This is a genomic window from Pseudomonas sp. BLCC-B112 (assembly GCF_028550695.1).
Taxonomy (GTDB): Bacteria; Pseudomonadota; Gammaproteobacteria; order Pseudomonadales; family Pseudomonadaceae; genus Aquipseudomonas; species Aquipseudomonas danubii.
On the sequence record NZ_JAQQGK010000001.1, the window covers coordinates 225,307 to 337,701 of the forward strand.

Below are 112,395 nucleotides of genomic sequence, written 5' to 3' on the forward strand. Positions count from 1 at the left end.
CGTGAACCGGGCAGTAGCGCAGCTGCTGTTTGGGTCCATCGAGCCTGACCAACAATCCCGACCAGCTAAGGGGACAAGGTGGTTAGTTTCCAACCAAAGTAAAAACTCAGTCTTTCTTTCTATGGGATTGACTACGAACACCACCCTCTAAGCCTTCCTTACTTGTTGGTCGTCCTCGTTGGGCAGCCGACAGCAGCTTCGCTACTGCCGTCTACCACGGCCGCCCTTGTGTAGAAACTTCCACAGCCGGTCTAGCAGCATCAAGCATCCCCCTCCAGTAACACCCTGCTGATACCTCTCCGGTGTTCGGCACCATGCCCCCAGCACCTCGCTTACGCCCATCGATGCAATGTCAGGGCGTCATAGCCGCGTGCGCGCTGGATTCTCCCAACGGCCATTCGGCCACCGCACAACACACAAACCAATGACCTCTATCGCAACCCGTTTCAACATCAAAACCGACACCGCCGTCAGTGGCTCACTCGTCTTCGACGGAACCGAAGCCTCCACCGAGTTCGTCTATCAGGGCGCACATGCCCGCACCTTACCGAACTTCCCCGGCTACGCCCTCACCATTGACGGCAGATGCATCAGCTTCAGGCGCAAGAAGACCAGGGAACTCAAGCCTGGGTCTTCCGCCAGCGGCTGTTACTGCTACGTCAATATCGGTAGACCACCACTAAAGCCGTCGCAACTACTGCATATCCTAGTGGCCCGTGCCTTCGTTCCTAACCCGGAAGGAAAGCCCCAGGTAAACCACAAAGACGGCAACCCCCGTAACAATGCAGCCAGTAACCTGGAGTGGGTCACTCCATCGGAGAACGTCCGACACGCCAACAAGCTGCGTAAGGAGCAGGGGCGAAGCATCTTCAAGACCACAGCGGAGCAACGAGCGCAAGTCGTTGAGCTGTGCAATGAACAGGTGTCAATTTTTGAAGCCTCCATACAACTGCGCCTGCCATATGAGGTGGCGCGCAACGCATTCAACTCCGCCAAGCGGCGCTCCCCCAAAGCCTAAGCGCAATAGCAACCGACCCTCCAAGCCTCACAGCAGAGCGATTCCCTGCGGGGCTGGAGGTCTATGGCAGCAGTCGTAAGCAGCTTACCTATCAAGCCTCTTACGACTGCTCCCGGACGGTCATCCGGTTGTAGTTGTGCGGTTTTATGAAGACCCCGCTTCAAGTCTCGACGAAGGCTTGCTAGCGGGCACCCTTCTGCGCTTGCGCGGTCACTCGTCTGCTCCCCCCTGACTTTTTCACACGTTGAACACGTCAGCGACGTCATGAAGCTGGGCGAGCAGCTGTTCGTCAGGATCGACGTGAACATGCAGCACGTAAACGGAGCCTCCGCATGAAAGCCTTCAACAACATCCTGAAGGGCTTCCAGAAGGTGGTCCAGCAGCTGGAAGACCTGGCCAAGCGCAACCACGACCAGGCCGACCTGAAGGTGGAACAGGCTGAAGCCCTGGACGACCAGGCGAACGCCCTTCGTGACGAAGCCAAAGCCGCCGAGAAGGCCGCAACCAACATTCGCGGGCTCCTGGAGGGCAAGGTATGAATACCAATCCTGACCATCCGTACATCGTCAGCATGCGCAAGTGCATGTTGGAACAACGCGACGAGTTGAACGACCACGAAAGCATCCTGGTCCACCTGTTCGAACTCGCCGTGCCTGACCGGGCGGTGAACGACCCGAAGCTGTACTGGGAGCAGTACATCGCCTGGTACAAGGCCCGCCTGGACGCCTCCGAGAAGTACTGGGACTACCCCGCCCAGGCCACCTCCGAGAAGTACAAAGGCCCTTCGGTGGAGGCCCGGGTATGAAGCGTCGCATGGATCAAATCCTGGAGCTGTTCCAGGAGCTGCTGGAAGCCGATGGCCACGACGCTGACAACATCGAGCTGGCTGTAGAGACCGCCCGCCCCTTCTTCGGTGACGACGTCCACTACCTACCGCAGAACCTGGGCCGCGTCATGGAAGCCCTGGGCGATATCGAGGCGGTGTCCCAATGAACCAGGTGCAAAACTTTGCCTTCGGCCTGATGAACATCCGCGTCATCGAGCAGGAAGGCCAGCCCTGGTTTGTAGGGGCTGATGCCCTCAAGGCCGTCTATGGCCGTACCACGGGCATGGGCAACATCTACGCCCGCCTGGGGGCCGATGAAGTAACCAAAGTGAAGCGGTTTAACTTAGAGGGCATGTACGGGAAAGACATGGTCCTGGTCAGCGAGGCCGGCCTCTACAAGCTGGTCATGCGCAGCGACAAGCCCGAAGCCAAAGCCTTCCAGGATTGGGTCACGCGGGTAGTCCTCCCAGCCATCCGCAAGGACGGCGCCTATGTCATGGGCGAGGAGAAGGTAGCGACCGGCGAGCTGTCCGAAGACGAGCTGGTCATGCGGGCTATGACCATCATGACCCGCAAGGTCGACCGTCTGACCCAGGAGCGCGACCAGCTGGCCCGGGACAAGCTGTGGAGCTGTACCGACCAAGTCAGGTGACGGCGACAAGGGCGGGCAGTAGGCCGGCTTCGCGGGCAATGCTCGGGAACTTCTTCAGTTCCTCTGCCATTCTCGATAAAGGATTGTTCCCATACTTGTCGCCTTCATCGCCCGAAGCATGTCCAGTTATCCAGTCGCTGACTTCCTTCGGGATACCGACCTCTCGGCCTATAGTCTTGAACGTATGCCTGAAGCCATGAAGCGGACTACGTCCCTCGCGATACACTCCCCACCGCTGCGTCATAGGGCGCCACATCTTGGAGATAATCCCGGCAAACCCATCTGACACCTTGAGTAACTGAGGGAATACCCGGGTATTTGCGTCCTTATCGCGTACTAACTCCAAAATGCCCAATGCAATCAGATCATCATGCAAAGGGACGTCGCGTCGGCTGCTATTGGTCTTGACCGACTTGTCTGGACGGTCGTCGATTATTCTTATAAACCAACGTCCCTCCGAAGTTTGGCGCACGTCATTCACATAGAGCTGCGCAACTTCCTCACGTCTAGCTCCTGTGTAGGCTGCTATCAGAGGCAACCAGAACAAAGCGTTGCCGGGACGGCCTTCAGAATGTCGAAGACAGGCGAAGTCTGGTTGGCTGAACATCTTCACTAGTTCTGCCCGACTGTAACTCCTGTTGTCATCAAAACTGCGTGGTGGTTTTGCTGCCCCAAGGCGCTTATTAATTCTGGATGTGCTGACGGGGTTGGTCTGAATAATTCCTGCATCTACTGCGAAGGAAAGCACGGAGGATAAGCGGGCCACTGCCAGGCGGACTGTCGAAGTAGCCATAGGTCTCCCTTTACCTTGTGCTGACTCTTTCGATAGACCCGTAGCGAAGGCCTGTATTTCAGAGGCTCCAATGTTGCCCACCATCATGTCTCCCATGGCTTTGGTGAAGCGTTCGACCGCTCTTCCATAATCGACCACATGACGACGGTGAACGTATTCAGAGCGCCCTGACAGTGTTAGCGACTCGGCGTAGCGCTGGAAGACCTGCGACAAACGTACTCCGGGCTCTATGCCTGCAACCTGCTGGGTTTGGGGCTCTGGTGAGATTGTTGGGGCATGTACGGGAGGTGCAACAGGGCGTAGCTGGCTGATTTCTGCCTGCCTTCCGTTGCCACGTGCTTGTTGAAAAAGATGCTCCGATTCTGCGTAAGCAGACGCGAACGCCACTTTGGCTAAGCGATGGTCGCGTGTCCGGAGTGAACGTCGTATTTCAGTTTTCCCCAGGATGGGGCGCAGTGACTCAGGGACTACTCGTCTTAGGTAGTAAATCCCAGAGTCTGGATGTCTGAAGGGTTGAGCAATAAGCGCCATGTTCTGTACCTGCGTTCTGTATCAGTTAGCAGGAAAGGGGGACGCTTACGGCTTCAGCTTTCGGCTTCGTCAGCGTGTTATGACACGCCAGCCTTATTTGGCCGGCAGGTTCTCCATCCCGCGCTCACGCACCCAGAACAGCGTCGCCCCGGCCACGGCGGCTGGCATCATCAGGATGTTGACGAAGGGGATCATCAGCGCCAGGTAGACGATGCCGCCAAAACCCAGGCTCTGCCAGCGCTTCTGCCGCAGCCAGACGATCATCTCCTGCCAGCTCATCTTGTTGTTATCCGCCGGGTAGTCGATGTACTGGATGGCCATCATCCAGACGCCGAACAGCAGCCACAGCGGCGCGGCAATCAGGTTGACCACCGGGATCAGCGACAGGATGAACAGGCCGATGGCCCGGGGCAGGAAGTAGCCGAGCTTGCGCATTTCCCGGGATAGGGTGCGGGGGATCATGGCGATCAGTTCGCCCCAGCTGAAGGGCGGGAAATCGTCGGTGCCACGGACCACGATTTCGACTTTTTCCGATAGAAAGCCGTTGAAGGGGGCGGCAATGATATTGGCCAGCATGGTGAAGGTGAAAAACACCATCAACACCACCAGCACCATGAACAGCGGCCAGAGGATGTAGCTCAGAAAGCTCAGCCATTGCGGCAGGGTCGGCATCAGGGTGTCGATCCACAGGCTGAACTGGTGGCCGGCGAAATAGATCAATCCGACGAACAACACCAGGTTGATCACCAGGGGCAGTAGCACGAACAGGCGCAGGCCGGGACTGAGGACCAGCTTCAGGCCTTCACGCAGGTATTGCGGGCCGGACAGTACGGGGGCGGGCATAGAACGCTCCGAGCAGATGGAAAACGCGCCGACCTTACCGGCTTTGCCCGGGGGGCGAAAGCACCGTGAACAGGTCGACATCAACGGTAACAAAGACCCTTTCAAATGGGCCTGCTGAGGATAGAGACCGCCTATGAGCTGGATTGTTAAACCGTATTTCCTTAATCTTCGCCCCCTCTATACGCTTCACCCATTATTTTTTGGACGGTCGAGTTCAAGCCTTCCCCAAGGTTTCGCCGTCCTTTTTTATTCCAGCCGGCAATCCGGCGTTCCGCGCCAGGGCACCCGGGCCGGTCGATAGGAGTGAGTCATGTCTGAAGTACGCCATTCGCGTGTGATTATTCTCGGTTCCGGCCCTGCCGGTTACAGCGCCGCCGTCTATGCCGCCCGTGCCAACCTGAAGCCGCTGCTGATCACCGGCATGCAGGCCGGTGGCCAACTGACCACCACCACTGAAGTCGACAACTGGCCTGGCGACGTGCACGGCCTGACCGGCCCGGCGCTGATGGAGCGGATGCGCGAGCATGCCGAGCGTTTCGAAACCGAAATCGTCTTCGACCATATCAATGCCGTGGACTTCGCTGCCAAGCCTTACACCCTGACCGGCGACAGCGCGACCTACACTTGCGACGCCCTGATCATCGCCACCGGCGCCAGCGCCCGTTACCTGGGCCTGCCTTCGGAAGAAGCGTTCATGGGCAAGGGTGTATCGGCCTGCGCTACCTGTGACGGTTTCTTCTATCGCAACAAACCGGTGGCGGTGGTCGGTGGTGGCAACACCGCTGTCGAAGAAGCCCTGTACCTGGCCAACATCGCCAGCACCGTGACCTTGATCCATCGTCGCGAAACCTTCCGCGCCGAGAAGATCCTGATCGACAAGCTCAACGCCCGCGTGGCCGAAGGCAAGATCATCCTCAAGCTCAATGCCAACCTGGACGAAGTCCTGGGCGACAACATGGGCGTGACCGGTGCGCGCCTGAAGAACAACGACGGCAGCTTCGACGAGCTGAAAGTCGACGGCGTGTTCATCGCCATCGGCCACACCCCGAACACCTCGCTGTTCGAAGGCCAGTTGACCCTCAAGGACGGTTACCTGGTGGTGCAGGGCGGTCGTGACGGCAATGCCACGGCCACCAGCGTCGAGGGCATCTTTGCCGCTGGCGACGTGGCTGACCACGTTTACCGTCAGGCCATCACCTCGGCCGGCGCCGGCTGCATGGCGGCACTGGACACCGAGCGTTACCTGGACGGTCTGCAGAACGCAGCACACTGATTTCCAGGCGATAAAAAAACCGGCGCAAGCCGGTTTTTTTTATGGGTATTGCACGGTAGGAGCCTGCTTGCCGGCGAAGAGGCCTTCGGGCCTTGCGCCGCCTGTGCTGACGCCTTCGCTGGCGAGCCCGCTCCTACAGAGTACGGTTCAGCGGCGAGTCAGCGGCTGGGCGGCGAACTTGACCCCGGCCAGGCCGTGGGCGATTAGGGCGCGGATATTGCCGTGGTCAGTGCCTTCGGGGGTGGCCAGTACCGAGCGGTAGTGCTCGCCGAAGGCCAGCAGGGCTTCTGTGTCGCTCAGGCCTTCCAACAGGGCCAGGCCCAGGGTCTTGCACGAGCCTTCGTTCTGCCCGGCGGCGTTTTCCACGCCACCGTTGTTGAAGGCCTGAGGCTGGTAGTCGTAACCGGTGGCGACAAAGGCCAGGGTGTCGGCAAAAGCGTGTTCACCGCTGTTCAGGCTGGCGCGCAGGGTGTTCAGATCAATCATGGGACTTTCCTTTGGCGAACGCCGCTTGCTGCTCGGCGCTGGCTTCTTTCTGGTAGAGATTTTTCCATTCGGCGTAGGGCATGCCGTACACCACTTCACGGGCGTCATCGAGGCTGACCTCAATCTGGCGTTCGTCGGCCTCGGCCTTGTACCACTTGGACAGGCAGTTGCGGCAGAACCCGGCCAGGTTCATCAGGTCGATGTTCTGCACGTCCTTGCGGTTGTCCAGGTGGGCCACCAGGCGGCGAAAGGCCGCGGCTTCCAGCTCCAGGCGTTGTTGTTCGGTCATGTGACTCTCCAATGCAGCGGCAAGCGCCAAGACAGGCGCTTGCCGCTATGGCTGTTCTCTATGCGCCAGCGCGGCTGGCCGCGAGGGTGATCGATACCGATTCGGCAAAGCGCAGGGCGTGGGGTTTGTCGACTTCGACTTCGGCGTACTGCACCGAGAGGTTGCCCATCACCAGGTCCAGCAGTTCCTGGGTCAGGCGCTCCAGCAAGGCGAAGCGATTGCCTTCGACGTGGGCAATGATTGCCTTGGTGATGGTGCGGTAGTTCAGCGCGTGATCGATGTCGTTATCGCGCACCGCATCCTGGGCGGGGTACAGGATGGTCAGGTTGATCAGCACATCCTGCTTGTTGCGAATCTCTTCCTCGTTGATTCCGATATAGGTCCGCAGGAGCAGGTCCTTGACTCGGATACGAGCCATTCCTGGCTGAAGTTGTGGCATTGCTACTTGCTCCGTCCAATCAATTGCAGGAATTCCTGGCGAGTGTTGCTCGAGTCGCGAAAGGCGCCGAGCATCACCGAGGTGTGCATGGTGGAATTCTGTTTCTCGACGCCGCGCATCATCATGCACATGTGCTTGGCTTCGATCACCACCGCGACGCCCGCGGCCTGGGTCACGCTTTGCACCGCGTCGGCGATTTCCCGGGTGAGATTTTCCTGGATCTGCAGGCGTCTGGCGAACATATCGACGATCCGGGCGATCTTCGACAGCCCCAGCACCTTGCCGGTAGGAATATAAGCCACATGGGCCTTGCCGATGAAGGGCAGCAGGTGATGTTCGCACAGGGAGTACAGCTCGATGTCGGCGACTATCACCATTTCGTCGCTGTCGGAGGCGAACAGTGCGCCATTGACGATCTCGTCCACCGACTGGCTGTAGCCATGACACAGGTACTGCATGGCCTTGGCCGCGCGCTTGGGGGTGTCGAGCAAACCTTCGCGCTCGGGGTCTTCACCGAGGCCCTTGAGGATCTCGCGGTAGTGTTGGGGCAGGGAAAGGCTCATGCAAGGTCCTCGTGGGGGCCGGCTTATTTGACGTGCCGCCCGCCGTTGACGGTCAAGGTGGTGCCGGTGACATAGGGGTTGTCCAGCAGGTAGCGCAGGCTCTGGTAGATCACTTCGCTGCCGGGTTCGATGCCCAGGGCGGATTTGGCCAGGGTCTTGGCGCGGTACGCTGCGTCGTCGTCGGGGTTGAACAATAGCAGGGCCGGAGCGATGCCGTTGACCTTGATTGTCGGGGCGTATTTTGCCGCGAAGGACAGGGTCAGGCTGTCCAGCCCGGCTTTGCTGGCGCAGTAGGCGATGTGCTTGCTGCTGCCCTTGCGGGTCACGTCGTCGCTGATGTGGATGATGTCCGCCGGGCTCGAACGCTGCAGCAACTCTGCGCAGTGCAGGTTGATCAGGTAGGGCGCGAGCATGTGCACGCTGAACATCCGGGTAAAGGCCGCGCTTTCCTCGCCTGGGCTTTCTTCCAGCCACTCTGAGGCGTTGTGGACGATGGCCCGCAAGCGGTCGGTGTGGTGTTTCACCTCGCTGATCAGGGCCAGGATTCCGGCTTCGCTGGAGAAGTCGGCATGCAGCAGGATCGCGCCCTTTTCCCGCAAGGTCTGCAGGCCTGGGCGGTCGCTGCGGTAAGTGACGATCACCGGCTGCCCGTCTTCCAGCAGGCGCAGGGCGCAATGCAGGCCGACACGCTGGCTGGCACCAGTGATCAGGATCGGAGCGGAGGAGGTGTTCATGAAGGGCTCGCGTCGCGGGTAGGGGAAAACTATACCAGCGGCGGGATGGGTTGTGCCTGTTGCTCGGGGGCTGCGCTGGCAAGCCAGCTCCTACAGGGCGATGTAGGAGCCGGCTTGCCGGCGAATCACGGATTCTGCGTCGAGGCGCTGGTCGGCAGCGGGCGCGCAGGTGTGCTGTTGAGCCAGTTAGCCAGCAGGCGGGTGGACATCGGAATGAAGAGGTAGACCATCAACGGGGTCAACGCCAGGGTGCTGACAAACACTCGGGGCAGCAGGCTCAGGTCAGTGAGCAGGGGACCTAAGACGAAGTTGAACAACAGCGACACCGGGAAGAACGCCAGCCAGATGGCCACGGCCTGTTTCCAGCGCGGTGGTCGTTGTCCGGCTGCGCCGAACCAGCCATCGATACCGCTGACGCGATGTTCCGATGGGTGGGCAAACAAGTCGCTGCCCCGGGCCAGCCAGGCGGTGCGCGAGGCGGAGTGTTCCCAGGTGTGCAGGGTCTGTTCGTCGGCGAAGCGGAAGATGATCTGGAATTCGTCGTCGTCAGGTGGTGGGGCCAGAACGCCGGAACCCAGGTAGCCGGGAAAGTCGGTGGCCAGTTGTTCGCCTTCGCGCAGCCAGGCGATCAGGTCCTGGTAACGGCCGTCGGCAACGCGCCGGGCAACCATCAGGGTGACGGGTGAGGTAGACATTATGTATCTCCGTAAACCAATGCGCGGCCTGGGTAAGGCAGTCGCTGACGTGGCACCGGGGTAGTGGGCCGCGCCTGAATCAAGCAAGGATTATTCCTGATTGGTGCGAGGCTACCAATGACACCGGTCGGTTTTTCTCGCGCTTGAAGCATTTGCACCTGGGGAGAGTAGAATGGTCGCCACTTTGTTTACTGGTGTTTTCTCCCCAGATGCCCGTCATGACTGAACCTGTCCCTGTTGCTCCGGCTCCTGACCCTGCCCGTCAGGATGAGCTGTTTCCGATCCGTGAAGTGGCGCGCTTGACCGGAATCAACCCGGTGACCCTGCGGGCCTGGGAACGACGCTACGGTCTGATTCAGCCGACGCGCACCGAAAGCGGGCATCGCCTGTATTCCATGCACGATGTTGAGGCGGTGCGGGAGATTCTGGGTTGGATCGAGCGCGGTGTGGCGGTAAGCAAGGTCGGCAAGATTCTGGCCAAGAGCCGGGCAGACCAGGCTCAGGCCAAGGTGGCGGTGGACGACGGCCTGCAAGGTGAATATGGCCAGTGGCGCGATCAGTTGAAGCTGGCGGTGAGCGCTTTCGATGAAGAGCAACTGGAGCGTCTCTACGGCCAGGTCTTCTCCAGCTACGCCTTGCCGGTGGTATTCCAGGACATTTTCCTGCCGTTCTGGAAGCAACTGCTGCAGGACCGGGAGACTTTCGGTCAGACCAGCGAGTGGTTGTTTCTGGATGGTTTTTTGCGGGCGCGGATCACGCAAAGGCTGTTGTTGCAGCGTGCCACTCAGAACCGGCAACTGCTGCTGACGACGCTCAGCCCGCAGTGTCGCGAACTGGAGCTGCTGGTGGCGGCACTGATGCTCGGGCATGACCAGGTCGGTGTCCGCCTGCTGGGGCCTGGAGCACCGCTGGATGAACTGACCCTGGTCTGCGAAAAACTCAAGCCTGTGGCTCTGGTGGTGTTCTCCAATCACGCGCCGACGGCGGAGTTGCCCAAGCGCCTCAAGCGTCTGGCGCTGACTCTGGACTGTCCATTGATGCTTGCCGGAGATGCGGCGGACCTGGCTCAGGAAAGCTTCAGCGGTTCGCCGGTGGCGTGCCTGGGAAATGAGGGGCGCCTGATGCAGAAGCGCCTGCGGCAGTTCCTCAGCGGTCGCCTGGATACCTGAAACGGCTCTCGGTCAGCTTCAGGCGTGCAGGGCCGGATGGGTATGGCGGTGCTGCTGGAGGATGAACTGGCGCAGGCGTTCGGTTTCTTCCGCGTCACTCTGATCCAGGCGATAGGCATAGAAACCGGCTTCGGTCTGGCGCTCGAAGCGCCCGTGCAGGGCAATCCGTTCATATCCCGAAGGGCTGAACCACTGGGCGAACTGCTTGGGGGGCCGGGTCCGGTTGCGGATCTCCAGCAATACGCCCTTGAACGACACCTCCCGCACCCACAGGCGTCCAGGCTGGCCCCTGGAGTTTTCCAGGGCCACCGGCTCTTCCAGCGTCAGGCGCCAGGGCCGGATCATGGGGCCGTCCTCGAAGATGCTCGGCACCCCCAGGCGTAGATGCAGGGCATGGAATTCGTCTTCCACCAGATGCAGGGGGAAGGTCATCTGCTGGTTGTCGAAATGGGCCTGGATGGTGACCTTTTCATTGGCAGCCAGACGGGTCAGCAGGTCACGGATCTGCGAGCCGCCATTGACCAGCAGGCTCGATGTGGCATCGCGCACATTGAGCTGCGGGTTGTGCTGCATGGTTTGGATGAAGTCCAGTTCATCCTGGGTGAGGAGAGCGTCACGCTGCATGATGTTGCTCGAAGGGTGAAGGACAAATCGGTGGGGAATATCCCTACAGACCACTAAATCTGCGACTTATTAGAGCCGTCGGTCGCCTTGAGGGCGGCGAGCTCGGCTTGCACTGCGGCCAGTTGCTGCTCCAGCTGGAGCAAGCGTTGCTGCGCCTTGATCTGCACACTGACGTCTTTCTGCACGCCAATGAAATAGGTCAGTTGATCGCTGTCGTTGAATACCGGGGTGATCGACAGTTCGTTCCAGAAGTGGCTGCCGTCCTTGCGATAGTTGCGCAGCACCTCGCGGCATGGCTGCCCCTGGCTCAGGGCCTGGCGAATCCGTTCCAGCCCCGGCTGGTCACGGTCTCCGGACTGCAGGAAACGACAATCCTGATACAGCACTTCGTCGGCGCTGTAGCCGGTCAGTCGCTCGAAAGCCGGGTTCACGTAAATCACGATGTTGTCTTCGCCTTCCTGTTCCGCGACCACAATCCCGTCGTTGGAGGCGTTGATCATCTTTTGCAGCAGATGAGCGTTGATCATCCCGAAGTTCCGCTATCAATCAGCAAGTGTTGAATTGAATTCTAAGTCACGCTGGCACGCTGTCCACAGGCGCTTTTGAGCGGTGCGGGCAGCAGAAGCGGGATTTTACTCCGTAGCTGGTAATATCCCAGTCTTTTAGTCAGTTTCAGGAACAGATTGATGAAAGTCGCCATCCTTTCCGGCTCGGTGTACGGCACGGCTGAAGAAGTCGCCCGGCACGCCGCCAAGCTCCTCAACGCCGCAGGTTTCGAGGCCTGGCACAACTCGCGGGCCACTTTGACCGAGCTTCAGGCCTTCGCACCGCAGGCGTTGCTGGCCGTGACCTCGACCACCGGCATGGGCGAACTGCCAGACAACCTGCTGCCGCTGTATTCGAGCATTCGCGATCAGTTGCCCGCCGCCTGGCGTGGGCTGCCCGGAGCGGTGATCGGCCTGGGGGATTCCAGCTACGGCGATACCTTCTGTGGCGGTGGCGAGCAGATGCGTGAGCTGTTTGCCGAGCTGGGAGTAGAAGAAGTGCTGCCGATGCTGCGCCTGGACGCCAGCGAGAGCGTGACCCCGGAAACCGATGCCGAGCCCTGGCTGGCCGAGTTGATCAGCGCCCTGCGGGGTTGACCGGCTGTTCCCTTAGCAGCGCCAGCCAGGCTTGCGCTGCCTTGGACAGATACGCGTCCTGGCGCCAGATGAAGGCAATGTCCCAGCGCAGATAGTCCGGGGCCTTCAGCGTCAGGCGCACCACCCCCGGCCGCACCAGGCCGCGGGCCACCACACTGGGCAGCAACACCACACCTTGACCGGCGGCCACCAGCGCCGCAAGAAAGTCTGCCTGGCCGCTACGTCCCCCCTCCTTCGGTGTGAAGCCCACCTGCTGGCAGGCCTGGAGCAGCCGGTCGTTGAGCACAAAGCTGCGCTGATAGAGGAGGAAGGGCGTATCGGCCAGTTCTTCCAGGCGCACCTGCGCGTTCAGCGCCAGGGGATGATCGGCGGGCAACAAGGCATCCAGGGGTTCATCGCAGAAGGGTTGATAGGCAAACGCCGGGTCCTTGGGGGTCAGGCTGCCTCCCAGTTCCAGCTCGCCACTGCGCACGGCCTGCTCGACATTCAGGCTGCCGCCTTCGAGCAGTTGCACCTGGATATTCGGGTAGCGCCGGCGGTATTCGGCGAAACGGCTGGCGAACAGTGCATCGCTGCCCAGCAGCGGCAGACCCAGGCGCAGTTCACCCCGTGCCAGTTGGCTCAGGTCATCCAGTTCGCTGAGCAGTTCATGGCGCAGGCGCAGCATGTCCTCGGCCCGCTGCAGCACCACGCCGCCGGCGGCGGTGAGATGAATGTGCGAGCCCTGGCGCTCCAGCAGGGGCGTGCCCAGGCTTTGCTCCAGCTGCGCGATCTGCTTGCTGACCGCCGACTGGCTGATGTGCAGGGTCCTGGCCGCCTGGGTGAAACCGCCCTGGCGGATGACTTCGACAAAACTGCGCAGTTGTTTGAAATCCATGGTGGTAATTCCAGATTGGAATGGTTTCAAGTCTAACAATTCGCTTCGGTGATGCAGGGGCTTTTCATAAAATGGGCCCCTGAGAGGACTCAACCACCATGAACATTTCCACCTTTAAACGCCTGGGCCGCCTGATTGGCGAACTGGCAGTGCTGCTGGCCATCTATTTTCTCGGTTGCCAACTGGCTACCTGGCTGCCCTGGCCGATTCCCGGTGGGGTCATTGGCCTTGCGCTGTTGCTGCTGGCCTTCGCCCTGGGCTGGGTCAAGCCGGCGGCCTTGCAACTGGGGGCCGGCCTGCTGATGGCGGAGATGCTGCTGTTCTTCATTCCGGCGCTGATGAGCTTGTTGGACTACGGCAGCCTGCTGCGTCAGGACGGCTGGCGGATTCTGCTGGTGATCGGTATCAGCACCCTGCTGGTGATGCTGGTGACCGCACTCACGGTGGAGATGGTCTGTCGCTGGAGGATGCGCCATGAAGCTTGAACTGATGCCGATGTTCTGGCTTGCCCTGACCCTGGGGGCGTATCTGTTCAGCCGCTGGATCTACCGGCGCACCGGGCGCTACCTGCTGTCGCCGTTGATCCTGGTGCCGGCCCTGCTGCTGGCGATTGCGGTGCCGCTGCACACCGCCTATGCCGAATACGCCGCCAACACCCACTGGCTGATGCTGGTGCTGGGGCCGGTGACGGTGGCCTTTGCGATTCCCATCTGGCAGCAGCGCCAGTTGCTGATGCGCCACTGGTCGGCCCTGTTGCTGGGCATGCTGGCGGGCAGCGCCGCGTCCATCGGCAGTTCCTTCGGCTTGGCGAAGCTGCTGGCCCTGGACAGCTCGGTGACCCTGTCCCTGGTGCCACGTTCCATTACCACGCCGTTCGCCATGCCCCTGGCCCATGACCTGGGCGGCGTGCCTGAGTTGACGGCGGTGTTCGTGATGTTCACCGGGGTGTTCGGTGCCATGCTCGGCGGTGTGCTGCTGCGTTGGCTGCCCTTGCGCAGTGCCCTGGCCCGGGGCGCGCTGTTTGGTGTCGGTGCCCACGGAGCCGGAGTCAGCCGGGCCCATGAAGTCGGGGGTGAAGAGGGCTCGGTGGCCGGTCTGGTGATGGTGTTGACCGGGTTGCTGAACCTCTTCGCGGCCCCTTTGCTGGCGTCTGTGCTTTGACGCAAAGCCGCGGATCAGAGCCTTCTCTCCGGCTGACCCGCTCGGTCATCAAGCTGGCTGTCAATGCAACTCCGCAGTCGATGCAAGCTGTCTAGACTCTGAGGGTTCCCTCATCCAATAAGAACCATCACCGAGGTCCTTGCCGTGAGCCTAGCCCCCGTTCAATCGACACCGAGTGTAAAAAAACAAGTCAGCGCCGTTGAGTGGCAAACCCGTCTGGACCTCGCCGCCTGCTACCGTCTGGTGGCCATGCACGGCTGGGACGACCTGATCTTCACCCATATCTCCGCCAAGGTGCCGGGCACCGAAGACTTCCTGATCAACCCCTTCGGCATGATGTTCCACGAGATCACCGCCTCTAGCCTGGTGAAGGTCGACCAGGCTGGTAACAAGCTGATGGACAGCCCCTACGAGATCAACCCGGCGGGCTACACCATTCACAGTGCCGTGCACGCGGTGCGCCACGATGTGCTCTGTGTGCTGCATACCCACACGGCCGCCGGGGTCGCAGTGTCGGCGCAGAAGCAGGGCGTGCTGCCCATCAGCCAGCAGTCGCTGTTCGTGCTGTCGAGCCTGGGCCGTCACCCTTATGAGGGCGTAGCCCTGAACCCCGAGGAGAAAGAGCGGCTGCAGGCCGACCTGGGGGACAACAACTTTCTGCTGCTGCACAACCATGGCTTGCTGACCTGCGGCGCCAGCATCGCCGATACCTTTCTGATGATGTTCACCTTCCAGCGCGCCTGCGAGATCCAGGTGCTGGCGCAGAATGGCGGCGCTGAGCTGATCACCATTCCTGCATCGATCCTGGCGGGGGCCAAGGCGATGATCGCCGGCGTCACCCGCAGTGCCCAGGGGATGGGGGGCGCACTGGCCTGGCCGGCCCTGTTGCGCAAACTCGATCAACTCGACCCGGGTTATAAAGTCTGATGCCTATCGCCGAAATTCCTCTGTGTGTCTGGCGCAAGCGCGGCAAGGACTTTGTGTTTCGCGGCCAGCGCATTCGTTACTGGGTGGCGGGGCAAGGAGAGCCGCTGCTGTTGATCCATGGGTTTCCCACTGCCAGCTGGGACTGGCATTACCTGTGGCAACCCCTGGCGCGGCGCTATCAGGTGATCGCCTGCGACATGCTCGGCTTCGGCGACTCGGACAAGCCGCTGGACCATGAGTACAGCCTGCTGGAGCAGGCAGACTTGCAGCAGGCGTTGCTGGTCCATTTGGAGATCCAAGAGCCGCTGCACCTGCTGGCCCATGACTACGGCGACAGCGTCGCCCAGGAACTGCTGGCCCGGCATTATGAAGCGCGGATCGAGATCGCCAGCTGCGTGTTCCTCAATGGCGGTCTGTTTCCGGAAACCCATCGCCCGGTGCTGACCCAGAAGCTGTTGCTCAGCCCCGTGGGCTGGATGCTCGGGCGGGTGTTCAGTCGCCAGGGGCTGGCGAACAGCTTCCGGCAGATCTTCGGCCCCCAGACCGGTCCCAGCGAGTCGGTCCTGGATGACTTCTGGAGCCTGGTGCACAGCAACAACGGGCCGCGCATCCTGCACAAGTTGATCGCTTATATCCCCGAGCGACGGGCCCAGCGCGAGCGTTGGGTCGGCGCCATGCAACGCGGCGAGGTGCCGCTGCGGGTGATCGATGGCGCCCAGGACCCGATTTCCGGGGCGCACATGGTGGAGCGCTATCGCCAGTTGATCGCCGAGCCGGACACGGTGCTGCTACCGGGTATCGGCCATTACCCACAGATCGAGGCGCCGTTGCCGGTGCTCAAGCATTACCTGGGGTTTCGCGACACATTGCTCGCGCCGCCACGCCAGGCAATGGGGTCCTGAGCGCCTTGGGTCACTGTGTGGCCCAAGGCAGGGGCGCGCTCTGGTGCGGGCGGGGCGATTATCCCGCTGTCTTATTGGGCACCATTCAGGCCTGGACGTTTTTATTGTGACCGCCGGCCGGCTGTCCGACACTCGAAGAATTGTCCATTGGCCCTGCTGGAGTTCGGTATGAGTGAATCTGTGCGCTTGCAAGACAAAGTAGTGATCATCACCGGAGCCGGCGGCGGCCTGGGCCGGGCCCATGCCTTGCTGTTCGCCAGGCACGGGGCCAAGGTGCTGGTCAACGACCTGGGGGGCTCGGCCCAGGGCGAGGGCGCCAGTGCCTCGGCGGCGGATCGGGTGGTGGCGCAGATCCGCGAGGCTGGGGGCATCGCCGAGGCCAACCACGACTCGGTCACCGATGGCGAAAAGATCGTGCAGAACGCCCTGGATGTGTTTGGTCGGGTCGATGTGGTGGTCAACAACGCTGGCATCCTGCGGGACAAGACCTTCCACAAGATGGACGACGCCGATTGGGACCTGGTGTACCGGGTGCATGTCGAAGGTGCCTACAAAGTCACTCGCGCCGCCTGGCCGCATCTGCGGGACCAGGCGTACGGACGGGTGATCTTCACCGCGTCCACATCAGGCATCTACGGCAACTTCGGCCAGTCCAACTACGGCATGGCCAAGCTCGGCCTGTACGGCCTGACCCGGACCCTGGCCATCGAAGGGCGCAAGAACAACATCCTGGTCAACGCCATTGCCCCGACCGGTGGCACGCGGATGACCGAGGGCCTGATCCCGCCACAGGTGTTCGAGCAGCTCAAGCCGGAACTGGTGAGCCCGCTGGTGGTGTACCTGGGCAGCGAGCAGTGCGAGGAAACCTCCGGCCTGTTCGAAGTGGGCGGCGGCTGGATCGGCAAGGTGCGCTGGGAGCGTAGCCTGGGCGCCGGTTTTGATCCGCGCCAGGGCTTTTCGCCCGACGATGTGGCCGCGCACTGGCAGCAGATCTGCGATTTCGAGGGGGCGGCGCATCCCAAGGACAACATCGAGGCGCTCAAGGAGATGATGCAGAATCTGCAAAAGTACGCCCTCTGACGCTGCGTGGGTCAGCCTTGTCCGGCGCTGATCGGCGGGCGCTTTTTCCAGGCTTGAAAGCCGCCAGGCAATGACCCGCCGGAGCCTGGGCTCCGGCGGTTTTACTCCTGTGGCGTTCGTCTCTATGCTCGACGGCTGGCGAACGCACAAGGAGCGCTTGAGATGTATGAGTCAAAGGATCAGCCGGTACTGTCGCGACTGCTGTTTATCCGGCGTCTATGTGTTCACGGCCTGGTGGTTCTGGCCCTGATCGGCTTTTCGGTATTGCTGGGTATCAGCGGTCTGCTGTACTTCGAGCAGGACATTTCCTTTCACGACGCCTTGTATGACGCAGCCATGATCCTCGGCGGCATCGGGCCCATCAACATGCCGCAAACCCCTGGCGGCAAACTGTTTTTTGCCACCTACGGGCTCTACACCAACCTGGTGTTCGCCGCCACTCTGGGCTTGATCCTGTCACCGGTGGCGCATCGTCTGTTGCACAAGTTTCATTACGACGATGGTGATGACGACACCTTGTAAGGCCAACTTGGCCGTTGTCTTGCGCGCATAAAAAAGGCCGCTGCAAGAGCAGCGGCCAAGGTAAGACGTTAGATCAAGGAGCTACAAAATCAACGTCGGTGAACCTGGGGTAGTGGCCTGGACTGAATCTTTTCAAGCCAACTGGAAGTCTGTTTCGGGCAACGGGCGGCGGGCTCTTTGCGCGGCAGTGGCGTGGCGTTGTTTGCCGTGACTGCGAGGTAAGAATAAGCCCTGGCATGACCTGGAAAAATAGCCATTCAGGACAAGGACTGTTACAGCTTGAGCAACAGTCCAGAGGGCACAGCACCTGTATCGATGCACTTGATGGTCGCGTATCCAGCCCGTGGATACATCTCTGAACGGTCCCGGTGGCAAGGGCGCTAATCCTTTCGGGCGACAACTCGAATACCTCCTTGGTGCGCTTATCGGCCGTGGTACCCCGGCAGTAGGGTGAGGCCTCCTGTCACTCACCGGGGAAGACGCATGACAAGAACAACAATGCGCGCCATCTTCAAACCGCAGGCGCTGGCTGTCGCGGTAGCGCTGGGCTGCAGCGCTCAGGCGCAGGCGGTTTCGTTCAATATTGGGGAAATTGAAGGGCAGTTCGACTCGTCCTTGTCCGTTGGCGCCAGTTGGGGCATGCGCAATGCCGACCCTGCGTTTGTCGGCACCATCAACGGCGGCACCGCGCAGTCTTCCACCGGTGACGATGGCCGCTTGAACTTCAAGAAGGGCGAGACTTTCTCGAAGATCTTCAAGGGCCTGCACGACCTTGAACTCAAGTACGGCGACACCGGCGTCTTCGTGCGCGGCAAGTACTGGTACGACTTCGAACTCAAGGACGAGGATCGCCAGTTCAAACCCATCAGCGACCACAACCGCAAGGAAGGCGCCAAGTCCTCTGGCGCACAGATTCTCGACGCCTTCGTCTACCACAACTACTCGATTGCCAACCTGCCGGGTACCGTGCGCGCCGGCAAGCAGGTGGTCAGCTGGGGCGAGAGCACCTTCATCGGCAACTCCATCAACAGCATCAACCCGGTGGACGTCTCGGCCTTTCGCCGCCCCGGGGCCGAGATCAAGGAAGGCCTGGTGCCGGTGAACATGCTGTTCGTCTCCCAGGGCTTGACCAACCAGTTGACCGTGGAAGGCTTCTATCAGCTGGAGTGGGACCAGACCGTGGTGGACAACTGCGGCACCTTCTTCGGCAACGATGTGGTGGCCGATGGCTGCACCACCGGCTACACCGTCGGCAACCCGGCGATCGCACCGTTACAACCGGTGGCAGCGGCCTTCGGCCAGGGCTTTCAGGTGGCCCGCGAGGGGGTGATCCTGCCCCGCGGTGGTGACCGCGACGCCCGGGACTCCGGGCAGTGGGGCGCCGCTCTGCGCTGGCTCGGCGATGACACCGAGTACGGCCTGTATTTCATGAACTACCACGCCCGCAGCCCCGTGGTCAGCACCACCACCGCCAATGTCAGCCCGGCGACCCTGGGCGCGATTGCCGGCGCCGCCAACGGCATCGTTCCCGGTTCCGGCAGCGGCCTGGTGCAAAGCGTGATGCTCGGCCGTGGCCAGTACTACCTCGAATACCCGGAGGACATCCGCCTGTATGGCGCCAGCTTCTCCACCACGCTGCCCACCGGCACCGCCTGGACCGGCGAGATCAGCTACCGGCCCAATGCCCCGGTGCAGGTCAACACCAACGACCTGACCCTGGCCCTGCTCAACCCCATTGCCGGGGGTGCGGCTTCACCGATCAAGACCGCCATGGGCGCCGACAACACCGGCTACCGGCGCAAGGAAATCACCCAGATCCAGAGCAGCATGACCCAGTTCTTCGATCAGGTGCTGGGGGCCGATCGCCTGACCCTGGTGGGCGAGGCGGCGATCGTCCGGGTCGGTGGCCTGGAGGACAAAAGCAAGCTGCGCTACGGCCGCGACTCGGTCTACGGCCAGTACGGCTATGGCGGCGACACCGATGGGTTCGTCACCGCCACCTCCTGGGGTTATCGGGCCCGGGCCATCCTCGACTACAGCAACGTGATCGGCGGGATCAACTTCAAGCCCAACCTGTCCTGGTCCCATGACGTCAACGGCTACGGCCCCAACGGCTTGTTCAACCAGGGCGCCAAGGCCCTCAGCGTTGGTGTCGATGCCGACTACCGCAACACCTACACCGCCAGCCTCAGCTACACCGACTTTTTTGGCGGGCGCTACAACACCCTCACCGACCGGGACTTCCTCGCGTTGAGCTTTGGCGTGAACTTCTGAACCGGCACAAGAAGGAGCACTTGAATGCGCAAGATGATTCTGCAATGCAGCGCCCTGGCACTGGGCCTGTGGGCGGCCAACCTGATGGCTGCAGTGAGTCCGGAAGAAGCCGCCAAGCTGGGCACCAACCTGACTCCCGTGGGGGCGGAGAAGGCCGGCAACGCCGATGGCTCGATTCCGGCCTGGACCGGCGGCATCCCGAAGAACGCCGGGGCGGTGGACAGCAAGGGCTTTCTCGCCGATCCCTTCGCCAATGAGAAACCGTTGTTCATCATCACCGCGGCCACGGCCGACAAGTACAAGGACAAGCTGTCCGCAGGGCAACTGGCGATGTTCAAGCGCTACCCGGACAGCTACCGGATTCCGGTCTACCCGACCCATCGCAGCGTCGGCCTGCCACCGGAAATCTACGAGTCGGCCAAGCGCAGCGCGCTGAACGTGACCACCACCAACGACGGCAACGGACTGGCCAACTTCACGGGCAACCGCTACTACGCCTTCCCGATTCCGAAGAGCGGCATCGAGGTGCTGTGGAACCACCTGACCCGCTATCACGGTGGTAATCAGAAACGCATCATCACCCAGGCCACCCCGCAGACCAACGGCAGCTACACCTCGATCCGTTTTGAAGAGGAAGTGGCGGCGCCGCAACTGATCCCCGACCTGGACCCGGCCAAGGGTGCCAACGTGCAGAACTTCTTCAAGCAGTCGGTGACCGCCCCGGCGCGGCTGGCGGGCAACGTGCTGCTGGTCCATGAAACCCTGGATCAGGTCAAGGAGCCCCGTTCGGCCTGGATCTACAACGCCGGGCAGCGACGTGTACGCCGCGCCCCGCAGGTGGCCTACGACGGTCCGGGCACCGCCGCCGACGGCCTGCGCACCTCGGACAACTTCGACATGTTTTCCGGCGCGCCCGACCGTTACGACTGGAAACTGGTGGGCAAGAAGGAGATGTACATCCCCTACAACAGCTACAAGCTGGACTCGCCGAGCCTCAAGTACGACGACATCATCAAGGCCGGGCACATCAACCAGGACCTGACCCGCTACGAACTGCACCGGGTCTGGGAAGTGGTGGGCACGGTCAAGCCCAACCAGCGGCATATCTATGCCACCCGCCACATGTACATCGACGAGGACAGCTGGCAGGTGGCGCTGGTGGATCACTACGACGGTCGTGGCCAGCTGTGGCGAGTGGCCGAGGGACACGCGCAGTACTACTACGACCATCAGGTCCCGGCCTACACCCTGGAAGCGCTGTATGACCTCAACGCCGGTCGCTACCTGGCCCTGGGCATGAAGAACGAGGAAAAGCACAGCCTGGAATTCGGCTTTGCCGCCAAGGCGGCCGACTACACCCCGGCCGCCTTGCGCGCCAGCGGGGTGCGCTAGGCAGCAGTGACGCACGAGGTGCAAAGGCGACCGCCCGGTCGCCTTTTTTATGGCAGAGGATCAGCCCGCTGAATACTTCTTCAACAGGTCGGGAGGTCGAGGCTAGGGTGGGGGCACGCTGGCTAAAACTATAAAAAGGCTCGCCGCAATGACTGCCATGACTCGTTGTCCAGAGCGTCCCGGGTTCATGCCCCGTTTGTCTTCCCATCATTCCCCACGCGACCACCTGAGTACGCCGTTGCTGGCCTCCAGTGCGCGGGTCAAGTTGTTGTGTGCCCCCGCCGGCAGTGGCAAGACCGCCCTGCTCAGCGAATGCCTGCAGCAGGCCCCCGCTTCGTGCCGGGTCATCTGGTTGCCCCTGGGCGGTGCGTGCCAGAGTCCTGAAGACTTGTGTCGTGTCCTGGCCGACGCCTTGGACCAGGCCGATGCCGATCCCGCCGCGCTGCTGTTACACCTGGCTCATCTGCCCAGTCCGGCCTGGCTGTGCATTGATGACTATTGCCGTTTGCCGGCTCCTGAGCTGGACGGGCTGCTGGACCGCTTGCTGAGCATCGACAACCCCTTGCTCACTTGGTGGATCGGCAGTCGCCGCCGCCCCCAATGCAACTGGCCACGCCTGTTGCTGGACGACCAGCTCTACGAACTGGACGGCAGCGCCCTGGCCTTCAGTCAGCGTGATATCGAGCAACTGTTGCAACGTTTGCCGCAACCTTTGTGTGCCCAGACCGCCAGCAGCATCCTGCAGCGCAGTGGCGGCTGGTGTGCCGGGGTGCGCATCGCCTTGCTCGATGGCAGCGAGCGGGTGACCCAACCCTGCAAGCCAGGGCGCCCCAATACCTTGCTCGAATACCTGGAGCATGAGCTGTTCAGCGTGTTACCGGCGGAACTGGCGGAAGTCTGGCAAGTGCTGGCCCAGATGCCGCGGTTCAATGCCGAGTTGTGCGAGCACCTGTTTGGCGCCGGAGAAGGGGCCCAGTACCTGCGTACCCTGCAGGACCTGGGCTGCTTTATCGAACCCTGGGAAGGCGGTGCCGACTGGCTGCAGGTGTTTGCACCCCTGGCCCGGCTGATGCGGCATGAGGCCTGGCCCGCCGGGCGCTCCTGGCATCGGCGGGCGTGCCAGTGGTTTACCGCTCAGGAGGATTGGCAGTCGGCCTTTGAGCAGGCGCTATTGGCCCAGGAGTATGAAGTCGCGGTCAGCCTGCTGGAGCATTTCAATATTGAGTTCCTGTTCCAGCAGCACAATGGCTTGTTGCTGTTGCAACTGCATGAGCGCCAGGGCGCCGAGTTGTTGCTGGGCAGTCCGCAGTTACTGGGGTTGCTGGTGGCGGCCATGCTGTTTGCCGGACGCTTCGAACAGGCCGGGCAATGCATGGCCCAGATGGCACGGTTTGCACCGCAACCTTCGGCGGTTGAACAACGTCAGCTGCTGGCTCGCTGGCAGGCGCAGCAAGGGTGGCTGTTGCACCTGGGCGGGCGGATGGAGGCCGCGCGGCAGCACTTTCGCGAAGCCTTGAACGAGTTGGAGGACGGCGCCTGGACCATCCGTTTGCTGTGCCTGTCCGGCCTGACCCAGCAAGCGTTGCTGTGCGGCGAGCTGGAGGTGGCCCAGTCCCTCAATCGTGAGGCGTTGTGTCTGGCCCGGGCCCAGGATGCGTTGTTGTTCGAAGGCTTGCTGGAGCTCGATCATGCCCAATTGCTTGAACAACGCGGCGCGCCCCATCGGGCGCAAAGTTTGCTGGAGCAGGTGATCGAGCGTCTGTCCGGGCAAGCGCTGCGCGCCACGCCCTTGCTCGGGCGCCTGGCCTTGCGCCTCGGCCGGCTGGCGTTGCGCCAGGGACACGATGGGCAAGCAGCCGAGTATTTTCGCCGAGGGCTTGAGGATTGCCTGGTCAGTCATGACAAGCGCGCCTTGTATGGCTTTCTCGGTGAGGCCCAGTTGGCGGCCAACCAGGGCGACTACGCCCAGGCGTTCGTGCGCCTGCGGGACGCCGAGCGGCTGATGCAGCAACGGCAGATCCCGGACACGGTCTACCGTGGCGTGCTGTTGCAGGTCAGCAGCCAGCTCTGGCTGCAGCAGGGCCGAGCGGAACTGGCTCACGAAGCCTTGAGCCGGGTGCTCCGGCACTTTCGTGGGCCCCAGGCCCTGCAGGCGCCGCCGGCCTCCCTGGAATTGATCCCGAGCATTGAGTACCTGCTGGTGCTGGCCGAGGTCCATCTGGGGCGGGCCCAGGCACCGGTGGCCACGTTGCAGGGGCTGCTGGCACGGGCCCAGCGCCACGGCATGCTGGGGCTGGAGGCACAGGTGCAATTGGCCCTGGCCGAGGTGGCTTTCATCCTCGGCGATCAAGCCTTGGCGGCGCAGGCGTTGCAGGCCGGGCAGGAGCGGGTGGCGCGCTGCAATCTGCCTCAGGCCCTGCACGAGTTGCGCCTGCGACAACCAGCGTTGTTGCAAGCACTGGACAGCCCGCCAACCACGCTCGCGGCGGCGCCGCAGGAGGATCACGACAGCCTGCTCAGCCTGCGGGAGTTGCAAGTGCTGCAATTGATTGCCCAGGGCTGCTCGAACCAGCAGATTGCCGAGCAGTTGTTCATCTCCCTGCACACGGTGAAGACCCACGGCCGCAGGATTCACAGCAAGCTGGGGGTCGAGCGGCGCACCCAGGCGGTGGCCAAGGCCCAGGCCCTGGGGCTGATGAGTTGAGGCGCGCCGGTTACTCGGGCTGCGGTTGATAACCCATGCGCCAGCTCACCGCAGAGCTGGCCGCCAGCAGGCGTTGGGCCGCGGGTCCATGTTCATCGGCGTGGAATAGCGACGTCGGCCCTACCACGGTCAGCACGGCGGCGATCTTGCCAGTGGCATCGAATACCGGCGCCGACAGGGCATCGACCCCAGGCATCAGTAAACCGTGGACATGGTGCAAGCCGCGCTGGCGGATTTGCTCGGCCAGTGCGTCGTGGACCTGCGGGTCGGCCAAGGCATGGGGGGCACCTGTGGACAGTTCCTGCTGGCGCAGATCGAGGGTTTCCCGTTGTGGCAGGTAGGCGTTGAACACCAGCCCGGTGGATGAGCTGAGCAGGGGCAGCACCGAGCCCAATTGAGTGACCACGGTCACCGCTCGCACCGCCGGCTCGATGTGCACCACGGTCGCGCCCTGATTGCCCCACACCGCGAGGAAGCAGGTTTCGTTCAATTCGTCCCGCAGTTCCGCCAGGGGCAGGGCGCCCACTTTCAATACATCCATGCTGCCCAGGGCCGCCAGCCCCACCCGCAAGGCTTCACGGCCCAGGCCGTAGTGATTGGTGGCGGTGTTCTGCTCGGCAAAACCGCTGGCGATCAACGCCTGCAGGTAACGGTGCACCTTGCTCGCCGGCATTTGCACATGTTCGGCCAGACGCGAAAGAGAAGTGGCCGGTGACAGTTCGGCCAGGGCCTTGAGGATGTCGGTGCCGACTTCGGCCGAGCGGACTTTCTGTTTACCGGTGCTGTCGCTGGTGTTGCGCGGCTTTTCCATGGAGGTGTCGGGGTCCCGTGACAAGTGGCGGTCTTTATAGCTTGACGCTCATAGGCAATCAAATTACGTTATGCGTAATTGGATTACGATAAAAATAACCCAGGCGTGCCGATAACTCTTGTGAAGGAGTGGTGGGCCCCTGCCTATTCCAACTTCCAGGAGGCTCCATGAACCTCGATTCTTCGGCGTCGGCCCTCAGCTACCAATCGGGCTTTGGCAATGAATTCGCCAGCGAAGCCCTGCCGGGCGCACTGCCCGTCGGCCAGAACTCCCCGCAAAAAGCCCCTTACGGCCTGTACGCCGAATTGTTTTCCGGCACCGCCTTCACCATGACCCGCAGCGAAGCCCGGCGCACCTGGATGTACCGCATCCAGCCCTCGGCCAATCACCCGGCGTTCGCCAAGCTCGAGCGCCAGTTGGCGGGCGGCTCCTTGGGAGAGGTGACCCCCAACCGCCTGCGTTGGAACCCGTTGCCGATTCCTGCCGAACCCACCGATTTCATTGATGGCCTGGTGGCCATGGTGGCCAACTCTGCAGCGCAGAGTCCTTCCGGCATCAGCGTCTATCACTACCGCGCCAACCGCTCCATGGAGCGGGTGTTCTTCAACGCCGACGGGGAAATGCTCCTGGTGCCGGAACTGGGCCGCCTGCGCATTGCCACCGAGCTGGGCGTGCTGGAGCTGGAACCCCTGGAAATCGCCGTGCTGCCTCGCGGCCTGAAATTCCGCGTCGAATTGCTGGACCCGCAAGCCCGTGGCTACATTGCCGAGAACCATGGTGCGCCGCTGCGCCTGCCTGACCTGGGCCCCATTGGCAGCAACGGCCTGGCCAATCCCCGGGACTTCCTGAGCCCGGTGGCCCACTACGAAGACCTCCAGCAGCCCACCACCCTGGTGCAGAAGTTCCTCGGCGAACTCTGGGGCTGCGAACTCGACCATTCGCCGCTCAACGTGGTGGCCTGGCACGGCAACAACGTGCCCTACAAATATGACCTGCGCCGTTTCAACACCATCGGTACTGTCAGCTTCGATCACCCGGACCCGTCGATCTTCACCGTGTTGACCTCACCCACCAGCGTGCCGGGTCTGGCCAACCTCGACTTCGTGATCTTCCCGCCGCGTTGGATGGTGGCTGAGAACACCTTCCGTCCACCGTGGTTCCACCGCAACCTGATGAACGAATTCATGGGCCTGATCCAGGGCGCCTACGATGCCAAGGCCGAAGGCTTCCTGCCCGGCGGCGCGTCCCTGCACAGCTGCATGAGCGCCCACGGTCCGGACGGCGAGACCTGCACCAAGGCGATCAACGTCGAGCTGCAACCTTCGAAGATCGACAACACCATGGCCTTCATGTTCGAGACCAGCCAGGTGCTGCGTCCCAGCCAGTTCGCCCTGGAATGCCCGCAACTGCAGAACGACTACGATGCTTGCTGGGCCTCGCTGCCCGCCACCTTCAACCCGAATCGGAGATAACCCATGACCTCAACCATCACCCGTAGCTGGGTCGAGTCCGCCAACGGTCACCCCGACTTCCCGTTGCAGAACCTGCCCCTGGGGGTCTTCAGCACCCAGGGTTCGGCGCCCCGCAGTGGCGTTGCCATTGGCGAACAGATTTTCGACCTGGAAGCGGCGCTGGACGCCGGCCTGTTCGAAGGCCAGGCCAAGGCCGCGGTGCAAGCCGCCCGTGGTGGTCAGTTGAACGCTTTCTTCCAGCTTGGCCGTCCAGCCCGTGTCGCCCTGCGTGAGCGCCTGCTGGAACTGCTGGGCGAGGGCAGCAGCCTGCGCGACAAGATCCAAGCCCTGGGCGCGAAGCTGCTGCCCCTGGCGGCGGACTGCCAGATGCACCTGCCGGCCAAGATCAATGACTACACCGACTTCTATGTCGGCATCGAGCACGCGCAGAACGTCGGCAAGCTGTTCCGTCCCGACAACCCCCTGTTGCCCAACTACAAGTACGTGCCCATCGGCTACCACGGTCGCGCCTCGACCATCCGCGTCTCCGGTGCCGATGTGCGCCGGCCCAAGGGCCAGACCCTGCCGGCCGGGCAGAGCGAACCGACCTTCGGCCCCTGCGCACGCCTGGACTATGAACTGGAACTGGGCATCTGGATTGGCCAGGGTAACGAGATGGGCGAGCCCATCGCGATTGGCGACGCCGCTGAGCACATTGCCGGTTTCTGCCTGCTCAACGACTGGTCGGCGCGGGATATCCAGGCTTGGGAATACCAGCCGCTGGGGCCATTCCTGTCGAAGAGCTTCATCACCAGCATCTCGCCCTGGGTGGTGACCGCCGAAGCCCTGGAGCCGTTCCGCCAGGCCCAGCCCCAGCGTCCTGAAGGCGACCCGCAACCCTTGCCTTATCTGCTGGACAAGCGCGATCAGGCCGCTGGCGGCTTCGACATCGAGCTGGAAGTGCTGCTGATCACCCAGGCCATGCGTGAGCAGGGCTTGCCGGCCCACCGCCTGACCCTGAGCAACACCCAGTACATGTACTGGACCGTGGCGCAGATGGTGGCGCACCACAGCGTCAACGGCTGCCAGTTGCAGGCCGGTGACCTGTTTGGTTCGGGCACCTTGTCCGGTCCGCAGAGCGGTCAGTTCGGCAGCCTGCTGGAGATCACCGAAGGCGGCAAGAAGCCCATCGAGCTGGCTTCCGGTGAGGTGCGCAAGTTCCTCGAAGACGGCGATGAAATCATTCTGCGCGGGCGTTGCCGCCGCGAAGGTTTCGCCTCCATCGGCTTCGGCGAATGCCGGGGCACTGTCCAGCCGGCCCGCTAAGGGGAGCGCCCCATGCAGCTCTATACCTACTACCGTTCCACCGCCTCCTATCGGGTGCGCATCGCCCTGGCCCTCAAGGGCCTGGAATTCCAGGCCATCCCGGTCAATCTGCTGGTGCCCAAGGGCGGCGCCAACCGCCAGCCGGAGTACCTGGAGATCAACCCCCAGGGCCGGGTGCCGGCCCTGCGCACCGACGACGGCGATCTGCTGATCCAGTCGCTGGCGATCATCGAGTACCTGGAGGAGCGTTATCCACAGGTGCCGCTGCTGTCCAAGGATCTGGTCAGCCGCGCCCGGGAGCGTGCGGTGGCCGCCATCATCGGCTGCGACATCCACCCGCTGCACAACTCCAGCACCCAGAACCTGCTGCGGGAATGGGGGCATGAAGAAGAGCAGTTGCTGGTGTGGATCGACCATTGGATCAGCCAGGGCCTGGCGGCCCTGGAACAACTGATCGGTGACCACGGCTTCTGTTTCGGCGATGAGCCGGGGCTGGCCGATGTGTTCCTGATTCCCCAGCTGTACGCCGCCGAGCGCTTCAAGGTGTCTCTGGATGAGTATCCACGGATTCTCCGAGTCGCAGCCCTGGCTGCGGCGCACCCGGCGTTCCAGGCTGCGCACCCGGCCAACCAGCCGGATACCCCGGCCTGAGCCTGCACGCTGCCCCGGTGTACGGGGCAGCGTGGCATCCGTATCACCCGGGCCCCGCAACGGGGCTTGAGCGGTCACCGCCTGTGACCTGCGCAACACTGCTGCTCATAACCATAAAAAACGAACAGGTACCTTGCGATGCAAAATCAAATTGCCAGCTTTCGTGCTGCGCTCGACGCCCGCCCGGTGTCCCGCTATCAGTGGTTGCTCCTGTTGCTTCTCGCCTTGCTGCTGGTCACTGACGGTTACGATGCCCAGGTCCTGGGTTATGTGGTGCCGGCCCTGGCCCAGGACTGGGGCCTGGAAAAGTCCGCCTTCGGCCCGGTGTTCAGCGCCAACTTGCTGGGCTTGACTCTCGGCTCTCTGGCAGTGACACCTCTGGCAGACCGGTTCGGGGTGCGACGGATTCTGCTCGGTTGCGTGCTGATCTACGCCTGCCTGACGGTGCTGATGGTGTTCGCCAATTCCCTCGACAGCCTGATGGCCGCGCGCTTTATCTGCGGGATTGGCATGGGCGGCGCCATGCCCAGCGCCATGGCCCTGATGTCCGAGTATTCGCCGCCACGCTTGCGCACCTTGATGGTGACCTTGGCCGCCTGCGGTTTCTCGTTCGGTGGCGCTGCCGGTGGTTTTGTCGCTGCCGGTTTCATCGACCGCTTCGGTTGGGAGGCGGTGTTCCTGGCCGGTGGGATCACGCCGTTGTTGCTGTTTCCGTTCCTGGTCTGGCGCCTGCCCGAATCCCTGCCGCGCTTGCTGCGGGATGCGCCACCTTATGCGCGCTTGCGCAAGGTCACTGCGCAGATGCTCCCGGACTGGCAGCCACCGCCGGTTGTCAGCGACGCCAGTGAAGCACCGGCAGGCAGCAAGCTCACGGTGCTGGAGCTGTTTCGCCAGGGCTATGCGCGACCAACGCTGCTGATCTGGTCGACGTTTTTTGTCAGCCTGATCCTCCTGTACTTCATGATCAGTTGGTTGCCGACCTTGCTGCTGGAAAGTGGCCTGGCCCTGAAACAGGCCAATCTGGTGACCTCGATGTTCCTCTTCGCCGGCACTTTGGGGGCGATCTGCATGGCCTGGTTCGCCGACCGCCTCAAGCGCAAGGTGCGCTTGCTGGCGGCCGTGCTCGGCGCCGCGGCCCTGTGCACGGTGTTGCTCGGCCTGAATCACGACAATCCGCGTTACCTGGTGGTGTTCGTGTTCGCCGCCGGTTTTTGCATCATCGGTGGCCAGCTGACCCTCAACGCCTTCGCCAGCAATTTCTATCCGGCTCAGGTGCGCGCCACCGGCACTGGCTGGGCGCTGGGGGTGGGGCGCTTCGGTTCGATCCTCGGGCCCTTGTTCGGCAGCCTGCTGTTGGCGATGCATATCCCGGTGCAGCAGATTTTCTTCTTCTGCGCGATTCCGGCGGTACTGGCGGCCTTGCTGATCATCCAGGTGCGCTCGCCGTCCGAGGCTCCCGCAGGTGGTGCGGGAGTGGCCCCCGAGCTGCAGGAAGCGCTCAAGTCCTGATGTGCTGTCGGTTCAGCGTGCCAGGTGCTTGATCATCGGCACGCAGGCCAGAGTCAGGCCCCGGGGCGACTGGTACTGGGCGATCCGCTCGCCGACGAAACCGCACTGACGATAGAAGTGGGCGGCGTTCAAGGTCGAGTCCAGGATCAGGTGCGGCAGCCCGGCTTGCAGGGCCCGTTCCTCAAGGTAGGCCATCATCTGCCGGCCAATCCCCTGGCCCATGTAGGCCGGGTCGACGAACACCGCGTCGACCTGTCCGGTCTCCAGTTCGAGCAGGCCGCTGGCGGTTACCTGGTTGTCGATGACGGCCACGTAGCCGGTGTTTTCCACCACTTCGATGAAGTAGTCCGCCAGGCTGCCGGCGGTCCATACCTGCAAGTCGGCGTCGGGGTAGTGGCCGCGGCACTGGTGGTTGATGGCTTGGTTACGAATGTCGAAGACCCGTTGCGCGTCGCCGCTATGTGCTTTTCTGATCAGCATGCTGTGCCCGTTCCGTGGAGTGAGCCGAGCATCCTGCCAGAGCCCGGTCCGGGATGCGATCAGTGGACCACGGTGTTGGGCGGCAGGTGCCCCAGGCGCTCGGTCAGGCGCAGGCGCTGGATCGGGTCGTCGCTGAGCAGCAAGGCGTGCTCCAGGTCGAAGCGCTCGGCATTCGGGCACTCCAGGCGTTGATAGAGGCTGGCCCGGGCCAGGTAGTCGGCGGCGCTGCCGTTGCCCAGTTCCAGCACGCGCTCGGCATTGATCAGGGCCGCCAGGTTGTCGTCGTAGGACAGGTGCAACTGGCGCAGATTGCGCGACAGGCGCTGGAACATCTGCAGCGGCTCGGCACTGGCCAGGTGTTCGGCACTGAGCTTGATATGGGCGCCGTACTGGCGTTGCAGCAGTTCCCGGCAGTCGGCGGGGTACAGTCGGCGTCCGCCGCAGGGATCGAGCAGATGGTCGGCGCCGGGCACCCGCAGCAGGAAGTGCCCGGGGAAGTTCACCCCCACCATGGGAATCTGCAGCCGTTGTGCCAGCTCCAGGGCAATCAGCGCCAGGGCCAGGGGTTGCCCGCGGCGCGATTCCAGGACCTTGTCCATCAGCGCCGCCTGGGGGCGCAGGGGCAGGTGCTCGTCCTGCTGGAAGCCCAGGTCGTTCATGCGCCGCAACAGTGGCTGGCCCAGTTCGTTCGGCGGTAGATGAGGCAGGCTGCTGCCGATCTGCAGCTGGATCTCCTTGAAGGCTTCCAAGTGACGCTCGGGCACAAGTTTTGGTGCATGCTCGGCGGCAATCCACAGGGCCGCTTCCAGCAGGGCTGGTGGCGAGCGGTGCAGGCAGGCGAAAAAGGCTTGGCGCGGGTTCATCTCAACCTCCGACGGATGCCTCGTTTTAGCCTCGTGGCGCAGGTTCGTCCAGTGCTGACACAGGTGGTAGCAGGTTATTTCCCAAAGCCTGTAAAAGCCCGCGGCTTATTCCAGCCTGGCGCAGCAAATTCCAGGCGCAAGCCTATACTGGCGACTACAAGAAGTGATTCGGGAGCCCGTCGATGTTCGCTCTCATGCACAGCACTCGCCTTGAATCGCTGCACCTCAGCGTCGACCCCAGCACCGGGTTGAAGGCAGTGATCGCCATCCACAACAACCGCCTGGGGCCCGCCCTGGGCGGTTGCCGTTATCTGGCCTATCCCGACACCACCAGTGCCGTGGAAGACGCTGCGCGACTGGCCCAGGGCATGAGCTACAAGGCGGCCCTGGCAGGCTTGCCTCAAGGCGGCGGTACCGCGGTGATCATCCGTCCCGCCCATGTGGAAAACCGCGCGGCGCTGTTCGAGGCCTTTGGCCGTTGCATCGAGCAACTGGACGGGCGCTACATCACCGCCATCGACAGCGGCACCTCGGTGGCCGACATGGACTGCATCGCTCAGCAGACCCGCTACGTCACCAGCACCAGCGCCGCCGGAGACCCGTCGCCCCACACCGCCATGGGCGTATTCGCCGGGATTCGCAGCACCGCCATGGCCCGCCTGGGCAGCGACAATCTGGAAGGCCTGCGGGTGGCAATCCAGGGCCTGGGCAACGTCGGCTTTGCCCTGGCCGAGCAACTGCACGCCGCCGGTGCCGAGCTGCTGGTCAGCGACATTGATGCCGGCAAGGTGCAGTTGGCCATGGAGCAACTCGGGGCGCATCCCGTCGCCAACGATTCGTTGCTCAGCACCCCTTGCGACATTCTCGCCCCTTGTGGCCTGGGCGCCGTGCTCAACAGCCTCAGCGTGGCCCAGTTGCGCTGCGCGGCGGTGGCCGGATCGGCCAACAATCAACTGACCAACCTGCAAGTGGCCGATCAACTGGAGCGGCGCGGGATTCTCTATGCGCCGGACTACGTGATCAATTCGGGTGGCCTGATCTATGTGTCCCTCAAGCATCGCAATGAGGAACTCCCGGTGATCACCGCGCACCTGTCGAAGATCAGCCTGCGGTTGACGGAGATATTCGCCCACGCCCAGGCGGAAAAACGCTCTCCGGCGCGGGTCGCGGACGAACTGGCGGAGCGGGTGCTGTACCGCTAGGTATCTGTGTCTTATCCCTTTGGCTCGCCCTCTGTAGTATCAGGGCCCGGGAAAGGTTGCCGCGCTGAGCCCGATCCCTCAAAGGCCAACGACAAGGAATGAATTCGACGATGCCTCAAGTGCTGGATAGTGGCCTGGATGAGCAGTTGGCTTCGCTGTTGCGCAAAGGTGCGGATATTCAATCGATACGCCAGCTTCTTGAGCGGTACCGGGATCGGGGCTTTGGCGCGCAGGCGGTGTACAACTATCTGGCGTTGCTCAGGCATGACGCATCTGAAGAACTTGAAGACAGAATCCTGGAAGCCATGGATATAGCGTCCGGATACTGCTCGCCAGGCTGCAGGGTGTGGGAGGTTGTGCCATGACCGAGGCCCATACCGACAAACCATTGATCGGGTGTTCTGTCAGGGACCTGCAGTTGTACGCTGCGGCGTGCCTGGAGGCTTACTGCCTGAGCAAAGGTATTGCCCATCCTGCTGTTGATGACTTGCTAAAGCACCTTGAGAACTATCCGGAAAAAGATCGTTTACTGGCCTGGGACAGGGCCGGAGCGCAACTGGCATTGAATGGTCGAGGAGATGATTTGCCACAAAGCCTTGTTGCTTTGATAGCGCCTGAAGATATCGAGGCGTTCTCCAGTATCGTCGACAGCGCGGTTGAGGTTGGAATGGTCGATCTGTATGGAGGCGCGACCGATTTGCCCGTGATTTTCATGGGCAAGATCACTGCGATATTGCGTCGCAACCTGATCGATTTGCCCGAGCCGAGAGGCGCGGCAGTCGTTTGACCGGCGGCTGCATCACGGGCACTCCTTGATCGGCAAACATGAAAAAAGCCCTGTGCCATGGACACAGAGCTTATTCAATTCGCGTAAAGCCTATTTCGCTGCCTTGGCCGCTTTCGCCGGTTTTGTCGGCGCCTCGACTTCAGCAGGTTGCTGCGCTTCAACCACCTCCAGCGCGGGAGCGGGGGCGCTGAGCAATTCGGACAACGCATCCGGCTGGCTCTTGAAGGCCCTGGCGAATACATCGCGGTTCTTCGCCATGTAGATCCCGGCTTCTTCCACCTGTTGCTCGCTCAGCGACGGCACGGCTTTTTGCAACACTTGCGCCAGCACTTCAGCCAGTTCGAGCATTTTGTCATGACGGTCAGCTTCGGCTTTATCCATGAACAAGCGCTCCAGATCTCGGCTGCTGCGGTATACCACTTCGACGGCCATTCACCACCTCACATGCCTTCACGATAATGGGTCTGTATAAGCACTGTATCTATATACAGGTCGAGAGAATAGGCGAATCCTTTTCCCTTGGATAGTGGCTTTTTAATGTAGACGGAATTTTTTTCCCGGGTCGATTGTGATGGGGCCGTGCCTCGTTGCGGGCGGCCACCATCTCATTGACGGCTCCTGGCCTTTTTTCTGCATGCAGAACAACCGTCACGTCCAATCCGCATCATCCGGTCGAACCGACCTAAGGAAGAACCATCGTGAAAATCAATTGGGCCGAGAACCTACGGCAGAACGTCCATCAACTGGCCGAGTCCCTGGGCAACCTGTTTGTCGAGTCGTTCCATTACCTGGCGCTGTTCGCCATTGGCGCGGTGACTGCCTGGGCGGCGGTGATGGAATTCCTGCAGATGCTTGAGGCAGGCCACATCAAGATCGATGACATCCTGCTGCTGTTCATCTACCTGGAATTGGGGGCGATGGTCGGTATCTACTTCAAGACCAACCATATGCCAGTGCGTTTCCTGATCTACGTGGCGATCACCGCGCTGACCCGGCTACTGATTTCCAACGTCTCGCACCACAGCCCGCCAGACCTGGGGATCATCTACCTGTGTGGCGGCATCCTGCTGCTGGCCTTCGCCATTCTGGTGGTGCGCTACGCCTCGTCGCAGTTTCCCTCGGTGAAGATCGAACATCCGCAACGCAAGATCGGCGCGGGCTCCGGCGAGCACCCGGAAGTGGAGAAGGGCGAGCTCTAGAAACGCAAGGCCTGGGGCGCGGGCTTATGGCCAGCGGACGGCAGCAGTGCGAGGCTGTCGCCGTTGGTCATGGCTTCGAGGATGGCTACGGCGCTGTGGCCTTGCTCGATGGCGATGCCGAATTGAATGCTTTGCACCAGGCGCTTGATGCGCTGCGGGTCATTGCGCTGGGCTGCGCTGATCATGCGCTTGGCCACCACCCGGCCGGCCTGGGACAAGGTCAGCATGATGCTGCCGTCCAGGCCCTGGATGCTCAGGTTGACCTGATAATCCGGGGTGAAGGTGTCGGTAATCAGTTGAAAGGGGTTGTCCATGATGCGTCACCGCCTGATTGGATCGTGCAGTCATTGACTGGCAGGGCGCGGAATTAGTTCGCGATTCCAGACCGCTGGCCGGTCGTTTGCCGAGGTTTGCCTACGTCCGTGTTGCTCAAGGATGAACAAAGCAAGGGGCATGCCGGGAACCTCGCCGGGCAATGATTGCGGGGACAAAAAAGCGGACCACAAGGTCCGCTTTTTTTATTCCTGCCCGTTTCAGGGCACGACCGAGTAAATGATCGCAGACAGTGCGATCAGGCCGATCAGCACCACGAACAGGTTCGACAGCTGGCCCGAATACTGGCGCAGCGAAGGCACCCGCTGGATCGCGTACATCGGCATCAGGAACAGCAGGCAGGCGATCACCGGTCCGCCCATGGTCTCGATAATGTGCAGGATGCTCGGGTTGAAGGTGGCCACGGCCCAGCAAGTGAGGATCATGAACAGCGCGGTGATCTTTTCCAGGCGGGTGGACGACAGCGAGCGCCCCCGCAGGTTTTTTACGATCAGCCCCTGGAAGCCTTCGCTGGCGCCGATGTAGTGGCCCAGGAACGACTTGGTAATGGCCACCAGGGCGATCAGCGGTGCGGCGTAGGCGATGACCGGGGTCTGGAAGTGGTTGGCCAGGTACGACAGGATCGAGATGTTCTGTTCCTTGGCCGCCACCAGGTCCGCCGGCGACAGGGCCAGCACGCAGCTGAAGCAGAAGAACATCACCGTCAGCACCATCATGGCGTGGGCCGTGGCCAGGATGCCGCTGCTCTTGCGTTCGGCCTGGGCGCCGTAATGGCGTTTCTGATCCAGGGCGAAGGCCGAGATGATCGGCGAATGGTTGAAGGAGAACACCATCACCGGAATCGCCAGCCACAAGGTCTTGAAGAACAGCGGCAGGGGCATGCCCTCGCCGGCCGAAGCGAAGAACGCGCCGTTCCAGTTGGGAATCAGGCTCAGGGCCAGTAGCAGCAAGGCGGCGACGAACGGATAGACCAGCAGGCTCATGGCCCGCACGATCACGTCCTGGCCGCAACGCACGATGGCCATCAGGCCGAGGATCAGCAGCAGCGACAGCAGCGCCCGAGGCGGCGGGGTCATGTGCAGCTGGTGCTCCATGAAGTTGCCCAGGGTGTTGGTCAGGGCCACGCTGTACACCAGCAGGATCGGGAAGATGGCGAAGAAGTAGAGCAGGGTGATCAGCTTGCCGGCACCGACCCCGAAGTGTTCTTCCACCACCTCGGTGATGTCCCCGGAGCGCCCGGAGAGGACGAAACGGGTCAGGCCGCGGTGAGCGAAGAAGGTCATGGGGAAGGCCAGCAGCGCCAGCACGATCAATGGCCAGAAGCCACCGACCCCGGCGTTGATCGGCAGGAACAGGGTGCCGGCGCCGATGGCGGTGCCATACAGGCCGAGCATCCAGGTGGTGTCGTGCTTGCTCCAGCCTTGCCGGGCTGTTGCGGTGTCGCGGGGTGTGGCTACTGTGGGGTTTTCGGCAGCAGGTGTGGGTACATCGGTCATCGGTATCGCCTCGTTATTATTTTTGCTCGGGCTCACGTGTTACGGACGGTCAGGGAAGGCTCCTCAGCATTCCACCCAGCTCACTGCCAGGCCGCCCCGTGAAGTTTCTTTGTATTTGTCATGCATGTCGGCGCCGGTATCGCGCATGGTGCGGATCACCCGGTCCAGGGAAATGAAGTGTTTGCCGTCGCCGCGCAGGGCCATCTGGGTGGCGTTGATCGCTTTCACCGCGGCAATCGCGTTGCGCTCGATGCAGGGCACCTGCACCAGCCCGCCCACCGGGTCGCAGGTCAGGCCGAGGTTGTGTTCCAGGCCGATCTCGGCGGCGTTTTCCAGTTGCTCGGGGGTGGCGCCGAGGACTTCCGCCAAACCCGCGGCGGCCATGGCGCAGGCCGAGCCCACTTCGCCCTGGCAGCCGACTTCGGCGCCGGAAATAGAGGCGTTCTTCTTGCACAGGATGCCCACTGCCGCGGCACCGAGGAAAAAGTTCACGACGTCGTCGTCAGAGGCCTGGGGATTGAACTTCATGTAGTAGTGCAGCACCGCCGGGATGATCCCCGCTGCACCGTTGGTAGGAGCGGTGACCATGCGCCCGCCGGCGGCGTTTTCCTCGTTTACCGCCAGGGCGTAGAGGTTGACCCACTCCATGGCCGAGAGGGTCGAGGTGATGACATTCGGCTTGCCGATTTCCAGCAGGCTGCGGTGCAGCTTGGCGGCGCGCCGCGGGACATCGAGGCCGCCAGGCAGGATGCCTTCGTGGCGCAGGCCCTGTTCGACGCATTCGCGCATCACCGACCAGATATGCAGCAGGCCGCTACGGATTTCGGCGTCGCTGCGCCAAGCCCTTTCGTTGGCCAGCATCAGCTCGCCGACCCGCAGCTTGTGGGTCTTGCACAGCGCCAGCAGTTCAGCAGCGCTGTTGAAGTCGTAAGGCAATTCGACGCTGGCGCCGGCTTCAGTTCCGGCCTCGACCTGGGCGGCCTCGATGATGAAACCACCACCTACCGAGTAGTAGGTCTGTTCCAGCAGCGTGCCTTGCTCGCCTGAGGCGGTCAGGGACATGGCGTTGGGGTGGTAGGGCAGGCTTTGGTCCAGCAGGAGCAGGTCCTGTTGCCAGTCGAAGGCGATGTTCGTGCGCCCCCCCAGCAGCAATTGGCCGCTGTCGCGCAGTTGCTGGATGCGTGGGCCGATGCTGCCCGGGTCTATGCTGTCGGGCCATTCGCCCATCAGTCCCATGACGCTGGCGCGGTCGGTGGCATGGCCGACACCGGTGGCGGAGAGGGAGCCGTAAAGGCGGATCTGCACCCGCTGTACCTGATCCTCCAGGCCCAGGTCGAACAGCGCCTGGGCGAAGGTGGCGGCGGCGCGCATCGGGCCCACGGTGTGGGAACTGGAGGGACCGATACCGACTTTGAAAAGATCGAAAACACTGATAGCCATGCTAAAGCCTTACAAGCAATGGAAGGTGGATCGCTGCCATTTTTTGTAGGCCAAGCGCAATGTCGGCGATACTGCCCGGGTCGGTCGGAACTGACCAACGAAACTTCCTAAGAGATCCTTTAGCAGGACTAAACGATGAGCCGTCAGTTTCATGCCCAGACCTATGTCTGGCTGCATGTGTTTTCCTGTGCCGCGCGGCACCTGTCCTTTACCCGTTGTGCTGAAGAACTGCACATCACGCCCGGCGCGGTCAGCCAGCAGATCCGTCAGTTGGAAGAGCGCCTGGGTCTGCGCCTGTTTCACCGTCGGCCCCGGGGTGTGGAACTGAGTGCCGAAGGCCAGCGCCTGGCGCTGACGGTGAGCGAGGCCTACGGCAGCATCGATGCGGAGCTGCGGCGCCTGGACGCGGGAATGATCAGTGGCACCCTGCGTCTGCGTTCGATCCCCTCGTTTCTCGGCAAGTGGCTGACCCCGCGCCTGCCGCGGCTGCAACAGCGTTATCCGGAGATCCAGCTGCGGCTGGTGGCCGAAGACAGCAGCGTGGCCTTGCACGAAGGCGACTTCGACCTGGCCATCGACCTGAACGACGGCAGCTACCCCGGCTTGCAGTCCACCGCGTTGCTGGACGAGCAGATCTTCCCGGTCTGCGCGCCGAGTCTGCTGCGGGGCCGTCCGCCGCTGCACGGGCCGGCGGACCTGGCGCATTTCCCCTTGCTGCACGACATCACCGCCTGGCGCGGCAGCTTTGAATACGCCGAATGGGAGTTCTACCTGAATGCCATCGGTTTCGAGGGCGCGGATGTGCGTCGTGGCCACACCTTCAACCGCAACCACCTGACCATCGAGGCGGCGATCGCCGGCATGGGCGTGGCGATTGCCCGGCGCACCCTGCTCAATGACGAACTGGAGCGCGGCACCCTGATCGTGCCTTTCGGTCTGGCGGTGCCCAATCACAAGCGTTATGTGCTGCTCTATGCACCGGGCGCCCTGAGCCATCCGGGTGTGCGTGCGGTGCATGACTGGCTGGTGGAAGAAGCGGAGATCTTTCGCGGTCTGCACCCCCTGGGAGAGGGGCAATTGTGAGGGTTTGAGCGAGGGGGCCGAATCGAGCTAACTCCCGACCTTAACAGCGCCTTTGCAGTTTGTCCGGCTTTATTTGCGTATGAATATTTATCTTTTTTAAGGGGTTGAAATGTTCGCCGCCGTGCCTAATTGTGTAATCAAGAGGTCACGAAATGCAGGTCCAAACGTCCTGCCTTGACCCTCTTACGAGCAAGCTGAAATAAGGGAAGAACTATGCAAATCCAAGTCCATAGCGATAACCATATTCAAAGCAGCCTTCGGTTGGAGGAGTGGGTGCGCAGCACCGTTGAAAGCACGCTCGAACGCTACGAAGAAGACCTGACCCGGGTCGTGGTCCACCTGCGGGACGAGAACGGTGGCAAGTCAGGTCCGGACGATATGCGCTGCCAGCTGGAAGCCCGTCCGAAAGGTCACCAGCCGATTTCCGTGACCCATAAGGCCGACACCCTGGAACAGGCCATTGATGGTGCGACCATCAAGCTGGAAAGTGCCCTGGAGCACATGTTCGGTAAATTGCGCGGCAAACGTGCGGCGGCCGTGCCCAGCAGTGACGGCACCGAGGCGGATGCCCTGCTCGAAGAAGAATTCCTGGAAAACCAACAGGCCGCGCTCAATAGCTGACGGCTGAGTTTCTCCCCCAACCCACGGGCCTGCATTGCAGGCCCGTTTTGTTTTGTGGCGAGAAAAGTCAGAACGCCACTGACGTTTGTACATAGAGCGTGCGTGGCTCACCCACGTACTTGCCCTTGTTGTTGTCGTCGAAGGAGCGGGTGAAGTACTGGTGGTTGAAGATGTTCTTCACGCCCACCGCGACATTCAGGTCAGACAGCTGCGGGCCGAAGTCGTAGCCGGCGCGGGTGCTGAACAGCATGTAGCCGGGGATGCGGCCGTTGCTGCCGTCGGCACTTTCACGCGAGGTGTTGGCGTTGTCGGCGAACTGGCTGCTCTGGTAGCTGCTGTCGAGGTTGAGCTTCCACGGACCTTCGGTGTAGCTCACCCCCAGGGTGCCCTTGTGCTTGGAGGAGAAGGGCACGCGGTTGCCCTTGTTCGGACCGTCCTCACGAATCGTGGCATCGACGTAGGCATAGGTGGCATAGACATTGAAACCGGCCAGCGCCGGATCGAGGCCGTCCAGGGCGTAGTTGATGCTGCTCTCGATGCCCTGGTGGCGGGTTTCGCCCCGGGCGATCACCGTGTCGTTGGTCTGGTTGCTGTCGTACTGGTTGTCGAAGTTGATCAGGAAGGCGCCGATCTCCGCCCGCAGGTTGCCATCGTCATAGCGGGTGCCCAGTTCCCAGGTGCGGGCTTTTTCCGGTTTGACCTCGCCGCTGGCCACCCGGTTGGGCATCTGGCTGTATTGCACGCTGCCGAAGGAGCCTTCGGTATTGGCGTAGAGGTTCCAGCTCTCGTTGAGGTGATACAGCACATTCAGCGCCGGCAGCGCGGTGTTGTAGTCGCCCTGGTATTTGACGTGGGTGAGGTTGTTGCTCTGCTGGGACTCGATCATCTCGTAGCGGATGCCCGGGGTCAGGGTCCACTTGCCGATATCGATCCGGTCGTCGACGAAAAATGCGTGGGCCTCGGTGCCGCCACGGGTATCCCGGTCGTTGCGACTGTTGGTGGTGGGCAGTTGCTGGTTGGCGGTCAACGGCGTGCGATAGCGCAGTTCATGCCCGGCTTCGTTGATGTAGCGGTAACCGACGCCCACTTCATGGCTGCTGTCCCCCAAGTCGAAGCCCTGGGCGAAGCGGGTTTCCAGGCCACGGACCCAGTACTCGCGGGGTGACAGGGAGAGGAAGCTGCCCTGGTCCAGATAGCCGCTGCGCAGGGTCTTGGTGAAGAAACTGTTGACGGTGAACTCCCGGCGATCTTCCTGATAGCGATAACCGACATTGAACATCGTGCGCCGGCCCCAGAATTTGTCATAGGGACGGGTGGACTGATACGGATCGGCCTTGTAGTCCGCCACGTTCAGGCCGCCGGGCATGTCCGCTTCACCCTCGTAGTACTGGGCCATGGCATTGAAGCTGTTGGCCTCGTCGAGCTGGTACTTGCCTTTGAGAATCAGGTCGTCGATCTGCGTGTCGCTGTGTTCGCGCCAGTCGCCGCCGCGGGTGCCGGAGTACAGCAGGGCGCCACCCAGGCCATTGTCGGCCGTGCCGCCGGCCAGCAGGTTGGCGCTGGTCTTGAAACCGTCATGGCTGGAGGAGGGGCTGGTCTCGGTCTGAAAACCGCCCTTGACCGTTGGCGCATCGGGAATCGCCCGGGTCACGAAGTTGACGATGCCGCCGACGTTCTGCGGGCCGTAGCGCACGGCGCCGCCGCCACGCACCACGTCCACGGCATCCATGTTGCCCATGCTGATGGGGGCAAACGACAGTTGCGGCTGACCGTAGGGGGCGAACGGTACCGGTATGCCGTCCATCAGCACCGTGGAGCGCGAGGCCAGACGCGGATTGAGGCCGCGAATGCCGAAGTTCAGGGCCATGTCGTGGCTGCCGGTGCCGTTGTTGTCCGGTGCATTGACCCCGGGAATCCGATTGAGCACATCCCGGGCCTGGGTCGCGCCCTGACGCTCGAACTCTTCCCGCCGAATCACGTCCCGGGCGCCGGGGTGCTCGAAGACATCGCTCTGCTGGGCATCGCCGAGCCAGTCACCGACCACGCTGGAGGTCTCCAGTTGCACCGACGCCGGGGCTGCCTCGGGGTTGGCCGGTTGCAGGCTGAAGGCATTCTGGCCCTCGGCCCGGGCTTGCAGGCCGGTGCCTTGCAGCAGGGCTTTGAGGCCCTGTTCCGGGCTGTAGTTACCTTCCAGGCCACGACTTTGCACGCCACGGGTGACCTCTGAGCCGAAGGAGATCAGCACCCCGGCTTCACGACCGAACTGGTTCAGCGCGCTTTCCAGGCTGGTCGGGGCAATGTGGTAAGGCTTGGTCTCGGTGGTGGCGGCCAGGACCTGGGGCAGGCTGGCAAGACTCAGGCTGGCGCCCAGCAACAGGTGACGCAGGGTACGGGCCAGGGGCGTGAGGCGGATGGGTTGCTCGGTCATGAACGGCGATCCTGAGAAGGGGGAATCAAGGTGGCTTTCCCTCTCTGTCACCCGAGCCGGGCAAAACGGCTCAACGGCCATGAAAAAATCTTCCTGAGCGAAAGAACCAGCGACGGATGGTGGTTCCCGACAATCAGGCCCGGGCCTCGACCGTGACCCAATAGCGGGTAAAGCGCCGCACCCTGACCGGCAGGCTAATGGCCAGCAGGTCGAGAATCCGCTCGCTGTCATCCAGGGGATAACTGCCTGAGATCAGCAGGTCCGCCACCTGGGCATCGCAGTTCAACTGGCCACGACGGTAGCGCCCCAACTCGTCGAGGAAATCCGCCAGGCGCATATGGGCCGCCACCAGCATGCCTTCGTTCCAGGCACCGCTGCCGGCATCCAGGGCCCGGGGCGGCTGCCAGTTGCTGTGGGTGAAGTTCAGTTGTTGTCCGGCCGCTACCTGAGGCGGCATTGCGCTGTAGTGCGCCGGCGTCACGCTGACCGTTCCGGAAAACACCGCCAACTGGCTGTGCTCCTTGAACTGGCGCAGGTTGATTCGTGCGGCAGCGGGGCGGACCTGCCCCTGGGCGGTCTGTACCACCAGCGGCCGGGCGTCCTGGCCGGCGCTGAGCATGATCTCGCCCTCCAGCAGGCGGATCAGTCGTTGCTGTCCATCGAAACGCACATCCACCGCGCTGCTGGTGTTGAGTTGCAACTGGCTGCCATCGCTCAGTTGCAAGGTGCGCCGCTGGCCCAGGGAGCTGCGGTAGTCCGCCAACAGCGGCGGCAGCGGGTTGTGTTCCCGCAGGCCCCAGGCGGCGGCCGAGCCGGCACCGAGAATCAGCAACAGCTTCAGGGCCTGGCGCCGGCTGGCGGATTTCGGTGCATTCAAGGCCGCGTGGGCCAGGGGCGAGGACAAGCCGCGCAAGCGCTGATTGACCCGTTGGATATGCGCCCAGGCTCGCTGGTGTTCGCTATGGGCGTCGTGCCATTGCTGCCAGGCCGCTTGCTGGCGTGGGCTCAAGGGGCCGCCTTGCATTTCGATCAGCCAGTGCACGGCCTGTTCGGCCACGGCGTTGCTGAAGTCGGGCTGGCCATTGAGGTGTGGATTCATCGAGGGGCTCACAGGGCGAAATAACAACGCATGGCGGCTTTGTTCAGATGACGTTTGACTGTGGCGATGGAGATGTTCAATTGCTCGGCAATCTGGCCGTAGGTCAGGCCATCGAGCTGACACAGCAGAAAGGCCCGCTTGACCGGGCGTGGCAGGCTGTCGAGCAAGGCGTCCAGCTCCATCAGGGTCTGCAGGATGATGGCCCGTTCCTCCTCGGAGGGGGCCACCTGTTCCGGCATCTGCGCCAGGGTTTCCTGATAGGCCCGCTCCAGGTCCTGGCGTCGGTAGTGGTTGAACAGCACCCGTTTGGCGATGGTGGTGAGAAACGCCCGGGGCTCGATCAGGGGCGGTGTTTCCCGGGCGCTGAGCACGCGAATAAAGGTGTCCTGGGCCAGGTCGGCGGCACTGTGGGGGCAGCCGAGCCGGCGCCGCAACCAAGTGTTCAGCCAGCTGTGATGGGCTTGGTAGAGGCCTTCGACGGTAGCGCAATGGGACAAGTCGGACGCTCCTGCACCCACAAGGCGCATAAGAGAACAAGAATTGTTCGCATTGTAGTGTTGAGACAGGGCATTCGGCAATCAGCCCGTACCGACAGAAATGGGCCGCGTTGTCGGTGTTTTTTTGCACATGAGAATATTTATCATTAGTATTGTGCGCCTGTTTCTCCCCGACGGCCTGCGCAGTGCCCCGGGCATCCCCTCGCTGCAAGGTTCAAACATGAAAAGCAAGGCCGGCGGAGTTCCCGCTTCCTATCGTCTGGCAGTGGTCTCGCGGGTCTGTGCCGCGGTCCTGGGTGGTTACCTGCTGGCGGCGCTGTCCAGCGTCTGCCTGACCCTGCTGCTGCCCATTCCCCGGGCCGACGCCGTGCTCAGCGGGATGATGGCCTCCTTTGTGTTCTATCTCTTGGCGGTGCTCTGGTGCTTCGCCTGTCGCACTGCCTGGCAGGCCTGGTTCGGCCTGTTGCTGCCAAGCCTGGTGCTGGCGCTGGTCGCCGGCAGCGCCTATTGGGTGGCCTTGCCATGAAGGAAGGTTTGCGTCAGTCCATGGCCTGGCTGCACACCTGGGCGGGGCTGGTGTTCGGCTGGTTGCTGTTCGCGATTTTCTTCACCGGAACCCTGTCCTACTTCAAGGAGGAAATTACCCACTGGATGCAGCCGGAGGCCCCGGTTCGGGCCGTGCATGCCGATATCAGCCTGGATCTGGCCCAGCGTTACCTGGAACAGCACGGCCAGGGCGCGCAGCGCTGGTTCATTACCCTGCCCGATGCGCGCCAGCCGCTGCTATCGGTGGCCTGGCAGGCGCCGAGCGCCCCGGGCGAGCGCGGCGAGTTCACGGAAAAACTCCTGGACCCCAGCACCGGCAGCGAACTGCAGGTGCGCGATACCCGTGGCGGCGAGTTCTTCTACCGCTTCCACTTCCAGTTGCAAATGCCTTATCCCTGGGGCCGCTGGTTGTCGACCCTGGCCGCCATGGTGATGTTCGTGGCCCTGATCAGCGGCATCATCATCCACAAGAAAATCTTCAAGGACTTCTTCACCTTCCGGCCCCGCAAGGGCCAGCGCACCTGGCTCGACGGGCACAACGCGGTGGGTGTGCTGGTGCTGCCATTCCACTTGATGATCACCTACAGCAGCCTGGTGATCTTCATGTCCATGGTCATGCCGGCGAGCATCCTGGTGGCCTACAAGGGTGACAGCAATGCGTTCTTCAAGGACTTGCGGCCGGCCAGCAACAGCATCCCGGCGGCTGGGCAGCCGGCAGCGCTGACGGCCCTGGACCCGCTGCTCAAGCAAGCCTTGGCACAGTGGCCGGGGGGCCATGCGCAGCGCCTGGTGGTCAACCACCCGGGGGATGTGAATGCGTCGGTGCACGTCATGCGCCACAGCGCCGACCGGGTGGCCCGGGATCTTGGCAGCAGCGTGTCGTTCAACGGGGTCACTGGCCAGCCGTTGGACGCCAGCCCCGAACAGTCCCTGCCCATGGCCATCGGCGGCAGTTTCTATGGCTTGCACATGGGCCTGTTCGCCGGTCCGGTGTTGCGCTGGCTGTACTTTATCTGCGGCCTGGCGAGCACCGCGATGATCGGCACCGGGCTGGTGATCTGGCTGGGCAAGCGCCAGCTCAAGCACGCCAAGAGCGGGGTCATGCCCTTCGAGCTGCGCCTGGTGGAAGTGCTGAACATTGCCAGCATGTCCGGGCTGGTGCTGGCGGTGGCCGGCTTCTTCTGGGCCAACCGGCTGTTGCCGGCAGCCTTCGCCGAGCGCGCCGAGTGGGAGGTCAACAGCTTCTTCATCCTGTGGGGCCTGAGCCTGGTGCATGCCGTGGTCCGGCCCGGGCGGCGTGCCTGGGTCGAGCAATTGAGCCTCGCCGCCTTGCTGTTCTCCAGCATCCCCTTGCTGGACGCTGTGACCAGCCCGAGCCTGATGGACGGCTTCATGGTGCGTGGCGACTGGATGCTGGCGGGCTTCGACCTGGCCTGCCTGAGCAGTGGCCTGTTCCTGGCCTGGGCTGCGCGCAAGCTGCATCGCGGCCAGCAAACACCGGCCCGGCAGCGGCCTCTGCCCCCTGACACCGAGGTGAACTGATGTTGCTGGCGCTGCTGTTGTGTTTTAGCGGATTCACCGGCCTGTGCCTGTCCCTGGACCGGCATCACGGTGAACTCCTGGGGCACAAGCCCACGACTCGGCGCCAACAGGGCCTGCGCCTGGGAGGCTGGTTGTTGCTGGGCCTGTCGCTGGCGGCGGCAGTGCAGGGCACCGGCTGGAGCCTGGGGCTGGTGCAGTGGTGCGCCGTGCTGATGTGCAGTGCCTTGCTGCTGGTGTTGCTGCTGCCCTATCGCCCGCGTCTGGTGCTGTCGATGGCGGGGGCCAGTCTGTTGGCCTGCCCCCTCGCGGCCCTGGCCCGGTTCTGAGGGAGCGGCCCGTGATGAGCGCCCTGCCACCGGAACCCAGCGACCTGGATCACCCCGATCTGCGGGGCAGTCGTGCGCATTTTCTGCAGGTGTTCCTGTCCCAGCGTTCGCAGATGGAAGCCTTGGTCAGCCGCCGGGTCGGCTGCCGGGCCACCGCCGCGGACCTGGTGCAGGACCTGTTCCTGCGCTTCTGGCGCCGGCCCCTGGTGCAGGTCGAAGAGCTCAGCACCTACCTGCTGCGCTGCGCCGGCAACATTGCCATCGATCACTTGCGCAGCGAAGGCGCGCGGGTGCGGGTCAGTGAAGGCTGGCTACCGGAACAGCAGGACAACCAGGGCAGCGAGCCCCAGGCCGCCCTGGAAGCCGGCAATGACTTGCGACACGTGGAGGCCGCCCTGCGCAGCCTGCCGCAGCGAACCCGGCAGATCTTCCTGCTCAACCGTATCCACGGGCGCAAGTACGCCGAGATCGCCAAGGTCATGGGCCTGTCCCAAAGCGCCGTGGAAAAACACATGATGCGCGCCCTCGAAGCCTGCAAGGCCAGCCTGCGGGAACCTGCGCCCCCGCGCACGCCAAGGAATGCACCGTGAATCAGCGCTCCCGTGTCATCCCGACGCCGGCCCAGGAACAGGCCGCCCTGGCCTGGCTGAGCCTGCTCCACGATCAGCCCAGCAGTGGCGACCAGGCCACCTTCAGCCAATGGCTGCAGGCCGATCCGGCCCACGTCGAAGCCTATGCCCAGGCCCAGGTGCTGTGGGAGTTGAGTGAACAGCCGGCGCGGACCCTGGCGGATGAAGACGCCTTGGCCCTGCAGGGCCTGCTGCGTGCCATGGACGGAGCCCGTGCTCGGGCCCGACGGCGCTGGTCGGCAGGGTTGGCCATGGCCGCCAGTGTGCTGCTGGTGATCGCCCTGGGCGCCGGCTGGCAACCGGGCCGTTGGCTCGATGACCTGGGCGCCGATTACGTTTCCGCGCCGGGTCAGGTACGCACGGTGATTCTTGCCGACCAGAGTCAGGTCACCCTGGACGCCGACAGCGCCATTGCCGTGGACTTCCGCCACGGCGAACGGCATGTGCAGTTGCGTCGTGGCGCTGGTTTCTTCAGCGTCAGCCACACGGGCGCGCCCTTTGTGGTGGCGGCCGGGGAGGGCGAAGCGCGGGTCCTGGGCACCCAGTTCGAAGTGCGTCTGCAAGCCGACGGTGCCCAGGTCACGGTGCTGTCCGGGCGTGTCGCGGTCACCGCCGCCAAAGGCGCGGCGCAGCAGGTGCTCGGTGCCGGCCAGCAGGTGGCGTACGGTCATGGCCAGGCGACCCCGTTGCAGGGTGTCGACAGCGAAGCGCAACTGGCCTGGCGCCAGGGTTGGCTGAACTACTACCACGCGCCCCTGGCCGAGGTGGTGCAGGACCTGCGGCGCTATTTCCCCGGACGCATCCTGCTGCTCAATGACCAACTGGCAGCGCGCCGGGTCAGTGGCAGTTTCTCCAGCAAGGACCCTCAGGCGGTCCTCGATTCCCTGCAGGCGGCCTTAGGGTTCGAACAGCACCAAGTCCTCGGCAGGTTCATAGTCCTGCGCTGAAAGGCCCGTCCCAGAGCTCCCGAACATTCATCGATATCACACCTTTCTGTCACCAAACCGTTATATCAGGCGCGGATGATCTGCGGATTCCTGAGCACATGGTCAGGATCGGCGAGGGTTGTGATTCAGCTCTCACAAGGGAGGGAAGGCTGAAGCGGGAGCAAGACGATGCGCAGCTGGGATGTCGCAAAAAAGAAGAAGGCCCACATCGAAATCATTCCGATGATCGATGTGATGATGTTTCTCCTGGTGTTCTTCGTACTGATCAGTCTCAACGTGATTCCCGCCGTGGGAATCAAGACGCAGTTGCCGGTGGCCAGTACCGCGCAACAATTGAAGCCGCAAAACAAGGCGGTGATTACCCTGGGGCTGCAAGAACGCCTGCAACTCGACGGCCAGGACCTGGATGAAGGGGCGCTGTTGGCACAACTTAAAGTGCTGAACAACGGCAGCGAAAAGTTGGTGATCATTATCAACAGCGATCAGGGCGTGGAAGTTAAACGCCTGGTTTCGGTGATGGACTTGCTCAAGGGCAATGGCTTCTCTTCCGTCTCCATCGCTACGCGCAAGTCCTGACGCCATGTTCGGTTTATATAGAACTCGCAAGTGGCTGGCGTGCCTGCTGCCGGCCGGCCTGTTGTTGCTGGTGATCTATGCCAGTCAGTTGCAACAGTTGCAGATCAAGCCGGTGTACGACGAAAGCACGGTGGAAATTGCCCTGGTGGATGCGGCGGAACTGGTGGCCGCGGCAGAGCCACCACCGCCTGAGCCCGAGCCGCTGCCGATCGAGCCCGAGCCACCGCTGGTGGTGCCCGAGGAAGAGCCGCTGGTGATCGAGCCGCCCAAGCCCAAGCCGGTGGTCAAGCCCAAGCCCCCAGCGCCCAAGCCGTTGCTGGCCAAGCCGCAACCACCCAAGCCGGCTCCGGCTCAGGTGGCCAGGAGTGCCCCCGCGCCGCAGCCGGCGGTGGTTGCAGCACCGCAACCGGTGGTGGCGCCAGCGGCTCCCGCACCGGCTCCGGCCCCCGCACCTGCGGCGCCCGCCAGTGCAATCAAGGAAAGCCTGTACACCGCCGCTTTGCGCAAGGAACTGGAAAAGCACAAGCAATACCCCAGCGGCCGCGAGGCCTCGCTGCAACGTCCCCAGGGCGATGTGGTGATCTGGCTGGAAGTCGATCGGGCCGGCAACGTGCTCGACAGTGGCATCGAAAACAAGGCGCCGAACATGTTGCTCAATCGCGCGGCGCAAACCAGTTTGCGCCGCGTGGAGAAAGTTTCACCGTTTCCCTCGGACGCGTTCTCCGGCAAGAACAAGCAACGTTTTACCGCGACCTTTAGTTACAACGTGGAATAAACCCATCACCTATTAACGAAAGTTGTAAGCAAGGGATTGACCCGTGAAGATCAATAAACTTTATGCCCTGCTTCTGGCATCGGGCCTGGGCAGTTTTGCGCCATTGGTTTTGGCCGACGATACAGTTGACGTCGGTTCGGTGAACGTTGCCGGTAAACAGACCCTGGGCAACGGCCACATGATCAAGGAAGAAAGCGCCAAGGGACGTTCCACCGTGACCAAGGAGGCCATGGACCAGATGGCCCCCACTGCCAACGCCGTGGACAAGCTCAAGTACACCCCGGGGATCAACGTTTCCAGCACCGACGCCACCGGCCTGAGCGGCACCAACTTCACCATGCGCGGGATGAACTCCGACCAGGTCGGGCTGTCCGCCGATGGTTTCCCGATCAACGATTCGGGGGACTACAGCATCTACCCGAACCTGATGGGCGACCCAGAGAACTTCAGCGAAGTCTTCGTCACCCAGGGCTCGTCCGAAGCCGACGGCCCGCACATCGGCTCCAGCGGCGGCAACATCGGCCTGGTGACCGTGCGCCCGACCAAGGACTTCGGCGTGTTCGCCAAGCAGTCCATCGGCTCGAACAACGTGCGCAAGAGCTTCGCCCGTCTCAATACCGGTGACCTGGGTGGCTTCAAGACCTGGGTCTCGGCGTCCCACACCGAGGGCGACAAGTGGCGCGGCAAGGGCACCCTGCGGGCTGACAAGGTCGAGTGGAACACCCTGTTCGAAGACGGCAACGGCAACTCCACCAACGCCATCGTCAAGTACAACCAGCAGGAAAACTACAACTACAACAGCCTGAGCAAGGCCCAGTTCCAGAACCAGGGCCGGCGCCTGGACTACTCGGAAAGCACCGTGTTCAAGAACGGCAGCGTGTCCCAGTCCTACAAGCTCAACCGCAACCCTTTTGAAAGCCTGACCGCCTCGGTGACCCAGCGCTTCCAGCTGCGCGACGACCTGAGCCTGACCTTGAACCCCTACTACGTGTGGTCCAACGGCGGCAGCTTTAGCGGCCAGACCGCCACCAGCTTGTCCGCCAGCTCGAACAAGGCCGGCAACTACGACCTGAGCGGCTTGCCTGCCGGCACCTACTACCGGCCGTCGTGGACTGAAACCTGGCGCCCCGGGATGACCACCAAGCTCAAGTGGGATCTCAACGAAGAGCACAGCCTGGACGTCGGCTACTGGTACGAGCGCGCCCGCCAGCGCCAGACCCAGCCCTTCATCGGGATCAAGGGCAATGGCGCTCCGGAAAATGTCTGGGGCGACTACAACGGTTCCGACCAACTGGTGGACCGCAACGGCGCCACGGTCCAGGGCCGTCACCAATACACCGTGACCCCGGCGCAGAAACTCTGGGTGCAGGACACCTGGCAGGCGACCCCGGACCTGACCCTCACCGGAGCCCTGGCCTACCAGTACGTGGAACGTGACGGCAACAACCTCGGCAGCCTCACCGACAAGCCGGAAAAACGCGACGCCAGGTACCACGAGTTCCTGCCCAGCTTCAACGCCAAGTACCAGATCGACCCGAACAACCAGGCCTTCTACAACGTCACCCGCAACATGCGCACGCCGCCCAACTACGTGCTCTACAACAAGGGCGATTCCATCAGCCTGAAACCCGAGCTGAGCTGGAACCAGGAACTGGGCTGGCGCTACAGCGAAGACAACATGGCCCTGAGCGCGACCCTGTTCTACATCAGCTTCAAGGACCGGCAGATCTCCACCACCGACGTCAACGGCGACTATGTGGTGGCCAACGTTGGCGAAGTGAAGAACCGCGGCCTGGAACTGGAGTGGAGCGGCAAGTTGCCCCACGACTTCAACTACTACGCCTCGTACACCTACACCCAGTCCGAGCAGATGGACGACCTGAGCAACAAGAACGTGCTGCTGCCCACCTCCGGCAAGCAACTGGCCAACGTGCCGGAAAACATGTTCAACCTGAGCCTGGGCTACGACGACTCGCGCTACTACGGCAACGTCGTCGGCAAGTACGTCGGCGCCTTCTACGGCGACCTGACCAACGACGAGAAGATCGCCGGCCGCACCGTGGTGGATCTCAATGCCGGTATCCACTTGCCGGTGGACAAGAAAGTGCTGAAGTCCGCGACCCTGCGCTTCTCCATGCTCAACGTGTTCGACAAGGAATACCTGGCCTCGACCCGCACCGTGTCGTTCAACACCCAGCGCACCAATGGCCTGGCACCGAGCACGGCCTATTACAACGTCGGTGAGGAACGCACCGCGATGGTCTCCCTGGAAGCCGGGTTCTGATGGCCTTCGGGCCCAAGAGGAAATGACGATGGACATGAATCTGCTGCACGACATCACCTTCTACACCATGTACGGCGCCGCCGCGATTGCCGCCTTTATCGCCGTGGAACGCGGCATCTACTTCAGCTTCAGCCTGCGCCAGGCGAAGAAACTGGAGGCCGTGCTCAACCCGAAAATGCACAGCGTCGACGACCTGCCCGCCGAGCTGCGCCAGCGCAACAGCCTGCCCCTGGAGATGGTCGCCGAGCTGTTCGCCCACAAGCAGGGGTTGGCCAGCCACAAGGACCTGGAAGACCTCAGCGAGTCGATCTACATCGCCACCCGCAGCAAGCTGATGCATGGCTTGTGGCTGCTGGAAACCGTGGTCACCGCCGCGCCCTTGCTGGGCCTCTTGGGCACCATCCTGGGGATCATCGACACCTTCAAGGCCCTGGCCGAGACCGGCGTCAGCGACCCCGGTGAAGTGTCCAAGGGCATCGGCACCGCGCTCTACGCCACGGCCCTGGGTATCGCCATCGCCCTGGGCAGCATGATTTTCCACAACCACTTCCAGGACCGGGTCGAGCGCATCACCGACCACCTGAAGATCCTGTTGCTGCGCGCCGGCATGGGCACCGCCCTGAAGGCCCCCGTACCCACGGTCCAGGGCAATCTGCAACCGGCCTGATGACCTGACGTGACCTGTAGCCGCTGCCGTAGGCACGGGCCGCGTTCGGACGATCGACGGCGAGCGCTGTTCCCCAGCGCTCGTCTCTGTCCGATCCAGGCCTGTGTCAGCGGCCTTTTTTTTGCTGATCTGCCAAGGATTTCTTTCATGTCCCGTCTTCGTCCCATGCCCCGGGTGCTGGGTGCACTGACCCTGGCCCTGGTTACTCTGGCCGGTTGCAGCTCGCTGCCGCGCGAGCCGCAACCGGTGGCGGTGAACATCGTCGCCATCAACGACTTGCACGGCTATTTGCAGGCCAACCCCTTCAGCTACAAGGACCCCCAGGCCCCCGGCGGGGTGCGCAAGCTTGCGGCCGGCGGTATCGCCACCCTGGGCGGCATGCTCACCCAGCTGCGCCAGCAGGACCCGCAACTGCTGTTCATCGGCGCCGGCGATCTGGTGGGCGGCAGCCCGCCGCTGTCGGCCATGTGGGCCGACGAGCCGACCCTGGAAGCCCTGCGCCACATGGACATGAAACTCAGCGCCATCGGCAACCACGAACTGGACAACGGCAAGGCCGAGTTCCTGCGCCAGCTCAATGGCGGCTGCCAGTCATCGCGGCCGGACAAGGCCTGCCAGTTCCGCCCGAATTACCCCGGCAGCGGTTTCCCCTACCTGGCGGCCAACCTGCTGGACAGCGACACCGGCCAGCCGCTGTTGCCGGCCTACCGCATCGAAGAGGTGCGCGGGGTCAAGGTGGCCTTCGTCGGCGCAGTGCTGCGGGACGTGGCTTCGGTGGTCAGCGCCAAGGGCATGCGCGGTTTGCAGGTGGCCGATGAAGCCCAATCCATTAACCAGTTGATTCCCGAACTCAACGCCAAGGGGGTCAACGCCATCGTCGCCGTGGTGCACCAGGGTGGCGCGACCCCGGAACCTTTCGATAAGCAGGACTGCTCGCAGTTGAGTGGCGATATCGTCGACGTGGCCAAGCGCCTGGACCCGGCGGTGGACGTGTTGGTCAGCGCTCACTCGCACCAGGGCTACCTGTGCAAGGTCGGGCCATTGCTGGTGACCCAGGGCAATGCCTACGGCCATCTGTTGACCCACCTGACCCTGCAAGTGACCCCGGGCCAGCACCGGGTGACGAGCATCCAGGCCCTTAACCTGCTGGCCGATCCGGCCCGTTATCCGCAGGACCAGGGCTTGGCGAAGCTGCAACAGGAGGTCGAGGCCCGCAGCAATCAGGTGCTGCTCCAGCCGGTAGGGGCGATTGCCGCCTCGCCGATTGCCCGGCGAGCTGACAATGCCGGGGAAATGCCCATCGGCGACCTGATCGCCGATGCCCATCTGGCGGGTGGTCGGGCCAACGGTGCGCAAATCGCCTTCATGAACACCGGCGGCATTCGCAGCGATCTGGCCCTGGAGCCGGGGCAGACCCAGGTGAACTACGGGCAACTGGCGACCTTGCAGCCGTTCAACAACAACCTGATCGCCTTCGACCTCACGGGGCGGCAGATCGAACAGGTGCTCAACCAGCAATGGAAGGGCGCGGACGATGCCAACATCCTGCAAGTGTCCCAGGGCTTCAGTTATCGCTGGGACGCCCAGCGCCCGCTGGACAGCCGCGTAGTGCCCGGCAGCCTGCGCCTCAACGGCAAGCCGCTGCAGGCCGATGGCAACTACCGACTGGTGATGAATGGCTTCCTGGCCGATGGCGGCGACCGCTTCAGCCTGTTCAAGAGCGGCCGCAACCGCAGCGACCTCGGGCTCAGCGATCTGGACGCGATGCTGCAGTACCTCAAGGCCATGGACCAGCAGGGCCAGCCGGTGGGTTCCAGCACCAGCGCCGGGCGCATCCAGCGCCTCAACTGACACCAGAATCGCCCCGATCCTTGTAGCCGCTGCCGAGCCTGCGAGGCTGCGAAAAGGTCCGCAGGACCTTGCTTGGCGATCTCCCGCCAAGCCAGCAGCGGCCTCAAGACCGCCGCGACCACTTTGTCGGAGTGCCGCCCAGCTCGTTCGCAGCCTGCGCCAGCGGCTACAAGGAATGCATCGGGCGGGGGGGCGTTTTCGCCATCGTGAAAATATTTTCAAAAAACAGGTGAGGTCTTTGCGTTCGAGCCACGTGTAGTGCTTGAAAGTGCGACTAATTCGCATTCATGGCTTTTTTACACGCGAGTCTCAAGCATGAAGTCCAGGGCACATTCGGCGGCAAACGCTTCGGTCAAACGGTGGTTCGGCGCTTCGGCGCTGGTGGTGTCGGGGTTGGCGTGGCTGCCCCTGAGCGTGGCGCAGGCGGCCGAGGCCGGCAGTGCGCAACACGGTGCGCTGTTCAACTTTGCCATCGTGGCCAAGCCGCTGCCCCAGGCCCTGAGCGATTTCACCCGGGTCACCGGGATCAGCGTGGTCTACACCGACGAAGCGCCTTATGCGTTCAAGGCACCGGCTCTGAGCGGCCCGTTCAGCGCCGAACAGGCCCTGCAGCGTCTGCTGGGCGGTTCCGGCTTCACCTACCGGCGCAGCGACGCGCACACCCTGGTCCTGGAACCCTTGCCCAGTAGTGGCGCACTGAACCTGGGGGCCACCAGCATCACCACCCCGGGCCTCGACGACAGCACCAGCTACCAGCCGCCGGCCACCACTTCGGTGGCCCGTTCCCAGGCGCTGAACCAGGAAATCCCGCAGATCATCAACGTAGTGCCGGCCCAGGTGCTGCGGGACCAGACCCCGCGCAATCTGGACGATGCCCTGAAGAACGTCAGCGGCATCACCCAGACCAACACCCTGGGCGGCACCCAGGATGCGGTGCTGTTGCGCGGCTTCGGTGACAACCGCAACGGTTCGATCATGCGCGACAGCATGCCAGTGGTGCAGGGCCGGGCGCTGAATGCCACGGCGGACCGGGTGGAAGTGCTCAAGGGCCCGTCGTCTCTGCTGTACGGCATCCAGGACCCGGGTGGGGTCATCAACATTGTCAGCAAGAAGCCTGAATTGCAGCAGTCCACGGCCCTGACCGTGCGTGGCTCGACCTACGGCTCGGGCAAGAACGGCAGCGGCGGCAGCCTGGACACCACCGGCCCGCTGGGTGATTTCGGGCTGGCCTACCGCTTGATCGTCGACCATGAAGACGAAGACTACTGGCGCAACTTCGGCACCCATCGCGAATCCCTGGTGGCGCCGTCCCTGGCCTGGTACGGCGAGCGCACCAAGGTGTTGCTGGCCTATGAGCACCGCGAGTTCCTGACCCCCTTCGACCGTGGCACCGCCATCGATCCCAAGACCAATCACCCGCTGGACATCCCGGCCACCCGACGCCTGGACGAGCCGTTCAACAACATGGAAGGGCGCTCGGACCTGTATCGCTTTGAAGTCGACCACGAGCTCAGCGACGACTGGAAGGCCCACTTCGGCTACAGCTGGAACCGCGAGACCTACGACGCCAGCCAGGTGCGCCTGACCGCGGTAAATGCCAACGGCACCCTGACCCGGGCCATGGACGGCACCCAGGACGCCCTGACCACCGACCGCTACGCCACCGTCAGCCTGGAGGGCCAGGTGCAACTGGGCGGCATGCGCCACGATCTGGTGTTCGGCCTGGATGATGAGTACCGCAAGATCTACCGCGCCGACCTGATCCGGCAGAAAAGCCGGACCACCTTCAACTACCTGAACCCGGTCTACGGCCGGGAGGTGGCCGGAACCACAGTCAGCGCCAACGATAGTGCGCAGACCGACCTGTTGCGCAGCGACTCGCTGTTTTTCCAGGACGCCATCCACCTTACCGACCAGTGGATTCTGGTGGGCGGCGGACGTTTCCAGGAATACGACCAGTACGCCGGCAAGGGCCGGCCGTTCCGGGTCAACACCAACAGCAACGGGCAGAAATTCGTGCCGCGGGCCGGGCTGGTGTATCGCTACACCGACCAGTTGTCGCTCTACGGCAGCTACACCGAGTCGTTCAAGCCGAACTCCAGCATCGCCGATCTGGCCGGTGGCAGCGCGGTGCTCGACGGCTCCATCGCCCCGGAAGAAGCCAAGTCCTGGGAGCTGGGGGCCAAGCTCGACATCCCCGGGCGCATCACCGCCAGCGCGGCGCTGTTCGATATCACCAAGCGCAATGTGCTGGTGACCACCGCCACCGCTACCGAGACGGTCACCAGCGTCGCCGGTGAGGTGCACTCCCAGGGCCTGGAACTGGACCTGACCGGGCAGCTCACCGATCAGTGGAGCCTGATCGGCAGCTACGCCTACACCGACACCGAAGTGACCAAGGACACCCAGTACAAGGGCAAGCAACTGCAGAACGTGGCCAAGAACACCGGCTCGCTGTCGGCGGTCTACGACTTCGGCAGCCTGATCGGTGGCGACCGCCTGCGCGTCGGCGCCGGGGCCCGTTATGTCGGCGAGCGCGCCGGGGATGCGCCCAACAGTTTCGACCTGCCGGGCTACACCGTGGCCGATGCCTTTGCCACCTACGACACCCGGGTCGAAGGGCAGAAGGTCAAGTTCCAGCTCAACGTGAAGAACCTGTTCGACAAGACCTACTACACCTCGTCGGCCAGCAAGTTCTTCGTGTCCATGGGGGATGCCCGCCAGGTGTCGCTGTCCAGCACCCTGGAGTTCTGATGAGCACCCTGGTCCTGGGCGTGGCCGTGGCGCCTTAGTCGGCGCCCAGCGCCAGGGCTTGCGCTTGCGCCGCACAGTCGCCGCTGGCGGTCAGGCCCTTGGCGCGAACGGCCAGCAGCTCTTGCCGGGCGACGGCGAAGTCGGCCTGGAAGGTCGGATCGGTGTGCAAGCGTGCCACGGTGGTCGCGCCAATCTCGCGGCCTTCACGGACGTCGCTGTACCAGTGCACGTTGCACACCATGCGGCTTTCCGAATAGGCCCGGCCACGGGCCCAGAGCGCGTTGCCGTGCTCGGGGGCCAGTTCGCTCAACAGCAGCGCCCAGGCCCAGCCGATGGCGCTGTGGCCCGATGGGTAGGAACCATCCGCGGCCAGCTTGGCTTCATCTTCCGGGGTGCAACTGGGCTGCTGGTTGTAGACGAAGGGCCGGGGGCGCTGGTAGCGCTTCTTTGCGCGATAGGTGGCCAGCCCGGCATCGGTCAGGGTCCGGCGCAAGACTCTGTACAGCGCAGGTGTTTGCTGTTCGCTGATTGGCGCATCCAGCGCACAGGAAAACGTCTCTGCGGCGGCGGGGAATTTCAGGTTGGCATCGCTGATGGCCAACGCCCAGCGTTTGCTGCCACGCAAGGCCTGGCTTTTTTCAGCCATGCTCTGGTCCAGCGCGAAGGCTGGCGTGCCCACCGCAGGAGGTGGTGGTAACAGCGACAGACTATTGGGCAGATCCTGCTGTTTCAGATAACCGATCAAGTAACCCGGTCGGAACTCCGGGACGTTTTCTGCTTGGCTGGTTTGTTTGGCCACGGCGGAGTGGATCAGACTTGAAAACAATAGACCGGCCAAACAGTTCGATAGTAGGCGTTGCATGTGGATATCACCTCTAGGAGTTTGATTCGCTACATGGGTTCTGCTTGTTGGGTTACTTGATGTTCCAGGCGTAATTGAACATCAGCCGTGTATCATCGGTGTCGCGAATGAAGTTCTTGGCATAGTTGGAGCGATAGTGTGCGGTGCGCAGGCGCACACTCAAGTTTTTCAGTGGGCCTTGTTGCACGACATAACGCAGTTCGTTATCCAACTCCCATGACTTGCCAATGGTTCGGGTGCCGGTGATTTCGGCATGGCTGCCGGATATATAGCGGCTGTTGATACTCAGTCCCGGCAAACCCAGGTTGGCGAAGTCATAGCCATAACGAAGTGCCCAGGAACGTTCCTTGGCATTGGCGAAGTCACCCAGTACCGATAAGTTGATCAAGTTGGCATCGGCGCCCAGGATGTTGGCATAACCGGTGTCTCCCAACATTCGCTGATAAGCCAGGCCAAGGCTGTGGCCTTTATAGGCATAGCCGAGCAGCCCCTGCAGAGCGCGGTTGTCGATCTTGCCGCCTTTGGCATTGCCATAGTCGTTCATCAGGCTCAAGCGCAGATCGCTGTTGAACGTCCCTGCGCCCCAGGGGCTCTTGTTGACCAGGGTGAAGACCTGCTGGCGGTAGATGTCCTCCAGTTGGGCGACATGCACCCGCGCCAGCCATTGCTTGTGGAACCGATAGTCGACGCCCGCCATGTCGAAGTGTTCTGCCGTTGCCCCCTGACCCTGGAAGCGCCGGTTCAAGGGGCTCAAGGTCAGCGGCGTGTACTGCGTGGCGTTGCGCTGCATGACCCGGCTCAGGCGCCCGGCGGTCAACTCCAGGTCATCGATTTCATTCGAGGTCAGCAGCCCGCCTTCGAAAATCTGCGGAAACAGGCGGCCGTCGTTGGGTTTCAAGGTGGGCAGTACCGGTGGCACCAGCGCGCCGAACTTGAACAGGGTCTTGCTGGCCTTGAGCTTCCCGGTCAGGGCCAGTTTCCAATAGTCATCCTCTGCCCGGCCATCGCGCCCCACCTTCAGCAGCCCGGTGCCGGTTCGGCCAGGCGCGGAGTCCAGCTTGATGCCGAGCATGCCGATGGCGTCGGCACCCACACCCAGGCGGCCCTCGGTAAACCCCGAGTCCAGGCGCAAGAGCAAACCTTGTGCCCATTCTTCACGGCTGGGCGCGGTGCCTTCGCGATAGTCCCGATTGAAGTAATAGTTGCGCAGTTCCAGGCGCGCGCTGCTGTCTTCAAGCAGTTCGGCTTTTACCGGGATGGCCAGCAGCCCGGCGCAAAGTAGGGTAGAGCGGTTGAGCCATTGTCGTGGCCAGTGTCTTGAAGGCATTTCATCGTCCTCTGTTTTTGTTGTTTTAGGAGAAAGGCGATTGGGGGCTGATGTGTTGAGTCTTTGCAGCTTTGTTTAAATGTGATGAGTGGTGGGTGAAGTTGTGGGTGTGGCTTTTTTGGGGTTGAAGTTAATGGGGGTGAAGGCGTGTGGCTGTTTGTTGAATCTTTGCGTAATGCCGGGGATTCAAGGCCTAAAGACTAAGTTGGGGCTGGGGTTAAACAAGAATCATCAGTTCTGTGAATGGGGTGATAACTGAAGTTTTAAAATAATTACCTGTTTATGTTTTTGTTTGTCATATCGGTACTTGTTGGAAGTGCTCTTTTATAGAGGGCGGCGTAGGAGTTTATTGATTGTTTGGTAAGAGTTGTCCTGTTTAGGTAAAGAATTTGAGTAATTTACTTATTCAGCCGTGCCGATGCGGACTTTGGCATAAGAAGGGGCCTACAGAGGCGGGTCAGGATTAAGCCGAACCTCAGCGCAGGAATGCCAGGCGGTAGTCCCCCGGTGTTCCACCCAGGGCCTGGCGGAAGCGATTGTTGAAGTGGCTGGCACTGGCAAAACCACAGGCCAGGGCAATCTCCCCCAGGGGCTGGGCAGTGCTGCGTAGCAGGTGCCGGGCCCGGCTCAGGCGCCGGGCCAGCACATATTGATGGGGCGGCAGGCCGAAGCTTGCGCGGAACATGCGGGCGAAGTGGTACTCCGACAGCGCACACAACCCCGCCAGTTGGCCCAGGCTCAGGGGCGCGTCCAGCTGGCTGTCGATGTAGTCCACCAGCAGGCGGCGCTGGTGCGCGGCCAAGCCGCCCTTGAGCCGGGCACCCTGGCGCAGGCCCACTTGATTGAGCAGGGCATGGCAGAGCATCTCGTGGGCCAGGCTGCTGGTGAGCAGGCGCTCGCCGGGCTCGTCCCAGTTCAGGCGGACCAGTTGCGCAAAGCGCCGGGTCTGCTCGGGGTCGTCGACAAAGGTGCTTTCGCGCAGTTGCATTGCCCGGGGTTCGCGGTCCAGCAGGGTGACGCAACCCAGGGCGAATTGCTCGGGGCTGAAATACACGTGGGCCAGGCGGATATCGCCGTTGATCACCCAGGCCGATTGGTGCTCGGCAGGCAGGATGCACAGCTTGCCCGGGCCGCCTTTGCTGCCCGGCTGATCGCGGCGAAAGGTGCCGGTGCCGCCGGCCAGGTAGCAGGACAGGGTGTGGTGGCCGGGCGCCTCATATTCCTGGGCGTCGTGATGGTTGCTCCACAAGGCTGCGGACAAGCCGTCTCCGAGCTCGGCGCTGTGCTCCAGGCGAGCATGGGGCGAGCGGTTCAAGGCTTGGAAGACTTGCAGGGTATCCAGTGCGGGCATGCTGTTCGAGTCGGCAAGGGGTCCGGTTTCCGGTGGTTTGCATGCTACTCCCTCGCCGGTTCGCCGCCAGCCCCGGGCCGATAAAAAGCGCAAGTTTATGCAAGCGCCCAAGGTCGGTCGGGCGGGACACTGCACTCCTGATAAAGGAGTCGCGCCATGAACCTATCGCTGTACCTGTTGACCGTGCTGATCTGGGGCACCACCTGGATCGCCCTGAAACTGCAACTGGGGGTGGTGGCGATTCCGGTGTCCATCGTCTATCGCTTCGCCCTGGCGGCCCTGGTGCTGTTCGTCTTGCTGCTGCTCAGCCGCAAGCTGCAGCCGATGAACCGCCGTGGCCACCTGATCTGCCTGGCCCAGGGCCTGTGCCTGTTCTGCATCAATTTCATGTGCTTTCTGCACGCCAGCCAGTGGATTCCCAGCGGCCTGGTGGCGGTGGTGTTTTCTACCGCGACCTTGTGGAATGCCCTGAATGCGCGGGTGTTCTTTGGCCAGAAGATTGCCCGCAACGTGCTGCTGGGCGGCGGTCTGGGCCTGCTGGGGCTGGGGTTGCTGTTCTGGCCGGAACTGGCAGGCCACAGCGCCAGTCCGCAAACCCTGCTGGGCCTGGGCCTGGCCCTGCTGGGCACCTTGTGCTTCTCGGCGGGCAACATGCTCTCCAGCCTGCAGCAGAAAGCCGGACTCAAGCCCATGACCACCAATGCCTGGGGCATGGCCTACGGCGCGACAATGCTGGCGGTGTATTGCCTGTTCCAGGGCATTGCCTTCGACCTGGAGTGGACCACCCGCTACATCGGCTCGCTGCTGTACCTGGTGATACCGGGTTCGGTGATCGGCTTTACCGCCTACCTGACCCTGGTCGGGCGCATGGGCCCGGAGCGGGCGGCCTATTGCACGGTGCTGTTCCCGGTGGTGGCGCTGAACGTCTCGGCCTTTGCCGAAGGCTACCAATGGACCGCCCCGGCATTGGCTGGACTGGTGCTGGTGATGCTGGGCAACGTGCTGGTGTTCCGTAAACCCAAGGCTGCGCCAGCCTCTGTAGCCGCTGCCGAGCTCGCGAGGCTGCGAACGGCGGCGCAGCCGTCGCAAAACCAGGCGACCTGATTCTGCCGGGCTATCGCTGAAGGTCCTGCGGACCTTGTCGCAGCCTCGCAGGCTCGGCAGCGGCTACAGGGGGGGATAGGCAGTGGCTGGTCAGCCCTTCCACACTTGCGGGTTGACCAGATCCTGCGGGCGTTCGCCCAGCAGGGCGCTGCGCAGGTTGGCCATGGCGCGGTTGGCCATGGCGTCACGGGTTTCATGGGTGGCCGAGCCAATGTGCGGCAGGGTCAGCGCATTTTTCAGTTGGAACAGCGGCGATTCTGCCAGCGGCTCTTTCTCGTACACATCCAGGCCGGCGCCGCGGATCTGGCCCTTCTGCAAGGCTTCGATCAACGCCGGTTCATCCACCACCGGCCCCCGGGAAATGTTCACCAGGATCGCGCTGGGTTTCATCAGCGCCAGTTCGCGGTGGCTGATCAGGTGTCGGGTCTTGTCGCTCAGCGGCACCACCAGGCAGACGAAATCCGCCTCGGCCAAGAGTTGCTCCAGGCTCCGGAACTGCGCCCCCAGTTCCTGTTCCAGGGCAGTCTTGCGGCTGTTGCCGCTGTAGAGAATCGGCATGCCGAAGCCCAAACGCCCACGCCGGGCGATGGCCGCGCCAATGTTGCCCATGCCGACGATGCCCAGGGTCTTGCCGTGCACATCGCCGCCGAACAGCGCCGGGCCGACGCTGGCCTGCCATTGCCCGGCCTTGGTCCAGGCGTCCAGCTCGGCCACCCGGCGGGCGCTGCCCATGAGCAGGGCAAAGGCCAGGTCGGCGGTGCTTTCGGTGAGCACGTCGGGAGTGTTGGTGAGCATCAGCCCGCGTTCGTTGAAGTAGTCCAGGTCGTAGTTGTCGTAGCCCACCGAGATGCTCGACACCACTTCCAGTCGTGCGGCGTTTTCCAGCTGTGCGCGTCCCAGTTTGCGGCCGACGCCGATCAGGCCGTGGGCCTGGGGCAGGGCTTCATTGAACTGCGCGGCGATGTCCCCGAGCTTGGGGTTGGGGACGATGACCTCGAAGTCCTGTTGCAGGCGTTCGGTCATCTCGGGGGTGATGCGGCTGAAGGCAAGTACCGTCTTTTTCATTGCGGGGAGACTCATCAGGCGGGAGAGAATGCCAAGCAAGCTAACATTCCCCACCGGCTTTTTGTAGCCGCTGCCGCAGGCTGCGATGGCTTGCACAGGGGCGGCCTGGTGGCCGCTCTGGAGGGTTCGGCGAGAGTTGCTCAGGCTGAGCCCGCGCAGCCTCGCCTTGGCTCGACAGCGGCTACAGGCCCCCGGTTCAAGGGGGCGGGCTCAAGTGCTCAGGCGTGCGCCGCTCAGGCTGCCGCTCAGTTCATAGGCCGCCAGTTCCGCCTGGTGCGCGGCGAGGATCTCCGGCAGGGAGCCGCGCAGGTATTCGACCCAGGTCTTGATCTTGGCGTCCAGGTACTGGCGCGACGGGTAGATGGCGTACAGGTTCAACTCCTGGGAGCGGTACTTGGGCATGACCCGTACCAGGGTGCCGTTGCGCAGGCCTTCGATGGCGGCGTACACCGGCAGCACACCAACGCCCATGCCGCTGATGATCGCGGTCTTCATGGCGTCGGCGGAGTTCACCAGGAATGGCGAGCTGTTGATGGTCACCATCTCCTGGCCTTCCGGGCCGTCGAAAGCCCACTTCTCAAGCGGTATCACCGGGCTCACCAGGCGCAGGCAGGCATGGTTGAGCAGGTCGCTGGGTTTGTGCGGGCAGCCGTTGGCTTTCACGTAGGCCGGGGAGGCGCAGACGATGCTGTAGGTGATCCCCAGGCGCTGGGAGACGAACCCCGAGTCCGGCAGCTCGCTGGCCAGGACGATGGACACGTCGTAGCCCTCGTCCAGAAGGTCCGGCACGCGGTTGGCCATGGTCAGGTCGAAGGTCACGTCCGGGTGCGACTTGCGATAGCGGGCGATGGCGTCGATCACGAAGTGCTGGCCGATGCCGGTCATGGTGTGCACTTTCAATTGCCCGGCGGGGCGGGCGTGGGCGTCGCTGGCCTCGGCCTCGGCTTCTTCGACGTAGGCCAGGATCTGCTCGCAGCGCAGCAGGTAGCGCTTGCCGGCTTCGGTCAGGGCGATACGGCGGGTGGTGCGGTTGAGCAGGCGGGTTTGCAGGTGAGCCTCAAGATTGGAGACTGCGCGCGAGACGTTGGCCGTGGTGGTGTCCAGTTGCACTGCCGCGGCGGTGAAACTACCGGCTTCGGCGACGCAACTGAAGGCGCGCATGTTTTGCAAAGTGTCCATGGGGTGCTCTCTGGGGAGATGGCAAATTGTGACACGAAGTTACGGGGGCTTGGATAGGCGACCAAGGGATTATCGCGTTTACGGTAACAAAGATTCACAGGAATCCCACCTTATCGCCGCCCCGGCCGCCCCCTAGAATTGCGCCGATCCGTAGGAGCCGGTTTGCCGGCGATCCGCGCAACGCGGTTTAGCAGGCGTATCGCTGCGCCGGCCAGCCGATGCCTACGAGAGAAATACTCCCCCCCCGATCTTCAGGAATTCGCAGCAGTGCCGCGTCGCATCAGCAGAGGGTTCAAGACCCTCAGTGTTTGGGCTTTATCGTTAGCAATCAGCGGCTGCATCGGAACCGGAGGCATTGCCCCACAAGGCAAGACACTTCCCGCTAATACACTGGCCACCGACGAGGCGATCAAGAGCGCCGCGCAAGAGGCCCACTGGCCCAGTGCCCAGTGGTGGCAGGCCTACGGCGACCCGCAGTTGAACCGCTGGATCAGCCTTGCCGTGCAAGGCAGCCCGAGCCTGGCCATGGCCGCCGCCCGGGTGCGCCAGGCCAAGGCCCTGGCCGGCATTGCCGAGTCGGCCGAGTCGTTGCAGATCAAGGGCGACGCCACCCTCAAGCGCCACAACTGGCCCACCGATCAGTTCTACGGCCCCGGCGCCCTGGCCAACACCACCACCTGGGACAACAACGCCGCCCTGGGCTTGAGTTATGCCCTGGACCTCTGGGGCCGGGAAAGCAACAGCACCGAGCGCGCCGTCGACCTGGCCCACATGAGCGTGGCCGAAGCCCGCCAGGCCCAGCTGGAACTGGTGAACAACGTGGTGCGCAGCTATATCCAGCTGTCCCTGCACTTCGCCCAGCGCGATATCGTGGCCGCCACCCTGAAGCAGCAGCAACAGATTCTCGAACTGGCGCAACGACGCCTGGACGGCGGCCTCGGCACCCATTTCGAAGTCAGCCAGGCCGAGGCGCCGCTGCCGGAAACCCATCGCCAGCTGGACGCCCTGGACGAAGCAATCGCCCTGACCCGCAATCAACTGGCGGCCCTGGCCGGCAAGGGTCCGGGGGAGGGCGCGCAACTGCAGCGACCGAGCCTGTCCCTGGGCGCGGCGCTGAAACTGCCCTCGGCCCTGCCCGCCGAACTGCTGGGCCAGCGCCCGGACGTGGTCGCCAGCCGCTGGCAAGTGGCGGCCCAGGCCCGTGGCATCGATGTGGCTCACGCCGGCTTCTACCCCAACGTCGACCTGGTGGGCAGCCTCGGCTTCATGGCCACCGGCGGCGGGGCCCTGGAGTTCCTCACCGGCAAGAAACTCAACTACAACGTCGGCCCGGCCATCAGCCTGCCGATCTTCGACGGCGGGCGGCTGCGCTCGGAACTGGGTGAAGCCGCAGCCGGCTACGACCTGGCCGTGGCCAGGTACAACCAGACCCTGGTGGACGCGCTGAAAAGCATCTCCGACCAGTTGATCCGCCGCGAGTCCATGGACAAGCAGCAAGCCTTCGCCGCCGAGTCGGTGGCCGCAGCGCAGAAGACCTACGACATCGCCACCGTGGCCTTCCAGCGCGGCCTGACCGACTACCTGAACGTGCTCAACGCCCAGAGCCTGCTGTTCCACCAGCAGCAGATCCAGCAACAGGTGCAGGCCGCGCGCCTGACCGTCCAGGCGGATCTGGTGACGGCCCTGGGCGGCGGGCTTGAAGCCGGCCGTGACGTCCCCGCGGAAAATCGCACCCAGGCACCCAAGACCCCCGCGGCCCTGGCCGTGTTCGACCACTGAAGCAGGCCCTCATGACTTCCTTGCCCGCCCCTTTGCGCTGGCTGTACTCCCTGGAATGGCGCCGGGGTTTCTTCGACTGGGTGCGCAGCGACGGCGTGACCTGGGTTTACATCTTCAAGGTCCTGGCCGCCGCGTTCCTCACCCTGTGGCTGGCCATGCGCCTGGAGTTGCCGCAACCGCGCACGGCGATGATCACCGTGTTCATCGTCATGCAGCCGCAGAGCGGCCAGGTGTTCGCCAAGAGCTTCTACCGCTTTCTCGGCACCCTGACCGGCTCGGCGGTGATGGTGGCACTGATTGCCCTGTTTGCCCAGAACACCGAGCTGTTCCTCGGCTCCCTGGCGATTTGGGTCGGCATCTGCTCGGCCGGTGCCGCGCGTTATCGCAACTTTCGCGCCTACGGTTTCGTGCTGGCCGGTTACACCGCGGCCATGGTCGGCTTGCCGGCCCTGGCCCACCCGGAAGGCGCCTTCATGGCGGCGGTGTGGCGGGTGCTGGAGATCTCCCTGGGGATTCTCTGCTCGACCCTGGTCAGCGCCGCGATCCTGCCGCAGACCGCCAGCGCCGCCATGCGCAACGCCCTGTACCAACGCTTCGGGGTGTTCGCCCTGTTCGTCACCGACGGCCTGCGCGGGCGCAGCCAGCGCGACAGTTTTGAAAGCAGCAACGTGCGCTTCATCGCCGAGGCCGTGGGCCTGGAAGGGCTGCGCAGCGTCACCGTGTTCGAAGACCCGCACATGCGCCGGCGCAATGGCCGCCTGAGCCGCTTGAACAGCGAATTCATGGGCATCACCACGCGCTTCAACGCCCTGCACCAGTTGCTCGAGCGGCTGCGCAGCAGCGGCGCCGACCATGTGGTGGCGGCGATCAAGCCGGGCCTGCAGGACCTGGCGGAACTGCTGGACGGTTTCTCCGGCCGGGCCCTGACCAGCCCCGATGCGGCGCGCCTGGCCACGGCCCTGGCGGCCTACAAGGCCGAACTGCCAGCACGGGTGCGCAGCCTGCGGGCGGCCTTCCAGGAGAGCGGTCCGAGCGACGCCGAGCAGCTGGATTTTCACACCGCCTACGAGCTGCTCTACCGCTTCGTCGACGAGATGCACAGCTACGCCCAGACCCACGCGTCCCTGGCCGACCACAGTCACGAACGCGAGCGCTGGGACGAGCCCTACACGCCGCAGACCAACTGGCTGGCCTGCGCCGCTTCGGGCATCCGCGCGGCCTTTGTGCTGGTGGTGCTGGGCAGCTACTGGGTGGCCACCGCCTGGCCCAGCGGCGCCACCATGACCCTGATCGCCGCCGCCACCATCGGCCTCTCGGCCGCGACGCCGAACCCCAAGCGCATGGCCTTCCAGATGGCCTGCGGGACCTTGATCGGTGCCCTGGTGGGCTTCGTCGAAATGTTCTTCGTGTTCCCCTGGATCGACGGCTTCCCGCTGCTGTGCCTGATGCTGGCGCCGGTGATCGTGCTCGGTTCATTCCTCGCCTCGCGGCCCAAGTACGCCGGGGTCGGCCTGGGGCTGCTGATCTTCTTCAGTACCGGTTCGGTGCCGGACAACCTGACCGTCTACAACCCCTACACCTTCATCAACGACTACATCGCCATGGTCATGGGCATGCTGGTTTGCGCCGCGGCCGGGGCGATCATCCTGCCGCCCAACAGCCGCTGGCTGTGGCGGCGCCTGGAGCAGGACCTGCGCGGCCAGGTGGTGTACGCCATCAGCGGCAAGCTCAAGGGCCTGGCCTCCAGTTTCGAAAGCCGCACCCGTGACCTGCTGCACCAGGCCTACGGCCTGGCGGTGGGCCAGCCCAAGGTGCAGAGCGAGCTGCTGCGCTGGATGTTCGTGGTGCTGGAAGTCGGCCACGCCATCATCGAGTTGCGCAAGGAACAGGCGATCCTCCCGGTGCACCCGGCCTATGCCGAATCCCAGCCCTGGCGCCAGGCGATCCGGGTCATGGGCCGCTCCCTGGTGCGGCTGTTCCTGCAGCCCAGCCAGAGCAACCTGGAGCGCGGCCTGATCGCCGTGGACCACGCCATCAGCCGGGTCCAGGCCACCGACGAGCCCTTTGCCCCGCACTTCGACACTTCGGCCCTGCGCCGGGTCAAGAGCTACCTGCACTTCATCCGCACTTCACTGCTCGACCCGCAGTCGCCGCTGGCGGCCTATGCCGTGGCCAAGCCAACGGCGCCTGCACCCCAAGGACTTGACCATGCCTCGTGAAATCGCCTTCCACGGCGTTTACATGCCCACCATGACCCTGATGTTCTTCATCGCCGCGGCCCTGGCCTGGGCCCTGGACCGGTTCATTTCCGGCTATGACCTGTATCGCTTCTTCTGGCACCCGGCGCTGCTGCGCCTGAGCCTGTTCTGCTGTCTGTTCGGCGCCATGGCGCTCACTGTCTACCGTTGAGACCCCCGCAATGAAAAAGTTTTTCAGCCTGCTCGCCACCCTGCTCGTGCTGGCCCTGGCCCTGTGGATCGGCCGTACCCTGTGGGAGCACTACATGTACACCCCCTGGACCCGTGACGGCCGGGTGCGCGCGGACATCATCAACGTCGCCGCCGACGTCACCGGCGAAGTGGTGGACGTGCCGGTCAAGGACAACCAGCTGGTGCGCAAGGGCGATCTGCTGATGCAGATCGACCCCGAGCACTACCAGATCGCGGTCAAGCAGGCGCAAGCGCTGGTGGCCTCGAAGAAGGCCACCTGGGAGATGCGCAAGGTCAACGCCCGGCGCCGCGCCGACATGGACAACCTGGTGATCTCCAAGGAAAACCGCGACGACGCCGGCAACATCGCCGACTCGGCCCTGGCCGATTACCAGCACGCCCAGGCGCAGCTGGAAGCGGCGGAGCTCAACCTCAAACGCACCCAGGTACGGGCGGCGGTGGACGGCTACGTCACCAACCTCAACGTGCACCGCGGCGACTACGCACGCATCGGCGAGGCGAAGATGGCGGTGGTCGACATGAACTCGTTCTGGGTCTACGGCTTCTTCGAAGAAACCAAGCTGCCCCACGTGCGCGTGGGGGATAAGGCCGACATGCAACTGATGAGCGGTGAAGTGCTCAAGGGGCATGTGGAAAGCATTTCCCGCGGCATCTACGACCGCGACAACCCGGAAAGCCGCGAACTGATCGCCGACGTCAACCCGACCTTCAACTGGGTGCGCCTGGCCCAGCGCGTGCCGGTGCGCATCCACATTGATGAAGTGCCGGAAGGCGTGCTGCTGGCGGCGGGCATCACCTGCACCGTCATCGTCAACCCCGAACCCCTGTAGGAGCTGGCTTGCCAGCGAAAGCGCCGGCAGGGGCGATGCAAGGCTCGCGGGCCTCTTCGCCGGCAAGCCGGCTCCTACGTCGGTGGGGGGGCGGTTATTTGTAGCTTTTCTGCATGATCGCCAGGGACTTCTTCGCCGTGGCTTCCAGGCCGTCGTTGACGTGGTTGATCGCGGCCACCAGCTTCGGGTTCTGCAGCACGTCGACACCGGGGTAACGCTGTTGGGCCAGGCGCGAGACGATAATGTACTGGGTCAGCGCGTAATGCAGATCGAACTTGCCGCTGTCCCGGGCCTTGGCGATGGCCGCTTTGACAAAGGCCTGGCGCTGGGCCGTGGTCATGCCCTGGAACAGGTCGGGGAGATCGAAATGGATCTCGGCCGAGAAAATCGCCACCTCCTCATCCCGCGCCTCGTCGTACATCACCTGCTTGCTGGTTACGCGCTTCTTGAGGTCGGCAAAGCGCTGTTCGCCTTCGGCCAGTTGCTCAGGACTCATCTTGCCTTTCAGGGCATCCAGCTGGCTGGTGTCTTCGGTGTTGTCGATAACCTTCAACCAGGCGTAGGCCTTCACCAGATCGCCGGACTCTTCGGCGGCGTCGGCCAGGCTCTGCTGCGGTTCCGGGTTGCCGTGCAGCGCCGAGCGTTCCAGCCAGCGCAGGGCCAGGTCCCGGTCTTTGGGGATGTCCTTGTCGCCGAACCAGTAGGTGGCGTACATGCCGTACTCGGCGCACCAATCGTTCTGCGACGCCGAGTAGGCGATGTAGTTGAACGACTCGCGGTCGCGCTCGGCCTTGGGCTTGTCCGTTTCCTGGTCGGTGGTGGTGGACAGGTAGCAGAAGGCCCGGGTGTAGTGCGGCGCGGCCATGGCGAAGCAGCCCTTGGCGTTCTTGTAGTCCTCGATCTCGTTCAGCTTGTAACCGATGCCGTACAGCAGATCGGCCTCCATGGCCGGGTTGCAGTATTCGTTGGTGCTGACCTTGGGCAAGACACTTTCCAGCGTCAGCTTGGGCAGGGTGTCATTCAGTTCGGGGATTTTCGGTGCGGTGTTTTCCGGCGTCGTGGAGGCGCAAGCCGCCAGCAAGACAGCCAAGGCCAGTGGCAGCACGTTGAACAATTTCAATGGATATTTCCTGATCGGCGAATGAAAAAAGACGCGCATGAAATCAGGCAGAGACGGGAGAGGGTGGAGCGTTAGCCATTCCGTGCTTGGGTGTCGACACCAGCGATTCCATGCTGCATGGGCCCAAGGGCTCAAGGTTGCGCATTCTACGGGGTTTGAGAGGGCGTACAACCCAAACCGCAGCGCCTGTTTGGCTGCGGCAAAGGGCCCTTGGGCCTTGCGCGCGACACCTCGGCGGCGGCTGCAAAAGGCGTAGCGCCAGCCGCTGCTATGGCTTGCGCTTGGCCAGGAGGATTTTGGCCTTGGCCACGCTGTCTTCCACGCTCAGGTCATCGTCCTCCAGCACGGCCTGCAGCGCCGGGTCTTGCCACAGGTCCACGGCCGGCCCGGTGCTTTGCACCAGGCGGGAAATCAAGGCGTAGGCCACCAGTTGGCCGCGGGTGTGGAACTTCGGGTAGCGGTCCTGCATGTCCACCAACTGGGCGACGAAAGCATGCTGTTGCTCAGGCGACATGCCCGCGAACACCTCCGGGTAGTCGTAGTAGATATCCCCTGTGCCCAGGAGGATGACGTTCTGGCGCAGCGCCTGCTCCAGATCCTTTTTGGAGGGGAGCTGGCTGAGTAGCCGGGTGTAGTGCTGTTCGCCTTCAGCTGTTTGCTGAGGGCTCATCTTGCGTTTCAGCGCTTCGAGCCTTTGGGCGTCATCGAGGGTTCGGGCCCAGGCGTAGGCCAGTGGCAAATTGTCCTGTTCGCTGCTGCGCAGCATCTCTTGTTGCGAGTCCTCGTCGCCATGCCGAGCGGCGCGTTCCAGCCAGGCCATGGCCAATGCCTTGTTCGCGGGCTGGTCCAACTTGCCAAGGTTGTAGATGTCGTACAGGCCCGCTTCCGCGCAGGATTCATTGTGCTGGGCGGCGTAAGCGATGTAGTTGAAGGCTTCGCTTTTGTCATAGTCCTTCTGCCTGGAGCCGACAATCCCGCCCAGGATGCACAGGCTCATGGTGTCGCGGGGGGCGGCCATGAGCAGGGGCGGGGTGCAGCCGTTCCGTGCTTGAAATGCCGCTTCCCTGCGATTTGAGTGCGCCCATTCTACGGGCATCGGCGCGGCATACAACGGTGTCATGCAGGTGATCGGCGACGTTGAATGCTCAGCGCTTGGCGCTCAATCCGAACCGCTTCATCAGCCTTTTCTCCTCGATCAGCGAGTGTCCTGGCCAATGACGGGGGCCCTGACAGGTCTGCGGATACGGGTTTCAAAAGTAGTAGCGGATGCCACTGATGACTGAAGAGCGAGACAGTTGTGCAAACTCGGACTGCCCATTGCCGGTATTCCACTGGGCAAAGGTGAACAGTTCGCTGTGATCGTTCATTTTGTAGTTCAGCGACAGCGCCAGATTGCCGCCCCGTGGCGAGTCGAAGGCCTGGGTGTAGCGCAGTGCCAGGTCCCAGGTGTTGAACCAGTCGTTGCGGTCGATCTGGTACATGGCGTAGCGCTGCCCCAGCAGACCTTGCCGGGCAGTGAGCAGGGCTTGCCCCAGCACTTGGGCCGCATTGTCATCACCCAGCATCAGCGCGGCGTTGCTCTGGCCAATCACCCGCTGATAGTCCTCGCGCTCGGACGGGCTATAGCCGTCACCGTTGTAGAGCGCTTCCAGGGTGTGGGTCCAGCCGGACTCCAAGGTGTAACCGCTGCCTAGCAGCAGGCTTTTGCGCAGCCTGCGGTCGGCCATCGGCTGGTGTTCGAAGTGCCAGGCCCTGGTTTGCGCCGTGGGAGCCACAGGCAAGGGAATGTCGCGGCCTTGCCCCAGCGAACCATCCAGGTAGAGCAGCCACGCATCGGAGACGGTGAGGGTGCCATAGGCCCCCAGTCGCCTGACGCCGTTGTCGCGTTTGGAGGCCAGCAGGCTGGCCGTCGCGGCCTCTGCGGTCCAGTTGAGCTTCACCGCGCTGATGGGGGAAAAGTGCTGCGCGCTCATGTCTCGCGAGTTGCTACTGACGCTGCGCATGCCCTCGATTTGCCAGTGCTCGGCAAGCGCCAGGGTGGCCCGTGCAAAGTCTTTGCCGAAGACCTCGTTGACCGGATCAGTCTTGCCGGTCTCGGGGAAAAAGGGATTGCTGGGCGAGAGCAGGACTGCGTTGCCCCACAGCAAGGTGCCGCGTCCCAACTCCAGGTTGAGCGCATTGGGCAGCGAGCAGGACAGGCGTGCTTCGTTCACATAGGCATCACCGGAGGTGTGTTGGTCGCCCGTAGCAAAACTCTCTCCCCGGGCACTGAGGAACGCCCGTGGCTTGAACTGAAAAAAACATGACGAGGTCGTGAGGCTGAAATCCGGGCGTGGCGCCAGCTCCATCTGGCGTCGTGGCAGTTGAGCGATCAGATTGTCCGGGTTGGCCAATGCGTCCTGGTTCAGCCGGTTCCAGGTGGCATAGCTGAGGACGGTCAGGTCGCTGTGCAGTGTCAGGCTGTCCTGGGCGCTGGCGGACGGCGCGGCACTGCAGCAGAGCACCAGCAGCCAGAGCCGCGGTTGTAGCGGGCCGGCTCGCCATCGAGCCGCCTGCGGGTACCCCATCCTTGGGCGTGGCATGCGTTGTTTCATCCTGATTCAGGGGCGATTGAGCGAGTCGATGCTGAAGGTGTCGGCGGCGAAGGTTTGCAACTTCACATCCTGATAGTCGAGGACCGAGTAGCTGGACGGCTCGATGGCATCCCGGATGGTCATGTGCTTGATGAACAGCTGGTGCTGGCCATTGTCCAGTTCCAGGTTGCTGTAGGCGTCGAAGCTGGCGGTTTTGAACAACTTGCCCGAGACCGTGTAGAACTCGGCCTTCAGCGGTACCAGGCGGGTGCTTGAGACGTAATAGATGATGCGGTCGTAGGTGACGAAGCGATTCTTGGCCAGCAGCTCCAGTACATGGCTGTCTTCGCCGTTGACCGGTTCGCTGCGCAGCACTGAGGCGTTGTAGTCATTGGCGTAATTGGTCGAGGCAATATCGCCATTGGAGGCCATGCCGATCATCTTCTGGCGTGCCGAAATCGACACCGGCTTGCTCAGGCTGGGCTTGCCAAACCACATGTTGCGTTCCAGCTGCAGCAGCCGAGCCCCTCGGTTACGGGGCGGATAGATGGTTTGCGCCAGGCTGTTGTTGCCGCTGGCCTTGACCAGGTAGCTGTGCTTGCCCAGGGGGCCCTTGCTGTCCTCACCGGTGATGTCGATTTTCCATTCGATACCGCTCAGACCGCCCCCTCGGGCACGGTCGCTGGCAGCGACGATCTGCTGTGGGGTAAGGGGGGACGAGTCTGCGTATGACATCGAACTCTGAGCGCCGCTCAAGCCCATGAGCAGGGCCAGGATGTATTTGAGCATGACGAAGCCTTTTTCTTGAGTGAGTGACCTGTGGCCTGGTGGCCGACTAAACGAACGTGAGTGCGTCGACAATTTCATGGCGCGTGGCCTTGTACGCCGGATAGGCGGCGCACAGTACGGCGAACACAGTGACCACCAGCGCGGTCGAGACGATGCGCAGCCAGTCCAGATCGACCTGCAGCGGTACTTCTGTGGACAGGTTCGGGGGGATGTAGCCGATCTGGGCGAGATTGATCCCCAGGGCCACCACCAGGGTCAGGACCAGTCCCAGCAGGCAACCGAAGGCGGCGATCCAGAAACCTTCCAGGGCAAACAGCCGGATCACCCCATTCTGCGAAAGCCCGAGGGCCCGCAGCGTGCCGATTTCGCGGGTGCGCTCCACCACCGCCATCGACATGGTGTTGGCGACGCTCATGGCCGAGATCACCAGAACGATCGAGGCGATAAAGGAGAAGATCACGTCGAACAGGCTTTTGACCTGGGTATAGAAGTTCGACAGTTGCTTCCAGGTTCTGAACTCGACGTCGATGCCTGCGGCCCGCAGCTTGTCCTGCAATTGCTCGCCCATGGTCTCGGTCATCCCGGCATCATCGAGTACCACGACAAAGCGTTCGATGGCGTCGGTGTTGAGCAGCGCCTGGGCCAGCTTGAGGGGCAGCAGGATGAACTTGTCGTTGGTACTGGCGGTGCCGGTGTTGAACACGTCGGTGACCATGGCGTCCACGGCATTGGCCTGTCCGTCGAAGGTGCTCGACAGCAGGCTGAACACCGTGTCCTGTTGCAGGTTCAACAGCTTGGCGAGGTCCGAGGACACCGCGACCCCCATTTCATTCCGGGCATCGAGTTGACCGTTGGAGTAGCCCAGAGCCGAGCCGCCCAGGGCCTGGTCGTCCTCTGGCGCGATACTTTCGCTGATGAAGATGGTCGATGCGCGGCCATTGGAGGCCAGTCCGTTCAGGCTCAGCCTGGGCGAGACATGTTTGATGTGCGGCGCAGCGCGCAGCACGTTCTCGATGCGCTGCGCCTCTTCGGGAACGATCAGGTACGGCGTCGGATCGAGTTTGCCTTCGAGCCAGAAGCCACGTTTGGTCAGGGTCAGGTGGCCAAGGCGCTCGCCCATCACCGCCAGATCCTCCAGCCCTTTGTAGACATTGGCGACATAGCCGCTGAACAGGTTGATTGCCGCCAGGCCAAAGGCGATGGCCAGCAGCGTGACCAGGGTTCGTCGTCCGTTGCGGAAGGCGTTTTTCAGCGCGAGTATCAATGAGTGCATGACTGAACCTGCTTGATGATTCGCCCGTCGCACAAGCTCAGGCATCGGTCCATGTAGCCCAATGCCCGCTCATCGTGGGTCGAGAAAACGAAGGTCACGCCATGACCGCGATTGAGCCGTTGGAACAACTGCATCGCGGCATGGGCGTTTTCACTGTCCAGGCTGGCCGTCGGTTCATCGGCGATCACCAGGCGTGGTTGGGCGATCAAGGCTCGGGCAATGGCGACCCGTTGCCGCTGGCCGCCGCTCATTTTGTCCGGGCGCTGGTGCAGATGCCCGGCCAGGCCGACCTCTTGCAGCAAGTGGCAGGCGCGCTGGCGCTGCTGCGCGCTGATACGGCCGGCGATCCGCAAGGGCAGCAGCACATTGTCCAGGGCGTCGAGCACCGGGATCAGGTTGAAGCTCTGGAAAACGAAACCGATGGTGCGCAGGCGTTGCTGTGCATAGTGCACCGAGGTGCTTTGGGTCACGCTGTGGCCCTGCAGCTCGATTTGCCCGGATGAGGGTTTGTCCAGAAGCCCGATCAGGTTCAGCAGCGTGGTTTTGCCGCTGCCCGAGGGCCCGACGATGGCGAGCATTTCTCCGCTGGGGATGTCCAGGTTGATGTCATGCAACGCAATGACGTCGCCATAGCGCTTGCCCAGGTTGCGCAGTCGCACGAGCGGCACCTGATCCACGGAGGGCGGATTGGCGTGCGGAGCATGCCGTTGGCTGACTTCATCCATGATCCTGGTGACCTCCACTGCAAAGGTGCTGAACCGGCCCGTTGGGCAGCAGGTAGACGCGACCCCTGCGTCCCGGGGTTTCGAAGTGCCGCAGTGCCACGGTGATTTCGTCCAGCGTGTAGGTCGCTGCCACCTGCGCTTGCAGGACCTTCTTGGCCAGCAAATCGGTGGCTTCGCTCATCAGTCCATCCCGATGTTGATGGGACACCTGGGCCAGATGGCGGGCCAGCCAGAAGCCCTTGAGGTTGATGTCGCGGAAAATCACATCCTCGCAGGCCAGTTGGGTCGGTTGTCCTGAAAGCATGCCGTACTGGATGATGGTGCCCCCCGGCTCCAGCAGTTCTCCCAGGGGCGCAACACCTTCACCACCCACGGCATCCAGCACCAGCCCCCCCAGGGCATAGCCCATGGTGGCCTTGGCTTCTTGCACCAATCGGTCACCGGCCAGGATTGCGGCATCGCCGCCGGCCGCGAGCACTTCGCTCACCGCTTCGGGGCGACGGACGACATTCAGCGTGCGCAGGCCGTCATGCCGGGCGACTTGCATCACCGCCCGCCCGACGCTCGACAGGGGCGCGTTCTGGATGACCCAGGCCCCCGGCTCCAATTGGCTCTGCCGGCGCAGCAGTTCGATGGCGGTGCAGGCGCTGACCTTGAGCGAGGCGGCCTGCAGCGGGTCCAGTTCCGGGGGTAACTTGTGCACCAGCGAGGCGGCAATGCGGCGCTGCTGGCACCAGTTTTCGTTGCCGAGCAGAATCACCCGGTCCCCCTCGCACAGCTGGTCGACCGAGGCGCCACAGGCCATCACCCGGCCAATGGCCTCAAGACCAAGGGTCGCGGGCAACTGGGGCAATTCACCGTAGCGGCCCGACAGGCGTGCGAGATCGGCAGGGTTGAGCGCGCAGACTTCCACCTCGACCAGCACCTCCCAGGGCGAAGGTGGCCCCGGGTACTCAACCTCGATGCAATAGGCCACGCGGGAAGGCAGACCGAATCGATCAAAACGTATCTGTTTCAAAATAACCCCTTGCTCGCGGGAGCGTTCTTGCGCAGATCGACCAGCAGCTCGACGGTACGGTCGATGTGCTCCCGGGTATGGGCGGCGCTGATAAAGAAACGCAGGCGTTCGGTGTTGCGCGGGACCACCGGAAAGATCATCGGGAAGGTGCAGATGTTCTGTTCGAACAGCTGGGCCGTGGTCCATACCGCTGTCTCGCCGTCGGGCATCATGATCGGCACGATCGCCGAATCATGACTCAAGCCCGTATCCAAACCGGCTGCCCGGGCCTGGGTCCGGAAGTAGCCGGCATTGCTGACCGCCCGCCGTGCCCGTTCCGGCTCGGCGTGCATGATGCGCAACGCTTGCAGGCCGGCGGCGGCACTGGCCGGCGTGGGCGCGGCGGTGTACAGCAACAGGCCCGGCGCGTAGTGCTTGAGGATCGCGATCAGCTCCTTGCGCCCGGCGATGTAGCCTCCCACCGTGGCGAATGCCTTGCTCATGGACGAGAAGTGGATGTCGATGTCCGCACCGTCGAGGCCGAAGTAGTCGACCACGCCGAGCCCGCGGGGGCCGATCACTCCCATCGAGTGGGCTTCATCCACCATCAGCAGGGCGTGATGGCGGCGCTTGATGTCGATCATGCGCGGGATATCCGGAATATCCCCGTCCATGCTGTAGACGCCCTCGGTCAGGATCAGCACCCGTTCGTAGTGCTGGCGGTGCTCCACCAGCAGTTGCTCCAAGGCGTCATAGTCGTTGTGGGGAAAGGTCAGGCGCCGGGCTCCGCTGAGCTTGGCCCCCATGAGCATGCTGTTGTGGATCAGCTCGTCATAGATCACCAGATCCTGGCGGCGGGCCAGATAACCCAGGGTCGCGACGTTGGCGCCATAGCCATTGACCGCCATTACCGCATCCTCGACCCCCAGTGTCTGGCTGATCAGTTGCTCGAACTCGGTGAAGATCGGGATCTCGCCCATGTTGATCCTTCCCGAGCCCGCCGAAGTGCCGAACGCGTCCACGGCCTGTTTGGCGGCGTCTTGCATCCGCGGATCGCCCAGCAAGTCCAGGTAGTTGTAGGAGGCGTAGTTGATCAGTTGCCGCCCATCCATCTCCACCACGGCGCTGGATGCCCCCAGGTGCTGGCGGAACATGTTCCATTCATAGCCCTGGGTGTTGTAGTACCACTGGGTGTTGCTGAACTCGCGCAGCTCCGGGAAGTAGGCAAAGTCGTAGTGTTCGGGGCCGACTTTGACCTTGGCCGGGGTAGCTCGTGGGCCCTGCTCCGGGCCGGTCGCGGCACCGACGCTGGCGGTTCCCTGTTTACCCAACAACTGGGCACGCAGCCGCTCGATATGCAGGTGAGTAGTCATGCTTGTCGCTCCTGTGCCTGAACCGTTGTCGAGGGCTGAGCATCGAGATCGTCGCTCAGTCCCATGTTGGCCAGGGCATCGTTGGCCATGCCGCGAATCGTCAGGTTGTTGAGGATCTCGATCACCGAGACGCTGATCCCCAGGTTGTTTTTCAGCACCACCTGAATCTCCGCCGCCATCAGTGAGTCGATACCAAACTCGAGAATCGGTCTGTCGATCGAAACCGTGTCGGCACTGGTTTCCAGTTCATCGGCGATCAACGACACGATCAGGCCTGACAGCACCGCGAAGCGTTCCGTCTCCGGCAGCGCAACGATTTCCTCCCGCAGGCGTTCACTGGCGTCGTTGCTGGCCTCGGCATCGGAGGCGATCAGCTCGATGAAACGTGGCGATTGCTGGCTGAGGGTTTCGTACCGCGCCCAATCAGCCCAACTGCTGACCAGGGAAATGCCCAGTTGGGTGATATCCCGCCGCATTGCGCGTTCCAGCCACTGCAGTGCTTCGCGAGTCTCCATGCCGCGCAGTCCCATGTAGCGCATGAACTGTTCGAGCTTTTCATCGCGGGCAATGATGCCGGTATCGGAAATCGCGCCCCAGTTGATGCTCAGTGCCGGCAAACCCAGCGCCCGGCGATGCCAGGTCAGGCCGTCAAGGAAGCTGTTGGCGCTGACATAGGCGGCTTGCTTGCTGTTGCCGATCAACCCGGCGAAGGACGAGAACAGCACGAAATGGTCGAGCTCGATTTCCTGCGTCGCCTGGTGCAGCCATAGCGCGCTCTGCGCCTTGCTCTGCATGACCTGGAGGAAATGCGCAGGATCGAGTTCGAGGATCGCCTCATCGATGATCACCGTGGCCAGGTGGAACACACCCCGCAGGGGCGCAGCGCTGTCGGCGATGGTGCCCATCAGGTCGCGCACGGCACTGGCATCGGCCAGATCGCAGGCCAGGGCCAGCACGTTCGCGCCTTGCTGGCGCAGCTCTTCGACAAAGGCCTGGCGCTCGGGAGTATCGGCGCCGCTGCGCCCGGCGAGCACGATATGTCGTGCGCCGTGATCCACCAGCCAGCGGCTGGTTTTCTGACCAAAGCCACCGAAACCGCCCGTGACCAGGTAGGAGGCATCCGGTCTGAAGGACACCGTCTCCATGACTTGGACCTTGAGGGGGCTCTCCACCTCATCAAAATCGATGAGGATCGGAACATCCACGTTGTCGAGCATTGACAGCTTTCTCGTGGCCAGGTCGGCCAGGGAAATCGTCAGGCTGGGGATGACCGGGACCTGAGCATGGCGGGTGCGCTCCACGGCCGTGCGCAGGGAGGTTGCGAACAGCTGCGCCCGTTGGCTGATCAATGTCAGGTCGGCGCGCACCAGGGAGGCTGCATTGCCGGGCAGGGCAAAGGCGCGTGCAGTTTTTTCGGTGTCAATCAGCACTCCGCCCCGGGCCAGCGCTTCCCAGCCGTACAGCCGATCCCAACGCGGCATCGAACCGATGATGGCGTCAAAACCCTGGCCGGCCGTGTGTTCGCATACGGCGGCGTCCAGCGCACTGCCAGTGGCGGTGATGACCGTGCTGGCGACTGCGGCATTGCTGTCGGGCACGTTGATCAGCACGGTACGCACGCCGCGGCGCTGGAGTTCGGCATCGATGGCCAGGCCCAGTGGATCTGCCTCGATCAGCGCACACAGGCCGGCCTCAAGACCGGCCTGGTCAATGAGGTGCTGGGCGATGGCGTCACGCACGGCTACCAGCAGCAATCGGTCGCTGCATTGCTCGTCGCTCAGCGAGGTCAGGTGGAAGGCTGATCGCGGACCGCGCAGGTGGCTGCTGAACGTGAAGGGGGCAAGACCGCAGACCCGTTGGCCAGGATGCAGGTCGGTGACCTCGGCTCCGGTGCGGGTAACGGTGGCGAGCAGCTCGATATAGTGCTGGCCGGAGGGTGGATGGCCTGCTGCCTGCAGGTCGTGTTTGGATACCACCACGCGTTGGACCTTGAGCTCGATGTCATCTGCGCCCAGGGGTTCGCGCGGGGTTTCGATGAGCTTCACGCTGCCTAGGCTAGTGTCGTCTTCATCGGGACGGACCAGGACCGCCCTATCCGTGCCCGCCAGAGCAACTTCCTCCACCAGGGCGTCGGCCAACCACGGCTGGACTTCAAGCCGGCTGCTGAAGCGACGACCCTGGCGAATGGCGACTTCATCCTGTGGCGCGTCGCACATCAACTCACGAAGGCAGGCGTTGATGTCCACGGCGGACGGCGTAGCCGGCAGGTCGACGCTGCTGAAGTGCACGCCTTCGATTTCGTTGAAGGCGACCCGGGCAAATCCGGCCAACGCTGTTTGCGCCGGTTGCACCGGTGCGTCGTTGTCCATGATCTTGAAGGCGTTGTGGGTGATCACATAGGCCCTGGGCCGCTGTTCGAGCTCAAGCCTGGCCAGGCAGCGGCTGACCTCGATCATCAACAGCAGTGCCTGGGCGCCGGTTGGGTCCTGGCTGTCCAGGCGGGCCTGGGCGCCGTGGACGAAGACCACGCCGGCCAATGGGCCCATGCGCCCCAGCGCTCGCTCGATGGCGGCGGATTCGAGGGGCACGCTGATCTCCAGGCCATCGGCCCGCTCCTGGGGGCCGGTACGCAGTCGGGCGCTGACCGAGACACTGGCGTTGTGGAAGTCCTCGACGATACGGTCGGCCAGATCGCGGGAAGCACCGTCCTCGACGACCAGCCAGTTACCCAGTCGCTTGGGTTCGGGTGGGGTCCCGGCATCCGCCCATTCATAGCGGGCCATTTGCAGTTTGACCGGGTCACCGAACTTGTCGGTGCGCCCGGGCGCGTTGGGCACAGCTGTGACGCGCATCCCCCTGATCTGGGCAACGACCACGCCATGTTCATCGGTGATGGTCAGGTCGGACTCAACGTAGGCAGCCGTCGCACTTGTCCTTACCGCCTGGCACCAGCAACGTGTGGGCAACGCGGGGGCGAGCAGGCGCAGCTCGCGAAAACCGGTGGGTAGATAGGTGGTGTCGCTGTCTTCCAGCAGGCCGACCAATGACTGGAAACAGGCATCCAGAACGGTTGGATGAGCATGGTAGCCCTGGTTCGAGAGTTCGCTTGAACACTCGATGAAGGTCAGGGCCCGACCGGTCTTGGCGTCGGCGCGGATCGAGCGGATGGTCTGGAACATCGGTCCGTACTGGAGGCCGATGCGCGACAGCTCGCGATAGAACACCTTGGGCTCCCATTCGCCGCCGAACGAGGCTTGGAGCCCGGCAATGTCAAGCGATTGAGGCTCGCTTGTGGCCAGTGCGTCGACCCGCCCGACGGCGTGGACCTGACCGGCGCCAATGCTGCCGCTCTCGATACTGTGGAGGGTTACCCGACCGCTGTCGCGGGAGTAGGTGGACACGTAGTCCAGAGGATTGTTGTTGGCAATCACCAGCGGCGCGCGGATCTCCAGGTCTGAGAGGCGCAGCCCCGGGCTGTCCGGGTACAGCGCGGCCGCGGCCTCCAACAGGGTTTCGACATAGCCTGCCGCCGGCATGATCGAGACGCCCGAGACCACGTGCTCCTTCAGGTAGGCCAGGGCCTGGTGATCCAGGTCGTTGAGCCAGGTGTCGTTGGCCGGATAGTGCCGGTAGCCGAGCATGGGCACTTGGGTCGAGGCGATGCGCAGGTAATTGGAGCGCTCACTCTCAAGCCAAAGGTGTTCGCGTTGCCATGGGTAGTTAGGCAGGTCGGTGAAGCGGCCGCGGCCGTTCAGTGGTTGCCAGTCGATGTCGCAGCCACTGGCGAACACCTGGGCGACCACACGCTGCATGCGCTGTTGTTCCGGTTCTTCGCGACGCAGGGTTTCGACCAGGCGGATCTCCTTGGCCTGGACCTTGGCGCAATCGCGCAAGGCGCCTGCCAGGACCGGGTGCGGGCCGATCTCGACGAAGGTGACGTAGTCATCGTCGAGCAAGGTCTGGATCGCGTGGTAGAAATGCACCGGTTGCCGCACGTTGTGCTGCCAGTAGTCGGTGCCGTACTGGCCCTGGCTGGCATAGCGCCCGGTCACGGTCGAGACCAGCGGGATGGAGGGTTGGCAGGCACTGATGGTGCTCAGGGCGGCGGTCAGCTCATCCAGGATCGGCGCCATCAGGTAGCTGTGATAAGGCACTTCGACTGTCAGCAGGCGGTTGAAGATTTCCTGGGTTTCCAGTGTCTGGGCCAGGGCTTCAATGGCCGCGGTTTCCCCCGACAGGGTCAGCATGTTTGGCCCGTTGACCGCCGCGACTTCGATGCGCCCCTCGTAATCAGCCAGCAATGCCTGCGCCTCTTTCTGGCCGATGCCTACCGCCAGCATGCTGCCGGTGCCTGCGGTGGTCGCTTGCAACCGGCTGCGCTCATGGATGACGCGCACCGCATCGTCCAGGGATAACGCGCCACTCACGCAGGCTGCGGTGACCTCGCCAACGCTGTGGCCGACGATGGCCCCGGGCTTGACCCCGGCGGCAGACAACATCGCCGCCAGACCCCACTGAAGCATGAAGTTCGCCGGTTGCGCGAAGGCCGTCTGTGTAATGCGTGACTCGCCCTTGCTCTTGAGCATTTGGGCAACGATCGAGAACCCGGAGACGTTCTGGAACAGTCGGTCGGCGGTATCCACCGCGTCGCGATAGACCGGCTCGCTGCGATACAGCTCCTGGCCCATTCCCCACCACTGTGGCCCCATCCCGGTGAAGACCCAGACCGGCAGGGGCTGGCCCAGGGCCGTGCGGCGACTGGTGATGACCTGATCACAATGCCCGTGCTGCCAATACTCGCTGAGCGCTTGATGCAACTGCTGCCGATCCCGGCCGATGGCCACGGCCCGATGATTGAGGGGCGCACGGTGGAATGCGGCGGAGTGCAGGATGTCGTCCAGCTCGACGTTGCTCGCCTGCAGACGCTCGCTGTAGCGGTGGGACAGCTCCTTGAGCGCACCGGGGCTGCGTGCGGAGAAGGGCAGGTACAGCGGCGCGTCTTGGCTGCGGGCCGCGGCGGTCAGCGGGGCAGGCTCAGGGTCCGGCGCGGAACGCAGCACCACGTGGGCATTGGTGCCGCCGAAACCGAACGAGTTGATGCCCACCAGAAAGGCTTCGCCCGGTTTGGCCAGTTGAATGGGCCCGGCGGCCAGTCGAATTCCCCATTCTTCGAAGGGAATGTCGGGGTTGGGCGTTTCCAGGTTGCCCAGCTCGAAGGCTTCGCGATGTTGCAGGGTCAGTACTGCCTTGATCAGACTGGCGATGCCGGCACCGGCCTCAAGGTGGCCGATGTTGCTTTTGATCGAGCCCAGGACCACCCGGTCGTCGCCGCTGCGGCCCTTGCCATAGACCGACCCGATGGAGCGTGCCTCGATCGGGTCGCCTGCCGCGGTTCCCGTCCCATGGCATTCGACGTAACGCACCTGAGCCGGATCAATGTCGAAACGCGTGCAAACGTCCTGGATCAAGGCGCCCTGGGCTTCAGCGCTGGGCAGCGAGATGCCCGGGGTACGCCCGTCGGAGTTGACGCCGGCGCCCTCCACCGTGGCCAGGATCGTGTCGCCATCGAGCAACGCTTGCTCCAGGGCCTTGATGATCACCACGCCACCGCCTTCGCCGCGGCCGTAACCGTCGCCACGGGCATCGAATGACTTGCATTGTCCATCGCGAGAGAGGAAGTGCCCCTTGCACATGCCGATGGGGTACTCGGGACGCGTCATGATGTTGGCACCGCCTACCACCGCCATGTCGCACTCGCCGGACCAGATATCGTTGCAGGCGTAGCTGAAGGCGACGAGCGACGAGGAGCAGGCGGTGTCGATCGACAGGCTAGGGCCACGCAGGTTGAATGCGTGGGACAGCCGGTTGGCCAACATCGTCATCATCATCCCGCTGGGGGTATTGGCGTTCTGTCGGGTGCGGTTGGCGAAGTGGGTCATGGTGACCATTTGGTCCAGCATGAAACCGCCGACATAGACCCCGACTTTACGACCTGAATGTGCCGGCAAGTTCAGGCCGGCATTCTCGAAAGCTTCCCAGGTTAGTTCAAGCAATAAACGTTGCTGTGGATCAATGTTCTCCGCGACACTTGCTGGTAAGTCAAAGAACTCGGCATCCATTGAACGAATATCGTGTTTTAGGAAGTTTCCTTTTTCTACGTAGGCCTTACCCTTTGAGGTCTCATCGCTAGAGTAGTAGCGCGCCATGTCCCAACGGTCTTTAGGGACTGTGTCGGCGGTAACTCGGCGTTCTCTAAGTGCGCTTAGTAATTTTCTTAAGTCATTGATATCTCCGGGTAAATTGCAAGACATCCCTACGATTGCGATCTTTCTCATGATCCTAGTTGTCCTTAACTATTTGTTTGATTTCAATATTGAAGTGGTTGGTTTTTTTGCGGTTTTTAGTAATGTTTAACTCGCCTGTCCGTAAACCTAGCACAGGATTTTTTTTGTAATTTCTGGATTGATGATTTGAGAAATATCTTAGTTATATGTAAGAAATGTACTTGCTGTTTTGAAATGGTGAACTTGCAAGAAATAAACAGAGTCGAGTGTTCTATAGGATTGAGTTGTATCGATTTTTTAAGGGGCGCAGGTGCATTGGCGCGCCTGCGGTCGAGCAGGGGGCCGGAGGCGCTGAAGTGGCCAGGACGGGGGAGGGGGCATCAGCCCTCTTGCCCGTGAACGGGCGCAGGCGGTATGGCGCTACAGATTTATCAGCATGACAGCGGGGGGCGGGCACGCTCAGCTTTCCCTGAGCGTGGTGGTTACTGTTTTTTAGAGGTTGCGAGTCAGGCCAAACCGCTTCATCAGTCCCTTCTCCAGCAAACCCTTGGGCAGCAGGTTGGCCAGCAGCGGCAGGGCGCGGCTGCCATTGCCCAGGCGCAGCAGGCGTGGCGGTTTGTCCTGTTGCACGGCCTTGAGCAAGCCGGCGGCAAACTCGCTGGCGGGGGTCGGCTTGTCCTGGGAGGCCTTGGCCCGGGAGCGGATGCCCTCGCGCAGTGGCCACCAGGGCGATTGTTCGTTGAGCAGCTGTTCGGCTTCATGCCCGGCGTTCCTGGCAAAACTTGAAGCAATGGCCCCGGGCTGCACTTCCATGACCCGGATGCCGAACGGCGAGAGTTCCATGCGCAGGGCATCGCTCAAGGCATGCACCGCGGCTTTCGAGGCGCAGTAGGCGCCGGCAAACGGCGTCACCAGCACCCCGGAGACACTGCCGATATTCACCACCAGGCCGCGGCTGCGACGCAGCACCGGGAACATCGCCCGGGTCACCCCGACCACCGAGAACACGTTGGTTTCGAACTGGCGCTGCATGGCTTGCACGCCGCCATCCAGCAGCGGGCCCATGGCGCCGTAGCCGGCGTTGTTGATCAGCACATCGAGGCCGCCGTACTGCTGGTTGATCTCCTCGCTCAAGGCGCCCAGGGCAGCGCCGTCATTCACGTCCAGTTGCACGGCCTTGAAACCGGCGGCTTGCAGGGCAGTGACGTCCTCGGCCTTGCGGGCGCTGGCGAGCACGGTAAAACCGGCGCCCTTGAAGGCATCTGCCAGGGCGCGGCCGATGCCGCTGGAACAACCGGTGATCAACGCTACGGGCATGGCGCGGTCCTTGTGCTGTGAGGGGGAAGAGGAAATCAGTCGGAGAAGCTACCTTGCAAACGCTCGGCACGAAACTCCAGGGTTTGCGGACGATAGCCCGAGCGCAGCGGTGGCAGCGGCAGGCAGTCTTCCCAGCTGGCGCCGGCCTGCAACTCGCCGGGGCCGCGGTAGCGCGGGGCGCTGTACTGGTTGTCGGCGAGGTTGACCGTGTCCCCCGGCGCGTAGGCGGCGACCCGCCAGCGCAGTTCGATCAGGGGCACCTTGTTACCGTTGTTCAGCTTGACCTGCAGCGGGCGGTCGGCAGGGCAGTGTTCGGGGGCGTAGCTCAGGCGCAGATCCAGGCGCGCCAGTTGCTGGGCTTCGCGGTTGTCCAGCCAGACCACCCAGCAGGCCACCAGGGCCAGGCCGAACGCAGCGGCCAGGGACACGGGAAGGGCTTTGGCGGGGTAGCGCAGAAGCAGGATCAGCCAGGTGATGACCAGCAGAACGCCGATGAACATGAGGTGAGCCTCGGGGAAAAGGAGGGGACATCCTACCTAAGCGTAGGTGGGGTTGGCGATGGAGGATGGCTGTTGTGACGTTATCCACAGGCCAGGTTTTGATGGGGCGTTAGGGACAACAGAAGGTCTGTTAAAGCGGATTTATGCCGATAGTGGACATCATGTGGTCCACTCTGGTGCCCGCCCGAGCAGGTGGCTGGCATGCTCCGGGGTCATCTATCCATTTCTGGAACACCTTTACCGGGACTGGAAAATGCTCAGGTTCTCAGGGCTGCAAACATCGAACGAGGCGAATGCTAGCTGAAGGGGTGGGCTCCGCTTTCGACTGTGAAGAGTGCTGGTGCCAAGGACGAGACATGCCCGTGGTGGCGATCTATGAGGTGTATAATCTCCGGGCTTTGGCATCAATCATGGGGCGATGATGGACGTATCACTGCAGCAGATTTTGCAAACTGCACAGATCAGCGATCTGAAGAAGCTGGGGACGTTTCTTGAGGTCAAACGCTTTGTCGAAACTCAGCTTCATTTGAAGTTAGGGGCAAATGGCTGGAGCTCTTTATCTTTGAAATTAAAGCGCCTGAGTGCCCTCGCAGAAGAGGGGCGAGAGTGCGAACGCGTGCTTATTGATGCGTTGCCCTATCCGGCCGTGCGCAATGAAGTTTCAAAAAGAATCGGCTTCAGGATGTGCGCCAGGAATGTTGCAGAACTTAGAGGCGCTTTGTCCCTGTTGTCGAAATGCGCTGCTCGTCCTGCGTTTGATCCTTATGAGCGTTTCGAAAAGAACAAGCTTAAAAACTTTGTCAGCAGTTCAAGACTGGAAGGCATAGACATACCGGTCTTCGACGAAAAAGCCTCGTTGGAAAAAATCCTGGCCAAGCATGGAAGACCGTTGAATGGATAAATACGACGCTTCTCATGATCATTACTGCTACCCCGCCTCCTCAGTGCTTAAAAACAAGCTGAATATCCAGGAAATGGCCGCTCTTGAGGCGGCGGAGAGGGACATCACCGCGTTGACCGTCAGATGAGCGTCGCTGCCCGTTCAGCGACCGGGGTTGATAACCCGTTCTAATTTCTAATACAGACGCAACAGCGACCCTTGACGATTGCAGGCGCTTTTTTGCGCCCGTATTTCCGTGCAATAGCTACTGCCTGGAAGGGCTTCGGCCCTGCTGTACTACGTCAAGAAACTCGCTCTGGATGCGGCCATAGAAGACCAGGGCGAGCGCTACGCCTGGGCCGCGCATTTCCTGGCGGAGATGGGCAAGGCGCTGATCGATGACGTGGGATTGGGGATGAAGGAAGAGCTGTTGTAAAGCGCTGAGAACTATACGAGCCCAATCGCCCATAAATTGAAGGGGCTACGCGATCTATGTCAATTCTGACAGTCCCGCAGGTATTCCCCTGTGACTTTTCAGATACCTCTTACAGAACAAATCCGGATCGACGCAACAATTAGTGCCAACTAATTAAAACGCCGAGGGATCGTATGCGTTTAATAAAAAGCTCTGATCCAGGAGCACACAATGCTGAGCCGTCACATTCTGCTGAGGCCACAGTCCGTAAAGCGTTGGAGAGTAATCGATCCAGTCTTGAAGGCCTGGATGAGTTGTTACGCGACCACTACACCATCAACAGCAATCGGGACATTCTCGATGCCGTCAGGAATGGTGACTGGGTGTTGGTCGAAAACAGCTCCAATGCAGGAGGGGGCGGCGGCTTTGCCCGCTCCACCTTTGAACCGGAGCCGGTCTACATTCAGGAAGACCCGTGGCCTGACCCCAAGCCCCGTACTGACCTGATTTTTGCCAAGTCCATCAGCTCTGCACCCTGGGGCACCACCAAGGCGGGCACCGACAGCGAACCTGCGACGAACTTCGGTAAAACCATGGTCATGGCCTCCTCCACGGCAGAGGCCGGGCTGGGCAAAATCGCCGGAGACCTCATCCTCAGAAGTTTCGTGTGGTCACTGGAAGCCACCGGTACGCTGCTAAAAAATGCTGCAGGTCCCGTAGGGCGTGTCGTGATCTTGGCGATGACCCCGACCATGCTTGGCGACGGTTCGTTCTACAGCGAGAAACAGTTGCAGGACATGCGCGCTGCTACCACGCGGGTTCGCTTCCAGTTCCGCCGCGACAGCCAGGGCGCTCTTCAGATCTACGGCATCCACACCAGCGCCCAGTCAGGACAGGACGCCGTTCCGGTGATCAAAGCCAAGTGGAACGCAGACAAAAGCGCCATGGAGGCCCACCTTGGCACCATCACTATTATCTGGACGCCCAATCACGGGCCGTTGGTAACGACTCCCAGCGCTTATCCAGGGGGGACCGATGAACTGGCCAACATCATGGTCCACCCCATCAGCGAAGCAGGTGACAGCAAGCTCGAAGGGGCGCCCATCGATGAGTTCAAAGTCGAGGACTGCATCATCACCTTCCCGGCTGACTCCGGGATCAGGTCGCTGTATTTGGTGTTTGCCAAGCCGATGGTCAATCCGCTGGAGGTGGGGCCTGCCAATGATCTTTCCAGTAGAAGTGCGAAGGATGGGTTGGATATTGATCACATGCCTTCGCAAGGTGCGCTGAGAGAGTACTTGGTTACACTCAACACCAACATACTCTCGAAAGATCTAAGGAAAATTCTGCTGAATGCGCCGAGCATTGCAATTCCAAATGAAGTACATCAAAAGTACAGCGAGACGTATGGGGGCAGAAACACCAAGGCCCAGCAGATGAAGGACGCCGCCGACCTGCGTGCAGCCGTGGATAATAATCTTGAGGCCATCAAACCCTTTCTCATAGAGCAGGGCTTTACTGAAGAACAGATTGAAACTGCTCGCACCAATCTACACAACCTCCATCAGGAACAAGGCTGGTATTGATATGAACGCGGCAATGATCGATGACCTGGTTAAAAGCCTTGGACGCACTTACTCAGAAATGATTTCTTCCGGGATGTATCTTCCAGGCGGTCCACCGAAAGGTATGTTTGATGGCGACGAGACCTCGTCTATGTCACCTGCTACCGGAATAGACATGGGATTTTCAAGCAATACACGATTTGAGTCTCTCTGCATCTACTTGCATACAACGTCCGACGATGATCCCGTATACGAAGGAGGGTTGCCATATCAGCTCCAACGACGAATGAGTCAAGCCTGGGTCAGATCTCATTACGGCAAGCCAGTTGAATCAAAAGCCCCTTTCAAAATGCCTGTACTTGGAATGACGGGGGGGTGGGATACCTATCATCTTCCAGGCACAGCTAAAAACATCAGAACGGTGTTCCAGTACAACTTAGAAGCAGAAGTGGATGGTCTCATCATCAGGTTGAACGAAAACTCAGGTGCTTAAGTTAATAGACTCAAAAATTTTCTCTTCTTTTAGTTGCGCTCTCCTGACACACCTCCAGCGCGCACAACTGCAGCTCTCGAGATCGAGACAGCACGCGCTGACCTGCACAACCTCCATCAGGAACAAGGCTGGTACTGATATGAACGCCGCTATTATTGATGACTGGGTTAAAAGTCTCGGACGCACTTACCCCGAACTGATCGCCTCTGGCCTGTATCTTCCAGGAGGTCCGCCAAAAGGCATTTTTGAGGATAGTGACACCTTATCAATGTCGCCTGAGCCTGGAATCGAATTGGGCTTCTGGGCTAGTAGCCAGCGTTTTGAAATTTTATTCATCAGCTTGCTAGAGAGTTTCCAAGGGGAGTCAATCTACAACGGAAACTTACCCTATCAACTAAAAAAAAGTATGAATCAAGATGCAGTTCGACTCTGCTATGGAGAACCTTTTGAGTCAAGAGCACCTTTCAAAATGCCTATCCGTGGTATGACAGGGGGTTGGGACATTTATCGCTTTCCGAGCATACCCAAAGGAACTCAGACGGTTTTTAAATACAACGCAAAAGTGGAAGTAGAGGAGATAGTGTTTGAATTGAACGAAAAATCACGCGCTCAGAATCTGCAGTGAATTTTGGGCCAGGGAGCACTTGATATGAACGCAGCAATGATCGATGACCTAGTTAAAAACCTTGGACGTACTTACCCCGAAATGATTTCTTCCGGGATATATCTTCTGTGTGGTTTTACAACTACGCCGATCGTTCCCCCGCGTTTGAAGGGGAACGATCACAGGGCGTTTTAGTTCAGGTACTGACTGCCACGAATCCGCCGCCCCAACACGTCCAGCAGATCACAGCCATCGCGCAACAGAATGGCGCTGGCGTGGGCGATCTGTGTCAGGTCGGTGGCATCGGCGTGGCGGCTGTCCATGTGCACGATGCTTTCCATCAGTTGAGTCACCGCGAGGATGCGGTAGGCGGCGCTGGCATGCAGTTCGTCCAAAGGCGCGCGGGTGTCGATAAACAGGCTGGGAGTGGAGGATTCGTTGCTGGTTAGCGCGATACGGTCCGTCATGGTGTGTTGCTCCTGAAATAAATAGAGCTGCCACTTGATCGCCGTCAAACGAGTTGGGTGGCAACTGTACGCAGGTTGACGGACCGGTTTCAGGAACCCGGCGCATCCGAAGATGCCCCACGCACAGTCGCCATAAGACTTTTTTGCGAGCGCAGAAGAGCGCAAGCAGAGTCGAGGAACTATGCGTCCTGAAAGTGTTACCGAGCCGTCAAACCCGATCACGAATGAGTCGTGACAGGCGCGAGGATAGGGAGCAGTGAGAGGGCGGTCAACCCGATATGTGTAGCCTGAAACGACCTTTTGTATCCACAGATGGCTGTTGATCTGGCTTGCCGCTTGAAGCTTACGGTTGCTCCTATTTATCGCTGCTTCTTGTAGCCGCTGCCGCAGGCTGCGAACGACCGCGCAGCGGGCGCAGGGGGCTTGAGATCGCTGAAGGTCCTTCGGCCCTTTTCGCAGCCTGCGGCAGCGGCTACAAAAATCCCCCTGGCCAAGTGCCTGCGGATAGGGGACGCAGGCACCTGGAAAGGGGGAGCACAAAGGTCTTGCTAGCACGACTCCCTGCTTTTACTTGCAGCTTGCCGCTTGAAGCTTACGGCTGCTTCTACTTGCCGCTTGAAACTTGCCGCTGCGCTTACTGCGCAATGGTCTTCACCGAGACGCCACGTTCCACCGGGGTGGAGCGGCCGTAGATATCTTCAAACCGCTCGATATCGTCCTCGCCCAAATAACTGCCCGATTGCACTTCGATGATCTCCAGCGGGATCTTGCCCGGGTTGCGCAGGCGGTGCACCGAGGCGATGGGGATGTAGGTGGACTGGTTCTCGGTGAGCAGGAACACGTTCTCGTCACAGGTGACTTCGGCGGTGCCGCTGACCACGATCCAGTGCTCGGCGCGGTGGTGGTGCATCTGTAGCGAGAGGCAGGCCCCCGGCTTGACCGAGATGTGCTTGACCTGGAAGCGCCCGCCCATGTCCACCGAGTCGTAGGAGCCCCACGGACGGTAGACCTCGCAGTGGTTCTGGGTTTCGCTGCGACCCTGTTCGTTGAGGGTGTTGACCATCTGTTTCACCCCTTGGACCTTGTCCTTGTGGGCAATCATCATGGCGTCCTTGGTTTCCACCACCACGATGTTGTCCAGGCCGATCACCGACACCAGTTTGCCGTTGCCGTGGATCATGCAGTTGTGGCTGTCCTGAATCACCACATCGCCCTTGCTGACGTTGCCGTTGGCGTCCTTTTCATGCACGTCCCACAGCGACGACCAGCAGCCGACATCGCTCCAACCGGCGCTCAGGGGCACCACGCAGGCGCGCTGGGTCTTTTCCATCACCGCGTAGTCGATGGAGTTGTCCGGGCAGCAGGCGAAGGTGGCTTCGTCGATGGTCACGGTGTCCGCGTCTTGCTGGCTGCGTTCCAGGGTCAAGAGGCAGGTGTCGTAGATGTCCGGGTCGTGTTTCTTCAGCTCTTCGAGGAAGCGGCTGGCACGGAACAGGAACATGCCGCTGTTCCAGAAGTAGCCGCCGGCCTGGACGAATTCGTTAGCGCGTTTTTCGTCGGGCTTCTCGACGAACTGCGCGACCCGGCTGATGCCTTCCGGCAGCAGGGCGTCGTTGGCGGACTTGATGTAGCCGTAGCCGGTTTCCGGTTTGGTCGCCGGGACGCCGAACAGCACCATTTCGCCACGCTCGGCGGCCACGGTGGCCAGGGCCAGGGCCCGTTGCAGGGCTTTCTGGTCGTCCAGGACGTGGTCGGCGGGCAGCACCAGCATCAGCTCGTCGCGGCCTTCGTTGACCAGCATCATCGCGGTCAGGGCCACGGCGGGGGCTGTGTTGCGGCCGAAGGGTTCCATGAGGATGCGCTGGGATTCGAGCTTACGGTTGGCCAACTGCTCGTTGACGATGAAGCGGTGGTCTTTGTTGCAGACCACGATGGGGGTGTCCATGCCTTCGAACACCAGGCGCTCCAGGGTTTGCTGGAACAGGGTGTGTTCGCCGGTCAGGGCGAGGAATTGCTTGGGGAATTGCTTGCGCGAAAGCGGCCAAAGACGTGAGCCGCTACCACCTGACAAGATCACCGGAATCATGTTGTTACTCCTTCAAACATCGTATGGGTTAGAGCTACTGCGTTCTGTCGTTTCACTCTTGTTTTTGTCTCGGTGTAGCCGCTGCCGAGGTACGAGGCTGCGATGGGCTGCGAAGCGGCCCCTGAGGGCGGTCCTGCGGACCGCGTCGCAGCCTCGGGCCTCGGCAGCGGCTACAGGTCTTAGCGGGTGGAGACGGGGCGTTTCACCCACACCGGCGACAGGTTGCTGCCGTTGCCGGTGACGTAGAGCACCGCCGCTTCGCCGCGCTCCAGGGCCACGGGCTTGAGGTCGCTGACTTTTTTATCGCCGTCATACAGGGCGAAGCTGACCTTCACCGGGTTGATTTCGCGCTCGCCGCGGCCTTTGGCAGCCACGGCCTTGACCACGTCGGTCTTGCCGTCGGCGGTCTTCAGGGTCAGGGCCTGGTCGCTGAGGTTCTGCACCCGCACCAGGGATTTCTGCTTGTTCTTGAACGGCGGTTCTTCGATCAGTTGCGGCTGGCCGCTGGCGTTGTTGACCAGGGTGTAATAGTGATCGGCGGCCAGTTTCACCGGCACGCTCTGGCTGCCCACCTTGGCGGTGTAGTCACCGCCGGGCATGAAGCTGAAGTCGCTGCTGGCCAGGGGCGCGACGTCATTGACGTTGGTGCTGCCCACCGTGGCGCTGACTTCGCTGTTGCTGGCGTTGTACAGGCGCACGAAGGTCGAGCCCTTGGGCGCGGTGGGACCGTACAGGGCGGCGTCGCCACCGGCGAATACCGGGGCTGATAGCAGGCCCAGGCTCGCGGCCAATACGGCAGCTTTCAGGGATTTGGCAGCGAGACGGCGAGGAGTAGTAGTGAAAGTCATGAGTGTTACCTCTTTTCAGTTTTGCGCCCGGTCGGGCGTCTCGGATTTGTTGAGTGCAGCTACGTTCTGTTGGCGAGCACCGGCTTGCTTGAGCTCTGCGACCCACTGCGGGTCGGCATCGCCGATTTCGTTGTTCACAGGCAGATAGCGTTCAGGGAATTCCCAGATCAGCACCTGGGGCGGGTTGTTCTTGAAGTCGTCGCTTTTCAGGTAGCTGAGCATCGGCAGGATCGGGCCGTGGCCGTCTTCGGCGTAGCTCAGCACGTCGCTGTGCAGGGCCTGTTTCAGGGCGCCGACGAAGTTCCAGTTGGGGTTGGCGCTGTAGCTGGTTCCCACCAGGGTCACTGGTACTTCGTGGTCGGCGAACAGCACGTCGTCGGCGGCCGGCTGTTCCTCGCTGGCGCGGGTCACGCGCTTTTGCAGCGGCTCTTCGGCCGGCATCAGGTTTTCGAACAGCGGGTCCAGGGGCAGGAAGCGCCGCAGGTCGCCCTGGTGCTTCACGGTCTCTTGAGTCTCGGTGACGAAGCGTTGTGGCTGACCGCTGAGCGGGGTCTTGGCGGCGATGGCCTGGGCCAACTGGCGAGCGACGACTTCGGCGCCGGCCGGGGTCCAGTGGGTGTCGGTGCGCAGGAACACTTGCTGGCCCTGTTGCTTGGCCTGTTGCAGGGGGCCCAGCAGGTCGGGGGCAAGGATCTTGTCGGCCGCGACCCGGGCATGAAAGTCCTGGTAGAGGTTGGCGTGGATTCGCGCCGGGCGTACCTCGTCCAGGTGTTCCGGGTACAGCCGGACCTTGGCCGGGACGATGGCCATCACCAGTTTCACCCCGTGCGCCTTCAAGGTCTGGCGCACGCCTTCCACCAGGGCGTAGTTGCCTTGCAGGTTGAGCTCCTCGTTGACCACCGGGTTGAACTCTTCATCGCTGTACAGCCACTGGTCGCGGCCTAGCACCACCCCGGGGCGGCCTTCGTTGAACAGTTTGAAGTCCAGGGCGGCCCAGAGGTTGGTGCCCAGGCGCTTGATCGGGAACTGGTCGTCGTAGTGGGTTTCCACGGCCTTGGCCCAGCGCCCGTTGAGCACGGTGGCGTCGTTGTTGGTACTGAAGCCGAAGAAGCTGCGCACCGACCACAGCCCGAGGACCGCCAGGGTCACCAGGAACAGGGCGATGTAGAGCACACGTAATGAGCGGGTCATGGGCAGATCCCTCAGAACTGGAAGTAAAGGAACGGCGAAAAGCTTTGCGCCGAGAGTTTGAGAATCGAGGCGATGAACAGCAGCAGCACCAGGGCGCGCATCACGTAGCGCGACCAGTCGGCGCTCCAGTAGGCCGGTTGCACTTGGGCCTCGGTGCCGACGATGTAGCCTGGCTGGTGAACGCTGCCGGGGGTGTCCCCGGGCACTGCCTTGATCAGACCGGGCTGGGCGGTGGCCGGGCCGTCGGCGGGGGTAGCGACGTCGGGCTTGGCCTTGACCGGTGCCGGGTTGCGGTACAGGTCACGCAGGCCGAAGAACGCCAGGGTGGCGTAGGCCAGGATCAGGGTCGCCACTTGCAGGCCGGTGAGGCTGGCGCGGTTGAGTTCCGACAGCGACCAGTCGCCAAAGCTGAACATGGCACCGTACATGCGCCCGGCCACGTGCAGGTTCTCGGCACGGAAGATCACCCAGCCCATCACCACCAGCAGGAAGGTCAGGGCCCAGCGGATCGGGTTCAGGCTGCGTGGGGTGGTGTTGATGCCCAGGGCCTTTTCGATGGCCAGCCACATGCCGTGCCAGGCGCCCCAGACGATGTAGGTGATGTTCGCACCGTGCCACAGGCCACCGAGCAGCATGGTCAGGAACAGGTTGCGGTAAGTCATCAGCGTGCCTTTGCGGTTGCCGCCCAGGGTGATGTACAGGTAGTCGCGCAGCCAGGTGGACAGGCTGATGTGCCAGCGCCGCCAGAACTCGGTGATCGACTGGCTGATATAGGGCTGCTTGAAGTTTTCCATGAAGCGAAAACCCATCATCAAGCCCAGGCCGATGGCCATGTCGCTGTAGCCGGAGAAGTCGAAATACAGCTGCGCGGTGTAGGCCAGGGCGCCGAGCCAGGCATCGCCCGTGGTGGGGTTTTGCAGGGCGAAGCAATGGTCGGCGACCACTGCCAGGGTGTCGGCGATGAACACCTTCTTGATGAAACCCTGCATGAAGCGGGTGCAGCCTTCGGAGAACTTGTCCAGGGTGTGGGTGCGGTTGTTGAACTGGTCCGCCAGGTCGCGAAAGCGCAGGACCGGGCCGGCGATCAGGTGCGGGAAGATCGCCACGAACGCCGCAAAGTCGATGAGGTTGCGGGTGGCCGGGGTGTCGCCGCGGTAGACGTCGATGATGTAGCTGATGGACTCGAAGATGTAGAACGAGATGCCGATCGGCAGCAGGATGTGGGTCAGGATGAACGGTTCCAGACCGTAGGAGGTCATGATCGCGTTGATGCTGTCCACGCCGAAGTTGGCGTACTTGAAGTAGCCGAGGATGCACAGGTCGACGCCGACGCCGAGCAGCAGCCAGCGTTGGGCCGGCTTGGTGCGTACACCGGCGGCGCCGACTTTCAGGCCGATCCAGTAGTTCCACAGGGTGACCCCGGCGAACAGCGCCAGGAAGTCCACCCGCCACCAGGCATAGAACACATAGCTGGCGATCAGCAGCAGCAGGTTGCGATAGCGTTGCCCGCTCAAGTAGTACAAGCCGAGAAAGATCGGCAGGAACAGGAACAGGAACACATTGGACGAGAAAACCATCCCGATCTCTCCATGTTTAACCAATAGTCAGAGGCCGGAGCCCCCCCAAACCCCCCACTGAAAAAACCGTGGGAGGCGTATTGCATTCATGACGCTCTCTGTAGCCGCTGCCGAGGTACGAGGCTGCGATGGGCTGCGAAGCGGCCCCTGGGGGCGGTCCTGCGGACCGCGTCGCAGCCTCGTGCCTCGGCAGCGGCTACAGGTGTAGGTGTTACGGGCTTGTGTTGCCCTTTTCACGGGCCGGGTCGTAGACCTTGGTCAGGTCGCCACCCAGGCGGAAAGTCTTGAACGGTTGCATCTTGTGCTTGCGCTCCAATGTCTCCGGAGCGCAGGTGTAGAGGCTGCAGTAGGGTTCCAGCCAGGCGAATTTCGAGTCGACCTTGAGGTCGGTCATGTCCTGTTCCTTGCCATTCTTCTGCTCGAAAAGCTCCGGGTCTTTCACCCCAGCCAGCACTCGGTCACCCAAGCGCTTGAGCGCGCTGTTGTTCTCCTGGCGCAGGTCGACGCCGTTGACCTGGGCGAAGCTGGCGATCATCGCCAAGGGCGGCAGGGCGTAGTTGTGGTACGCCAGGGCTCGTTGCTGGCGCTTGAGTTCGTTGGGCAAGAAGCCGTCGGCGTCGACCTGGTGGGCGCCGACCTTGTATTCCTTCACGGCCCAGTCGAACAGGTCGCGGCGGTTGGTGGCCACGGCGGTGGCCATCACCGACCAGGCGGCCCAGTAGGAGTGGTTGTTGGTCTTGTCCAGGGGCAGGTTGTCCCAGTCGCTGACGACCTGATCGGCCATCTTGCTGAACCAGGCCTCGATCTTCTGCGCCTGTTCCTGGTGGCTGGCCAGCGGGTGGGAGTCGGAGAACTTCAGCCGCAGGTAGGCCGAGGCCATGCTGCCCAGGGCCCATTTGCGCATGGACTTGCCGGTGTGGTTGAAGTCCTTGGACATCAGCGCGTCGGCTTGGGCCCAGGCGCTGAGCCAGGCGAGGGTGCAGTCCAGCTGTTGCGGGCGGCCGTCGCGCATGAACTGCATGACCCGCTTACTGGTGCCGCGCTCGATCTTGGTGATGTCCGCGGTGGTGTCGCGAAAGGCCTGTTCGGACTGGGTATTCAGGGTCGCCCGGGCCTTGTCCGAGCCTTCGTACTTGCTGCGAAACTGCAGGGCGCCGGTGTAGGGCGCCGGCATGGCGTCGCAGCCTTCGCTGTCGTCACCGCTCTTGAACTTGTCCACCGGGGCGTAATAGCCCTGGGGTGGACGCAGCGGCGCGGCGGCCTGGGCGCTGCCGGTGACCATGGCCAGCCCCAGCAGGCTGGGGAGCAACCAGTGTTTCAGGTGTGTGCTTTGCATAGGTAACCTCATTGCCCGATCTGCGCGGTGCGTTGCTCGGCGCTCGGGAATACGTTGCGTTTGCAAATTTTCGCTTCGACCTTCTGCCCGGCAGTGCCCGCTTCCGGGCCCTGGATTTCGACTGCCAGCAGGTTCTGCGAGGCCCAGTCTTCGTCAGTGCGCAGTTCGAAGGCGAAGCGCCCGTCGGTGTCGGACGTTTCCGGTTTGTCGATCTTGATGTCCTCGTGGCGGCCGTTCATGTACCAGAGGGTGGCTTGCAGGGTTTTCACCGAAGGGTCGGCGAAGCGGATGTCGACCTGATGGCCGCTGTTGCGCAGGTCCAGGTTCTGGCTGTTGACCAGCAGTTCGTTCTTGCCCGGCTTGAGGGTGGTGCTGGCGCTCATCTGCGCAGCCTTGCCCTCGCAGCCGTTGTCCAGCAGGGCCATCATCTGCCGGTAGATGGTTTCCTGGTCCAGGCGGTACAGCGGCGAGAACTCCCAGATCAGGATCTTCGGCGGGCTCTTCTGGAATTCGTCGCTGCCCAGGTACTGCAACATCGAGCCTTCCAGGCCACCGCCGGGGAAGGCGACGTTGAGGATGTCGGCGCCGATGGCCTCTTCCAGAAAGCCGGCGAAGTTGTAGTTCTTGCCGCTGTGGCTGGTGCCTACGAGAGTGATCTGCGGGTTGCCGGAATCACCGAACAGGTCGCCGTCGCCGGCCTCGCCCTTGGGCTCGGTGGTGAACTGGTCCATGTACTGGATGGCGTAGCTGGTGCCGCACAGTTGCCCGGCCATGTTGTGCAGGGTGCCGGTCTTGCCCATGCGCCCGGACTTGTGGGTCTCGAATTCACGCCGTGGAATGTCGGCGAAGGCCGGCAGTTGCTTGACCTTGTCGGCGACGATCTTGGCGGTGCGTTGGGCGCCGTAAGGGGTCCAGTGCTGGTCGCCACGGAAGTAGAAATCGTGGGCCGGCAGGGTGTCGGGCAGTTGTTCGTTGGTCAGCGGCGACAGGTCCGGCACCACGTAGCCCATCTGCGCAAAGCGCCCGAGCATGGCCTGGTAGTTGTTCAGGGCCTTGTCGTAGTCGAAGCGGGCTTTCTCTGCCGGGTTGAGCTTGTTGCGGTTCACCAGGCCGCGAGTCGGCTGGTAGACCAGTACCAGTTCCACGCCCTTGCTCTTGAACGCTTGGTGCAATTGCTTGAGGCGGCGATAGCCTTGCGGCGTGGTATCAAATTCGGTGCGCAGGTCTTCCTGGGTGCGGAACAGCCAGTCGCCCTGGGCTTGCACCAGGGTGGTGAAGTTCTGCTGGTAGCGGGTGGTGTAGTTCTTCGCATCATGGGCGGCCGGGCACAGGTTGCAGCACGGCTCGGCGGTGAAGTTCGGCGCCTGGGGCTCATCGGCACGGGCGCCGGCGCTGGCGGCGAGAATGCCGGCGGTCAGCGCCGACAGGCTCAACAGTTTGATCAGGTGTGGGGGCATGACAGTCATCCTCAATCGCGCATTTCGGTCTGGCGTTCGACAGGGTCGATCAGCACGGCTTTTTGCTGGCGCACCATCAGGTCGAGGATTTCATCCTGGCGTTCGCCAAGGATCCCCGAAAAGCTGATGCCGCTGCTTTTGGTGGGCGCGAGCATGGACACGCGATACAGCTCCACGCTCAACGGCGAGTCGATGGACAGCGGGCCGCTGCCATTGGCCGCCAGCTCGCCGCCGACCACGATCAGCGAAACCTGAGCGTCGAACGGGTCGAGCTTGATGTCGCGGTCGGTGTCGGAAAGGTCCTTGATGTGGCCGTAGACGCCGGTCAGGCCGTTGGCCATGGCGATGTTTTCGTACAGGCGGATGTTCACGCTGTTGCGAATGCGGATGCCGTGGCGTTTGTTGCTGATCACCTTGTTGCCCCACAGCAGGTTGTCGGCGCTCTCGTAGAGGGTGATGCCGTCGGTGTGGTTGCGGTAGATCTCGTTGTAGGCAATCAGGTTGTTGACGCTGTTTCGGTCGATCACCAGGCCCGAGAGTTTGTTGTCGTAGCTACGGTTGTTGAAGATGAAGCTGTCGTTCACTTCCCGGGAAATGATGATGCCGTGCTTCTTCTTGGTCCCGTGGACGGTGTTGTCGGCGATGATCAGGCCGTGGGAGCGGTCGTGGGGGTCGATGCCGTAGACGATGTTGTCCTTGTAGGTGTTGCCCTTGACCACGAAGTCGCGGGTTTCGTAGCAGTAGAAGCCGTACCACATGTCCGAGAAATCCGAGCCGATGATCCAGCCGGTGGGTTCATCGCGCTTGAGCACCTTGGCCATGTTCGGCGTGTACTGGGAAATACTCACGCCGTAGGACTTGGAGTTGGCGTAGCCGAAGCTGGCCATCTGGCTGTTGACGATGTAAGTCTCGGTGCCGCCCCAGGCCAGCAGGAACGGGCGGAATTCCTTGGGCGAGCGGAAGGTCGCCGGGCCGTTGTCTTTCTCGCGCCAGCCGGTGACCTTGGTGTCGCGCACAAACAACTGGCCATCGTTGACCAGGAACGAACCGCCTTCCTGGGACAGGCGCAGCTCCTGGGTCTGTTTGTCGATTTCCAGGATGCCCTTGCGCCCGACCACGATCGGCAGGCGCGCGAGGAATACACCCGGCGCGGTTTCGCTGATGTACTGCTTGGGCAGTTTCTTGGCCAGGTCCTTGAGGTTGATGTAACCGTCGTCGATAAAGATCGCCTGGGGAATGCCGTGCTGGCGCACCACCCATTCGGCCATCTTGTTGTCACCGCCGATAAAGTCTTTCAGGGCGTCTTCCTGCATCATCCGGCGCACGCTGATCTTGCCCGGCTGGCTGCGCACGATCTTCGCCGCAACGGCCTCGGCGGTGTAGCCGGAGAGGTCGGGCAGGGTCGGCGTGGCCAGGTTCAACGGCTCAGTGGGCGCGCTGCTGACGGTGTAGGTCTTGGCCTGTTGCAGTTCCTTGGCGACGATCGGCGCCTTGGCCGGCTCGACAGTGGCGAAAGCCGAGCTGCTGGCCAGCAACAGAGCGCCAGCCAACAGGCTGATGGCGCCTTTCGCAGCGGGGCTGTTCATGGGGTAGCAGTTCATTTCGGGCACTCCCTTCGCGGTTCGCATCAGAAGCGCCAGATCACGTCGATAAAGGCGCGGTGCATGTACGAGTCGACGTCTTTGCCATAGGCATCGCCGGGCTTGAACACGCCGCCACGAAAACGCACCAGGGCCGACGGCTCATCGATGGACTGGCTCAGGGCCGCCGGCAACAGGCCTTGCTTGAAGTACTTGGTGACCACCAGGTCCATTTCCTGCCCCAAGTCTTTCTTGCCGTCCTGCAGGGGCAGCGCGGTGCTGGAGAGCAGGTTGCCGTTGCCGTCATAGTCGTTGTCCACGGCGTTGATGCCGTTGCTGCCCACCGGCTTGTTGCCGTCCACGCGCCAGAACTTGTGGTAGATCAGGCTGGCGTCGTATTCATCGTTGAGCATCCAGGAGCCGAACAGGGTGGCGGTCTGCATGTTGTTCATTTCGCCGCGATAGGCTTCGCCGAAACGGTGCACGCGGGAGCGGGTGCCGGTGTAGTTGGAGCGGTTGCTTTCCAGGCCGTTCTGCTCGTAGTCGCCGCTGGCGCGGGCATAGGCGGCGCCGACTTGCCAGTTGGGGTCCAGGCGCAGGCGTACGCCCAGGTCGGTGGCCCAGCCGTCGAGGTTGTCGCTGCGCTTGGCCTGGGCCGGGCGGTTGCCATTGGCGTCCAGTGCGTTGACCGTGTCGCGCTCGCCGCGCATGCCGGTCAGGCTGGCCCAGTAGTTGACGGTGTTTCTGTTTTTCAAGCTATAGGCGTCGCTGTCGGCGGTGAGGCCGAGCCAGGTGAGGTCGCCGTTCTCTTTCTTGTCCAGGGCATCGGCGGCTTCGCCGGGCACCGGATAGTCGAGCTTGCCGTCATCGTGAGTGTGATGACCGCGAATCCCCACCCAGTTGCCTGGGGTCCACTGGTAGGCCGCGTCGCCGTAGACGTGCAGGCGGTCCTTGTCCTTGGGCGCCAGTTCCTTGAGGTCGGTGCGGTACTCGCTGAAGCGCTCGGCGGCGCCAACGTTGGCCCGCAGCAAGGTGGTGTCGAAGGTCCAGTTCAGGGCTTCGATGTTGGTGTCGCGCCACTGGCCGTCGTCGTTGCGCAGGCGTTGGCGGCCCAGTTTCAACTGCTCGCCGGGGTAGGGCGTGAAGCCGCTGTAGCCGATCCAGAACTCGCGCAGGGCCAGGTAGTTTTTCTGGGTCTTGCGGTCGTCGTTGCTCGACTGCTGGGTACCGTCGGCGTCCGACTGCTGCAGGGTATCGGTTTCGATGATGTCGGTGGAGGTTACCGCCTGGCCCATGGCGTAGGCGCTCCAGGCACCGCGTTCACCGTAGACCCACGGCCGCAGGTCCAGGCCCAGGCCGTTGACGTCGCCGCCGCTGAGGGTGCCCAGGTCGCGGTCGTCTTCGGACTGGCCGGTGATTTTCACTTCCAGGCCGAAGTTCTGGGTATCGGTCATTGCCGCCAGGGTCGGGTTGGACCAGAGCATGGCAAAACCCAGGGCTATGCCCAGTTTCGACAGGCTGAAGCGCTTGCCTTTAGGCGCTGTCGCAGGCTGCGCCCGGTCGCGCAGCGGCCGCGATTCGCGGGGGCGGGTGTGGCGAGCGCTTTGCGCTCGATCGCAGCCTGCGGCAGCGGCTACAGGAGGTGTATTGAGTGGGGGGAGCGTCATAGGGTTTCCTCGCCGTCTTCTTCTTGCAGGGCGTGCAGTTGCAGCGCGTTCTGGCTCAAGGCCCCACGTACGGCCTGCTCTTGTTGCAGCAGGCGTTGGGCTTCGGCGCGCTGTGCAGGCGGCAATTGGCTTTCCAGTTGTTGCGCCAGTTCGTTGGCCTGGGGCGTGTCCTGGACCTTGGCCAGTTGGCTGAAGACGTAGGCGTTGACTGGGTTGGGCTTGGTGCCCTTGCCCTGGGAGAACAACTGGGCAATGGCGAAGTCGGCGCTGTTCTGGCCGTTGCGCGCGGCGGTCAGCAGGTGGTCCAGGGCCTTTTGTGGGTAGACCTGGCCCAGGTAGCCACGGCGGTAGATCTGGCCGAGGTAGTAGTCGGCGGCGACTTCGCGGCCCACGGCTTTCTGGAAGTGTGCTTCGGCGACCTTGGCGTCGGCCGGCACCCATTTGCCTTCGTAGTAGAGCTTGCCCAGCAGCAGTTCGGCGCGGGGCTGGTCGGCGGCGCGGCCGTTGTCCAGGTACTGCATCATCTTGTCGACGTCCCCCAGCTCGGGGAAGTCGTAGAGCAGTTGGGCCAGGCTGACCCAGGACGCCGGGTAACCCGGAGCGACCTGCTCCAGCAGGGCCTGGGCGGTTTTTTCATCCGGCTTGCCCAGGCTTGCATCGCCCAGCACGCGGGCCACGCTGTCGACTCGCTGGGCGCTGACCGTGCCACGGCTGTAGCCGGCCTGCAGCTGCTTGAGCAGCTCGGCCTGTTGCTCCGGCTGGCCGCGTTTTTGATAAACGGTCGCCAGTTCCACGTAGCAGATGTCGGTGCTGTTGAGCGCGGCCTTGCAGATGCTTTCCACCTCGGCCAGGTGCTGGTCGTAGCTGCCTTGGGTGCGGTACAGCAGCACCTGGGCCAGGCCGGCTTCCGGGTAACCGGCGCTGCGCCATTGGCTGATCTGCTGCTGGGCGTCGACGTTGGGGAAGCTGTGGGGGTATTGCAGGTACAGCATGGCCAGGGGAATCAGGGTGTTGCCTTCACCGTTGGCAAAGGCTTTTTTCAACAGGCCTTCGGCTTCGTGCTGCTCGGCCTCGGTGGAACCGGGCTTGGCCACCAACAGGCGGCCGAGGCGCGCCTGGGCCCGGGGCGACACATCGGCTGCGGCGCGATAGGTGGCCTCGGCCTGCTTGATCTGCGCCGGGTCGCGGCTGTCCACCTGGATGTCGGCCAGGCCTACCTGGGCCTCGCTGTAGCCCAGGTCCGCCAGTTGTCGGTAGTTCTGTTCGGCCAGCGCGGTGTCGCCGCGCTTCAGGGCTTCGTTGGCCAGGCGCTGGTCCGGCAGGCCGGCGCAACCGGCCAGGGCCAGGGCGGCGACCAAGGGCAACACCGAGAGCTGGGTAGGCACTGTCATGGTTACAGACCCGCAGCCATGGCTTTGTCGATCAGCCAGTTCATCGAGGGGCCGCGGTCGCTGCTGACTTCCACCGGGCGCCCGGCGAAGGCGCTGCTCAGCGGCGCGTCGGGCTTGATCTGCACGCGGATGTCGGAGGACAGGTCGCTGCTGTTGAGGCTGGTGCTGCTGACGATGGTGCCGGTGCGTACTTCATCCTCGCCGGCGATCTGGAAGTTGACCCGGGTACCCGGGCGCACGTCGCCGAACTGGCGGTAGGAGAAGCGCGCCTCGACGTTGGCCTGGCTGTTGCGGGGCACCAGTTGGAAGATCACGTCGCCTTTGCTGGCGTACTGGCCGTCGGCGACCATTTGCTGGGCCACGGTGCAGTCGCAAGGGGAGGTCAGGGTGCCGGTCATTTGCTTGCCGAACAGTTCCTCGACCTTGGCCGGTTGCAGTTGGTCTTCAGCCAGGTGGCCTTTGAGCACGTCGAGCATGCTGGTGCTGAAGGTGGCCAGTGGCGCGCCCTTGGCGGCGATGCCGTCGCTCTGCACCAGGCTTTGCACAGTGCCGTCGCGCGGCATGGTGACGTTCATCCCCGGGACGCTGACCAGGCCGGCCTGGGCGTGGCTGACGAAGTACATGCCGTACACCGACTTGAGGATGAAGCCGAACGCCGCCAGGCCCACCACGAAGATCCCGGCGCTGAAGGTCACGGCCCGCAGGCGGCCCATGGCGGTCATGCCGCTGCCGCTGTCCTTGACCTTGCGCGCCTTGGTGAAGTTGTCGCGCTGGAGGGTGGCGAGCACGTCGCCCATGCTGACGATGTCGCCGGCCAGGTGCGAGGTGATCAGGTGGCGCAGGGTGGAAATGTCCTGGGGCTCGAGGTTCTGGAACTGGCAACCGACGCGCCCGTTCTGGCGATCGAAGGAGCGGATTTGCAGCTCCACATCCATGGCCAGGCCGAGGTTGTCGATGACAAATTGCAGGCGGCCCTTGTGCACGGCACCCACGGTCAGCATCTGCTGCCCGGCGTTGAAGCTCAGGCCGCCGGCGGAGAGGTCGTGGACCCGCACTTCCAGGGGCTTGGCTTCGTTGCCGAAGAAGCGCAGCTTGGCCGGGATCTTGACCCGGGCGTGCTGGCGTTGGGCTTCGGATTCATGCACTACATTGACGTTCACGGCGGTGTTCATAGGGTCGATTTCCTAGTTAATTCAGGCAAGGCGGTTCAGACCATCAGCAGCAGGACAGCGACGAACACGCTGCCGGCCGAGAAGGTCATGGTCCGAGACGACCAGGTGTTGAACCAACGTTGAAAACTGGCCAGGTCGCGGGTCAGCTTGGTGTCCTGGCGGGTCCAGGATTGCTGGTCGAGGCGGAAGAACACGTAGATCTTCACCAGGGCGCCGACGATCTGGTTGTAATAGAGGATCAAGGGGTAGGCCGGGCCGATGCGGTGCCCCGAGCAGGACAGCAACAGGGTCAGGATCAGGCGGGTGATACCGATCCACAGCAGGTAGGCGAGGATGAAGGCGGTGCCGTACTTGACGCTGGCGATGATCGCCACGGTCAGGCCCAGCAGCGAGGTCCACATCGACACGCGCTGGTCGAACAGCACCACGCTGGTGAACAGTCCCAAGCGCTTGACTCCCAGACCCAAGGCCCGGGCGTTCTGCCGCAGGTTGTTGCCGTACCAGCGGAACATCAGCTTGCGGCTGGCCTTGATGAAGCTCTTTTCCGGCGGGTGTTCCACGGTGTTGATCGCCGCGTCAGGCACGTAGAAGGTGTCGTAGCCCAGGCGCATCAGGCTGAACCAACTGGACTTGTCGTCGCCGGTGAGGAACTTGAAGCGACCCAGGCGCCAGTGCTGCAGGGAGTCGCTTTCCACGTCGGCGATGAAGTCCGGGTCGGTGACCACGGTGGCGCGGAACACCGACATGCGCCCGGTCATGGTCAGCACGCGCTTGGACAGGGCCATGGAGCACATGTTGATGTGGCGCTGGGCGAAGCGCAGCTTGTGCCATTCGCTCATGATGTAGCCGCCGCGCACTTCGCAGAATTCGTTGGTGGTCAGGCCACCGACGTTGCCGAACAACTGGAACCAGGGCACGGTCTTGCGCACCACGCCTTCGCCGAGCACGGTGTCGCCGTCGATCACCGCCACCACGGCGCGGTTGTCCGGCAGGTGGCGGGAGATGGCGCGAAAGCCGAAGGCCAGGCCGTCGCGCTTGCCGGTGCCGGGGATGCGCACGAAGTCCAGCTTGACCCGCTCCGGCGGGTTCATCCGTGCCCACAGGCTTTTCACCAGCAGCTCGTCGGACATTTCCACGATCGAGCAGACCACGGTGGTGGGGAAGCCGCAGTCGATGGCTTCGCGGATCACCGAGCCGTAGACCTGGGCGGTGGTCAGCGCATCGATGCGAAAGCTGGTGACCATCAGGAACACGTGGGACGGGTCGGCCGCGCTGCCCAGCTTGCGCACCTTGCGCCGCAGGTGCGGGTAGACCACGTAGAGAAACAGCATGCCGCGCACGAAGTGCGTGGCACCCATGGAGTAGCGCCAGATGCCCACGGCGCCAATCAGGAAAATGAAGTCCTTGGACTGCGAGTCGAAGGTCGATGCGGGCAGCAGCAAGGCCATGCCCATCAGCAAACTCAAGTAAAACAGCCAACCGGCGGCCTGAAGCAGGCCGTGCTTTAGCCTGTGCATAATCTGCGTCCTAAAATTCTAAGCGGTACCCTGTAGCCGCTGCCGTAGGCTGCGATAGGTCCGCAGGGCCTCGAGATGCCCTCGGGAGCACGCCCCTTCGGGGACGATCGCAGCCTGCGGCAGCGGCTACAGGCGCATGCCTTTACCAGCAGATCCCTTCGGTTCGGCCCTGGACGCTGGAGGCTTTGGACATGAAGCCCACCAGGTCGATGACCTGCTTGCCGTGGGGCACGTCCTCGGCCAGGGCGCGGAACTTCTCGTCGCGGTTGCCGAGGATGATCAGGTCGGACTTGCCGATCACCGCGTCGAAGTCCGAGTTGAGCAGGGACGAGACGTGGGGGATCTTCGACTCGATGTAGTCCTTGTTGGCGCCGTGGACTCGGGCGTACTCGACGTTGCTGTCGTAGATGCTCAGGTCGAAACCCTTGCCGATGAGCATTTCCGCCAGTTCCACCAGCGGGCTCTCGCGCAGGTCGTCGGTGCCGGCCTTGAAGCTCAGGCCCAGCAGGGCGACCTTGCGCTTGTCGTGGCTGGACACGATGTCGAAGGCGTTCTGTACCTGGGATTCGTTGCTGCGCATCAGCGAGTTGAGCAGCGGCGCTTCGATGTCCAGGGAGCTGGCGCGGTAGGTCAGGGCGCGCACGTCCTTGGGCAGGCACGAACCGCCGAAGGCGAAGCCGGGGCGCATGTAGTACTGGGACAGGTTGAGGGTCTTGTCCTGGCAGACCACGTCCATCACTTCACGACCGTCGACGCCCACCGCCTTGGCGATGTTGCCGATCTCGTTGGCGAAGGTGACCTTGGTCGCGTGCCAGACGTTGCAGGTGTACTTGATCATCTCGGCGACTTCGATGTCCTTGCGGATGATCGGCGCGTCGAGCTCTTCGTACAGCGCTTGCAGCACGTCACCGGAGGCTTGGTCGAACTGGCCGATCACGGTCATGGGCGGGAAGTCGTAGTCCTTGATCGCGGTGCTTTCACGCAGGAACTCCGGGTTCACCGCCACGCCGAAATCCACCCCGGCCTTCTTGCCCGAGCAGTCTTCGAGAATCGGGATCACCACGTTTTTCACCGTGCCCGGCAGCACCGTGCTGCGCACCACGATGGTGTGGCGGGTGGCCTTGTCGCGCAGGACGAAACCGATCTCGCGGCATACCGATTCGATGTAGTCCAGTTCCAGGTCGCCGTTCTTCTTGCTCGGGGTGCCGACGCAGATCATCGACAGGTCGGTATCGCGGATGGCTTCGGCGAAGTTGGTGGTGCCGCGCAGACGAGCGGTCTGAATCCCTTGCGCCAGAAGTTCACCCAGACCCGGTTCAACGATCGGCGATTTACCGGCGTTGATCAGGTCGATCTTGTCTTTGGAGATATCTACGCCAACCACTTCATGGCCCCGTGCGGACAGGCAACCGGCACAGACTGCACCGACGTAACCCAAACCAAATATGCTGATGCGCATCGCATTTACCTCTGTGTTATTCACGCCATTAGATGGCCGGAGTTAATGTTTGCCAGCTGTTATTGCGCACTCGGAAGTACAACGAAGTACGTTGTATGGCCGCGTGCAGGCAGACTAAGTTCCGAGTGTCTAAATATATGCACTCAAGTTGTGCGCAACCGATCCTTGTTGTTCTGATTTGCCCTTGAATGTTGCCGGCGGCTCCTGCTGCAGGGTTCGCGAGAAAAACCATCCGGTATCCTTCGAATGGCTGAATGCCACGTAATACGGGCTTTTCAGTTGATTTTCGCGGTCCTTGAAGGCCAGCTTTTCCTTGGCTCGTTAGGGGATAGTTGTGGTGCCTTATCTCCTGTTGTTTACCCTTTAGTTCAAGTTTGTGACTCATTGGTCAAAGGTGGACGTAACTTGATTAGTCTCACTTGAGTCCGTGTAAGTCATCTCCTACAAGCTCGTTGAGAATCGTTACCGGTGGTATGAGCGGTGTCCGCAGGCATAGTTCCGGCCCGCTCATCCTGTTTTGCGAAATTTCTTGAAATATTGAGAAAGATGGCACTGCTTTCAAACTGATAGCACTTAAGGTTTGGGCCTTTAGTTGTGGGGAGTTGAAGCGCGGGGATACTTTTGTGCCACTACCTAATAAAAAAATGGTGCCACTACTGAAAAAAATCACTGTTGTCGAGTGAAAGAAAAGTTATAGAAATAGATGAAGATTTTATGGCGCCAAAAAAATGGCTAAAAGGAGGCGGGGAATGTGCGAGTGATCACATTCTGGCGCGCTCGCCGGGTGGCAACGAGCGCGGCAGGGGAACGTTTTACTCCGGTGCGTGGTCGCGCAGGAATACCAGGTTGTCGGCTTTGGATTGCTCCGCGCTGAAGCGATAGCCCTGGACGTCGAATTGCTTGAGTTGTGCGGGATCGTTGATGCGTTCCTGGATGACGAAGCGGCTCATCAGGCCCCGGGCCTTCTTGGCATAGAAGCTGATGATCTTGTACTGGCCGTTCTTCAGGTCCTTGAACTCGGTGTTGATGATCCGCGCGTTCAGGGCCGTGCGCTTGACCGCCGAGAAGTACTCGTTGGAGGCCAGGTTCAGCAGCAGGTCGTCGCCCTGATCGGCCAGGGCCTCGTTCAGCCATTCACTGATGCGCGTGCCCCAGAAGGCGTACAGGTCCTTGCCACGGGCGTTGGCCAGCTTGGTGCCCATTTCCAGGCGATAGGGCTGCATCAGGTCCAGGGGGCGCAGCAGGCCGTACAGGCCGGAGAGCATGCGCAGGTGCTGCTGGGCGTAGTCGAAGTCCGCTTCGCTCAAGGATTCGGCGTTGAGCCCGGTGTAGACGTCGCCCTTGAAGGCCAGCAGCGCCTGCTTGGCGTTGTCCGGAGTGAAGGCTGGGGTCCAGCTGCCGAAGCGCGCGGCATTCAGGCCGCCGATCTTGTCGGACACGTGCATCAGTTCGCTGATCTGCGCCGGGCTCAGTTCCCGCAGTTGCTGGATCAGTTCCTGGGAATGGTCGAGGTATTGCGGCTGGGTAAAGCGCGGGGTGACCGGCGGCGTCTCGTAATCGAGGGTCTTGGCGGGTGAAATCACCATCAGCATGAGTCGTCTCCTTTTAGCGTCGGGGGATTCTATTGGCTCGGGCGTTCGGACTCCACCTATCAAGGCGATAGCTGACGCGTGGCGGATGCCGGGTGAATGCCTTCGCCGCGCGGCATATCGGCTATAGTGCCGCGCGGGTTTTGTTCTGGAGGCGTCTCTTTTGCGTATCGCGTTTTTCTTCTCGGCCTGGCTTCTGAGTCTCAGTGTGCTGGCGGCGCCCAATGATGTGGCGACCCTGGATCGCAGCACCTGGCCGGAAAAGCTCGACAATCCGACCCTGTTCGACGTCGCCTCGCGGGCCGAGATCCTGACCTTTGCCCGCGCCTTGCTGGTCAGCGAGGCCTGGGACGAGGCGTCCCTGAAGCAGCGCCTGGGCTTGCGCATGATCAACATGGAGGCGATCAACGAACTACGCGAGCATCTCTGGAAACGCCTGCTGGACAACTACAACTTCGCCCAGCAGAGCTGCGACCAGGACGCTTCGTTCTGCTACCTGGTGGAAAACATGCAGCAACTGCGCAAGCAGGCCGGCAAGTTCCACTTGGCGGAGGATTCCTACTACGCCCGTTGGGGCGAGCCGAGCCGGACCTTCCATGAGCAGTACCTGGACGAATTGCTGCGCAAGGCGGCGCTGGCTCCCCAGACCAGCAGCGAGGTGCTGCGCTACGGCGACTACGAGCGCAATGGCGACGAACTCAACGACCGGCTGTTTCTGCTGACCTTCGACAGCGCCGCCAACCTGGCGCCGGACAACACGCCCTGGCTCACCAACTACCTGCGCAAGGCCAATCTCAGCGGGACGTTCTTTGTCCTGGGCAACGACATCCAGAATCGCCTCGACAAGGCCTCGGTGGCCAGCCTGCAATCGCTGTACTCCAGGCAGTGCGTTGGCGTGCAAGGCTGGGAGTTCCGCTCCCACAGCCACTGGCAGGACTGGCAGTATTCGATCCAGCGCAGCGCCGATCTGGTGAAGAGCAAACTGCCGGAAAACTATGTGCCCTTGTTCCGCCCGCCCTTTGGCCAGCGTCGTGCCGATGCCGAGGGCTTCTTCAATGCCCAGGGCATGCAGGTGGCATTGTGGGACATCGACGCCCAGGACGGTGCCGGCAAGCTCAAGGCCGAGTACAGTGGCCAGCGGGTGCTGACCTTGATGTTGCTATGGCGGCGTGGGGTGATCGCTTTCAATGCCAAACAGGACGGGGTCAAGAGCAGCTTGCCCTGGCTGCTGGCGCAGACCGCGCAAAGTGGCATCGGTTGGGAGGATTGTCAGGACGCGTTCCGCTGAAACGGCCAAGTGCCCGTAAACACGGGGCGTGAGCGGAAAAGGGGGCGGATTTCGGCGGGATTTCGAGGCAGGCGGACTTCCGACTTTAACGGTGAGCGGGCGGTGCGCCAAGGGCTTTTCGTCACCCTGAAAAATAAACATCAAAAAAGCGTCAAAGTGCGTTTTCCTGTCACGGTTTTTGGAGTATTACGAACTCAGACCGCCGAAACCTGCGACACAGGTGGCGTCTCCCAAGACTCCTCGTGTGTGCAGCTCACCTGAACCCCTGCGGGTGAATTCGGTGGTCATTCGAGGCGCGATACCCCATGGTATTGCGTCGACTGGCTCCCACATAAGGTGACCGAGTATGGATGACCACGGACGTAGCGCTTCCTCCAACCAGCCAATCCTTTATGTACTCGATACCAATGTATTGATTCACGATCCCAACGCCTTACTGAATTTCGAAGAACACCACGTCGCCATCCCCATGACCGTCCTCGAAGAGCTGGACAAGCTCAAGAGCGGGCATCACAGCGTTGCCGCCGAATGCCGCCAGGCGATCCGCCTGATCGACAAGACCCTGGGCGAGGCTTCCCCCGAGGATGTTGAACTGGGCGTACCGATTCAGCGCGGCAAGAGCGGGCCCAAGGGCTTGCTGTCGATTCTGATGAGCAAGCGCAACGAGCCCAACAGCCTGTTGCCGGAGAACCTCAACGACAACATCATTATCAACCAGTTGATCGACCTGCACGCGCGCAACAAGGACTTGCCCGTGGTGCTGGTGACCAAAGACATCAACATGCGCCTCAAGGCGCGGGCCTGCGGGATTGCCGCCGAGGACTACAGCACCGACCAGCTGGTGGACGACGTGTCCCTGCTGCCCAATGGTTTCCACAACATGAGCGGCTCGTTCTGGGACCGCGTAAGCAAGGTGGAAACCCGTCAGGATCACGGCCGCACCTGGCACCAGGTGCAGTTGATCGACAACCTGCCGGCGGTGCATATCAATGAATTCATCATCGACGAACAGGGCTTTGTCGGCTGGATCAAGGAAATCCGCGCCGATGTGCTGCTGATCCTCGATCTGCATCAGGAACCCCTGCTGCACCAGGAAGCCTGGGGCCTGAAACCGCGAGACATCTACCAGGGCCTGGCGCTGTATGCGCTGCTCGACCCGGACATCCACCTGGTCAACCTGTCCGGCGCTGCCGGCTCCGGCAAGACCATCCTGGCCCTGGCTGCCGCCATCGAGCAGACCATGGTCAGCAAGCGCTACCGGCGCATCATCGCCACCCGCAGCGTGCAGGGGCTGGACCAGGAGATCGGCTTCCTGCCGGGCACCGAGGCGGAGAAGATGGAACCCTGGCTGGGCGCCATTACCGATAACCTCGAAGCCCTGCACATGGATGACGAGAACACCCACGGCAGCGTCGACTACATCCTCAGCAAGGTGCCGTTGCAGTTCAAATCCCTGAACTACATCCGCGGTCGCAGCTTCCAGCAGAGCCTGATCCTGATCGACGAATGCCAGAACCTTACCCCGCACCAGATGAAAACCATCATCACCCGTGCCGGCGCCGGTTCCAAAGTGGTGTGCCTGGGCAACCTGGCACAGATCGATACCCCTTACCTGTCGGCCACCAGCTCGGGCCTGACCTACCTCACCGAACGCTTCAAGGACTTCCCCAACGGCGTGCACATCACCCTGCAAGGGGTGCCGCGCTCGATCCTGGCGGAGTACGCGGAAAGCCATCTGTAACGTCAATTCCTTCCAGCACGGGCGGCCTTCGGGTCGCCCGTTTTGCATTCGGCCTGGGGCACTGGGTTATTCTGCGGCTCCCCGCCGCCGAGCGCTTCCCAGTTGGAAAACACCGGATGACCCGTGTCTCCCTGCGCAATATCGATCTGAATCTGTTGGTGGTACTCGATGCCTTGCTGACGGAAAAGCACGTGACCCGCACTGGCGAGCGCCTGCACCTGAGCCAGCCGGCTATCAGTCATTCCCTGGGCAAGCTGCGGGTGCTACTGGATGATCCGTTGCTGATCCGCCAGGGCAACGACGTGCTGCTCAGCCCCCTGGCCCGCAGCCTGCAGGCGCCCCTCAAGGAGATTCTCAGTCAGATCGAAACCCTGTTCGGCAAGTCCCTCGACTTTGATCCGGCCACCTCCCAGCGGATCTTTCACCTGGCGATGTCGGATTACGGTGCGGCGATCGTGCTCCCCAGGTTGCTGGTGCGTTTGCGTGGCGAAGCGCCCTTGATGCGCCTGGTGGTGACCCAGGGCAGCCGCCACGAGATGTTCGAGCAGATCACCCAAGGCAAGATCGACCTGGCCCTGGGGGTGTTTCCCAGCCCTTCGGATGAGATCGTCAAGGAGGTGCTGTTCGAGGAAACTTTTTCCTGTCTGGTGGACGGCGCCACCCTTGAGGGCGACGGCGGCCTGGACCTGACGGCCTATCTGCAGCGTCCCCATCTGCAGGTGTCGATGGACGGCTGTTTCAATGGTGAAGTCGATCACCGCCTGGGGGAGGAGGGGCTGCAGCGGCAGATCGCTGTCAGCGTGCCCCACTGGGGCATCGCGCCGGGGATGATCCGCGGCACCGACCTGATTCTTACCGTGGCCAGCCGCACCCTGGACGAGATTCCGCTGCCGGAAGGGCTGCTGCGGCTGACCCCGCCCTTGAACATTGCGCCCTTCAAGTTCGTGCAGATCTGGCACTCGCGCTTGAGCGATGACCCGGCCCATCGCTGGTTGCGTGAACAGGTCAAGCTGGCCAGCGTGGCCAAGGCCTGAAATGGCGCCTCAGCCGCGGATGGTAATGACGAAACCGCCGATCACCACCAG

At 62.4% G+C, this 112,395-nt stretch carries 100 protein-coding genes and 5 pseudogenes (1 of these 105 only partly in view); 52 read left to right on the plus strand and 53 right to left on the minus strand.

The window, feature by feature from the left end:
• Positions 1–424: 424 nt before the first annotated feature.
• The 5 genes from PQT43_RS01045 (at position 425) to PQT43_RS01065 (ending at position 2,496) form a co-directional block, all read left to right on the plus strand.
• Positions 425–1,018, plus strand: a complete 594-nt coding sequence (locus PQT43_RS01045) for an HNH endonuclease (RefSeq protein ID WP_253083671.1) — start codon at positions 425–427, stop codon at positions 1,016–1,018.
• Positions 1,019–1,350: 332 nt separating this feature from the next.
• A complete protein-coding gene (locus tag PQT43_RS01050; RefSeq protein WP_253083672.1) occupies positions 1,351–1,557 on the plus strand; it encodes a hypothetical protein in 207 nt (68 codons plus the stop codon).
• Positions 1,554–1,823 (plus strand): hypothetical protein, encoded by a 270-nt coding sequence (locus PQT43_RS01055; RefSeq protein ID WP_272753399.1) that lies wholly within the window; start codon positions 1,554–1,556, stop codon positions 1,821–1,823. The genes PQT43_RS01050 and PQT43_RS01055 overlap by 4 nt, the downstream gene beginning before the upstream one ends.
• A complete protein-coding gene (locus tag PQT43_RS01060) occupies positions 1,820–2,011 on the plus strand; it encodes a hypothetical protein (RefSeq protein ID WP_253083674.1) in 192 nt (63 codons plus the stop codon). Before PQT43_RS01055 ends, PQT43_RS01060 begins: the two co-directional genes overlap by 4 nt.
• Positions 2,008–2,496 (plus strand): BRO-N domain-containing protein, encoded by a 489-nt coding sequence (locus PQT43_RS01065; protein ID WP_253083675.1) that lies wholly within the window; start codon positions 2,008–2,010, stop codon positions 2,494–2,496. The genes PQT43_RS01060 and PQT43_RS01065 overlap by 4 nt, the downstream gene beginning before the upstream one ends.
• Here PQT43_RS01065 and PQT43_RS01070 read toward each other — a convergent pair.
• The 3 genes and pseudogenes from PQT43_RS01070 to cysZ all read right to left on the minus strand — a co-directional run bounded on the left by PQT43_RS01070 (position 2,489) and on the right by cysZ (position 4,663).
• A complete protein-coding gene (locus PQT43_RS01070; RefSeq protein ID WP_253083676.1) occupies positions 2,489–3,502 on the minus strand; it encodes a site-specific integrase in 1,014 nt (337 codons plus the stop codon). The two genes, PQT43_RS01065 and PQT43_RS01070, sit on opposite strands and share 8 nt — an antisense overlap.
• 132 nt (positions 3,503–3,634) lie before the next feature.
• Positions 3,635–3,820, minus strand: a pseudogene (locus tag PQT43_RS31275) (DUF6538 domain-containing protein); the annotation flags it as partial.
• A gap of 93 nt (positions 3,821–3,913) precedes the next feature.
• On the minus strand, positions 3,914–4,663 hold the full coding sequence (cysZ, locus tag PQT43_RS01075; RefSeq protein ID WP_102878389.1) for a sulfate transporter CysZ: 750 nt from the start codon (positions 4,661–4,663) through the stop codon (positions 3,914–3,916).
• A 310-nt stretch (positions 4,664–4,973) separates the two neighbouring features.
• On the opposite strand from cysZ, the gene trxB reads away from it, so the two are divergent.
• Complete coding sequence (gene trxB / locus PQT43_RS01080) at positions 4,974–5,936, plus strand: thioredoxin-disulfide reductase (protein WP_060837566.1); 963 nt, start codon at positions 4,974–4,976, stop codon at positions 5,934–5,936.
• 147 nt (positions 5,937–6,083) lie between these two features.
• Here the strand turns inward: trxB and PQT43_RS01085 are convergent, their stop codons facing one another.
• The 6 genes from PQT43_RS01085 to PQT43_RS01110 form a co-directional block, all read right to left on the minus strand.
• On the minus strand, positions 6,084–6,422 hold the full coding sequence (locus tag PQT43_RS01085; RefSeq protein WP_272753400.1) for a HopJ type III effector protein: 339 nt from the start codon (positions 6,420–6,422) through the stop codon (positions 6,084–6,086).
• The gene (locus tag PQT43_RS01090) at positions 6,415–6,711 is read right to left on the minus strand and encodes a DUF1244 domain-containing protein (RefSeq protein ID WP_110596025.1); all 297 of its coding nucleotides are present in this window, start codon (positions 6,709–6,711) and stop codon (positions 6,415–6,417) included. The genes PQT43_RS01085 and PQT43_RS01090 overlap by 8 nt, the downstream gene beginning before the upstream one ends.
• Before the next feature lie 58 nt (positions 6,712–6,769).
• The gene (gene folX / locus PQT43_RS01095) at positions 6,770–7,150 is read right to left on the minus strand and encodes a dihydroneopterin triphosphate 2'-epimerase (protein WP_272753401.1); all 381 of its coding nucleotides are present in this window, start codon (positions 7,148–7,150) and stop codon (positions 6,770–6,772) included.
• A gap of 2 nt (positions 7,151–7,152) precedes the next feature.
• Entirely contained in the window at positions 7,153–7,713 is a 561-nt protein-coding gene (gene folE / locus PQT43_RS01100; protein ID WP_272753402.1) for a GTP cyclohydrolase I FolE, read from the minus strand.
• A 23-nt stretch (positions 7,714–7,736) separates the two neighbouring features.
• Positions 7,737–8,447, minus strand: a complete 711-nt coding sequence (folM, locus tag PQT43_RS01105; protein WP_267269388.1) for a dihydromonapterin reductase — start codon at positions 8,445–8,447, stop codon at positions 7,737–7,739.
• 125 nt (positions 8,448–8,572) lie between these two features.
• On the minus strand, positions 8,573–9,142 hold the full coding sequence (locus PQT43_RS01110; protein WP_268561086.1) for an antibiotic biosynthesis monooxygenase: 570 nt from the start codon (positions 9,140–9,142) through the stop codon (positions 8,573–8,575).
• Between the two features lie 209 nt (positions 9,143–9,351).
• Between PQT43_RS01110 and PQT43_RS01115 the strand changes: the two genes are divergently transcribed.
• Positions 9,352–10,311: a MerR family transcriptional regulator gene (locus PQT43_RS01115; protein ID WP_272753403.1), complete on the plus strand. Its 960-nt coding sequence runs from the start codon at positions 9,352–9,354 to the stop codon at positions 10,309–10,311.
• Positions 10,312–10,329: 18 nt separating this feature from the next.
• On the opposite strand, the gene PQT43_RS01120 is transcribed toward PQT43_RS01115, so the two are convergent.
• Together PQT43_RS01120 and PQT43_RS01125 are read right to left on the minus strand one after the other, a co-directional pair.
• Complete coding sequence (locus PQT43_RS01120) at positions 10,330–10,935, minus strand: hypothetical protein (RefSeq protein WP_102861181.1); 606 nt, start codon at positions 10,933–10,935, stop codon at positions 10,330–10,332.
• 53 nt (positions 10,936–10,988) lie between these two features.
• On the minus strand, positions 10,989–11,462 hold the full coding sequence (locus PQT43_RS01125) for a PAS domain-containing protein (protein WP_102861182.1): 474 nt from the start codon (positions 11,460–11,462) through the stop codon (positions 10,989–10,991).
• A 159-nt stretch (positions 11,463–11,621) separates the two neighbouring features.
• Between PQT43_RS01125 and PQT43_RS01130 the strand changes: the two genes are divergently transcribed.
• On the plus strand, positions 11,622–12,077 hold the full coding sequence (locus PQT43_RS01130; RefSeq protein ID WP_102861183.1) for a flavodoxin: 456 nt from the start codon (positions 11,622–11,624) through the stop codon (positions 12,075–12,077).
• Here the strand turns inward: PQT43_RS01130 and PQT43_RS01135 are convergent.
• Entirely contained in the window at positions 12,058–12,954 is an 897-nt protein-coding gene (locus PQT43_RS01135; RefSeq protein ID WP_272753404.1) for a LysR family transcriptional regulator, read from the minus strand. The genes PQT43_RS01130 and PQT43_RS01135 overlap by 20 nt on opposite strands.
• Positions 12,955–13,052: 98 nt before the next feature.
• Here PQT43_RS01135 and PQT43_RS01140 point away from each other — a divergent pair, with 98 nt between their 5' ends.
• The 9 genes from PQT43_RS01140 to PQT43_RS01180 all read left to right on the plus strand — a co-directional run bounded on the left by PQT43_RS01140 (position 13,053) and on the right by PQT43_RS01180 (position 23,916).
• Positions 13,053–13,439 (plus strand): CidA/LrgA family protein, encoded by a 387-nt coding sequence (locus PQT43_RS01140; RefSeq protein ID WP_267269389.1) that lies wholly within the window; start codon positions 13,053–13,055, stop codon positions 13,437–13,439.
• Entirely contained in the window at positions 13,429–14,115 is a 687-nt protein-coding gene (locus PQT43_RS01145; protein WP_267269390.1) for an LrgB family protein, read from the plus strand. Before PQT43_RS01140 ends, PQT43_RS01145 begins: the two co-directional genes overlap by 11 nt.
• Before the next feature lie 144 nt (positions 14,116–14,259).
• Complete coding sequence (locus PQT43_RS01150; RefSeq protein ID WP_102861186.1) at positions 14,260–15,042, plus strand: class II aldolase/adducin family protein; 783 nt, start codon at positions 14,260–14,262, stop codon at positions 15,040–15,042.
• Complete coding sequence (locus PQT43_RS01155) at positions 15,042–15,944, plus strand: alpha/beta fold hydrolase (protein WP_267269391.1); 903 nt, start codon at positions 15,042–15,044, stop codon at positions 15,942–15,944. Before PQT43_RS01150 ends, PQT43_RS01155 begins: the two co-directional genes overlap by 1 nt.
• A gap of 168 nt (positions 15,945–16,112) precedes the next feature.
• Entirely contained in the window at positions 16,113–17,024 is a 912-nt protein-coding gene (locus PQT43_RS01160) for an SDR family oxidoreductase (RefSeq protein ID WP_102879066.1), read from the plus strand.
• Between the two features lie 162 nt (positions 17,025–17,186).
• A complete protein-coding gene (locus PQT43_RS01165; RefSeq protein ID WP_267269392.1) occupies positions 17,187–17,546 on the plus strand; it encodes a hypothetical protein in 360 nt (119 codons plus the stop codon).
• Between the two features lie 483 nt (positions 17,547–18,029).
• A complete protein-coding gene (locus PQT43_RS01170; protein WP_272753405.1) occupies positions 18,030–19,820 on the plus strand; it encodes a DUF1302 domain-containing protein in 1,791 nt (596 codons plus the stop codon).
• A 24-nt stretch (positions 19,821–19,844) separates the two neighbouring features.
• The gene (locus PQT43_RS01175; protein ID WP_110653388.1) at positions 19,845–21,212 is read left to right on the plus strand and encodes a DUF1329 domain-containing protein; all 1,368 of its coding nucleotides are present in this window, start codon (positions 19,845–19,847) and stop codon (positions 21,210–21,212) included.
• Between the two features lie 148 nt (positions 21,213–21,360).
• Complete coding sequence (locus PQT43_RS01180; RefSeq protein ID WP_272753406.1) at positions 21,361–23,916, plus strand: LuxR C-terminal-related transcriptional regulator; 2,556 nt, start codon at positions 21,361–21,363, stop codon at positions 23,914–23,916.
• Between the two features lie 10 nt (positions 23,917–23,926).
• On the opposite strand, the gene PQT43_RS01185 is transcribed toward PQT43_RS01180, so the two are convergent.
• Positions 23,927–24,727, minus strand: a complete 801-nt coding sequence (locus PQT43_RS01185) for an IclR family transcriptional regulator (protein ID WP_267270017.1) — start codon at positions 24,725–24,727, stop codon at positions 23,927–23,929.
• Positions 24,728–24,894: 167 nt separating this feature from the next.
• Here PQT43_RS01185 and hmgA point away from each other — a divergent pair, with 167 nt between their 5' ends.
• The 4 genes from hmgA (at position 24,895) to PQT43_RS01205 (ending at position 29,664) form a co-directional block, all read left to right on the plus strand.
• Entirely contained in the window at positions 24,895–26,199 is a 1,305-nt protein-coding gene (gene hmgA, locus PQT43_RS01190) for a homogentisate 1,2-dioxygenase (protein WP_267269394.1), read from the plus strand.
• Positions 26,200–26,202: 3 nt separating this feature from the next.
• Complete coding sequence (gene fahA / locus PQT43_RS01195; RefSeq protein ID WP_110653391.1) at positions 26,203–27,504, plus strand: fumarylacetoacetase; 1,302 nt, start codon at positions 26,203–26,205, stop codon at positions 27,502–27,504.
• A gap of 12 nt (positions 27,505–27,516) precedes the next feature.
• The gene (gene maiA / locus PQT43_RS01200; RefSeq protein ID WP_213664749.1) at positions 27,517–28,155 is read left to right on the plus strand and encodes a maleylacetoacetate isomerase; all 639 of its coding nucleotides are present in this window, start codon (positions 27,517–27,519) and stop codon (positions 28,153–28,155) included.
• 138 nt (positions 28,156–28,293) lie between these two features.
• The gene (locus tag PQT43_RS01205; RefSeq protein ID WP_267269395.1) at positions 28,294–29,664 is read left to right on the plus strand and encodes an MFS transporter; all 1,371 of its coding nucleotides are present in this window, start codon (positions 28,294–28,296) and stop codon (positions 29,662–29,664) included.
• Positions 29,665–29,676: 12 nt separating this feature from the next.
• Here the strand turns inward: PQT43_RS01205 and PQT43_RS01210 are convergent, their stop codons facing one another.
• Positions 29,677–30,144, minus strand: a complete 468-nt coding sequence (locus PQT43_RS01210) for a GNAT family N-acetyltransferase (RefSeq protein ID WP_253083683.1) — start codon at positions 30,142–30,144, stop codon at positions 29,677–29,679.
• A 59-nt stretch (positions 30,145–30,203) separates the two neighbouring features.
• On the minus strand, positions 30,204–31,007 hold the full coding sequence (locus tag PQT43_RS01215) for a SirB1 family protein (protein ID WP_267269396.1): 804 nt from the start codon (positions 31,005–31,007) through the stop codon (positions 30,204–30,206).
• Between the two features lie 182 nt (positions 31,008–31,189).
• Between PQT43_RS01215 and PQT43_RS01220 the strand changes: the two genes are divergently transcribed.
• The 3 genes from PQT43_RS01220 (at position 31,190) to PQT43_RS01230 (ending at position 32,996) form a co-directional block, all read left to right on the plus strand.
• Positions 31,190–32,209 (plus strand): Leu/Phe/Val dehydrogenase, encoded by a 1,020-nt coding sequence (locus PQT43_RS01220; RefSeq protein WP_102878408.1) that lies wholly within the window; start codon positions 31,190–31,192, stop codon positions 32,207–32,209.
• Between the two features lie 98 nt (positions 32,210–32,307).
• Positions 32,308–32,574 (plus strand): hypothetical protein, encoded by a 267-nt coding sequence (locus PQT43_RS01225; RefSeq protein ID WP_272753407.1) that lies wholly within the window; start codon positions 32,308–32,310, stop codon positions 32,572–32,574.
• Positions 32,571–32,996, plus strand: a complete 426-nt coding sequence (locus tag PQT43_RS01230; protein WP_272753408.1) for a hypothetical protein — start codon at positions 32,571–32,573, stop codon at positions 32,994–32,996. Before PQT43_RS01225 ends, PQT43_RS01230 begins: the two co-directional genes overlap by 4 nt.
• Positions 32,997–33,173: 177 nt before the next feature.
• On the opposite strand, the pseudogene PQT43_RS01235 reads toward PQT43_RS01230, so the two are convergent.
• Positions 33,174–33,428, minus strand: a pseudogene (locus PQT43_RS01235) (YebG family protein); the annotation flags it as partial.
• Positions 33,429–33,694: 266 nt separating this feature from the next.
• Here PQT43_RS01235 and PQT43_RS01240 point away from each other — a divergent pair.
• The gene (locus PQT43_RS01240; RefSeq protein WP_102861203.1) at positions 33,695–34,195 is read left to right on the plus strand and encodes a phosphate-starvation-inducible protein PsiE; all 501 of its coding nucleotides are present in this window, start codon (positions 33,695–33,697) and stop codon (positions 34,193–34,195) included.
• Here the strand turns inward: PQT43_RS01240 and PQT43_RS01245 are convergent.
• The 3 genes from PQT43_RS01245 to PQT43_RS01255 form a co-directional block, all read right to left on the minus strand.
• Positions 34,192–34,509: a DUF3509 domain-containing protein gene (locus PQT43_RS01245; RefSeq protein WP_102861204.1), complete on the minus strand. Its 318-nt coding sequence runs from the start codon at positions 34,507–34,509 to the stop codon at positions 34,192–34,194. The genes PQT43_RS01240 and PQT43_RS01245 overlap by 4 nt on opposite strands.
• A gap of 219 nt (positions 34,510–34,728) precedes the next feature.
• Positions 34,729–36,024 (minus strand): serine/threonine transporter, encoded by a 1,296-nt coding sequence (locus tag PQT43_RS01250; protein ID WP_170001137.1) that lies wholly within the window; start codon positions 36,022–36,024, stop codon positions 34,729–34,731.
• A 63-nt stretch (positions 36,025–36,087) separates the two neighbouring features.
• Entirely contained in the window at positions 36,088–37,464 is a 1,377-nt protein-coding gene (locus PQT43_RS01255) for an L-serine ammonia-lyase (RefSeq protein ID WP_102861206.1), read from the minus strand.
• 135 nt (positions 37,465–37,599) lie between these two features.
• On the opposite strand from PQT43_RS01255, the gene PQT43_RS01260 reads away from it, so the two are divergent.
• Both PQT43_RS01260 and PQT43_RS01265 read left to right on the plus strand, forming a co-directional pair.
• The gene (locus PQT43_RS01260) at positions 37,600–38,547 is read left to right on the plus strand and encodes a LysR substrate-binding domain-containing protein (protein ID WP_102861207.1); all 948 of its coding nucleotides are present in this window, start codon (positions 37,600–37,602) and stop codon (positions 38,545–38,547) included.
• Positions 38,548–38,760: 213 nt separating this feature from the next.
• The gene (locus PQT43_RS01265) at positions 38,761–39,168 is read left to right on the plus strand and encodes an HPF/RaiA family ribosome-associated protein (protein ID WP_102861208.1); all 408 of its coding nucleotides are present in this window, start codon (positions 38,761–38,763) and stop codon (positions 39,166–39,168) included.
• A 67-nt stretch (positions 39,169–39,235) separates the two neighbouring features.
• Here the strand turns inward: PQT43_RS01265 and fecA are convergent, their stop codons facing one another.
• The 3 genes from fecA to PQT43_RS01280 form a co-directional block, all read right to left on the minus strand.
• Complete coding sequence (gene fecA, locus PQT43_RS01270; protein WP_267269397.1) at positions 39,236–41,596, minus strand: TonB-dependent Fe(3+) dicitrate receptor FecA; 2,361 nt, start codon at positions 41,594–41,596, stop codon at positions 39,236–39,238.
• Between the two features lie 133 nt (positions 41,597–41,729).
• A complete protein-coding gene (locus PQT43_RS01275; protein WP_272753409.1) occupies positions 41,730–42,695 on the minus strand; it encodes a FecR domain-containing protein in 966 nt (321 codons plus the stop codon).
• Positions 42,696–42,703: 8 nt separating this feature from the next.
• The gene (locus PQT43_RS01280) at positions 42,704–43,192 is read right to left on the minus strand and encodes a sigma-70 family RNA polymerase sigma factor (RefSeq protein WP_267269398.1); all 489 of its coding nucleotides are present in this window, start codon (positions 43,190–43,192) and stop codon (positions 42,704–42,706) included.
• A gap of 220 nt (positions 43,193–43,412) precedes the next feature.
• Between PQT43_RS01280 and PQT43_RS01285 the strand changes: the two genes are divergently transcribed.
• The 11 genes from PQT43_RS01285 (at position 43,413) to PQT43_RS01335 (ending at position 56,089) form a co-directional block, all read left to right on the plus strand.
• Positions 43,413–43,718, plus strand: coding sequence for a DUF3649 domain-containing protein (locus tag PQT43_RS01285; RefSeq protein ID WP_102861711.1), 306 nt, complete (start codon positions 43,413–43,415; stop codon positions 43,716–43,718).
• On the plus strand, positions 43,715–45,280 hold the full coding sequence (locus PQT43_RS01290; protein WP_272753410.1) for a PepSY-associated TM helix domain-containing protein: 1,566 nt from the start codon (positions 43,715–43,717) through the stop codon (positions 45,278–45,280). The genes PQT43_RS01285 and PQT43_RS01290 overlap by 4 nt, the downstream gene beginning before the upstream one ends.
• Positions 45,280–45,606: a DUF3325 domain-containing protein gene (locus PQT43_RS01295; protein WP_102878419.1), complete on the plus strand. Its 327-nt coding sequence runs from the start codon at positions 45,280–45,282 to the stop codon at positions 45,604–45,606. Before PQT43_RS01290 ends, PQT43_RS01295 begins: the two co-directional genes overlap by 1 nt.
• A gap of 14 nt (positions 45,607–45,620) precedes the next feature.
• Positions 45,621–46,196, plus strand: a complete 576-nt coding sequence (locus tag PQT43_RS01300) for an RNA polymerase sigma factor (RefSeq protein WP_102878420.1) — start codon at positions 45,621–45,623, stop codon at positions 46,194–46,196.
• On the plus strand, positions 46,193–47,182 hold the full coding sequence (locus PQT43_RS01305; RefSeq protein WP_123393713.1) for a FecR family protein: 990 nt from the start codon (positions 46,193–46,195) through the stop codon (positions 47,180–47,182). Before PQT43_RS01300 ends, PQT43_RS01305 begins: the two co-directional genes overlap by 4 nt.
• A gap of 168 nt (positions 47,183–47,350) precedes the next feature.
• Positions 47,351–47,758 carry an ExbD/TolR family protein gene (locus PQT43_RS01310; protein ID WP_060837609.1) on the plus strand — a complete coding sequence of 136 codons (408 nt, stop codon included), beginning with the start codon at positions 47,351–47,353 and terminating at the stop codon, positions 47,756–47,758.
• A 4-nt stretch (positions 47,759–47,762) separates the two neighbouring features.
• Entirely contained in the window at positions 47,763–48,533 is a 771-nt protein-coding gene (locus tag PQT43_RS01315) for an energy transducer TonB family protein (RefSeq protein ID WP_102878423.1), read from the plus strand.
• A 43-nt stretch (positions 48,534–48,576) separates the two neighbouring features.
• Positions 48,577–50,817 carry a TonB-dependent receptor family protein gene (locus tag PQT43_RS01320; protein ID WP_213664759.1) on the plus strand — a complete coding sequence of 747 codons (2,241 nt, stop codon included), beginning with the start codon at positions 48,577–48,579 and terminating at the stop codon, positions 50,815–50,817.
• A gap of 28 nt (positions 50,818–50,845) precedes the next feature.
• Complete coding sequence (locus PQT43_RS01325; RefSeq protein ID WP_115581638.1) at positions 50,846–51,484, plus strand: MotA/TolQ/ExbB proton channel family protein; 639 nt, start codon at positions 50,846–50,848, stop codon at positions 51,482–51,484.
• A gap of 147 nt (positions 51,485–51,631) precedes the next feature.
• Positions 51,632–53,335 (plus strand): bifunctional metallophosphatase/5'-nucleotidase, encoded by a 1,704-nt coding sequence (locus PQT43_RS01330; RefSeq protein WP_272753411.1) that lies wholly within the window; start codon positions 51,632–51,634, stop codon positions 53,333–53,335.
• Positions 53,336–53,650: 315 nt separating this feature from the next.
• The gene (locus PQT43_RS01335; protein ID WP_272753412.1) at positions 53,651–56,089 is read left to right on the plus strand and encodes a TonB-dependent siderophore receptor; all 2,439 of its coding nucleotides are present in this window, start codon (positions 53,651–53,653) and stop codon (positions 56,087–56,089) included.
• A gap of 34 nt (positions 56,090–56,123) precedes the next feature.
• Here PQT43_RS01335 and PQT43_RS01340 read toward each other — a convergent pair whose 3' ends face one another.
• From PQT43_RS01340 to PQT43_RS01350, 3 genes are all read right to left on the minus strand, one after another.
• Positions 56,124–56,951, minus strand: coding sequence for an acid phosphatase (locus tag PQT43_RS01340; RefSeq protein ID WP_272753413.1), 828 nt, complete (start codon positions 56,949–56,951; stop codon positions 56,124–56,126).
• A 52-nt stretch (positions 56,952–57,003) separates the two neighbouring features.
• Positions 57,004–58,278: an OprD family porin gene (locus PQT43_RS01345; RefSeq protein WP_272753414.1), complete on the minus strand. Its 1,275-nt coding sequence runs from the start codon at positions 58,276–58,278 to the stop codon at positions 57,004–57,006.
• 475 nt (positions 58,279–58,753) lie between these two features.
• Positions 58,754–59,629 carry an AraC family transcriptional regulator gene (locus PQT43_RS01350; protein ID WP_110596049.1) on the minus strand — a complete coding sequence of 292 codons (876 nt, stop codon included), beginning with the start codon at positions 59,627–59,629 and terminating at the stop codon, positions 58,754–58,756.
• A 156-nt stretch (positions 59,630–59,785) separates the two neighbouring features.
• On the opposite strand from PQT43_RS01350, the gene PQT43_RS01355 reads away from it, so the two are divergent.
• Positions 59,786–60,733 carry a DMT family transporter gene (locus tag PQT43_RS01355; protein WP_102878431.1) on the plus strand — a complete coding sequence of 316 codons (948 nt, stop codon included), beginning with the start codon at positions 59,786–59,788 and terminating at the stop codon, positions 60,731–60,733.
• A gap of 90 nt (positions 60,734–60,823) precedes the next feature.
• Here the strand turns inward: PQT43_RS01355 and PQT43_RS01360 are convergent, their stop codons facing one another.
• The gene (locus PQT43_RS01360) at positions 60,824–61,798 is read right to left on the minus strand and encodes a 2-hydroxyacid dehydrogenase (protein ID WP_102878432.1); all 975 of its coding nucleotides are present in this window, start codon (positions 61,796–61,798) and stop codon (positions 60,824–60,826) included.
• A 210-nt stretch (positions 61,799–62,008) separates the two neighbouring features.
• Positions 62,009–62,977 (minus strand): LysR family transcriptional regulator, encoded by a 969-nt coding sequence (locus PQT43_RS01365; protein ID WP_102878433.1) that lies wholly within the window; start codon positions 62,975–62,977, stop codon positions 62,009–62,011.
• A 267-nt stretch (positions 62,978–63,244) separates the two neighbouring features.
• Here PQT43_RS01365 and PQT43_RS01370 point away from each other — a divergent pair, with 267 nt between their 5' ends.
• From PQT43_RS01370 to PQT43_RS01385, 4 genes are read left to right on the plus strand one after another with little or no spacing between them, the layout of a single operon-like run.
• A complete protein-coding gene (locus PQT43_RS01370; protein ID WP_110596051.1) occupies positions 63,245–64,756 on the plus strand; it encodes an efflux transporter outer membrane subunit in 1,512 nt (503 codons plus the stop codon).
• A gap of 11 nt (positions 64,757–64,767) precedes the next feature.
• Positions 64,768–66,975: an FUSC family protein gene (locus PQT43_RS01375; protein ID WP_272753415.1), complete on the plus strand. Its 2,208-nt coding sequence runs from the start codon at positions 64,768–64,770 to the stop codon at positions 66,973–66,975.
• Complete coding sequence (locus tag PQT43_RS01380) at positions 66,965–67,165, plus strand: DUF1656 domain-containing protein (protein ID WP_007930063.1); 201 nt, start codon at positions 66,965–66,967, stop codon at positions 67,163–67,165. Before PQT43_RS01375 ends, PQT43_RS01380 begins: the two co-directional genes overlap by 11 nt.
• 10 nt (positions 67,166–67,175) lie before the next feature.
• Positions 67,176–68,036, plus strand: coding sequence for an efflux RND transporter periplasmic adaptor subunit (locus tag PQT43_RS01385; RefSeq protein ID WP_102878436.1), 861 nt, complete (start codon positions 67,176–67,178; stop codon positions 68,034–68,036).
• 94 nt (positions 68,037–68,130) lie between these two features.
• Here the strand turns inward: PQT43_RS01385 and PQT43_RS01390 are convergent, their stop codons facing one another.
• The 11 genes and pseudogenes from PQT43_RS01390 to PQT43_RS01440 form a co-directional block, all read right to left on the minus strand.
• Complete coding sequence (locus tag PQT43_RS01390) at positions 68,131–69,156, minus strand: sel1 repeat family protein (RefSeq protein ID WP_272753416.1); 1,026 nt, start codon at positions 69,154–69,156, stop codon at positions 68,131–68,133.
• 268 nt (positions 69,157–69,424) lie between these two features.
• Positions 69,425–70,180: pseudogene (locus tag PQT43_RS01395) on the minus strand (sel1 repeat family protein); the annotation flags it as partial.
• 226 nt (positions 70,181–70,406) lie between these two features.
• Positions 70,407–71,738: a hypothetical protein gene (locus tag PQT43_RS01400; RefSeq protein ID WP_267269405.1), complete on the minus strand. Its 1,332-nt coding sequence runs from the start codon at positions 71,736–71,738 to the stop codon at positions 70,407–70,409.
• A gap of 18 nt (positions 71,739–71,756) precedes the next feature.
• A complete protein-coding gene (locus PQT43_RS01405) occupies positions 71,757–72,518 on the minus strand; it encodes an outer membrane lipoprotein-sorting protein (RefSeq protein ID WP_272753418.1) in 762 nt (253 codons plus the stop codon).
• Positions 72,519–72,564: 46 nt separating this feature from the next.
• The gene (locus tag PQT43_RS01410; protein ID WP_253083699.1) at positions 72,565–73,791 is read right to left on the minus strand and encodes an ABC transporter permease; all 1,227 of its coding nucleotides are present in this window, start codon (positions 73,789–73,791) and stop codon (positions 72,565–72,567) included.
• Positions 73,779–74,516, minus strand: a complete 738-nt coding sequence (locus PQT43_RS01415; protein ID WP_272753419.1) for an ABC transporter ATP-binding protein — start codon at positions 74,514–74,516, stop codon at positions 73,779–73,781. The genes PQT43_RS01410 and PQT43_RS01415 overlap by 13 nt, the downstream gene beginning before the upstream one ends.
• The gene (locus PQT43_RS01420; RefSeq protein WP_272753421.1) at positions 74,509–75,534 is read right to left on the minus strand and encodes a zinc-dependent alcohol dehydrogenase family protein; all 1,026 of its coding nucleotides are present in this window, start codon (positions 75,532–75,534) and stop codon (positions 74,509–74,511) included. The genes PQT43_RS01415 and PQT43_RS01420 overlap by 8 nt, the downstream gene beginning before the upstream one ends.
• Complete coding sequence (locus tag PQT43_RS01425; RefSeq protein WP_102878442.1) at positions 75,531–76,886, minus strand: aminotransferase class I/II-fold pyridoxal phosphate-dependent enzyme; 1,356 nt, start codon at positions 76,884–76,886, stop codon at positions 75,531–75,533. The genes PQT43_RS01420 and PQT43_RS01425 overlap by 4 nt, the downstream gene beginning before the upstream one ends.
• The gene (locus PQT43_RS01430; protein WP_272753422.1) at positions 76,883–83,221 is read right to left on the minus strand and encodes a type I polyketide synthase; all 6,339 of its coding nucleotides are present in this window, start codon (positions 83,219–83,221) and stop codon (positions 76,883–76,885) included. Before PQT43_RS01430 ends, PQT43_RS01425 begins: the two co-directional genes overlap by 4 nt.
• A 441-nt stretch (positions 83,222–83,662) precedes the next feature.
• Positions 83,663–84,487: an SDR family oxidoreductase gene (locus PQT43_RS01435; RefSeq protein ID WP_110652295.1), complete on the minus strand. Its 825-nt coding sequence runs from the start codon at positions 84,485–84,487 to the stop codon at positions 83,663–83,665.
• A 35-nt stretch (positions 84,488–84,522) separates the two neighbouring features.
• Complete coding sequence (locus PQT43_RS01440; protein WP_102878445.1) at positions 84,523–84,987, minus strand: multidrug transporter; 465 nt, start codon at positions 84,985–84,987, stop codon at positions 84,523–84,525.
• A 421-nt stretch (positions 84,988–85,408) separates the two neighbouring features.
• Here PQT43_RS01440 and PQT43_RS01445 point away from each other — a divergent pair, with 421 nt between their 5' ends.
• From PQT43_RS01445 to PQT43_RS01470, 6 genes and pseudogenes are all read left to right on the plus strand, one after another.
• Positions 85,409–85,888 (plus strand): YhfG family protein, encoded by a 480-nt coding sequence (locus PQT43_RS01445; RefSeq protein ID WP_110596506.1) that lies wholly within the window; start codon positions 85,409–85,411, stop codon positions 85,886–85,888.
• A pseudogene (locus PQT43_RS01450) lies at positions 85,881–86,009 on the plus strand (cell filamentation protein Fic); the annotation flags it as partial. The gene PQT43_RS01445 and the pseudogene PQT43_RS01450, both read left to right, overlap by 8 nt.
• A 138-nt stretch (positions 86,010–86,147) precedes the next feature.
• A pseudogene (locus PQT43_RS01455) lies at positions 86,148–86,303 on the plus strand (DUF3077 domain-containing protein); the annotation flags it as partial.
• Between the two features lie 173 nt (positions 86,304–86,476).
• A complete protein-coding gene (locus PQT43_RS01460) occupies positions 86,477–87,868 on the plus strand; it encodes an S-type pyocin domain-containing protein (protein ID WP_272753423.1) in 1,392 nt (463 codons plus the stop codon).
• Position 87,869: 1 nt separating this feature from the next.
• A complete protein-coding gene (locus PQT43_RS01465; RefSeq protein WP_267270018.1) occupies positions 87,870–88,340 on the plus strand; it encodes a DUF6392 family protein in 471 nt (156 codons plus the stop codon).
• Positions 88,341–88,479: 139 nt separating this feature from the next.
• Positions 88,480–88,965, plus strand: coding sequence for a DUF6392 family protein (locus PQT43_RS01470; RefSeq protein WP_267269413.1), 486 nt, complete (start codon positions 88,480–88,482; stop codon positions 88,963–88,965).
• Between the two features lie 170 nt (positions 88,966–89,135).
• On the opposite strand, the gene PQT43_RS01480 is transcribed toward PQT43_RS01470, so the two are convergent.
• From PQT43_RS01480 to yaaA, 14 genes are all read right to left on the minus strand, one after another.
• On the minus strand, positions 89,136–89,411 hold the full coding sequence (locus PQT43_RS01480; RefSeq protein ID WP_085596250.1) for a short-chain dehydrogenase: 276 nt from the start codon (positions 89,409–89,411) through the stop codon (positions 89,136–89,138).
• 634 nt (positions 89,412–90,045) lie between these two features.
• A complete protein-coding gene (locus PQT43_RS01485) occupies positions 90,046–91,497 on the minus strand; it encodes a mannose-1-phosphate guanylyltransferase/mannose-6-phosphate isomerase (RefSeq protein WP_102878447.1) in 1,452 nt (483 codons plus the stop codon).
• Positions 91,498–91,676: 179 nt separating this feature from the next.
• Positions 91,677–92,345 (minus strand): alginate O-acetyltransferase AlgF, encoded by a 669-nt coding sequence (locus tag PQT43_RS01490; protein ID WP_253083702.1) that lies wholly within the window; start codon positions 92,343–92,345, stop codon positions 91,677–91,679.
• A gap of 15 nt (positions 92,346–92,360) precedes the next feature.
• Positions 92,361–93,536: an alginate O-acetyltransferase gene (locus PQT43_RS01495; protein ID WP_267269414.1), complete on the minus strand. Its 1,176-nt coding sequence runs from the start codon at positions 93,534–93,536 to the stop codon at positions 92,361–92,363.
• A gap of 11 nt (positions 93,537–93,547) precedes the next feature.
• The gene (locus PQT43_RS01500) at positions 93,548–95,113 is read right to left on the minus strand and encodes an MBOAT family O-acyltransferase (RefSeq protein ID WP_110596421.1); all 1,566 of its coding nucleotides are present in this window, start codon (positions 95,111–95,113) and stop codon (positions 93,548–93,550) included.
• Between the two features lie 211 nt (positions 95,114–95,324).
• Positions 95,325–96,449: a mannuronate-specific alginate lyase gene (locus PQT43_RS01505; RefSeq protein WP_253083705.1), complete on the minus strand. Its 1,125-nt coding sequence runs from the start codon at positions 96,447–96,449 to the stop codon at positions 95,325–95,327.
• An 8-nt stretch (positions 96,450–96,457) separates the two neighbouring features.
• A complete protein-coding gene (locus tag PQT43_RS01510) occupies positions 96,458–97,906 on the minus strand; it encodes an alginate O-acetyltransferase (RefSeq protein WP_102879070.1) in 1,449 nt (482 codons plus the stop codon).
• Between the two features lie 11 nt (positions 97,907–97,917).
• A complete protein-coding gene (algG, locus tag PQT43_RS01515; protein WP_372342436.1) occupies positions 97,918–99,492 on the minus strand; it encodes a mannuronan 5-epimerase AlgG in 1,575 nt (524 codons plus the stop codon).
• Positions 99,493–99,533: 41 nt separating this feature from the next.
• Positions 99,534–100,970, minus strand: coding sequence for an alginate export family protein (locus PQT43_RS01520; protein ID WP_272753581.1), 1,437 nt, complete (start codon positions 100,968–100,970; stop codon positions 99,534–99,536).
• Positions 100,971–101,149: 179 nt separating this feature from the next.
• Positions 101,150–102,544 (minus strand): alginate biosynthesis TPR repeat lipoprotein AlgK, encoded by a 1,395-nt coding sequence (gene algK, locus PQT43_RS01525; protein WP_272753424.1) that lies wholly within the window; start codon positions 102,542–102,544, stop codon positions 101,150–101,152.
• A 2-nt stretch (positions 102,545–102,546) separates the two neighbouring features.
• The gene (locus tag PQT43_RS01530; RefSeq protein WP_102878454.1) at positions 102,547–103,716 is read right to left on the minus strand and encodes an alginate biosynthesis protein Alg44; all 1,170 of its coding nucleotides are present in this window, start codon (positions 103,714–103,716) and stop codon (positions 102,547–102,549) included.
• 35 nt (positions 103,717–103,751) lie between these two features.
• A complete protein-coding gene (alg8, locus tag PQT43_RS01535) occupies positions 103,752–105,233 on the minus strand; it encodes a mannuronan synthase (RefSeq protein ID WP_102878455.1) in 1,482 nt (493 codons plus the stop codon).
• Between the two features lie 142 nt (positions 105,234–105,375).
• Positions 105,376–106,692, minus strand: coding sequence for a nucleotide sugar dehydrogenase (locus PQT43_RS01540; RefSeq protein ID WP_102878456.1), 1,317 nt, complete (start codon positions 106,690–106,692; stop codon positions 105,376–105,378).
• 812 nt (positions 106,693–107,504) lie between these two features.
• A complete protein-coding gene (gene yaaA / locus PQT43_RS01545) occupies positions 107,505–108,284 on the minus strand; it encodes a peroxide stress protein YaaA (RefSeq protein WP_102861246.1) in 780 nt (259 codons plus the stop codon).
• Between the two features lie 160 nt (positions 108,285–108,444).
• Between yaaA and PQT43_RS01550 the strand changes: the two genes are divergently transcribed.
• The 3 genes from PQT43_RS01550 (at position 108,445) to PQT43_RS01560 (ending at position 112,344) form a co-directional block, all read left to right on the plus strand.
• On the plus strand, positions 108,445–109,569 hold the full coding sequence (locus PQT43_RS01550; RefSeq protein WP_253083707.1) for a polysaccharide deacetylase family protein: 1,125 nt from the start codon (positions 108,445–108,447) through the stop codon (positions 109,567–109,569).
• Positions 109,570–109,915: 346 nt separating this feature from the next.
• The gene (locus PQT43_RS01555) at positions 109,916–111,310 is read left to right on the plus strand and encodes a PhoH family protein (RefSeq protein ID WP_016968495.1); all 1,395 of its coding nucleotides are present in this window, start codon (positions 109,916–109,918) and stop codon (positions 111,308–111,310) included.
• Between the two features lie 116 nt (positions 111,311–111,426).
• On the plus strand, positions 111,427–112,344 hold the full coding sequence (locus PQT43_RS01560) for a LysR family transcriptional regulator (RefSeq protein ID WP_253083708.1): 918 nt from the start codon (positions 111,427–111,429) through the stop codon (positions 112,342–112,344).
• A 9-nt stretch (positions 112,345–112,353) separates the two neighbouring features.
• Here PQT43_RS01560 and PQT43_RS01565 read toward each other — a convergent pair whose 3' ends face one another.
• Positions 112,354–112,395, minus strand: partial view of a DMT family transporter gene (locus tag PQT43_RS01565; protein WP_102878460.1) — the 3' end only. It continues 405 nt past the right edge of the window; only the last 42 of its 447 coding nucleotides appear in the window; the start codon falls outside the window, past its right edge — the gene reads right to left on this strand; the stop codon is at positions 112,354–112,356.

Excerpts from the sequence above, each read along its gene's own strand:
- PQT43_RS01045 (WP_253083671.1), top strand. The coding sequence starts at position 425 with ATGACCTCTATCGCAACCCGTTTCAACATCAAAACCGACACCGCCGTC.
- PQT43_RS01050 (WP_253083672.1), top strand. The coding sequence starts at position 1,351 with ATGAAAGCCTTCAACAACATCCTGAAGGGCTTCCAGAAGGTGGTCCAG.
- PQT43_RS01055 (WP_272753399.1), top strand. The coding sequence starts at position 1,554 with ATGAATACCAATCCTGACCATCCGTACATCGTCAGCATGCGCAAGTGC.
- PQT43_RS01060 (WP_253083674.1), top strand. The coding sequence starts at position 1,820 with ATGAAGCGTCGCATGGATCAAATCCTGGAGCTGTTCCAGGAGCTGCTG.
- PQT43_RS01065 (WP_253083675.1), top strand. The coding sequence starts at position 2,008 with ATGAACCAGGTGCAAAACTTTGCCTTCGGCCTGATGAACATCCGCGTC.
- cysZ (WP_102878389.1), bottom strand. The coding sequence starts at position 4,663 with ATGCCCGCCCCCGTACTGTCCGGCCCGCAATACCTGCGTGAAGGCCTG.
- trxB (WP_060837566.1), top strand. The coding sequence starts at position 4,974 with ATGTCTGAAGTACGCCATTCGCGTGTGATTATTCTCGGTTCCGGCCCT.
- PQT43_RS01085 (WP_272753400.1), bottom strand. The coding sequence starts at position 6,422 with ATGATTGATCTGAACACCCTGCGCGCCAGCCTGAACAGCGGTGAACAC.
- PQT43_RS01090 (WP_110596025.1), bottom strand. The coding sequence starts at position 6,711 with ATGACCGAACAACAACGCCTGGAGCTGGAAGCCGCGGCCTTTCGCCGC.
- folX (WP_272753401.1), bottom strand. The coding sequence starts at position 7,150 with ATGCCACAACTTCAGCCAGGAATGGCTCGTATCCGAGTCAAGGACCTG.
- folE (WP_272753402.1), bottom strand. The coding sequence starts at position 7,713 with ATGAGCCTTTCCCTGCCCCAACACTACCGCGAGATCCTCAAGGGCCTC.
- folM (WP_267269388.1), bottom strand. The coding sequence starts at position 8,447 with ATGAACACCTCCTCCGCTCCGATCCTGATCACTGGTGCCAGCCAGCGT.
- PQT43_RS01110 (WP_268561086.1), bottom strand. The coding sequence starts at position 9,142 with ATGTCTACCTCACCCGTCACCCTGATGGTTGCCCGGCGCGTTGCCGAC.
- PQT43_RS01115 (WP_272753403.1), top strand. The coding sequence starts at position 9,352 with ATGCCCGTCATGACTGAACCTGTCCCTGTTGCTCCGGCTCCTGACCCT.
- PQT43_RS01120 (WP_102861181.1), bottom strand. The coding sequence starts at position 10,935 with ATGCAGCGTGACGCTCTCCTCACCCAGGATGAACTGGACTTCATCCAA.
- PQT43_RS01125 (WP_102861182.1), bottom strand. The coding sequence starts at position 11,462 with ATGATCAACGCTCATCTGCTGCAAAAGATGATCAACGCCTCCAACGAC.
- PQT43_RS01130 (WP_102861183.1), top strand. The coding sequence starts at position 11,622 with ATGAAAGTCGCCATCCTTTCCGGCTCGGTGTACGGCACGGCTGAAGAA.
- PQT43_RS01135 (WP_272753404.1), bottom strand. The coding sequence starts at position 12,954 with ATGGATTTCAAACAACTGCGCAGTTTTGTCGAAGTCATCCGCCAGGGC.
- PQT43_RS01140 (WP_267269389.1), top strand. The coding sequence starts at position 13,053 with ATGAACATTTCCACCTTTAAACGCCTGGGCCGCCTGATTGGCGAACTG.
- PQT43_RS01145 (WP_267269390.1), top strand. The coding sequence starts at position 13,429 with ATGAAGCTTGAACTGATGCCGATGTTCTGGCTTGCCCTGACCCTGGGG.
- PQT43_RS01155 (WP_267269391.1), top strand. The coding sequence starts at position 15,042 with ATGCCTATCGCCGAAATTCCTCTGTGTGTCTGGCGCAAGCGCGGCAAG.
- PQT43_RS01160 (WP_102879066.1), top strand. The coding sequence starts at position 16,113 with ATGAGTGAATCTGTGCGCTTGCAAGACAAAGTAGTGATCATCACCGGA.
- PQT43_RS01165 (WP_267269392.1), top strand. The coding sequence starts at position 17,187 with ATGTATGAGTCAAAGGATCAGCCGGTACTGTCGCGACTGCTGTTTATC.
- PQT43_RS01170 (WP_272753405.1), top strand. The coding sequence starts at position 18,030 with ATGACAAGAACAACAATGCGCGCCATCTTCAAACCGCAGGCGCTGGCT.
- PQT43_RS01175 (WP_110653388.1), top strand. The coding sequence starts at position 19,845 with ATGCGCAAGATGATTCTGCAATGCAGCGCCCTGGCACTGGGCCTGTGG.
- PQT43_RS01180 (WP_272753406.1), top strand. The coding sequence starts at position 21,361 with ATGACTGCCATGACTCGTTGTCCAGAGCGTCCCGGGTTCATGCCCCGT.
- PQT43_RS01185 (WP_267270017.1), bottom strand. The coding sequence starts at position 24,727 with ATGGAAAAGCCGCGCAACACCAGCGACAGCACCGGTAAACAGAAAGTC.
- hmgA (WP_267269394.1), top strand. The coding sequence starts at position 24,895 with ATGAACCTCGATTCTTCGGCGTCGGCCCTCAGCTACCAATCGGGCTTT.
- fahA (WP_110653391.1), top strand. The coding sequence starts at position 26,203 with ATGACCTCAACCATCACCCGTAGCTGGGTCGAGTCCGCCAACGGTCAC.
- maiA (WP_213664749.1), top strand. The coding sequence starts at position 27,517 with ATGCAGCTCTATACCTACTACCGTTCCACCGCCTCCTATCGGGTGCGC.
- PQT43_RS01205 (WP_267269395.1), top strand. The coding sequence starts at position 28,294 with ATGCAAAATCAAATTGCCAGCTTTCGTGCTGCGCTCGACGCCCGCCCG.
- PQT43_RS01210 (WP_253083683.1), bottom strand. The coding sequence starts at position 30,144 with ATGCTGATCAGAAAAGCACATAGCGGCGACGCGCAACGGGTCTTCGAC.
- PQT43_RS01215 (WP_267269396.1), bottom strand. The coding sequence starts at position 31,007 with ATGAACCCGCGCCAAGCCTTTTTCGCCTGCCTGCACCGCTCGCCACCA.
- PQT43_RS01220 (WP_102878408.1), top strand. The coding sequence starts at position 31,190 with ATGTTCGCTCTCATGCACAGCACTCGCCTTGAATCGCTGCACCTCAGC.
- PQT43_RS01225 (WP_272753407.1), top strand. The coding sequence starts at position 32,308 with ATGAATTCGACGATGCCTCAAGTGCTGGATAGTGGCCTGGATGAGCAG.
- PQT43_RS01230 (WP_272753408.1), top strand. The coding sequence starts at position 32,571 with ATGACCGAGGCCCATACCGACAAACCATTGATCGGGTGTTCTGTCAGG.
- PQT43_RS01245 (WP_102861204.1), bottom strand. The coding sequence starts at position 34,509 with ATGGACAACCCCTTTCAACTGATTACCGACACCTTCACCCCGGATTAT.
- PQT43_RS01250 (WP_170001137.1), bottom strand. The coding sequence starts at position 36,024 with ATGACCGATGTACCCACACCTGCTGCCGAAAACCCCACAGTAGCCACA.
- PQT43_RS01255 (WP_102861206.1), bottom strand. The coding sequence starts at position 37,464 with ATGGCTATCAGTGTTTTCGATCTTTTCAAAGTCGGTATCGGTCCCTCC.
- PQT43_RS01260 (WP_102861207.1), top strand. The coding sequence starts at position 37,600 with ATGAGCCGTCAGTTTCATGCCCAGACCTATGTCTGGCTGCATGTGTTT.
- PQT43_RS01265 (WP_102861208.1), top strand. The coding sequence starts at position 38,761 with ATGCAAATCCAAGTCCATAGCGATAACCATATTCAAAGCAGCCTTCGG.
- fecA (WP_267269397.1), bottom strand. The coding sequence starts at position 41,596 with ATGACCGAGCAACCCATCCGCCTCACGCCCCTGGCCCGTACCCTGCGT.
- PQT43_RS01275 (WP_272753409.1), bottom strand. The coding sequence starts at position 42,695 with ATGAATCCACACCTCAATGGCCAGCCCGACTTCAGCAACGCCGTGGCC.
- PQT43_RS01285 (WP_102861711.1), top strand. The coding sequence starts at position 43,413 with ATGAAAAGCAAGGCCGGCGGAGTTCCCGCTTCCTATCGTCTGGCAGTG.
- PQT43_RS01290 (WP_272753410.1), top strand. The coding sequence starts at position 43,715 with ATGAAGGAAGGTTTGCGTCAGTCCATGGCCTGGCTGCACACCTGGGCG.
- PQT43_RS01295 (WP_102878419.1), top strand. The coding sequence starts at position 45,280 with ATGTTGCTGGCGCTGCTGTTGTGTTTTAGCGGATTCACCGGCCTGTGC.
- PQT43_RS01300 (WP_102878420.1), top strand. The coding sequence starts at position 45,621 with ATGAGCGCCCTGCCACCGGAACCCAGCGACCTGGATCACCCCGATCTG.
- PQT43_RS01310 (WP_060837609.1), top strand. The coding sequence starts at position 47,351 with ATGCGCAGCTGGGATGTCGCAAAAAAGAAGAAGGCCCACATCGAAATC.
- PQT43_RS01315 (WP_102878423.1), top strand. The coding sequence starts at position 47,763 with ATGTTCGGTTTATATAGAACTCGCAAGTGGCTGGCGTGCCTGCTGCCG.
- PQT43_RS01325 (WP_115581638.1), top strand. The coding sequence starts at position 50,846 with ATGGACATGAATCTGCTGCACGACATCACCTTCTACACCATGTACGGC.
- PQT43_RS01330 (WP_272753411.1), top strand. The coding sequence starts at position 51,632 with ATGTCCCGTCTTCGTCCCATGCCCCGGGTGCTGGGTGCACTGACCCTG.
- PQT43_RS01335 (WP_272753412.1), top strand. The coding sequence starts at position 53,651 with ATGAAGTCCAGGGCACATTCGGCGGCAAACGCTTCGGTCAAACGGTGG.
- PQT43_RS01340 (WP_272753413.1), bottom strand. The coding sequence starts at position 56,951 with ATGCAACGCCTACTATCGAACTGTTTGGCCGGTCTATTGTTTTCAAGT.
- PQT43_RS01345 (WP_272753414.1), bottom strand. The coding sequence starts at position 58,278 with ATGCCTTCAAGACACTGGCCACGACAATGGCTCAACCGCTCTACCCTA.
- PQT43_RS01350 (WP_110596049.1), bottom strand. The coding sequence starts at position 59,629 with ATGCCCGCACTGGATACCCTGCAAGTCTTCCAAGCCTTGAACCGCTCG.
- PQT43_RS01355 (WP_102878431.1), top strand. The coding sequence starts at position 59,786 with ATGAACCTATCGCTGTACCTGTTGACCGTGCTGATCTGGGGCACCACC.
- PQT43_RS01360 (WP_102878432.1), bottom strand. The coding sequence starts at position 61,798 with ATGAAAAAGACGGTACTTGCCTTCAGCCGCATCACCCCCGAGATGACC.
- PQT43_RS01365 (WP_102878433.1), bottom strand. The coding sequence starts at position 62,977 with ATGGACACTTTGCAAAACATGCGCGCCTTCAGTTGCGTCGCCGAAGCC.
- PQT43_RS01375 (WP_272753415.1), top strand. The coding sequence starts at position 64,768 with ATGACTTCCTTGCCCGCCCCTTTGCGCTGGCTGTACTCCCTGGAATGG.
- PQT43_RS01380 (WP_007930063.1), top strand. The coding sequence starts at position 66,965 with ATGCCTCGTGAAATCGCCTTCCACGGCGTTTACATGCCCACCATGACC.
- PQT43_RS01385 (WP_102878436.1), top strand. The coding sequence starts at position 67,176 with ATGAAAAAGTTTTTCAGCCTGCTCGCCACCCTGCTCGTGCTGGCCCTG.
- PQT43_RS01400 (WP_267269405.1), bottom strand. The coding sequence starts at position 71,738 with ATGCCACGCCCAAGGATGGGGTACCCGCAGGCGGCTCGATGGCGAGCC.
- PQT43_RS01405 (WP_272753418.1), bottom strand. The coding sequence starts at position 72,518 with ATGCTCAAATACATCCTGGCCCTGCTCATGGGCTTGAGCGGCGCTCAG.
- PQT43_RS01410 (WP_253083699.1), bottom strand. The coding sequence starts at position 73,791 with ATGCACTCATTGATACTCGCGCTGAAAAACGCCTTCCGCAACGGACGA.
- PQT43_RS01415 (WP_272753419.1), bottom strand. The coding sequence starts at position 74,516 with ATGGATGAAGTCAGCCAACGGCATGCTCCGCACGCCAATCCGCCCTCC.
- PQT43_RS01425 (WP_102878442.1), bottom strand. The coding sequence starts at position 76,886 with ATGACTACTCACCTGCATATCGAGCGGCTGCGTGCCCAGTTGTTGGGT.
- PQT43_RS01430 (WP_272753422.1), bottom strand. The coding sequence starts at position 83,221 with ATGAGAAAGATCGCAATCGTAGGGATGTCTTGCAATTTACCCGGAGAT.
- PQT43_RS01435 (WP_110652295.1), bottom strand. The coding sequence starts at position 84,487 with ATGCCCGTAGCGTTGATCACCGGTTGTTCCAGCGGCATCGGCCGCGCC.
- PQT43_RS01440 (WP_102878445.1), bottom strand. The coding sequence starts at position 84,987 with ATGTTCATCGGCGTTCTGCTGGTCATCACCTGGCTGATCCTGCTTCTG.
- PQT43_RS01445 (WP_110596506.1), top strand. The coding sequence starts at position 85,409 with ATGGACGTATCACTGCAGCAGATTTTGCAAACTGCACAGATCAGCGAT.
- PQT43_RS01460 (WP_272753423.1), top strand. The coding sequence starts at position 86,477 with ATGCGTTTAATAAAAAGCTCTGATCCAGGAGCACACAATGCTGAGCCG.
- PQT43_RS01465 (WP_267270018.1), top strand. The coding sequence starts at position 87,870 with ATGAACGCGGCAATGATCGATGACCTGGTTAAAAGCCTTGGACGCACT.
- PQT43_RS01470 (WP_267269413.1), top strand. The coding sequence starts at position 88,480 with ATGAACGCCGCTATTATTGATGACTGGGTTAAAAGTCTCGGACGCACT.
- PQT43_RS01480 (WP_085596250.1), bottom strand. The coding sequence starts at position 89,411 with ATGACGGACCGTATCGCGCTAACCAGCAACGAATCCTCCACTCCCAGC.
- PQT43_RS01485 (WP_102878447.1), bottom strand. The coding sequence starts at position 91,497 with ATGATTCCGGTGATCTTGTCAGGTGGTAGCGGCTCACGTCTTTGGCCG.
- PQT43_RS01490 (WP_253083702.1), bottom strand. The coding sequence starts at position 92,345 with ATGACTTTCACTACTACTCCTCGCCGTCTCGCTGCCAAATCCCTGAAA.
- PQT43_RS01495 (WP_267269414.1), bottom strand. The coding sequence starts at position 93,536 with ATGACCCGCTCATTACGTGTGCTCTACATCGCCCTGTTCCTGGTGACC.
- PQT43_RS01500 (WP_110596421.1), bottom strand. The coding sequence starts at position 95,113 with ATGGTTTTCTCGTCCAATGTGTTCCTGTTCCTGTTCCTGCCGATCTTT.
- PQT43_RS01505 (WP_253083705.1), bottom strand. The coding sequence starts at position 96,449 with ATGCAAAGCACACACCTGAAACACTGGTTGCTCCCCAGCCTGCTGGGG.
- PQT43_RS01510 (WP_102879070.1), bottom strand. The coding sequence starts at position 97,906 with ATGCCCCCACACCTGATCAAACTGTTGAGCCTGTCGGCGCTGACCGCC.
- algG (WP_372342436.1), bottom strand. The coding sequence starts at position 99,492 with ATGAACAGCCCCGCTGCGAAAGGCGCCATCAGCCTGTTGGCTGGCGCT.
- PQT43_RS01520 (WP_272753581.1), bottom strand. The coding sequence starts at position 100,970 with ATGCTCTGGTCCAACCCGACCCTGGCGGCAATGACCGATACCCAGAAC.
- algK (WP_272753424.1), bottom strand. The coding sequence starts at position 102,544 with ATGACAGTGCCTACCCAGCTCTCGGTGTTGCCCTTGGTCGCCGCCCTG.
- PQT43_RS01530 (WP_102878454.1), bottom strand. The coding sequence starts at position 103,716 with ATGAACACCGCCGTGAACGTCAATGTAGTGCATGAATCCGAAGCCCAA.
- alg8 (WP_102878455.1), bottom strand. The coding sequence starts at position 105,233 with ATGCACAGGCTAAAGCACGGCCTGCTTCAGGCCGCCGGTTGGCTGTTT.
- PQT43_RS01540 (WP_102878456.1), bottom strand. The coding sequence starts at position 106,692 with ATGCGCATCAGCATATTTGGTTTGGGTTACGTCGGTGCAGTCTGTGCC.
- yaaA (WP_102861246.1), bottom strand. The coding sequence starts at position 108,284 with ATGCTGATGGTGATTTCACCCGCCAAGACCCTCGATTACGAGACGCCG.
- PQT43_RS01555 (WP_016968495.1), top strand. The coding sequence starts at position 109,916 with ATGGATGACCACGGACGTAGCGCTTCCTCCAACCAGCCAATCCTTTAT.
- PQT43_RS01560 (WP_253083708.1), top strand. The coding sequence starts at position 111,427 with ATGACCCGTGTCTCCCTGCGCAATATCGATCTGAATCTGTTGGTGGTA.